At 61.4% G+C, this 92,908-nt stretch carries 69 protein-coding genes and 1 pseudogene; 36 read left to right on the top strand and 34 right to left on the bottom strand.

Translation table 11 applies throughout. The features are described from left to right. Window positions 1-61: 61 nt before the first annotated feature. The 4 genes from E4P01_RS23050 to E4P01_RS23065 form a co-directional block, all read right to left on the bottom strand. Window positions 62-1,468 carry a PIG-L family deacetylase gene (locus E4P01_RS23050; protein WP_216090649.1) on the bottom strand — a complete coding sequence of 469 codons (1,407 nt, stop codon included), beginning with the start codon at window positions 1,466-1,468 and terminating at the stop codon, window positions 62-64. Continuing rightward, window positions 1,465-2,361 carry a GNAT family N-acetyltransferase gene (locus E4P01_RS23055; protein WP_216090648.1) on the bottom strand — a complete coding sequence of 299 codons (897 nt, stop codon included), beginning with the start codon at window positions 2,359-2,361 and terminating at the stop codon, window positions 1,465-1,467. Before E4P01_RS23055 ends, E4P01_RS23050 begins: the two co-directional genes overlap by 4 nt. Further along, window positions 2,362-4,119: a carbamoyltransferase gene (locus tag E4P01_RS23060; protein WP_003187998.1), complete on the bottom strand. Its 1,758-nt coding sequence runs from the start codon at window positions 4,117-4,119 to the stop codon at window positions 2,362-2,364. 119 nt (window positions 4,120-4,238) lie between these two features. Continuing rightward, entirely contained in the window at window positions 4,239-4,574 is a 336-nt protein-coding gene (locus E4P01_RS23065) for a YceK/YidQ family lipoprotein (protein ID WP_032878260.1), read from the bottom strand. A 205-nt stretch (window positions 4,575-4,779) separates the two neighbouring features. Here E4P01_RS23065 and E4P01_RS23070 point away from each other — a divergent pair, with 205 nt between their 5' ends. Then, window positions 4,780-6,873, top strand: coding sequence for a TonB-dependent receptor (locus E4P01_RS23070; protein ID WP_216090647.1), 2,094 nt, complete (start codon window positions 4,780-4,782; stop codon window positions 6,871-6,873). Window positions 6,874-6,921: 48 nt separating this feature from the next. On the opposite strand, the gene E4P01_RS23075 is transcribed toward E4P01_RS23070, so the two are convergent. From E4P01_RS23075 to glnE, 8 genes are all read right to left on the bottom strand, one after another. Next, window positions 6,922-8,367, bottom strand: coding sequence for a lipopolysaccharide kinase InaA family protein (locus tag E4P01_RS23075; RefSeq protein WP_216090646.1), 1,446 nt, complete (start codon window positions 8,365-8,367; stop codon window positions 6,922-6,924). Beyond that, entirely contained in the window at window positions 8,367-9,119 is a 753-nt protein-coding gene (locus E4P01_RS23080; protein ID WP_032878263.1) for a lipopolysaccharide kinase InaA family protein, read from the bottom strand. The genes E4P01_RS23075 and E4P01_RS23080 overlap by 1 nt, the downstream gene beginning before the upstream one ends. Beyond that, the gene (locus E4P01_RS23085) at window positions 9,116-9,850 is read right to left on the bottom strand and encodes a lipopolysaccharide kinase InaA family protein (RefSeq protein WP_005784139.1); all 735 of its coding nucleotides are present in this window, start codon (window positions 9,848-9,850) and stop codon (window positions 9,116-9,118) included. The genes E4P01_RS23080 and E4P01_RS23085 overlap by 4 nt, the downstream gene beginning before the upstream one ends. After that, a complete protein-coding gene (gene rfaP / locus E4P01_RS23090) occupies window positions 9,850-10,656 on the bottom strand; it encodes a lipopolysaccharide core heptose(I) kinase RfaP (RefSeq protein WP_216090645.1) in 807 nt (268 codons plus the stop codon). The genes E4P01_RS23085 and rfaP overlap by 1 nt, the downstream gene beginning before the upstream one ends. Beyond that, on the bottom strand, window positions 10,653-11,777 hold the full coding sequence (locus E4P01_RS23095; protein ID WP_005784135.1) for a glycosyltransferase family 4 protein: 1,125 nt from the start codon (window positions 11,775-11,777) through the stop codon (window positions 10,653-10,655). The genes rfaP and E4P01_RS23095 overlap by 4 nt, the downstream gene beginning before the upstream one ends. Continuing rightward, complete coding sequence (waaC, locus tag E4P01_RS23100; RefSeq protein WP_078820124.1) at window positions 11,777-12,838, bottom strand: lipopolysaccharide heptosyltransferase I; 1,062 nt, start codon at window positions 12,836-12,838, stop codon at window positions 11,777-11,779. The genes E4P01_RS23095 and waaC overlap by 1 nt, the downstream gene beginning before the upstream one ends. Before the next feature lies 1 nt (window position 12,839). Next, window positions 12,840-13,874: a lipopolysaccharide heptosyltransferase II gene (gene waaF, locus E4P01_RS23105; RefSeq protein WP_216090644.1), complete on the bottom strand. Its 1,035-nt coding sequence runs from the start codon at window positions 13,872-13,874 to the stop codon at window positions 12,840-12,842. Window positions 13,875-14,096: 222 nt separating this feature from the next. Next, window positions 14,097-17,036, bottom strand: coding sequence for a bifunctional [glutamate--ammonia ligase]-adenylyl-L-tyrosine phosphorylase/[glutamate--ammonia-ligase] adenylyltransferase (glnE, locus tag E4P01_RS23110; RefSeq protein WP_216090643.1), 2,940 nt, complete (start codon window positions 17,034-17,036; stop codon window positions 14,097-14,099). Between the two features lie 383 nt (window positions 17,037-17,419). Here glnE and aceE point away from each other — a divergent pair, with 383 nt between their 5' ends. The 4 genes and pseudogenes from aceE to msrA all read left to right on the top strand — a co-directional run bounded on the left by aceE (window position 17,420) and on the right by msrA (window position 25,434). After that, window positions 17,420-20,065, top strand: a complete 2,646-nt coding sequence (aceE, locus tag E4P01_RS23115) for a pyruvate dehydrogenase (acetyl-transferring), homodimeric type (protein ID WP_003187985.1) — start codon at window positions 17,420-17,422, stop codon at window positions 20,063-20,065. 11 nt (window positions 20,066-20,076) lie between these two features. Beyond that, on the top strand, window positions 20,077-21,717 hold the full coding sequence (gene aceF, locus E4P01_RS23120) for a dihydrolipoyllysine-residue acetyltransferase (protein ID WP_103733920.1): 1,641 nt from the start codon (window positions 20,077-20,079) through the stop codon (window positions 21,715-21,717). Between the two features lie 303 nt (window positions 21,718-22,020). Further along, window positions 22,021-24,714: pseudogene (locus E4P01_RS23125) on the top strand (EAL domain-containing protein). Between the two features lie 72 nt (window positions 24,715-24,786). Beyond that, complete coding sequence (gene msrA, locus E4P01_RS23130) at window positions 24,787-25,434, top strand: peptide-methionine (S)-S-oxide reductase MsrA (RefSeq protein WP_216090642.1); 648 nt, start codon at window positions 24,787-24,789, stop codon at window positions 25,432-25,434. A gap of 136 nt (window positions 25,435-25,570) precedes the next feature. On the opposite strand, the gene rlmJ is transcribed toward msrA, so the two are convergent. From rlmJ to tssI, 3 genes are all read right to left on the bottom strand, one after another. Further along, window positions 25,571-26,407: a 23S rRNA (adenine(2030)-N(6))-methyltransferase RlmJ gene (gene rlmJ / locus E4P01_RS23135; protein ID WP_005784124.1), complete on the bottom strand. Its 837-nt coding sequence runs from the start codon at window positions 26,405-26,407 to the stop codon at window positions 25,571-25,573. 97 nt (window positions 26,408-26,504) lie between these two features. Next, window positions 26,505-27,230, bottom strand: coding sequence for a DUF4123 domain-containing protein (locus E4P01_RS23140; protein ID WP_216090641.1), 726 nt, complete (start codon window positions 27,228-27,230; stop codon window positions 26,505-26,507). Then, on the bottom strand, window positions 27,230-29,251 hold the full coding sequence (tssI, locus tag E4P01_RS23145; RefSeq protein ID WP_216090640.1) for a type VI secretion system tip protein TssI/VgrG: 2,022 nt from the start codon (window positions 29,249-29,251) through the stop codon (window positions 27,230-27,232). Before tssI ends, E4P01_RS23140 begins: the two co-directional genes overlap by 1 nt. A gap of 345 nt (window positions 29,252-29,596) precedes the next feature. On the opposite strand from tssI, the gene E4P01_RS23150 reads away from it, so the two are divergent. Beyond that, entirely contained in the window at window positions 29,597-30,544 is a 948-nt protein-coding gene (locus E4P01_RS23150; RefSeq protein WP_078820118.1) for a hypothetical protein, read from the top strand. 442 nt (window positions 30,545-30,986) lie between these two features. Here E4P01_RS23150 and putP read toward each other — a convergent pair whose 3' ends face one another. Continuing rightward, a complete protein-coding gene (gene putP / locus E4P01_RS23155; protein WP_005784119.1) occupies window positions 30,987-32,471 on the bottom strand; it encodes a sodium/proline symporter PutP in 1,485 nt (494 codons plus the stop codon). A gap of 461 nt (window positions 32,472-32,932) precedes the next feature. Between putP and putA the strand changes: the two genes are divergently transcribed. Both putA and E4P01_RS23165 read left to right on the top strand, forming a co-directional pair. Beyond that, the gene (gene putA / locus E4P01_RS23160) at window positions 32,933-36,886 is read left to right on the top strand and encodes a trifunctional transcriptional regulator/proline dehydrogenase/L-glutamate gamma-semialdehyde dehydrogenase (protein ID WP_103733923.1); all 3,954 of its coding nucleotides are present in this window, start codon (window positions 32,933-32,935) and stop codon (window positions 36,884-36,886) included. Between the two features lie 211 nt (window positions 36,887-37,097). Further along, entirely contained in the window at window positions 37,098-38,900 is a 1,803-nt protein-coding gene (locus E4P01_RS23165; RefSeq protein ID WP_216090639.1) for an acyl-CoA dehydrogenase, read from the top strand. Here the strand turns inward: E4P01_RS23165 and E4P01_RS23170 are convergent. Beyond that, window positions 38,897-39,187 (bottom strand): cell division protein ZapA, encoded by a 291-nt coding sequence (locus tag E4P01_RS23170; protein ID WP_005784113.1) that lies wholly within the window; start codon window positions 39,185-39,187, stop codon window positions 38,897-38,899. The two genes, E4P01_RS23165 and E4P01_RS23170, sit on opposite strands and share 4 nt — an antisense overlap. Further along, on the bottom strand, window positions 39,184-39,414 hold the full coding sequence (locus E4P01_RS23175) for a hypothetical protein (RefSeq protein WP_003187970.1): 231 nt from the start codon (window positions 39,412-39,414) through the stop codon (window positions 39,184-39,186). The genes E4P01_RS23170 and E4P01_RS23175 overlap by 4 nt, the downstream gene beginning before the upstream one ends. Before the next feature lie 277 nt (window positions 39,415-39,691). Between E4P01_RS23175 and E4P01_RS23180 the strand changes: the two genes are divergently transcribed. The 5 genes from E4P01_RS23180 to trxC all read left to right on the top strand — a co-directional run bounded on the left by E4P01_RS23180 (window position 39,692) and on the right by trxC (window position 48,706). After that, window positions 39,692-41,317, top strand: a complete 1,626-nt coding sequence (locus E4P01_RS23180; RefSeq protein ID WP_216090638.1) for a methyl-accepting chemotaxis protein — start codon at window positions 39,692-39,694, stop codon at window positions 41,315-41,317. A gap of 230 nt (window positions 41,318-41,547) precedes the next feature. After that, the gene (locus E4P01_RS23185) at window positions 41,548-43,290 is read left to right on the top strand and encodes a potassium/proton antiporter (protein ID WP_005784108.1); all 1,743 of its coding nucleotides are present in this window, start codon (window positions 41,548-41,550) and stop codon (window positions 43,288-43,290) included. A gap of 49 nt (window positions 43,291-43,339) precedes the next feature. Continuing rightward, window positions 43,340-46,723, top strand: coding sequence for a mechanosensitive channel MscK (gene mscK, locus E4P01_RS23190; protein ID WP_103733925.1), 3,384 nt, complete (start codon window positions 43,340-43,342; stop codon window positions 46,721-46,723). Between the two features lie 48 nt (window positions 46,724-46,771). Next, complete coding sequence (gene selO, locus E4P01_RS23195; RefSeq protein ID WP_216090637.1) at window positions 46,772-48,235, top strand: protein adenylyltransferase SelO; 1,464 nt, start codon at window positions 46,772-46,774, stop codon at window positions 48,233-48,235. 36 nt (window positions 48,236-48,271) lie between these two features. After that, a complete protein-coding gene (gene trxC, locus E4P01_RS23200; RefSeq protein WP_032878279.1) occupies window positions 48,272-48,706 on the top strand; it encodes a thioredoxin TrxC in 435 nt (144 codons plus the stop codon). Window positions 48,707-48,836: 130 nt separating this feature from the next. Here the strand turns inward: trxC and E4P01_RS23205 are convergent, their stop codons facing one another. Both E4P01_RS23205 and E4P01_RS23210 read right to left on the bottom strand, forming a co-directional pair. Next, the gene (locus tag E4P01_RS23205; RefSeq protein WP_216090636.1) at window positions 48,837-49,061 is read right to left on the bottom strand and encodes a DUF6124 family protein; all 225 of its coding nucleotides are present in this window, start codon (window positions 49,059-49,061) and stop codon (window positions 48,837-48,839) included. 480 nt (window positions 49,062-49,541) lie between these two features. Continuing rightward, on the bottom strand, window positions 49,542-50,312 hold the full coding sequence (locus E4P01_RS23210; protein WP_005784096.1) for a ParA family protein: 771 nt from the start codon (window positions 50,310-50,312) through the stop codon (window positions 49,542-49,544). A gap of 315 nt (window positions 50,313-50,627) precedes the next feature. Between E4P01_RS23210 and E4P01_RS23215 the strand changes: the two genes are divergently transcribed. From E4P01_RS23215 to E4P01_RS23310, 20 genes are read left to right on the top strand one after another with little or no spacing between them, the layout of a single operon-like run. Further along, window positions 50,628-51,350 carry a beta-ketoacyl synthase chain length factor gene (locus E4P01_RS23215; RefSeq protein ID WP_078820110.1) on the top strand — a complete coding sequence of 241 codons (723 nt, stop codon included), beginning with the start codon at window positions 50,628-50,630 and terminating at the stop codon, window positions 51,348-51,350. Further along, a complete protein-coding gene (locus tag E4P01_RS23220; RefSeq protein WP_078820109.1) occupies window positions 51,326-52,138 on the top strand; it encodes a lysophospholipid acyltransferase family protein in 813 nt (270 codons plus the stop codon). Before E4P01_RS23215 ends, E4P01_RS23220 begins: the two co-directional genes overlap by 25 nt. Then, entirely contained in the window at window positions 52,116-52,385 is a 270-nt protein-coding gene (locus tag E4P01_RS23225; RefSeq protein WP_005784090.1) for a phosphopantetheine-binding protein, read from the top strand. Before E4P01_RS23220 ends, E4P01_RS23225 begins: the two co-directional genes overlap by 23 nt. 9 nt (window positions 52,386-52,394) lie before the next feature. Further along, the gene (locus tag E4P01_RS23230) at window positions 52,395-52,649 is read left to right on the top strand and encodes an acyl carrier protein (RefSeq protein WP_003187949.1); all 255 of its coding nucleotides are present in this window, start codon (window positions 52,395-52,397) and stop codon (window positions 52,647-52,649) included. Further along, window positions 52,646-53,191: a hypothetical protein gene (locus E4P01_RS23235; protein ID WP_078820107.1), complete on the top strand. Its 546-nt coding sequence runs from the start codon at window positions 52,646-52,648 to the stop codon at window positions 53,189-53,191. Before E4P01_RS23230 ends, E4P01_RS23235 begins: the two co-directional genes overlap by 4 nt. Further along, window positions 53,188-54,858, top strand: a complete 1,671-nt coding sequence (locus tag E4P01_RS23240; protein WP_078820106.1) for an acyl-CoA synthetase family protein — start codon at window positions 53,188-53,190, stop codon at window positions 54,856-54,858. The genes E4P01_RS23235 and E4P01_RS23240 overlap by 4 nt, the downstream gene beginning before the upstream one ends. Beyond that, window positions 54,851-55,585, top strand: coding sequence for a glycosyltransferase family 2 protein (locus E4P01_RS23245; RefSeq protein ID WP_122732447.1), 735 nt, complete (start codon window positions 54,851-54,853; stop codon window positions 55,583-55,585). The genes E4P01_RS23240 and E4P01_RS23245 overlap by 8 nt, the downstream gene beginning before the upstream one ends. Further along, window positions 55,582-56,517, top strand: a complete 936-nt coding sequence (locus E4P01_RS23250; RefSeq protein WP_216090635.1) for a glycosyl transferase — start codon at window positions 55,582-55,584, stop codon at window positions 56,515-56,517. The genes E4P01_RS23245 and E4P01_RS23250 overlap by 4 nt, the downstream gene beginning before the upstream one ends. After that, the gene (locus E4P01_RS23255) at window positions 56,501-58,042 is read left to right on the top strand and encodes an aromatic amino acid ammonia-lyase (RefSeq protein ID WP_148852977.1); all 1,542 of its coding nucleotides are present in this window, start codon (window positions 56,501-56,503) and stop codon (window positions 58,040-58,042) included. The genes E4P01_RS23250 and E4P01_RS23255 overlap by 17 nt, the downstream gene beginning before the upstream one ends. Continuing rightward, window positions 58,035-58,463 carry an acyl-CoA thioesterase gene (locus E4P01_RS23260; RefSeq protein ID WP_032878289.1) on the top strand — a complete coding sequence of 143 codons (429 nt, stop codon included), beginning with the start codon at window positions 58,035-58,037 and terminating at the stop codon, window positions 58,461-58,463. Before E4P01_RS23255 ends, E4P01_RS23260 begins: the two co-directional genes overlap by 8 nt. After that, window positions 58,457-59,152, top strand: a complete 696-nt coding sequence (locus E4P01_RS23265) for an outer membrane lipoprotein carrier protein LolA (RefSeq protein ID WP_032878290.1) — start codon at window positions 58,457-58,459, stop codon at window positions 59,150-59,152. The genes E4P01_RS23260 and E4P01_RS23265 overlap by 7 nt, the downstream gene beginning before the upstream one ends. After that, a complete protein-coding gene (locus E4P01_RS23270) occupies window positions 59,124-61,454 on the top strand; it encodes an MMPL family transporter (RefSeq protein ID WP_216090634.1) in 2,331 nt (776 codons plus the stop codon). Before E4P01_RS23265 ends, E4P01_RS23270 begins: the two co-directional genes overlap by 29 nt. 33 nt (window positions 61,455-61,487) lie before the next feature. Beyond that, complete coding sequence (locus E4P01_RS23275; RefSeq protein WP_216090633.1) at window positions 61,488-62,735, top strand: NAD(P)/FAD-dependent oxidoreductase; 1,248 nt, start codon at window positions 61,488-61,490, stop codon at window positions 62,733-62,735. Next, on the top strand, window positions 62,732-63,481 hold the full coding sequence (locus E4P01_RS23280) for a class I SAM-dependent methyltransferase (protein ID WP_078820101.1): 750 nt from the start codon (window positions 62,732-62,734) through the stop codon (window positions 63,479-63,481). The genes E4P01_RS23275 and E4P01_RS23280 overlap by 4 nt, the downstream gene beginning before the upstream one ends. Further along, window positions 63,478-63,960 carry a hypothetical protein gene (locus tag E4P01_RS23285; protein WP_078820100.1) on the top strand — a complete coding sequence of 161 codons (483 nt, stop codon included), beginning with the start codon at window positions 63,478-63,480 and terminating at the stop codon, window positions 63,958-63,960. The genes E4P01_RS23280 and E4P01_RS23285 overlap by 4 nt, the downstream gene beginning before the upstream one ends. Further along, window positions 63,957-65,123, top strand: coding sequence for a beta-ketoacyl-[acyl-carrier-protein] synthase family protein (locus E4P01_RS23290; protein WP_216090632.1), 1,167 nt, complete (start codon window positions 63,957-63,959; stop codon window positions 65,121-65,123). Before E4P01_RS23285 ends, E4P01_RS23290 begins: the two co-directional genes overlap by 4 nt. After that, window positions 65,120-65,581 carry a hotdog family protein gene (locus E4P01_RS23295; protein ID WP_078820098.1) on the top strand — a complete coding sequence of 154 codons (462 nt, stop codon included), beginning with the start codon at window positions 65,120-65,122 and terminating at the stop codon, window positions 65,579-65,581. The genes E4P01_RS23290 and E4P01_RS23295 overlap by 4 nt, the downstream gene beginning before the upstream one ends. After that, window positions 65,578-66,306, top strand: coding sequence for a 3-oxoacyl-ACP reductase FabG (gene fabG / locus E4P01_RS23300; protein WP_216090631.1), 729 nt, complete (start codon window positions 65,578-65,580; stop codon window positions 66,304-66,306). The genes E4P01_RS23295 and fabG overlap by 4 nt, the downstream gene beginning before the upstream one ends. Then, entirely contained in the window at window positions 66,306-67,532 is a 1,227-nt protein-coding gene (locus tag E4P01_RS23305; protein WP_032878298.1) for a beta-ketoacyl-ACP synthase, read from the top strand. The genes fabG and E4P01_RS23305 overlap by 1 nt, the downstream gene beginning before the upstream one ends. Window positions 67,533-67,558: 26 nt before the next feature. After that, window positions 67,559-67,954 (top strand): hypothetical protein, encoded by a 396-nt coding sequence (locus E4P01_RS23310; RefSeq protein ID WP_078820097.1) that lies wholly within the window; start codon window positions 67,559-67,561, stop codon window positions 67,952-67,954. A gap of 122 nt (window positions 67,955-68,076) precedes the next feature. Here E4P01_RS23310 and E4P01_RS23315 read toward each other — a convergent pair whose 3' ends face one another. After that, window positions 68,077-68,970 carry a LysR family transcriptional regulator gene (locus E4P01_RS23315; protein ID WP_216090630.1) on the bottom strand — a complete coding sequence of 298 codons (894 nt, stop codon included), beginning with the start codon at window positions 68,968-68,970 and terminating at the stop codon, window positions 68,077-68,079. 124 nt (window positions 68,971-69,094) lie between these two features. On the opposite strand from E4P01_RS23315, the gene E4P01_RS23320 reads away from it, so the two are divergent. Next, window positions 69,095-70,363 carry an MFS transporter gene (locus tag E4P01_RS23320; RefSeq protein WP_216090629.1) on the top strand — a complete coding sequence of 423 codons (1,269 nt, stop codon included), beginning with the start codon at window positions 69,095-69,097 and terminating at the stop codon, window positions 70,361-70,363. Between the two features lie 122 nt (window positions 70,364-70,485). Here the strand turns inward: E4P01_RS23320 and hemE are convergent, their stop codons facing one another. The 10 genes from hemE to pilM all read right to left on the bottom strand — a co-directional run bounded on the left by hemE (window position 70,486) and on the right by pilM (window position 84,953). Then, a complete protein-coding gene (gene hemE / locus E4P01_RS23325) occupies window positions 70,486-71,553 on the bottom strand; it encodes a uroporphyrinogen decarboxylase (RefSeq protein ID WP_046070564.1) in 1,068 nt (355 codons plus the stop codon). 252 nt (window positions 71,554-71,805) lie between these two features. Beyond that, complete coding sequence (locus E4P01_RS23330) at window positions 71,806-73,224, bottom strand: FAD-dependent oxidoreductase (RefSeq protein WP_003187920.1); 1,419 nt, start codon at window positions 73,222-73,224, stop codon at window positions 71,806-71,808. A 32-nt stretch (window positions 73,225-73,256) separates the two neighbouring features. Next, window positions 73,257-77,702: a glutamate synthase large subunit gene (gene gltB, locus E4P01_RS23335; protein ID WP_032878304.1), complete on the bottom strand. Its 4,446-nt coding sequence runs from the start codon at window positions 77,700-77,702 to the stop codon at window positions 73,257-73,259. A 355-nt stretch (window positions 77,703-78,057) separates the two neighbouring features. Then, window positions 78,058-79,623, bottom strand: coding sequence for an AAA family ATPase (locus E4P01_RS23340; RefSeq protein ID WP_216090628.1), 1,566 nt, complete (start codon window positions 79,621-79,623; stop codon window positions 78,058-78,060). 10 nt (window positions 79,624-79,633) lie between these two features. Next, complete coding sequence (gene aroB, locus E4P01_RS23345) at window positions 79,634-80,734, bottom strand: 3-dehydroquinate synthase (RefSeq protein WP_032878306.1); 1,101 nt, start codon at window positions 80,732-80,734, stop codon at window positions 79,634-79,636. A gap of 125 nt (window positions 80,735-80,859) precedes the next feature. Next, entirely contained in the window at window positions 80,860-81,378 is a 519-nt protein-coding gene (gene aroK, locus E4P01_RS23350) for a shikimate kinase AroK (RefSeq protein WP_005784043.1), read from the bottom strand. Between the two features lie 4 nt (window positions 81,379-81,382). Then, complete coding sequence (locus tag E4P01_RS23355) at window positions 81,383-82,708, bottom strand: type IV pilus secretin PilQ family protein (RefSeq protein WP_078820091.1); 1,326 nt, start codon at window positions 82,706-82,708, stop codon at window positions 81,383-81,385. 69 nt (window positions 82,709-82,777) lie between these two features. Further along, window positions 82,778-83,749, bottom strand: coding sequence for a pilus assembly protein PilP (locus E4P01_RS23360; protein WP_216090627.1), 972 nt, complete (start codon window positions 83,747-83,749; stop codon window positions 82,778-82,780). Then, window positions 83,746-84,300 (bottom strand): PilN domain-containing protein, encoded by a 555-nt coding sequence (locus tag E4P01_RS23365; protein WP_005784037.1) that lies wholly within the window; start codon window positions 84,298-84,300, stop codon window positions 83,746-83,748. The genes E4P01_RS23360 and E4P01_RS23365 overlap by 4 nt, the downstream gene beginning before the upstream one ends. Continuing rightward, entirely contained in the window at window positions 84,297-84,953 is a 657-nt protein-coding gene (gene pilM, locus E4P01_RS23370; RefSeq protein ID WP_032881135.1) for a type IV pilus assembly protein PilM, read from the bottom strand. The genes E4P01_RS23365 and pilM overlap by 4 nt, the downstream gene beginning before the upstream one ends. Window positions 84,954-85,183: 230 nt before the next feature. On the opposite strand from pilM, the gene E4P01_RS23375 reads away from it, so the two are divergent. After that, window positions 85,184-87,649: a penicillin-binding protein 1A gene (locus E4P01_RS23375; RefSeq protein WP_032878312.1), complete on the top strand. Its 2,466-nt coding sequence runs from the start codon at window positions 85,184-85,186 to the stop codon at window positions 87,647-87,649. Between the two features lie 207 nt (window positions 87,650-87,856). Here E4P01_RS23375 and E4P01_RS23380 read toward each other — a convergent pair whose 3' ends face one another. From E4P01_RS23380 to rpmE, 3 genes are all read right to left on the bottom strand, one after another. Beyond that, window positions 87,857-89,125: a malic enzyme-like NAD(P)-binding protein gene (locus E4P01_RS23380; RefSeq protein WP_005784034.1), complete on the bottom strand. Its 1,269-nt coding sequence runs from the start codon at window positions 89,123-89,125 to the stop codon at window positions 87,857-87,859. Between the two features lie 182 nt (window positions 89,126-89,307). After that, window positions 89,308-90,114: a thermonuclease family protein gene (locus E4P01_RS23385; protein ID WP_216090626.1), complete on the bottom strand. Its 807-nt coding sequence runs from the start codon at window positions 90,112-90,114 to the stop codon at window positions 89,308-89,310. A gap of 14 nt (window positions 90,115-90,128) precedes the next feature. Continuing rightward, window positions 90,129-90,362, bottom strand: coding sequence for a 50S ribosomal protein L31 (gene rpmE / locus E4P01_RS23390; RefSeq protein WP_005784030.1), 234 nt, complete (start codon window positions 90,360-90,362; stop codon window positions 90,129-90,131). A gap of 215 nt (window positions 90,363-90,577) precedes the next feature. On the opposite strand from rpmE, the gene E4P01_RS23395 reads away from it, so the two are divergent. After that, window positions 90,578-92,797 (top strand): primosomal protein N', encoded by a 2,220-nt coding sequence (locus E4P01_RS23395; protein ID WP_216090625.1) that lies wholly within the window; start codon window positions 90,578-90,580, stop codon window positions 92,795-92,797. Window positions 92,798-92,908: the final 111 nt, after the last annotated feature.

The raw sequence follows: 92,908 nt of genomic DNA on the forward strand, positions 1-92,908 counted from the left end.
CGGGCGCAAGGCCCGGTAAAAATGGGCGGCAGACCCACGCTGGCCTACCTTCGAGAGGTTCTCAGTCCTGCTTAAGGACCCACAACAGCTCGTGACGACGCACGGCTTTGCGAAAGAATTCGTTCTCGCCGTAAGGCGATGGACTACGTCCGGCCAGCACTTGCTGCAACCACTTGCGCACCCGGCGCTTGAGCGGCGCGCGCGGCTGCAAGTCGTGCATCATGCCCAGGGCCATGGCCTTGTCCTGCTGCTGGCTCAAGGTGAGTGCAAAGCTGCACGGCACCATCTCGGGCGATGAATCGAAACGTGGCGGCAGCGCCATCCCAGCACCGGAGTCACCCATGGGCCAGCGGTCATTATCATGCAGGTGGTTGGCATAACCGAGCAACGTGTCGGGCTGCCACTCCAGGCCCTGCAGAGCTTCAAGCACCGCCGCATGGGCGCAGATGTGGTCAGCGTGGGGGTCCAGCAATGGCGTGGGCAACACGATCACCTGAGGGCGCGCCTTGAGCAGCAGTGCGCGCAGGTCGGCGATCAGGTTGTGCCAGGTCGGTGCGCCATCTGCATCACCCGGCAGGGCAAAGCCGTTGAACTGGCGAAATAGCCGCGTGTCGGCCAAATCCGCTTCGCGCGACGCCTGAGGCTGGTCCGGCGCAGCCTGCATGGCCTGCAATTGCATGCAGAAGTAACCCAACTGCACGCATTGTGCTTCGGGCACCCCGGCCCAACGCGGCACCGCGACGCTGTCCCAGGCACGCAAGCGGCCCTTGAGGCGTGATGCTTGGGCCTTGGGCAAACCCATCTGCTGATAGTGCTCGGCTTCGATCTCCCCGGCGGTCAGGGTCACGATCCAGCTTTCAGCCGCTTGACTGTAAAGGCTGAACGCGGCCAGCTCGGCATCGTCGGCGTGAGGAGCGATCACCATCACACGTTGCTGGCGATAGTCCGGTTGGTGGAAACGCCACAGAATCGGCTGCCCCTGGATCCGGCAAAAGCGCCCGCGCAAGCTGATGTTGCCCGCCGCCAGTGCTTGTGCAGCGCCGGTCAGGTTGAGATAGCGGCGCCCGTTGACGCCACGTTCAAAGGTTTGGCGGTCCGCTGAGTCAAGGCCCAACAGGTCCACCGCCGGGTCTAGGAAGCGCCCCAGCCACGAACTTTTCAACTCAACGCCAATAATCAGGGTTTCATCGTTCGCCAGCGGCGCATCCAGCAACAGCCGCCCCGACTCCAGGCGCAAACCGGGCTGCTCGCTGCCGGCTGGGAATGCGTACTCATAGTGGTCGCTGGGCGAGTAGAACAGGTGATCGGCAAACCACGCTTCATGGGCCGCCCATAGCAATACCGCCAACATCGGCGGCAGCCACCAGGCCACCATTACACCGGTGGCAACCAGCACCGCCAAGCCGATCAACAGCGCAATGCGCTTGTTGCGCCGATGGCGCTTGAGCAGTTGCTGTTTGCGACTCATACGCTGAACACCGGCACCGGGTTGCACCAGCGCTCCTTATACTCACGGTCGGAACGACCGAAGGAAAAGCGCAGCGACTTGTTCGCCGCCCGCGCCTGCTCCCAGGCGCTTTGGGTATTGAGGAAACTCAACACGCTGCCAGGGCTGAACGCACGGGTTTGCGGGTCGACGCCGCCGTTGACGTACTCGGCGCTGAACCATTCATTGGACTGCACCTGATACACCAATTGCACCGCAATCGCGGCGTCATTGAGAAACAGCACCGAGCCGAACACAAACTCCTTGAGCAGCTCCAGCACCTCGGCCAAACGCGCCGCACCAGCCGCCGGGAACCCCCAGCGACGCTGGAACAGATCGCAATAAATCGCCGCCAGTTCCACGCTGGAGAACTCACTGACCGCCCGCACCACGCCGCCCGCTTCTTCCAGCAAACGCAATTCACGTCGTTGGTTGTAGCGAAACTTCTTCGACAGCTCTTCGGGCGTGCGCGCCATGGCCAATTGCTCGGCCTGGGGCTTGAGGGTACTGACGCGCCCTTCGTTAAGGGCCGACAGGTAGCGCGCCCGGTGGCGCAGCGGCAACTGCGCATCGACGGCAATGGGCAGGATGACCTCGGCATTGCCCAGGTCAAACAGGCCTTTCTTGCCGGTGCGCTTGAGCACGTCCTTGGAGAGAGCCAGATCGCGCCCCCAGGTGGCTATCGCCCCCTTGAGTTCGCCACCTTGTTCCCAGCCCAGGTAGCGTACCGGAATCTGCGCCAGGCCAGCCAACCGCTCGATAACCTGCGGGTGGGTCGCCACGCTGCCGCCGTAACGCTGCCAGGCCTGGGCGTAAACCTCGGCCTCGACAGGCGCCCAGCCACGTTCACGCCAGCCCTGGAAGCGGTTCAGCATTTAAACCACGGCGTCATAAGGGTCCACGCCGTCTTTCACGACCAGGATGTCTTCCATGATCAGGTACTGCAGGTCCGAGCCGAAGAACATGTTCAGCGCGTCGGTCGGCGAGCAGATCATCGCCTCGCCACGACGGTTGAGCGAGGTGTTCAGGGACACGCCGTTGCCGGTCAGCACTTCCAGCTCTTTCATCATGTCGTAGTAGCGCGGGTTGTATTCGCGCTTGAGTACCTGAGCGCGGGACGTGCCATCTTCATGCACCACTTCAGGCACGCGGGTCTTCCACTCTTCCGACACTTCAAAGGTGAAGGTCATGAACGGCGCCGGGTGATCGACCTTGATCATCTGCGGGGCCACGGTGTCGAGCATCGACGGGCAGAAAGGCCTCCAGCGCTCGCGGAACTTGATCTGGTGGTTGATGCGGTCAGCCACGCCGGTGGCGCTTGGGCAGCCGATAATCGAACGCCCACCCAAGGCACGCGGGCCAAACTCCATGCGGCCCTGAAACCAGGCCACCGGGTTACCGTCGACCATGATCTTGGCGATGCGCTTGGGCATGTTTTCGATCTTGCGCCAGTTCGGCTTGCTCTCGTGCTTGGCGCAAGCGGCGATCACGTCTTCGTTGCTATAGGACGGGCCGAGGTACACGTGCTCCATCTTCTCCACCGGTACACCACGAGCGTGGGATACATAGGCGGCCGCGCCGACAGCCGTGCCGGCATCACCGGACGCCGGCTGCACGAACAACTCTTTCACGTCGTCGCGGGCAATGATCTTCTGGTTCAGCTTGACGTTCAGCGCACAGCCGCCGGCGAAGGCCAGCTTGCCGGTGTCCTTGAGGATGTCGCCCAGGTAATGGTCGATCATCTGCAAGGCCAGCTTCTCGAACAACGCCTGCATACTGGCGGCGTAGTGGATATACGGCTCGTCGGCAATGTCGCCTTCGCGCTTGGGGCCCAGCCACTCGATCAGTTTTGGCGAGAAGTAGAAACCCTTGCCCTTCTCTTTGTAGCGACGCAGGCCGATGACGTTGGCGTAGTCGGTGTTGATCACCAGCTCGCCGTTTTCAAAGGACGCCAAACGCGAGAAGTCGTACTTGCTGGCATCACCGTACGGCGCCATGCCCATGACCTTGAACTCACCGTCGAGCATCTCGAAACCGAGGAACTCGGTGATCGCACCGTACAGGCCGCCGAGAGAATCCGGGTCGTAGAATTCCTTGATCTTGTGGATCTTGCCGTTTTCGCCATAGCCGAAGAACGTGGTGGCGTACTCACCTTTGCCGTCGATGCCCAGGATCGCGGTTTTTTCCTGGAAACCCGAGCAGTGGTAGGCGCTGGAAGCGTGGGCCAGGTGGTGTTCAACCGGTTCGATCTTGATTTTCTTCGGATCGAAGCCCAGTTGTTCCAGGCACCAGACAATCTTGTTGCGATAGCGCTTGTAGCGACGGTTACCCATCAGGATCGCGTCGAGGGCGCGGTCCGGGGCGTACCAGTAGCGCTTGGCGTAGTGCCAGCGTGCCTCGCCGAACAGGCTGATCGGGGCGAATGGGATCGCCACCACGTCAACGTCCGAAGGCTTGATGCCAGCCTGTTCCAGGCAGAACTTCGCCGACTCGTAGGGCATGCGGTTCTTTGCATGTTTGTCGCGTACGAAGCGCTCTTCTTCGGCGGCCGCAATCAGCTTGCCGTCGATATACAGGGCTGCGGAAGGATCATGGCTAAGGGCGCCGGACAGGCCAAGAATCGTCAATGCCACTGGGGTCTAGCCTCTTTTAGTCTGCATGCAGGCGCATCGCGCCTGAAAAAAGTGTGCTTCCCGCCCGGGCGGGAAACAGCTAAAGGGCGGGATTATAGCTTAAAAGCAGTAGGAAGCTGTTAGCGCAGCTCGATGCTACCGTCGGCGCTTTGGCGGTAGATGGTGTAGGGCAAGACGAGCGTGTCCAGCACCGCGGAAACCGGCGCATCCAGAATGACCCATGGAATCCCGTTCAACGAGAGCCCACCCGCAGAGTTGGGAGGCCCATGCAAGACGCAGAGGTCATAAGCTACGCCACTGTAGATTCGCGAAACGGACTGACAGTAGGTTTTCTTGCCCTTGAGGTCACGAACAGTAACGTCATCGCCACGCAGCACGGTGGTCGCCGTGCCGCAGCCTGCAACGATCAACGACATTCCCAGCAACATCAGCAAGCGCAGGATAGGAGTCCACATAGTTGATTCTTCTTTTCGTTTGATAAAGATCGAAAACCTAGCACCACAAAACCAAGACTTCAGGCTTGCGCAGTCGACGCTAAGCGTAGGAAGCGTCCCAATGCGCCAGGCGGTAAGGAGTTCGGCAAATCAGAGGACGAGTCGTTAAACTTGTCACATTTGCACTTACACCCTTACTTGCGTGCGCTACCCACTCGGCCTTTTCATGACTCCTTCTGCTCCAACCTGCCTTGCCTTACTGCTGGGCCTGTGCAACACCGCCCAAGCCGACAATGCGCCCCTGATCCTGGATCCCAGCGTGGTCACCGGCTCGCGCAGCGCCAGCCGGACGTTCGACCTGCCGTATTCGGTAGACGGCATTAATCGTGAACAAATCAGCAACGGCCAACTGGGCATCAACGCCTCCGAAGCCCTGTCCCGCGTGCCCGGCCTGGTGGTGCAGAACCGCCAGAACTATGCACAGGACTTGCAGATCTCGTCCCGCGGCTTCGGCGCCCGTTCGGCGTTTGGCGTACGCGGCATCAAGCTGATCGCCGATGGCATCCCCGCCAGCACCCCCGACGGCCAGGGCCAGGCCGCAACGTTCAACCTCGACACTGCCGAGCGCATCGAAGTGCTGCGCGGCCCGGCGGCGACTCTGTATGGCAGTAACGCCGGCGGTGTGATCCAAATGTTCTCCCGCGACGGCGAAGGCCCACCGCGCATCGGCGCAGAAACGCTGGTGGGCAGCGACGGGCTGAACAAGAACCACCTTAGCGCGGAAGGCGCGGCGAATGGTGCCGGGTTCGTGCTCGATGCCTCACGCATGGACACCAACGGCTACCGCGACCACAGCAGCGCCCGGCGCGACCAGACCTTCGCCAAGCTCAACTTCCAGCCGGATGACGACAGCAAGCTGGCATTGATCTACAGCAGCCTGGAGCAGAACGGTACGCAGGATCCGCTGGGGCAGACCTGGACAGCGTACAAGGCCGATCCGCGTTCGGTAAGCGCCAACGCGCTGACCTATAACACGCGTAAAAGCATCGATCACCAGCAATTGGGAATGAACTACGAGCGCTACATCGGCAATGCGACGTTGCAGGTCAATGCGTATACCGGGCGCCGCAGTATGATTCAGTACCTGTCGATCCCGGACAAGTTTCCCAGCGGCGCAACCAACCCTGCTAACGCCCGTGGTGGCGTCGTGGCATTTGACCGAAAGTTCTACGGCGGCTCCATTCATTGGCTGCAACCCATCAGCAGCGTACCGGGCGACCTGACAATCATCAGCGGCCTCGATTACGACCGCAGCGAAGATGATCGCCAAGGCTACTCCAACACTTTGAACGGCGTACATGGAGTCAAAGGCGCCCTGGGCCGCGACGAAATCGACACCGCCACCAGCGTTGATCCCTTCGTGCAAGCCAACTGGTTACTGGGCGATTGGACCCTGCAAGCTGGCCTGCGGCACAGCACCATGAAAATGCAGGTCGACGACCATTTCCTAAATGATGGCAACGACAGCGGCAGCAAGACTTATCAAAAAAACACACCATCGGTCAGCGTGATGTACGCCTTCACCCCTGACTTGCACGGCTACGTGAGTGCGGGCAAAGGCTTCGAAACCCCCACTCAAGCTGAATCAGCCTATTCAAGCACCGCCAACGGCTTCAACTTTGCTCTCAAGCCGTCTGTCAGCAAGCAGTTCGAAGTCGGCTTGAAGGCCCGTCTAGGTCAAGACACCCGCATCAACGCCGCAGTGTTCCAAATCACCACCGAAGACGAACTGGTCGTGCAACAGGCAAGCGGGGGCCGCACAACTTACCAGAACGCCAGTCGCACACTACGTCGCGGCTTCGAACTGGGTGTTGAAAGCCAACTGAACGAGCACTGGAGCACCAGCCTCGCCTATACCCGCCTCCAAGCCACCTACGACAGCGACTTCGCCAGCGGCGCCAACACCATCGACAAGGGCAACTACCTCCCCGGCGTCCCCCAAACCACCCTGTTCGCCGAACTGAACTGGAAGCCACGGGACTGGGTCAGCACGGCCATCGAAGGTATGTACCGCAGCAAAGTCTATGTCGAAGACACCAATAGCCAACATGCCGCACCGGGCTACAGCGTCTTCAACTGGCGGGCACGGTTTGAGCAGAAGGTGGAGCACTGGACCTTTCACCAGACCTTGCGCCTGGATAACCTGCTGGATCGTCAATATGTGGGGTCGGTGATTGTGGGTGACGGCAATAGGCGCTACTACGAAGCAGCACCGGGACGCTCCTGGTATGCAGGCGCTGGGGCTGAATATCAATTCTGATGTGGGAGGGGGCTTGCCCCCTTCCACATTTGGGTATCAGGCGCCCGCTTAAACCACGATGGTTTTAGGCAACCGCTGATCGATCAACTGATACAACGCACTGCCCTGCGGCCAATTGCGCATAAACCGTGCGCGATCCTTGGCATAGGCCGGTGCGAAGCTGGCAACGGAACTGTGCTGACACATGGCATCCAGATCAATCATCGCCCAACGCCCGTCATTCCAGAACAGGTTATGGCCTTTGAAATCGCCATGACTGATGCGCTCGCCAATCAACTGGGTAAACAACTGCTCCAGTGCGAGCAGCTCGCTCTCAGGCGCATCGCCGTTTTCAACATACGGCGCAAAGCGCTCGATGATGTCCGGCCCCGGCAGAAACTCGGTGACCAGATACGCACGGCTGCGCAGCCATAAAAAGCGCTTCTCCAGCACCGCCAGTGGCTTGGGCGTAGCAAAGCCGAGAAATGCCAGGCGGTTACCCTCGCGCCAGGAATGCCAGGCTCGGCTCGGACGCCAGAAGCGCTTGAGCCAGTGGGCAAAGCCTTTGATGTTGTAGCGCTTGATCACCAATGGCCGACCAGCCACTTCGACCTTGGCCACACTGGCCGCGCCGCCGGTCTTGTACAGGTGGCCCTGGTCGAGCAAGGCGTCTGCCTGTTCCAGCACCGGTAACATGGCCGTTTCTTCTTCGCGACGAATCGCACGCAAGCCAAAGGCGCCACGCACCACGCTGAACAGCGTGCATTCGCGGCCAGTCTTGTCCAGAAAGTCCTTCAAGCGCCAGGCGCTGACTTTGCGCACCTGCTTTTCCAGGGCTTGCAGCGGCAAGGCGTGCTCACCATTACCCAGCAGGTAGTACACCAATAATTCTTCGGTAAACGGCTCAAGGTTTTTCGGCAGCTGGGCGAAAAACACGCCGAGGTTTTCCAGCACGCGATTGCGCGACAACGGCTTACCCGCCTCCTCGACACAAATGCCTGCGCCATCGATCAAGTACAGCTTGCCGTCCTGGCGCAGCAGGTTGTCCAGGTGCAGGTCTTCCTGCCACAGGCCTTTGGCATGCATTTGCGCAATCGCGCCCAATGCTTCGGCGAGCACGGCGGTTTGTTCGTCCGCCAACGGCGGCAGATGTTCGACGGCGTGCCACGCATCGGCCAGGCTTTGGGCGCCCTCGATAAACTCAAACAGCAGCCAGCCGCCCTCGCCGTCCTGCAAGCCATCGGCCAACAACAACGGTGTGGTCAGGCCTTGCTCAGCCAACAAACGCACACCCTTGAGTTCACGCTGAAAATGCCGCGCCGCCTTGCTGCCAACCAACAATTTGGCCAATACCGGGCGACCACGCCACACTGCCGCGCCCACGTAGCGCTGCCCGGGCAACACCCGCAGCAGGCTCAGCAGTTGCAACTGCCCCGGGCCTGCAGCATCCGCCAGATCGATGGTCAACGGCAGGCTGGGGCTACGGCCGGCATTTTTCAGCTCGGATAAACGCATCAGCGGTTCTCCTTGTGGCTGCGGCGTGCGGTCAGGCGCTGGTGCCAAGTGGAGACCAGGTCGCTGTCCTCGGGCTGCTCAAGATACGCCGCCAGCAGCTGGCGCACCTGCGCGTCCGACCATTGGGGCGCGCGACGCAGCAGCGGTTCCAGGTCCTTGACCCGGTCACGCCAGCCAAACAGCAACGGACGGGTTTTTTCCAGGTCGATCAGCTGCGCGGCATAACCCTCAGCGGTGGCCTGCAGGAAAATATGCTTGGGGTAAAAACAGCCATGCACCTGCCCGACGCTGTGCAGATGACGCGCCAGCTTGCCGCACGCCGACAGGATCGCACTGTGCTGGGCGACGCTCAATTGCTGCCACTGCTCCAGCAACGAATCCAGGTCGTTCCAACCATCCAGAGCACGGGTAAGCAGCATTGCCCGGCGCTCGCCCTTAACCTTGCGCTCACCGAAGAACGCCGCCTGCAGAGCAGGGATTCCGAGCTTTCGATACAGGCTGATATTACGGAACTCGCGCGCAAAACTCGGCTCGCCAAACGGCCGGTGCAAGGTGCGCGTCAGGTAGTTGCTCTGGCGCTTGAGGTAATAGCCCTGCCCTTCAAGCTCCAGGCGATACACACTGCTCCAGCCGCCGTGACTGGTATTGGGCTCGTCCACTGCGTCCAGTTGCTTGGCCCACAGGGCGTCAAACGTCGCCAGACCGTTGCGCTCAAGCAAGGCTCGGTCTTCGGCCGCCAGGAAGTCACTCATTCGCGTCCCTCAAAAAACTTCACCACGTGACGAATTCGCCGTTTGTCCGACGCCGACAAGTGCGTGCGCTGGCGGTATTGCAGGTAGAAACGCAGGCGCTGGGTGGCCGACAGGTGATATTTGGCGACCTTGTCCAGGCAAGCCAAGTCCTTGGTGATGCGGTACTTGAGCCAGAAACCACGCCAGAAATCACCGTTGGGGCAATCGATCAGGTACAGGGTTCGTTGGTCGTCCACCAGCAGGTTGCGCCACTTCAAGTCGTTATGAGTGAAGCGGTGCTCATGCATGGTGCGCGTGTATTCGGCGAGCTGGCGGCTGATGCCATCGACCCACCGGGGGTCTTTCAGGCGTTCGTCATTGCGCTCGGCCAGCACTGACAAGTCTTCCGTCTTGGGCAGCTCGCGGGTAATCATCGCGCCCCGGTTATAAGCCAGGCCCTTGCGGTCCAGGCCCCAGGCGACGACATCAGCCGTCGGGATGCCCCACTTGGCGAAACGCTTGAGGTTCTGCCATTCGGATTTCACCCGCGGCCTGCCCAGGTAACGGCGCAAGCCTTTGCCGGCGCCCACGTAGCGCTTCACGTAATAATTGACCCCGCCGCGCTCGACCCGGATGACTTCCGACAGCGGGTCGCGGGTCAATCGCTCGCCTTGCAAGGCAAATACCGCCTCCAGGCTTCCAAAGTCATCCGCCAGGGCGGCATAGGCAGGTTCCAGGTTCCAACCCGCCATCAGAGCGCATCCCCGTATCGTTGCTTGCGCGCGTAAAGCTTGGAGGCCATGCGCTCAAGCTCAGACAGCAGCGCAGCTTGCTCCGCCAGGATCTGGCGCAACGGCTGCTGGAAGTACGTCTTGAGAAAGCGCAGCTTGTCGCGCTGGGTCAGGCCGATCTCCAATGCGGAGTAATACAGGCCGGCCAGGTCCTTGTTACGCCAGCGCAGTGGAATCGTCGGACGCACCTGCGCACGGTGCAGGTCGATCACCGACAATTTCAGATTGTCGACGGTAATGGGCTGGTCCGTGTGCAACAGGAAATGGCAGAGGTAGCAGTCGCGATGGTTCACGCCACCGCGGTGCATCGCGCCGACGGTGCGCGCCAGCTCACGGGTCAAGGCGTGTTTGATGGCCGGCACGGGCGGTTGCTTGACCCAATCGAGGGTCAAGTCTTCCAGGCTGATAATCGGCGTCAGTTCCTGGGTAATGATGAACGAATGCTGGTCGGCCGGGTTGCTGCCTTTTTCGCCAAAGGCCACGGCGGTCATGGTCGGCACGCCCAGCGCTTGCAGGCGCTGGATCGCCAGCCACTCCAGGCCTGCGCCCAGTACCGGCAACTTGGCCGTGACCAGGTTCTTGAGGATTTCGCCCCAGCCAATGCCACGGTGAATCTTCACAAAGTAAGGCTGGCCTTCGACCACCGTACGCAACGTACGGCGAGCGGCCAGCTCGCGGAACACCTGGCCTTGCAGCTTCTCGACCTCGGCGAACGCATCGCGTCCGGCCCAGAGGGTCTTGAAGGGTTCGGCTAGAATCAACTTCATCGGTTTGGCTCCGCCAGAATCAGGTCCGCAGCGTACTGCGGCATGCTATAGAGGTCGGCCGTCTCGGCGAAGGCCAGACCATTGCGACTCCAGGTCGCGCGTGCGTGTGGATCGTCGAGCATATCCACCAGGTACTGGTTGAGCTGGGCTTGCTCGAACGGCTCGTCCAACACCCGGCCGCTCTGGGCCTTGTCGATGTAGAACGCGTAGCCACACACCCGGCTCACCAGTACCGGGAGGCCGGCGACCACCGCTTCGACCAGCACCATACCGGCCGCCTCGTTGTACGCAGGGTGAATCAGCAGGTCGGCGCCCAGCAGGAAACGCGGGATATCACTGCGGCCCTTGAAGAACTGCACCTGATCGCCCAGGCCCAATGCCGCACTCTGCAATTGGAATACCTTGGGGTCGTCCTGACCGATTACAAACAGTCGGGTGCGCTTCTTCAGCTTGGAAGGCAAGGCGGCCACGGCCTTGAGGCTGCGGTCGACGCCCTTGGTCTTGAAGCCCGAACCGATCTGCACCAGCAACAGGTCGTCCTCGGCCAGGCCGAACTCACGACGAAACTCAGCGCGGATTTCGGCCGCGTCAGGCGGAGCGCGCCGGTCGCGGGCAATGCCCGGCGGCAGCAAGTGGAAACGCTCGGCCTGGGTGCCGTAATACTGGGTGAACAACTTCTGCTGATGTTCGGACAGCACCATGATTTGGGTCTTGGCGTCCTTATCGAACACCGCGCGCTCGTATTCGGCGAAGTGCCGATAGCGCCCGAACCAGCGGTACATGGGATTGCGCAGGTTTTGAGCCTTGTCTTCGAACACCCCGTCGGCGGCAAAATACACATCCAGCCCCGGCATCTTGTTGAAGCCCACCACGCGATCCACCGGCCGCTTGGCCAGGTCGGCCTGGATCCAGGCATACAGCTTTTCATTGCGACGGTGATTGACCAGCGCCTTGACCGGCGCCACCAGTACTTCGAAGCCGGGTGGGATGTCGCCTTCCCAGATCAGCGTATAGACACGAATCTTGTGGCCGCGCTGCTGGCACTCCAGGGCGATGCGCATGAAGTCGCGCTGCAAGCCACCGAAGGGAAAGTACTTGTACAGAACAAAAGCCAGTTGCATCAGTGCTGCTCCTCAGCCAGTAACAACGTGCTCAGCCGGCTTGCTACACGCTCAGGATTCAAGCGCGTGAAGCACAGGGGCGACTCACGCTTGATGTCGAACCGCCGCAGGTCGTCGGCGGTAGGTTGATAGGTACACTGCTTTTGCAGGCACGGCGCACACGGCCAGTCGCTGGCCAAATGGATCTGGCCCTTGCCGTAAGCGCCAGTAAGGCCCGGATTGGTGGGGCCGAACAGGGAAATGGTCGGCACATCCAGCGCTGCCGCCAGGTGACCGAGGCCGGTGTCCACCGCCACACAGGCGCGGGCGCCCGCCAACACGCCGGCCACGCCCGCCAGGTTGAGTTTGGGCAGCACTTCGGCGTTGGGCAGGCCTTGGGCCAGGCGCTCGGCCCGAGCCTTTTCGGCGGCGTTACCCCACGGCAATTTCACGTCCACGCCCAGGCGCCCCATGCGTTCGGCCAGCTCACGCCAATAGGCTTCGGGCCAGTGCTTGGTGTCCCAGGTAGTGCCGTGCAGCAGCAACACAAAGGGTTTTTTCGGCGGCAGGCCCAGTAGTTTTTCAACGCTCAGGCCATAGTCGCCCAAGCCTTTGGGCAGGTCGTAGCCCAGGGCCACGGCGAACAGTTGGCGCAAGCGCTCTACCGCGTGTTGCCCGCGGGCCACGGCCAGGCGTCGTGAATAAAAACGCGCAGCGATCGGCTCACGGGCCGAGTTTTTATCAAAGCCGGCCACTGGAGCACGCACATAGCGGGTCAGCCAGGCGCTTTTCAGCAGGCCCTGGGCGTCGATCACCAGGTCATACTTGGTCGACTGCACGGTCTGCTTGAAACGCCGCCACTCGCCACTCTTGATGGTTTGCCAAAGGTTTTTGCGCCAGCGGCGAATCGCCACCGGGATCACCTTGTCCACCGCCGGGTGCCAGGTCGGGATTTCGGCAAAGCCTTCTTCCACCACCCAATCAAAGCGAATGCCGGGAATCGCCCGTGCTGCATCGGTCAACGCCGGCAAGGCATGGATCACATCGCCCAGGGATGAGGTCTTGACTACCAGTACCCGCAACTCAGTGAACCTCGACCACATCGCCCTGCAACCGCTGCAAGGCATCGGTTACCGGCTGCGGCAGCAATTGGCGCAGGCAGTTGTAGTGGCCGAAGCGGCAGGTGCGATCAAAACACGGGCTGCAATCCAGGCCCAGGCGCACCACTTCGACCTTGTCGGCCAAGGGCGGGGTGAAGCCTGGGGACGTGGAGCCGTACACCGCTACCAGCGGGCGGTTCAGCGCCGCCGCCACATGCATCAGGCCGGAGTCGTTGGACACCACCGAGTCGGCGCAGGACAACAAGTCGATAGCCTCGGCCAGGGACGTGTCGCCACTGAGGTTCACCGCCTCTTCGCGCAGGCCGGGAATCAGGCGCTGACGAATATCTTCACCTACCGAATGATCGTTCTTCGAACCGAACAGCCACACCTGCCAGCCTTCGCGGATCTTGGTCTCGGCGACCTTGGCGTAATGCTCCGACGGCCAGCGCTTGGACTCGCCAAACTCGGCGCCAGGGCACAAGGCCAGAACCGGCCGATCAAGGGTGAGGCCGAACTTGGCCAGCGCCGCATCGCGGGTCACCGGGTCGATCTGCAAGCTGGGGCGCGGGTACGGCGTGGGCAATTGCGCGCCGGGCTCGTAGGCCAGGGCCATGAAGCGCTCGATCATCAGCGGGTAGCGGGCTTTATCCAGGGTGCGTACGTCATTGAGCAGCACATAGCGAAACTCACCGCGCCAGCCGGTGCGCTTGGGGATGCCGGCAAAAAAAGGCACCAGCGCCGACTTGAGCGAGTTGGGCAACAGGATCGCCTGGTCGTACTGGCCGGCCATGGATTTGCCGATGCGTCGGCGGGTCGCCAGTTCCAGGGCACCGTGGCCGAGCGGAAAGCTCAAGGCCTTGCGCACCTCGGGCATGCGCTCCAGGATCGGCCGGCTCCACTCAGGGGCGAGCACGTCGATCTGGCAGTCTGGATAGCGCTGGCGCAGGCACTGGAAAAGTGTCTGTGCCATCACCATGTCACCGACCCAACTGGGCCCAACGATCAGAATATTCATGTAGTTTCCACAAACGATGCGGGGAGGCTTATGCCTCCCCGCCTCGATAATGACTGTAGATCGCGGCGCGCCAGGGAGCATCTTTATGTGGGAGCTGGCTTGCCTGCGATTGCATCACCTCGGTATCACTGATAAACCGAGGCGCCTGCATCGCGGGCAAGCCCGGCTCCCACATTAATCCGCATCCCATATAAAAATTGGCGTCGCCCAATCAGTCGAGTTTCAATTTAAGCCCAGCGCTTGCCAGATTCGCATCACCTGTCGCCGTTCGTCGGCAAACTGGTCCCCGGCGACCGTGCCGGCCTCGTTCTGCAAGGCCTGGCGGTGGGCGGCGGAGCGGTAGGCCTTATATACCTCACGCAGCAAATGGGCATCGGCGGCGGGCATCAGCCCGACCTGCTCAAGGCCCTCCAGAATGCGAATATTGTCGGTGTAGCGCAGCAACGATGGATGTTGCGCAGACCACGCCAAAGCCGCGTATTGCACCATAAATTCAATATCGACGATACCTCCGGCGTCCTGCTTGAGGTCGAACACCGCCGTGGCCTCGAAGGCATTGGCGCCCCTGCCGGCCGCCGTGGCCTTGGTACCCAGGTTATCGCGCATCTTGGTGCGCATCTCGCTGACCTCCTGGCGCAGCTTCGCCAAGTCCCGTTCACGCCCCAATACGTTGGCACGTACCTGCTCGAATGCATGGCCCACATCCTGGCTGCCCACCAGCACCCGTGCGCGGATGAGCGCCTGATGTTCCCAGGTCCAGGCTTCATTTTGTTGATAGCGATCGAAGGCGCCCAGGGAACTCACCAGCAAGCCGGAGGCGCCGGAAGGTCGCAGGCGCATGTCCACTTCATACAGTTGGCCGGAGTTGGTCTGGGTGGTCAGCAGGTGAATGATGCGCTGGCCCAGACGCGTGAAGAACTGCGCGCCGTCAATCGGCTTGGCGCCATCGGTCTCGGCCTGGGGGTCGCCATCGTGGATAAACACCAGATCCAGATCCGAACCATGCCCCAGTTCGATGCCGCCGACTTTCCCATAACCGACAATGATGAACCCAGGATCGCACAGGGTACCGTCCAGGCGCTGCGGCGCGCCGTGGCGGGCGACAGTCTGGCGCCAGGCCAGGGCCAGCACTTGCTCAAGAATGGCTTCGGCCAGCCAGGTGAGGTAGTCGCTGACTTTCATCAGCGGCAGGCTGCCAGCAATTTCCGAGGCCGCGACTCGCAGGCGGTGCGCCAATTTAAAGTGACGCAGGGCCTCCATTTGCTGTTCAAGGTCGTCCTCGGGAATGCGGGTGAGGCGCTCGCGCAGCTCGGCAGCCAGCTCCGGCGCCAGCGGCGGCTTGAACAGGCGGCCCTCGTTGAGCAGCTCATCGAGCAACAACGGGAAACGGGTGATCTGTTCGGCGATCCACGGGCTGGCGGCGCACAGGGTCAGCAGGCGACGCAGCGCATCCGGGTTCTCGGTGAGCAACACCAGATAGGCCGAACGCCGGGCGACGGCCTCCACCAACGGCAACACGCGCTCCAGCACCAGGTCCGGGTTGGCGTGCTCGACCGCCTGGGCCAGCAGGCGCGGAATGAATGCATCCAGACGCTCGCGCCCCAGCCGCTGCATGGCACGCAACTGCGGGCTGCCACGCAGGCCGGCCAAGGCCTTGAGGGCTTTGGGTGCATCGGTGAAACCGCCCTCGGCCAATTGACGGCATGCGGCGTCGTCATCCTGGGATTCCTCCCACAGCGGCAACCACTCACCACCGACGACCAATTCACTTTCTTCGCCTTCTTCTTCATCAGGGTCGGCAATCACTTGACGAAAGTGCCAGTCCACGCGGCCACGCCAGTACATCAGGCGTTCGTGGAACGCAGCCCAGTCGCTGAAGCCCAGCATGAAGGCGATACGCGCCTGATCTTCGGGATTGTGCGGCAGCATTTGGGTCTGGCGGTCGGCAATCGCCTGGATGGCGTGCTCGGTGTAGCGCAGGAATTCGTAGCCATTGCGCAGTTCGGTGATCACCGCAGCCGGCAGGTAACCCTGCCCCTCAAGCGTACCCAGCACGTTCAGCAGTGGGCGTTGTTGCAGGCTGAGGTCGCGGCCGCCATGAATCAGCTGGAACGCCTGGGCGATAAACTCCACCTCCCGAATGCCGCCTGAGCCCAGCTTGATGTTCTCGGCCATACCCTTGCGCCGTACTTCCTGCTGGATCAACTGCTTCATGGTGCGCAGCGCTTCGATGGCGGAAAAGTCCAGGTAGCGGCGGTAGACGAACGGGCGCAGCATATCGAGCAACTGCGCGCCGGCCACTTGATCACCGGCCACTACGCGCGCCTTGATCATGGCGTAGCGTTCCCAATCCCGGCCCTGATCCTGGTAGTACTGCTCCAACGCGTTGAAGCTGAGCACCAGCGCACCGGCCGAGCCGTAGGGACGCAGGCGCATATCCACACGGAAGACAAAACCGTCGACCGTCATAGGATCCAGGGCCTTGATCAATTTTTGACCAAGACGAATAAAGAATTCCTGATTGTCCAGGGAGCGCTTTACCCCCACCGTCTCGCCGCCTTCGGGGTAGGCAAAAATCAGGTCGATATCCGAAGAGAGATTCAGCTCCACCGCACCGAGCTTGCCCATGCCGAGGATGACCATATGCTGCGCCTCACCGCTGCGCCGCCCGGTCGGCGTGCCGAACTGCGCGCAGTGGCGCTGGTACAGCCATTGGTAGGCCAGGTCGATGCTGGCGTCGGCCATGTCGGAAAGGTCGCGACAGGTTTGCACCAGGTCGGCCTGGCGCGTCAGGTCGCGCCAGATGATGCGCACCTGCTGGCGCGTGCGCTGGCGGCGCAGCACGCGGCCCAACTCATCTTCTGTTTCGGCCTGTTGCACGGCGCCGGCAATCTGGCTGCACAGCTCACCGGGCGCAAAGCTGCGGTCCAGCTCACCCCAGGCCACCAGTTCGAGCAACATCAAAGGGTCACGAACACTCTGTTCAATGACAAAATCACTGGCAGCGCACACGCGGGCGAAGTCGGCCCACCGTTGCGGCGTCCACGCAGAAAGGCCATGATCGTCGTCCAGCGCGGCCACCGCGTCACGAAATGACTGCTCGGCCCGCTGGGCATAAGGCAAGAGAATGGCCGGCAGTTCGGCCAGCGTTGGAAGGCTCATGGTCTATCCTTGATCGGCGTGTAATTGGCGTGTAGTTGTGAACGCAAGAGCCATGCTCGATGAAGGACTGTCGAACAAAAGTTAGAAATAGCTGAAATTAAATTAATCTTGGCAGGCAACATCAAACTTTCACCTTTTCTTGTTCGCAATAGACCAACAATAACGATTATGCTCACCAGCAAGACCGAGCCATACGCTCAGTCTTGTGTAGTTTTACTACTCGTATATACATTCGAAAGGCTGAAATGGCCGACGATTTGTAGTAAAACTACAGGACGCCGAAGCAACCTTCGGCCATCCAAGAATTTATGTCGTCTGCCCACAAGGCCAGTCGCAAACTTCAGGCAACCGATTCTGGTAGCCTTTCCGCCCTGGAGCAAGCCATGCAAGACCTCGATCCCGTCGAAACCCAGGAATGGCTGGACGCCCTGGAATCGGTTCTCGACAAAGAAGGCGAAGACCGTGCTCACTACCTGATGACCCGTATGGGCGAACTCGCGACCCGCAGCGGCTCGCAACTGCCTTACGCCATCACTACGCCATACCGCAACACCATCCCCGTTACCCACGAAGCACGCATGCCTGGCGACCTGTTCATGGAACGCCGCATTCGCTCGCTGGTACGTTGGAACGCCATGGCGATGGTAATGCGCACGAACTTGAAAGATTCGGACCTGGGCGGTCACATTTCCAGCTTCGCTTCCAGCGCCACCCTGTATGACATCGGCTTCAACTACTTCTTCCAGGCCCCGACCGACGAACACGGCGGCGACCTGATCTACTTCCAGGGCCACACCTCGCCAGGCGTCTACGCCCGTGCGTTCATGGAAGGTCGCATCAGCGAAGAGCAAATGAACAACTTCCGCCAGGAAGTCGACGGTCAGGGCCTGTCGTCCTACCCGCACCCTTGGCTGATGCCTGATTTCTGGCAGTTCCCGACCGTTTCCATGGGTCTGGGCCCGATCCAGGCGATCTACCAGGCACGCTTCATGAAGTACCTGGAAGCCCGTGGCTTCATCCCGGAAGGCAAGCAGAAAGTCTGGTGCTTCCTGGGTGACGGCGAGTGCGACGAGCCGGAATCCCTGGGGGCCATTTCCCTGGCCGGCCGCGAGAAGCTCGACAACCTGATCTTCGTCATCAACTGCAACCTGCAGCGCCTCGACGGCCCGGTTCGCGGCAACGGCAAGATCATCCAGGAACTCGAAGGCGTGTTCCGTGGTGCTCAGTGGAATGTGACCAAGGTCATCTGGGGCCGTTTCTGGGACCCACTGCTGGCCAAGGACGTGGACGGCATCCTGCAACGTCGCATGGACGAAGTCATCGACGGCGAGTACCAGAACTACAAGGCCAAAGACGGCGCGTTCGTTCGCGAACACTTCTTCAACACGCCTGAACTCAAGGCGATGGTTGCCGACCTGTCCGACGACGAAATCTGGAAGCTCAACCGTGGCGGCCACGACCCGTACAAGGTCTACGCGGCGTACCACGAAGCGGTCAACCACAAAGAACAACCAACCGTCATCCTGGCCAAGACCATCAAGGGTTATGGCACCGGTGCCGGCGAAGCGAAGAACACCGCGCACAACACCAAGAAAGTCGATGTCGACAGCCTGAAGTTGTTCCGCGACCGCTTCGACATTCCGGTCAAGGACGAAGAGCTGGAGAACCTGCCGTTCTTCAAGCCTGAGCCAAACAGCGCCGAGGCCCGCTACCTGAGCGAGCGCCGCAGCGCACTGGGTGGCTTCGTGCCACAGCGCCGCGCCAACAGCTTCAGCGTACCGACGCCGGACCTGAGCACCCTCAAGGCCATCCTTGACGGCTCGGGCGACCGTGAAATCTCCACCACCATGGCCTTCGTGCGCATCCTCGCGCAATTGGTCAAGGACAAGGACATCGGCCCGCGCATCGTTCCGATCATCCCGGACGAAGCCCGTACCTTCGGTATGGAAGGCATGTTCCGTCAGTTGGGCATCTACTCCTCCGTCGGCCAGCTCTACGAGCCAGTCGATAAAGACCAAGTGATGTTCTACAAGGAAGACAAGAAGGGCCAGATCCTCGAAGAAGGCATCAACGAAGCGGGCGCAATGAGCTCCTTCATCGCTGCCGGTACTTCGTACTCCAGCCACAACCAGCCGATGCTGCCGTTCTACATCTTCTATTCGATGTTCGGCTTCCAGCGTATTGGCGACCTGGCCTGGGCAGCAGGCGACAGCCGTACCCGTGGCTTCCTGATCGGCGGTACCGCCGGGCGCACCACGCTGAACGGCGAAGGCCTGCAACACGAAGACGGTCACAGCCATATCCTGGCTGCCACCATCCCGAACTGCCGCACCTTTGATCCAACCTACGGCTATGAGCTGGCGGTGATCATCCAGGACGGCATGAAGAAGATGACCGAAGAGCAGCAGGACGTTTTCTACTACATCACCGTGATGAACGAGTCCTACCAGCAGCCAGCCATGCCGGCCGGTGTGGAAGAAGGCATCATCAAGGGCATGTACCTGCTCGAAGAAGACACCAAGGAAGCGGCGCACCACGTACAGCTGATGGGCTCCGGCACCATCCTGCGCGAAGTGCGTGAAGCGGCGAAGATCCTGCGTGACGAATTCAACGTCGGCGCCGACGTGTGGAGCGTGACCAGCTTCAACGAACTGCGTCGCGACGGCCTGGCCGTAGAGCGCAGCAACCGTCTGCACCCTGGCCAGAAGCCAGCCAAGAGCTACGTCGAAGAGTGCCTGGCCGGCCGTAAAGGTCCAGTCATTGCCTCTACCGACTACATGAAACTGTTTGCTGAACAAATTCGCCAGTGGGTCCCGTCCAAGGAATTCAAAGTCCTGGGCACCGATGGTTTCGGCCGCAGTGACAGCCGCAAGAAGCTGCGTCACTTCTTCGAAGTCGACCGTCACTTCGTGGTGTTGGCAGCCCTGGAAGCCTTGGCTGACCGTGGTGAGATCGAACCCAAGGTGGTGGCTGACGCCATCGTCAAGTTCGGGATCAACCCGGAAAAACGCAACCCACTGGACTGCTGAGGAGATTTTTTGTGAGCGAACTCATTCGCGTACCTGACATCGGCAGCGGTGAAGGTGAAGTAATCGAGCTGTTTGTGAAGGTCGGCGACACCGTCGAAGCCGACCAGAGCATCCTGACCCTGGAGTCGGACAAGGCGAGCATGGAAATTCCTGCTCCCAAGGCCGGCGTGGTCAAGAGCCTGAAGGTCAAGCTGGGCGACCGCCTGAAAGAAGGCGACGAACTGCTGGAACTGGAAATCGAAGGCGCCGCTGATGCAGCCCCTGCGGCGGCTCCGGCTGCCGCTGCTGAACCTGCGCCTGCCGCTGAAAAACCTGCTGCCGAGGCCCCAGCGGCCCCGGCTGCTGCACCTGCCGCCGCCACCGTCCAGGACATTCACGTCCCGGACATCGGCTCGTCGGGCAAGGCCAAGATCATCGAGCTGCTGGTCAAGGTCGGCGACACCGTCGAAGCCGATCAGTCGCTGATCACCCTGGAGTCCGACAAGGCCTCCATGGAAATCCCTTCGCCGGCTGCCGGCGTAGTGGAAAGCATCGCGGTCAAGCTGGAAGACGAAGTCGGCACCGGTGACTTCATCCTCAAGCTGAAAGTACAAGGCGCTGCCCCGGCCGCCGCTCCAGCACCGGCGGCTGCTCCGGCTGCCAAGGCTGAAGCCGCTCCGGCCGCTGCTGCCCCGGCACCTGCTGCAAAAGCCGAGGCCACACCGGCCCCTGCTGCTGCCGCACCTGCGCCAAGCGGTGCCAAGGTGCACGCCGGCCCTGCCGTGCGTCAGTTGGCCCGCGAGTTCGGCGTCGAGCTGAGCGCCGTCTCGGCCAGCGGCCCGCACGGTCGTGTGCTGAAGGAAGACGTGCAGGCTTACGTCAAAGCCATGATGCAAAAGGCCAAGGAAGCACCGGCTGCCGGCGCGACGGGCGGCTCGGGCATTCCGCCGATCCGTACCGTGGATTTCAGCCGCTTCGGCGAAACCGAAGAAGTGCCGATGACCCGCCTGATGCAAATCGGCGCGGCCGGCCTGCACGCCAGCTGGCTGAACATCCCGCATGTGACTCAGTTCGACCAGGCCGACATCACCGACCTGGAAGCTTTCCGCGTTGCGCAGAAAGCCGTGGCCGAGAAGGCCGGCGTGAAGCTGACCGTGCTGCCACTGCTGCTCAAGGCCTGCGCGCACCTGCTCAAGGAACTGCCGGACTTCAACAGCTCGCTGGCGCCAAGCGGCAAGGCGATCATTCGCAAGAAGTACGTCAACATCGGCTTTGCCGTCGACACTCCGGATGGCCTGCTGGTACCGGTCATCAAGAACGTCGACCAGAAGAGCCTGCTGCAACTCGCTGGTGAAGCGGCTGCGCTGGCTGCCAAGGCCCGCGACAAGAAGCTCACCCCGGATGACATGCAGGGCGCCTGCTTCACTATCTCCAGCCTCGGGCACATTGGCGGCACTGGCTTCACGCCAATCGTCAACGCGCCGGAAGTGGCGATCCTGGGTGTTTCCAAGGCCACCATCCAGCCTGTGTGGGACGGTAAAGCGTTCCAGCCCAAGCTGATGCTGCCACTGTCGCTGTCCTACGATCACCGTGTGATCAACGGCGCCGCCGCGGCACGCTTCACCCAGCGCCTGAGCCAGTTGCTGAACGACATCCGTACCATCCTGCTGTAAACCGCAGGGCCTTCCTTGTACTGGGAAGGCCCCGCCGCACCGATTTCCGAGCGCCACGCTCGTACCTCAACCCCGCCGCTTGGCGGGGCTTTTTTTTGTGCGCTCGGTGTACGCACAGAACAGGCTTGTACACCTTCTGTCACTTCGATTGCAGAAATCCCCCGCACGGCCGATAACTGCCTTATAGCACTTAGCCTTCATCCTCTCTTGTCAGTGCGTGCCGCATGATGCAACCTTGCCGCAGGCGACAGTAAAGAGGGCGTGAGCCGGGCGCCACGCGCATTTTCCCAAGCGAGTTCCCCCATGAAAAGCCAACCCGATGTCGCCCGTATGGCGGCCGAGGTAGTGACGCAATTACCGGTGCCTTCGCGCCTCGGTATGCTGCGTTTCGAGCGGCTTAATGAGGCAAGCTGGGCCCTGCTGTACCTCGATCCCAATTGCGAGCGCCAGTTCGGCCTGCCAGCTGTGGAACTCTGCGCGCTGATCGGCACGCCCTAGGCCAGCCTGATGGAGCCCCAGGCCCGCTATCAGCTGCACGACGCAATCCAGCAGCAACTGACCCACAGCCCCCATTACCTGGTGCGCTATACCCTACACACCCACGACGGCCCGATGAGCCTGCTGGAAATGGGCGAGGCCTACAAACAACACAACCGCCATCTGCTGCGCGGCTACCTGATGGTGGTCGACGGGCTGTTCAGCGATACCACCGCGCCCGCCCCGACCGCTGACCTGGAAAACCAGAACAGCCGCCTGCAGATCGCCCTGGAACTCAACCAGCGTGCGCAGCAGGAACAGTTGCAACACCTGGAACGGGTGCGCGCCCAGCAGGAGCTGATCCTGCTGCTGGCCCGACAGCGCTACACCACGCCCAATTCGCTGCAAGAAGCCGCTGAGCTGATCACCCGTAGCGCGTGCGACATTTACCAGATCGACTGCGCCAGCATCTGGCACCTCGAAGGCCAACATCTGGTGCCTATCTCGGCGTACCACCGCGCCGACCAACAGCACCGCCTGCCCCAAGCCATCGACGCCAGCGGTTTCCCGGATTATCTGGAAGCCCTGCACTCCAGCCGCGCCATCGACGCCACCCATGCCCAACGTGACCCGCGCACCCGGGAAATGGCCGAAAGCCTGCGCGCCAACGATATCCACGCGATGCTCGACGCCAGTATTCGTGTCGACGGCCAGGTCGTCGGCGTGCTGTGCCTGGAACAAAGCGGCAGCTCACGTGCCTGGCAGTCCGATGAAATCGCGTTTGCCGGCGAGCTGGCAGACCAGTTCGCGCAAGTCATCAACAACCACAACCGCCGTACCGCCACCAGCGCCCTGCACCTGTTCCAGCGTGCTGTGGAACAAAGCGCCAATGCCTTTCTGCTGGTCAATTGCGACGGCGTGGTGGAGTACGTCAACCCCAGCTTCACCGCAATTACCCAATACAGCGCGGAAGAAGTCCACGGCCATCGCCTGGCGCAACTGCCGGCCCTGGAAAATCTCAGTGAGTTGCTGTTCGACGCGCCGTCGGCCCTGGCCAAAAGCAACAGCTGGCAAGGCGAGTTCAAAAGCCGGCGCAAGAACCTGGAGCCCTACTGGGGCCAGTTGTCGATTTCCAAGGTGTATGGCGATAACCGCGAGCTGACCCACTACATCGGCATCTACGAAGACATCACCCAGACCAAGCTGGCGCAACAGCGCATCGAGCGTCTGGCCTACACCGACAACCTGACCAACCTGGGCAACCGACCGGCGTTCATCCGTAACCTCGACGAACGCTTTGCCCGCGACAGCGACAGCCCGATCAGCCTGCTGCTGGTGGACATCGACAACTTCAAGCGCATCAACGACAGCCTCGGCCACCAGACCGGCGACAAGTTGCTGATCAGCCTCGCCCGCCGTTTGCGCAATAGCTTGAGCAGCGGTGGCAGCCTGGCACGCTTTGCCAGTAACGAGTTCGCAGTGCTGTTGGATGATTCCGACCTGGAGACCGGCCAGCAGGTCGCCAGCCAGTTGCTGGCCACGCTCGACAAGCCGATGTTCGTCGACAACCAGTTGATCAGCGTCACCGGCTCCGTGGGCCTGGCCTGCGCGCCGCTGCATGGCCGCGACCCGCAGACGCTGATGCGTAACGCAGGGCTGGCGCTGCACAAGGCCAAGGCCAACGGCAAACACCAGGTGCAAGTGTTTACCGAAGCGTTGAATGCCGAAGCCAGCTACAAGCTGTTCGTGGAAAACAACCTGCGTCGCGCCCTGACCCAGAACGAGCTGGACGTGTTCTACCAGCCCAAACTGTGCCTGCGCAGCGGCCGTCTGCTGGGCATGGAAGCGCTGTTGCGCTGGAACCACCCGGAAAAGGGCATGATCCGCCCCGACCAGTTCATCAGCGTGGCCGAAGAGACCGGGTTGATCATTCCGATCGGCAAATGGATCGCCCGCCAGGCGTGCCGCATGAGCAGGCAGTTGAGCGCCGCCGGCATGGGCAATTTGCAGGTGGCGATCAACCTGTCGCCCAAGCAATTTTCCGATCCGGACCTGGTGACCTCGATTGCCACCATCCTCAAGGAAGAACAGCTACCGGCCAACCTGCTGGAGCTGGAGCTGACCGAGGGTTTGCTGCTGGAAGCCACCGAAGACACGCGCCTGCAACTGGACCAGTTGAAAAGCTTTGGCCTGACCCTGGCCATGGACGATTTCGGCACCGGTTACTCGTCGCTGAGCTACTTGAAAAAATTCCCCATCGACATCATTAAGATTGATCGCAGCTTTATCCACGAGATCCCGGATAACCAGGACGACATGGAAATCACCTCGGCAGTGATCGCCATGGCTCACAACCTCAAGCTCAAGGTGGTGGCCGAAGGCATCGAGACAGCCGAACAGTTGGCGTTCCTGCGCAGACACCGCTGCGATGTCGGCCAGGGCTACCTGTTCGACCGACCGATCCCCGGTGCAGAGCTGCTGACAATGCTTAAACGCTACCCGCGCGGGCCAATCGCCTGACAGCGCTGTAACACTCGGGCACACTGACTGTCTGACAATTTACTGTTACTCAACCTGACGAGAGGACTGATCATGGTCTTGCGCTCGGAAATTCTGGTGAACAAAAACGTGCTGCCTACTCAAGAACAAGCTTTGCCTGGCCGTGAAACCCCGATGAAGCTGCCGGAAACGCACTTCGTCAACGGCAACCCGCTGCTGGGTCCGTTTATTGATGATGTCGGTTTTGCGATCTTCGGCCTGGGTTGTTTCTGGGGCGCTGAACGTAAATTCTGGGAACGCGACGGCGTGGTCAGCACGGTGGTCGGCTATGCCGGCGGTTTCACGCCGAACCCGACCTACGAAGAAGTCTGCTCAGGCCTGACCGGCCACAGCGAAGTGGTGCTGGTGGTGTATGACCAGGCCAAGCTCAAGTATGAAGACCTGTTGAAGATGTTCTGGGAACTGCATAACCCGACCCAGGGCATGCGCCAGGGCAATGATATTGGCAGCCAATACCGCTCGGTGATTTATGCCACCACGCCTGAACAACTGGCGGCGGCCAAAACCAGTGCCGAGGCTTATCAGCAAGAGCTGAACAAGGCCGGCCTGGGTGAGATCACCACGGAAATCGAAGAAGCACCGACGGTGTACTTTGCCGAGGCGTATCACCAGCAGTACCTGGCGAAGAACCCGCAGGGTTACTGCGGGATCGGCGGCACAGGCGTGACCTGCCCGATCTAAGGTCAACATAGAACCAAATGTGGGAGTGGGCTTGCTCCCGATTGCGGTGTGTCAGTTACAGAAGTACTGACTGACACTCAGCAATCGGGAGCAAGCCCCCTCCCACATTTAGTTTTGTGTGTGGCCTGAGCGCTGACTATTCAGCGATAAGCCAATCCATCTGCCAGCCACCTTGGGTCTGGCCAAGCTTCTTGGACAGCCACGGCAGCAACTCACGCAACTCCTCTTCCAGACCCCACGGCGGGTTGGCAATCGCCAGGCCCGAGCCGGTCAGGGTGTTGGGCGTGTCCAGTGGATGCACCAGCAGTTCCACCCGCAGCAACTTCGGCGCACCGGTACCGGCCAGGTCCTGGTAGAAGCGGCGCAACATGCGCTGGTCCTTCACCGGGTACCAGATCGCCGCGACCGTCTGGCGCATGCGGCTGACGGCTTCCTTGAGGGACGCCGCACAACGCTGCATTTCGTCGAGCTTCTCGAACGGCGGATCGATCAGCATCAACGCGCGTTTTTCCGGCACCGGCAACAGGGCACGCGGCACATGCCAGCCTTCGCCCAGATGCACTTTGACCCGGCGATCACCCTTCATATTGTCCTTGAGCAGCACGCCATCTTCGGGGTGCTTCTCGTTGAGCAGCACACGGTCCTGGGGACGCGTGAGGCGTCGCGCCAGCTCCGGCGAGCCCGGGTAGTAGCGCAACTGGCCGTCCGGGTTCATCTCGTGCAGCACGCGCATGTAGTCCGCGGTGAGCGGCGGCAGGTCGCTTGCGCCCCACAGGCGAGCGATGCCTTCCAGGTATTCACCGGTGCGGTTGGCCTGGTCGCCCTGCAAGTCGTACAGGCCAATGCCGGCATGGGTGTCGAGGTAGGCGAACGGCTGCTCCTTGCGCGACATCAGGGCGATGAGGCGGGTCAAGGTCAGGTGTTTGAAGACATCGGCATGGTTGCCGGCGTGAAAGGCGTGACGATAATTCATGGTTGCTCCTGCGCAGGGGGCGAAGTTTACCTTCTACCGGTGCAAAGGTGCAGGGCCGCATGGCGGGCGGTACGGATATCACGCGAGCCTCATGGGTTTAACTCAGTTGTACGCCAAGGTAGTCCGCCACCTCGGCATGGCTGATATCCGGCCTGCGTGCGAAGTAGGCGACCTTGTGCTGCAGGATCGTGGGTGTAAACGCAGTGTATAAGTCGGGACGCTGCTCCTGGAGCCATTGCAACAGGTTGTCGATCAGCACCTGGGGCGAGTGTTGCGCCAGGCTTGCCAACAATGGCGCCGGCACTCGCCACCAAGGGCTGGGTTTGGCCGCAGCCACCTGGCGGGGCGAGACTGCCAACGACTGTCCATTGATTAAGTAACGCTGGAATACGGGCAGCACAGTGGCGGCATCGTCACCCAACTGCTGAAACATCGGCAAAAACTGCGCGCCATCCCAGAAGCGCAAAAATACCGGCTGGTCTTCAGGCAGGTACACCTGGGTCAAACCCTTCAAGTGATCGATCACAACCTCCAACGGGCACGAAGACACCGCCAGCCAGCCCCAGTCCACGGCCTGGGTGGTGGCTACCCAGTCGAGAAAAGCACTGCCAGGCTCGACAACGCCAACATAAGGCATCACCTCATTCCAATCGGCATAGGGCGTGCCCGCCCACACCGGTTGCGGCGGTGGTGCGACCGCCATGGTTTGCCAGGCTGCAAACGGCTTGGCCTCGCTGGTGTTGCCCATGACGACGTATAGCTGCTCATCAGGCTGCAACGGTTTTTGGGCCAGCCAGGCGCGGGGCGTCAAGGGTGAGGCCATCAGGGGAAACTCCGTGCGTGGGCGCTGATATCGCACTGCCCGTTTTTGCAGCGCTCACACTCTTCGCAAAACGGCGCACTGCGCTTGAGGCTGGCCACTTGCGCAGGGCTTAGCGGCGCGGGAATAACGGCCAACAATGTTTCCTTCACTCCCGGCATTAACGGCGGCGCCGCCGGAACAGGCGCGCCGCCCGGCTGGATTGGCACACTGCTGAATATCCCGCCCGCCGACAGCGTGATCGACTGCCCGCCCGCTTGAATCGTCACGCTGGCCCCCGCATCAATGACGATGCTTTGCCCAGCGCCCAATTGAATGGTCTGCCCGGCACGCATGTACTGCGAACCGCCGACCGCCAGATGATCATCCTGCTTGAGTTCAGTGAGGCGGTTGCCATGGGTGATGCGCCGCTCTTCACCCTGCAACTCATGGTGCGACTCGCCGCCCACCCGCACACGACGCTGGTTATCGACCTGCACCTGTTGGTCATTGAGCACATGCTGGGTCCAGTCCCGCTGGGCGCGCAGGTAGATTTCCTCGGCCCCCTTACGGTCTTCGATGCGCAGTTCGTTGTAGCCTCCACCGCCCGGGCTGCTCTGGCTACGCAGGATACTGCGGGTCTTGTCCGCCGGCAGGTCGAGGGGCATCGGCGTGGCGGCATTAGGCAGGCACCCCACCACCAGCGGCATATCCAAATCACCATTGACGAAGCCCACCAGCACCTCCATGCCGACCCTGGGGATCAGCACCACACCATAGCGGTCATGGGCCCAGCCGCTGGCCACCCGCAGCCAGCAACTGGAATGATCGTTGTGCTCGCCGATGCGATCCCACGCCATCTGCACCTTTACCCGTCCGTATTCGTCGCAATGGATCTCACTGCCAACCGGGCCAGTGACCACTGCGCTTTGGTAACCCGATATCGTCGGGCGCGGCTGCTCAGCCAAGGGCGGGCGAAAGATTGCATCCCACGGCGTGGCAACAAAGGTGTTGCCATACCCCTGACGAAACGCCCCGCCAACCACCTCGGTGACCGCTTCCTCCAGCACCTGGGGCTGTTTGCCTTCGTGGGTGACTTGGGTGACCAACCATAAGTCATTCCACTCCTCGCGCGGGTGCTCCCTCAATTGCAGGAACCTGCCGCCGGCCAAGGCCGGCTCGTCGCTTTGCCCCTGGGCGATGCGGTAGTCGCTGCGGTGCCGCTCCAGGCTACGCTGGGCGAGGTATTTGCCATGGGCCCGGTCGGAAAAATAGCCGGGGAACTGCTGCGCCTCAAGCTTGGGCAACTGCGCGTCGGCCGCCGTGCTTTGCAGCTCGAGGTGCGGTTTGCAAAAATCGTAATCGCGCAGATTGACCGCCGTGGTGCGGGCTGCCAATTGCAGTGTGAAACGCTTGATCGCCGACGCCTGGGCAACCATGCCCGACCCAGGCCGGTACGGCGTGGGCTGATCGACCTGGGCAAATACCGTCTGGTCATCGCCAAACACCAGCAAATGAGCATCGGGGCAATGCTGAAAGTGATAGTGAACGCCGACTTCGGCACACAGGCGTTGGATGAACGCCAGATCCGTCTCACCGAATTGCACACAATACTCGCGCTCAGGGTATTGACCGCTCAGCCGGAACTCAAAGCTGTCACTGTGGATGCCCTGCCCCGCCAACACCTGCGCAACGATCTGCGGCACCGTCTGATGCTGGAAAATCCGCTGATGACTGCTGTGCGCCAGATACGCCAGGTGCGGCGCCAGGCTGAGCTGGTAGCGTGTCAGGCGCCGTCCGGAATCGCCTTGGGCGACCCGGTACACCAGGCCATGCACACCATGGCCGCGGTCATCGAAACCCAGGTATACCTGACGATGCAGCAAGCTCTCCAGGTCGATATTCGGCTGCTCGCTGACCAGCTCAAGTTCGAAACGGTAAGGCTGGCTGATGGCCTCGGAGCCACTGAACTCATACACCTTGAGGTCACTGGGCGCCCCATCCAGGGCCAGGGTAAATGCACTTTGGTTGGCAGGAGCGAACATCCGGTGTTTCTCTGCGAAGGGTGGCAGCTGATTCTGCACCAGCTCGTAGCCGGCCTGAGCTTATGCCAGGTAAATCAGTAAGGTCCTACCACCGCCTTCATTTGATCTGGGAGGGGAGCCATGTGCTGAAGCCCCATTGCAGTAAAAATACACAGGTCTGACAGAATATTACGGCAGCCCAGTAGCCGGTTTCCCAAACACAAAACACCACCCCGAAACGCCCCTCCATAACCACGACACCGTCCCATCACCTGTTTAAATTGCGCCGCCATGTTCATTCAAAAGGAATGTTTTCATGGCAGGCAATCGCCACGCTTCGAGCCAGTCACTGTTGGGGAATGTGTAATGCCCCAGCCCTACACATTCATCAATGACCGGCAACAAACCTCTGTGGAGCTCAAGGCCAAATTACGTTTGGGCAAACAGGCCGAAACCAAGTTCGATGCGCTCAACACGCACATTCGCAATGTGGTGGTACTACCGGGTCAACTCGTCATTATCGGCGACGACACCACCGCAGCCTGCACCCTGGAAGAGTCACGCCTGATGCGAGCCGCCTGGGACATTCGCCATAGTGTGATGGCCGAAGGCGGGGATGCCTTTGCACTGCACAACTATGATTTGCTGCAAAAACTGCTGGGGTATACCTCGCTGGGAATAGGCACGGCAGGTGATGCCTGGAGCAAGCATTTGCAAGACGTTGCAAAAACCCTGGAAGACATTGATGCCCTGCATAAACAGTCGCTACGCCGGGGCGGTGGTGCCGACAGAGATGAGTTTCTTGCACGACGCCGAACACTGTTTGCAAGGCTGGACGCCCAACTGCGTAGTTTTGCTCGTTATGGCACAGAGCTGCGCAATGAAGGCTCGATCAAAAAAATGCTGGGAATCTCAACCAGAAGCTATTTGCATACGGGGGAGATAAGCCGATATCAAGAGACCATCGCACGGGTTTCGAAGACAGCGAAGCTGCTTAAAAACGGGACGCCGTTGGGGATAGCGTTGAGTACGACGGTGACAGCGCTGGAGATCAAGGAGGCATGCTCTACGGGGAGAGAGGAGAAGTGCAGGAAAGCGAAATATGTAGAGTTGGGAAAACTGAGCACAGGGGTTAGTGGAGGCTTGGCAGGTGGTTTTGGCGGCACAGCGCTGTGTATTTTTTTATTGGCTCCTAGTACTGGTCCAGGGGCTCTAGCCTGTATGTTGGTTGCCGGAGGTATCGGCGGTGCCGCAGGAGGGCATTTTGGCGGTGTGGCTGGCGAAAAGGTAGGTGAGTTTTTGTATGAGTATTGAGGAGTTCATGAATTGGCCTCCAATCATATTGGTCGCCATTAGCTCAATATCCGCAGCAATCGTCTCAAACATACTTATGTTCTTTTTGTGCTACCGAAAACTTGAGTCCATGGAAGCACTCCTGGACAGATGTCGCTTGGTCGCCTTCCACAGCAGTTATTTGAGAAATTCGCCAAGGGAAAGGATAGCGAGGCTTTGCGCAGTGTATTGCGTCATTGCGCTACCCCGATTCAATGCTTGGCGAGGCGTCGCTGACTTGGAGCAGGTGCGGGCCTTTCCACGTCAAACAAAGCTTCTGCTTCATCTAACGTTCCTTCTCTGCACGCTCGGCTTGTCAGGGATGGCCGCCGTCTCCTTTGGTTGACCCACTGAAGTAAAAAAGGCCCGCGACCATAGTGCGCGGGCCTTTTGTTCATCCTCCAAGCGCTCAGCGCCCAGCGAATTACTTGTTCAGGTTGTAGTCTTTTTCCGCAGCATCAAAACGCTCGACCATACCAACCGTCGGTGCGCCCATCTTGCTCACGAAGTAGATCGCCAGGCTGGCGAAGATGAAGCCTGGGATGATTTCGTACAGACCCAGCAGTTCGAAGTGCTTCCACACGATCACGGTGATCGCGCCGACCAGGATGCCGGCCAGTGCGCCGTTGCGGGTCATGTTTTTCCAGATCACCGAGATCAGCACCACAGGGCCGAACGCAGCGCCGAAACCGGCCCAGGCGTAGCTGACCAGGCCCAGGACGCGGTTTTCCGGGTTGGCGGCCATGGCGATGGCGATCAAGGCCACTACCAGCACCATGATCCGACCGACCCAAACCAGCTCAAGCTGGGAAGCGCCTTTACGCAGGAACGCCTTGTAGAAGTCTTCGGTCAGGGCGCTGGAGCACACCAGCAACTGGCAGCTCAAGGTACTCATCACCGCCGCGAGGATCGCCGACAGCAATACACCGGCAACCCATGGGTTGAACAGGATTTTGGCCAGTTCGATAAACACTCGCTCAGGGTTTTCAGTTACCGGGCCAGCCACTTCCGGATGCGCCGAGAAGTAAGCGATACCGAAGAAGCCCACCGCCACGGTGCCGCCCAGGCACAGGATCATCCAGGTCATGGAGATGCGACGTGCGTTGGCAATCGACTTCACCGAGTCGGCCGCCATGAAACGCGCCAGGATGTGCGGCTGGCCGAAGTAGCCCAGGCCCCAGCCCATCAGCGAGATGATGCCGATGAAGGTGGTGTTTTTCAGCATGTCGAAGTTGGTCGGGTCTTTGGCTTCGATGGCCAGGAACGTGGTGTCCACACCGCCGGTGGCCAGCAGCACGATGATCGGCGTCAGGATCAGCGCGAAGATCATCAGCGTGGCTTGTACGGTGTCGGTCCAGCTGACCGCCAGGAAACCACCGATAAAGGTGTAGGCAATCGTTGCCGCAGCACCGGCCCACAGCGCGGTCTCGTAGGACATGCCGAAGGTGCTTTCGAACAGGCGGGCACCGGCGACAATGCCGGAGGCGCAATAGATGGTGAAGAACACCAGGATCACCACTGCCGAGATGATCCGCAGCAGGCCGCTTTTATCTTCGAAGCGGCTGGAGAAGTAATCCGGCAGGGTCAGGGCGTCGCCGTTGTGTTCGGTCTGCACCCGCAGGCGGCCAGCCACGAACAACCAGTTGAGGTAAGCACCGGCGATCAGGCCGATGGCAATCCAGCTTTCCGACAGGCCGGACATGTAGATGGCGCCCGGCAGGCCCATCAACAACCAGCCGCTCATGTCGGAAGCACCGGCCGACAAAGCTGTCACCACGCTACCGAGGCTGCGACCGCCGAGGATGTAATCGGAAAGGTTGTTGGTGGAGCGATAGGCCATCAAGCCGATCAGCACCATTGCTGCGATGTAGATCACGAACGTGATCAGGGTTGGATTGCTAACGCTCATATGAGTGACGCCCTGGCTTTGTTTTTATGTAGCGACGGTCTGTCAGATCGCCACTGGTGGATAACCGAGTAGACGAGCCTGCTAGCCGCGCATTTATGACTGGCGTTTCCCCAGGAAAGCCGCCAGCCGATGAACCAAACCTTAGAGGTGGTTGCACCTTGGTGCGCGAATGCTATTCAACAAAGCAAATAAGGTGCAACCAGTTTCTTGCGAATAAGTTGCACCCAGGCGCGATTTAGGACAAACGCACTGTTTTTGCTCCTTTTCGGAGCAAGAACAGCCGATCTCAGAAGCAAATGCACCAATGCCAGGCGAATTTTGTCGAAGGCCAATTTTTTTCCGATCAACCGTCGAAAATTTCCTGAACAAAAGGGTTGCACCCGGTTGCACCTCTGCATGGGCAAAGCTAATCTTGCCGCCAGCAGATGCCACTCGGTAGTGGCACCCATGAGGATAAGAAAATGGCAACGACCACCCTTGGGGTCAAACTCGACGACCCGACCCGCGAGCGCCTGAAAGCCGCCGCGACCTCCATTGATCGCACGCCGCACTGGCTGATCAAGCAGGCAATTTTCAATTACCTGGAGAAACTCGAGGGTGGTGCAACCCTGTCCGAGCTCAATGGCTTGAGCAGCAAGGACGCCGAAGACGCGGGCGAGATTCAGGCTGACCACGCCCACCAGTGCTTCCTTGAGTTCGCTGAAAGCATCCTGCCGCAATCGGTACTGCGCGCATCGATCACCGCCGCTTACCGTCGCCCGGAACCGGAAGTGGTACCGATGCTGATCGAGCAGGCACGCCTGCCGGCAGACATGGCCGAAGCCACCAACAAGCTGGCTGCCACCATTGCCGAAAAACTGCGTAACCAGAAGAGCGCCGGCGGCCGTGCCGGTATCGTCCAGGGCCTGCTGCAAGAATTCTCCCTGTCGTCCCAGGAAGGCGTGGCGCTGATGTGCCTGGCCGAAGCGCTGCTGCGCATCCCGGACAAAGGCACCCGTGACGCGCTGATCCGCGACAAGATCAGCACCGGCAACTGGCAGCCGCACCTGGGCAACAGCCCGTCGCTGTTCGTTAACGCCGCCACCTGGGGCCTGTTGCTGACCGGCAAACTGGTCGCCACCCACAACGAAGCGGGCCTGACCTCCTCCCTGAGCCGCATCATCGGCAAAAGCGGCGAGCCGATGATCCGCAAAGGCGTCGACATGGCCATGCGCCTGATGGGCGAACAGTTCGTCACCGGCGAAACCATCGCCGAAGCCCTGGCCAATGCGAGCAAGTTCGAAGCCAAGGGCTTCCGCTACTCCTACGACATGCTCGGTGAAGCCGCCCTCACCGAACACGATGCCCAGAAGTACCTGGCCTCGTATGAACAAGCCATTCACTCCATCGGCAAAGCCTCCCATGGCCGTGGGATCTATGAAGGCCCGGGCATCTCCATCAAGCTCTCCGCCCTGCACCCGCGCTACAGCCGTGCGCAGTACGAGCGCGTGATGGACGAACTGTACCCGCGCCTGCTGTCGCTGACCTTGCTGGCCAAGCAATACGACATCGGCCTGAACATCGACGCCGAAGAAGCCGACCGGCTGGAACTGTCCCTGGACCTGCTGGAGCGTCTGTGTTTCGAGCCGCAACTGACCGGCTGGAACGGTATCGGTTTTGTGATCCAGGCTTACCAGAAGCGTTGCCCGTATGTGATCGACTACGTTATCGACCTGGCCCGCCGCAGCCGCCATCGCCTGATGATCCGCCTGGTAAAAGGCGCGTACTGGGACAGCGAAATCAAACGCGCCCAGGTCGAGGGCCTGGAAGGCTACCCGGTGTACACCCGCAAGGTGTACACCGACGTTTCCTACATTGCCTGCGCACGCAAACTGCTGTCGGTGCCGGAAGCCATCTACCCGCAGTTCGCCACGCACAACGCCCACACCTTGTCGGCCATCTACCATATCGCCGGTCAGAACTATTACCCCGGCCAGTACGAGTTCCAATGCCTGCACGGCATGGGTGAACCGCTGTACGAACAAGTGGTGGGCAAGGTTTCCGAAGGCAAGCTGAACCGTCCGTGCCGTGTGTACGCGCCGGTCGGCACCCACGAAACACTGCTGGCCTACCTGGTACGCCGCCTGTTGGAAAACGGCGCCAATACCTCGTTCGTCAACCGCATCGCCGACCAATCCATCTCGATCCAGGAGCTGGTGGCCGATCCAGTGGCCAGCATCGAGCAGATGGCCACGCTGGAAGGCGGCTTCGGCTTGCCGCACCCGCGTATTCCACTGCCGCGTGACCTGTATGGCAGCGACCGCGCCAACTCGGCCGGTATCGACCTGGCCAACGAACACCGTCTGGCGTCGTTGTCCTGCGCCTTGCTGGCTACCGCGCACAACAATTGGAAAGCCGCGCCGATGCTCGGTTGCGCCTCCAGCCAGGAAGCGGCACAGCCGGTGCTGAACCCGTCCGACCTGCGTGATGTAGTCGGCCACGTACAGGAAGCTACCGTCGAAGACGTCGACAACGCGATCCAGTGCGCGATCAGCGCCGCACCGATCTGGCAGGCCACCCCGCCCGCCGAACGCGCCGCGATTCTGGAGCGTGCCGCCGACCTGATGGAAGGCGAGATCCAGCCGCTGATGGGCCTGCTGGCCCGTGAAGCCGGCAAGACCTTCGCCAACGCCATCGCCGAAGTGCGTGAAGCCGTGGACTTCCTGCGTTACTACGCGGTGCAGGCGCGCAACGATTTCACCAACGATGCCCATCGCCCACTGGGCCCGGTGGTATGCATCAGCCCGTGGAACTTCCCGCTGGCGATCTTCAGCGGCCAAGTCGCGGCTGCCCTGGCCGCCGGTAACCCGGTACTGGCCAAGCCTGCCGAACAAACCCCGCTGGTCGCCGCCCAAGCCGTGCGCATCCTGCTCGAAGCCGGCATTCCCGAGGGCGTGCTGCAGCTGCTACCGGGCCAAGGCGAAAGCGTCGGCGCCCGCCTGGTGGGTGATGATCGCGTCAAAGGCGTGATGTTCACCGGTTCCACCGAAGTTGCTCGCTTGTTGCAACGCAATGTCGCAGGGCGCCTGGATGCCCAGGGTCGCCCGATCCCGCTGATCGCCGAAACCGGTGGCCAGAACGCGATGATCGTTGATTCGTCGGCGCTCACCGAACAGGTGGTGATCGACGTGGTGTCGTCGGCTTTCGACAGCGCCGGCCAACGTTGCTCGGCCTTGCGTGTACTGTGCCTGCAGGAAGATTCGGCAGACCGCGTCATCGAAATGCTCAAGGGCGCCATGGCTGAATGCCGTCTGGGCAACCCGGAGCGCCTGTCGGTGGATATCGGCCCAGTGATCGACGCCGAAGCCAAGGCCGGCATCGAGAAACACATCCAGGCCATGCGCGACAAAGGCCGCAACGTTTATCAGGTTGCAATTGCCGATGGCGAAGAGATAAAGCGCGGCACCTTTGTGATGCCAACCCTGATCGAGCTGGAAAGCTTCGACGAGCTGCAACGCGAGATCTTCGGCCCGGTGCTGCACGTGGTGCGCTACAAGCGTAAAGAGATCGACCAGTTGATCGGCCAGATCAATGCGTCGGGCTACGGTCTGACCCTGGGCGTGCATACCCGCATCGACGAGACCATCGCCAAGGTGATCGACAACGTCAACGCCGGTAACGTCTACGTCAACCGCAACATCGTGGGTGCCGTGGTCGGCGTGCAACCGTTCGGCGGCGAAGGCCTGTCGGGCACTGGCCCGAAAGCCGGTGGCCCGCTGTACCTGTACCGCCTGCTGTCGACTCGTCCTACCGACGCGATCGAGCAATCCTTCGTACGTGGCGACGCATTGACTGCACCGGACGTACGTCTGCGCGACGCCATGAGCCAACCGCTGACAGCCCTGAAAACCTGGGCCGACAGCCACAAGTTCAGCGAACTGAGCGCACTGTGCACGCAGTTCGCAGCGCAGTCGCAAAGCGGTATCACCCGCCAACTGGCCGGCCCGACCGGCGAGCGCAACAGCTACGCGATCCTGCCGCGTGAACACGTGCTGTGCCTGGCTGAAGTGGAAGGCGATCTGCTGACCCAACTGGCGGCAGTGCTGGCCGTCGGCGGTTCGGCGGTATGGCCGGAAACCGAGCTGACCAAGGCTCTGTTCCCACGCCTGCCGCGAGACATTCAGGCGAAGATCAAGCGCGTGGCCGACTGGACCAAGGACGACGTAGTGTTTGACGCCGTGCTGCATCACGGTGATTCCGACCAATTGCGTGCGGTGTGCCAGCAAGTGGCGCAGCGCGGTGGGGCGATTGTTGGGGTGCATGGTATGTCTCAGGGTGAGACGGCCATTGCCTTGGAGCGATTGGTGATCGAGCGGGCGTTGAGCGTCAACACCGCAGCGGCAGGCGGTAACGCCAGCCTGATGACTATCGGTTAAAACCTGTGGGAGGGGGCTTGCTCCCGATAGCGGAGTGTCAGTCAGCACATTGGACACTGACACACTGCTATCGGGAGCAAGCCCCCTCCCACATTGACTGCATTTCAATTCCCTGCCTGCGTTTTGCCCTTCCATCACCCAGATCAATCTTGCTATCCAGCCTCTATTCACGCGCTTAGACTCAGGCCAATTCCTTCAAAGGTAGTCCGCCATGTCCGAGACGCTGCTCAGTTCCCGCAATCTGGCTTTCGAGCTGTACGAAGTCCTCGATGCCGAGGGCCTGACCCAGCGTGAGCGGTTTGCCGAGCACAACCGCGAAACCTTCGACGCTGCGATCAGCACGGCGCGCAGCATCGCCGAAAAGTACTTCGCCCCCCACAACCGCAAGAACGACGAAAACGAACCGCGTTATGAGAACGGCCAAGCGATCCTGATCCCGGAAGTCAAACCCGCCGTAGACGCCTTCCTGGAGGCCGGTTTCCTCAACGCAGCCCGCAGTTTCGAAGCAGGCGGCATGCAACTGCCGACCTTGCTGACCCAAGCCTGCTTCGCCCACTTTCAAGCGGCCAACGCCGCATCGACCTCCTACCCGTTCCTGACCATGGGCGCCGCCAACCTGATCGAAAGCTTCGGCACCGAGGAGCAGAAACAGCGCTTCCTGCAACCGATGATCGACGGGCGCTTCTTCGGCACAATGGCCCTGACCGAGCCCCACGCCGGCTCCTCGCTGTCAGATATTCGTACCCGCGCAGAACCGGCGGCTGACGGCAGTTATCGCCTCAAAGGCAACAAGATCTTCATCTCCGGTGGCGACCACTCGCTGTCGGAAAACATCGTGCATATGGTGCTGGCCAAATTGCCGGACGCACCCGCGGGCGTGAAGGGCATTTCGCTGTTTATCGTGCCCAAGTTCCTGGTCAACGATGACGGCAGCCTGGGCGAACGCAACGATGTGCTGCTGGCCGGGCTGTTTCACAAGATGGGCTGGCGCGGCACCACGTCCACGGCGCTCAACTTCGGCGATAACGGCAACTGCGTCGGCTACTTGGTGGGCAAACCGCACCAGGGCCTGAGCTGCATGTTCCAGATGATGAATGAAGCACGCATTGGCGTGGGCATGGGCGCGGTGATGCTTGGTTACGCCGGTTACCTCTACTCGCTGGACTACGCCCGCGAACGGCCCCAGGGCCGACTGCCCGACAGCAAAGACCCAGGCACCGCACCAGTGGCGATCATTCAGCACGCCGACATCAAGCGCATGTTGCTGACCCAGAAAGCCTATGTGGAAGGCGCCTTTGACCTGGGCCTTTACGCAGCCCGACAGTTTGACGACACCACCACCCTGGCAACCGACACCGAGCGCAAGCACGCCCACGAACTGCTGGACCTGCTCACCCCCATCGTCAAATCCTGGCCGTCGGAGTTTTGCCTCAAGGCCAATGAACTGGCGATCCAGATTCTCGGCGGCCACGGCTACACCCGCGAATACCCGGTGGAGCAGTACTACCGCGACAACCGCTTGAACCCGATCCATGAAGGCACCCACGGCATCCAGTCTCTGGACTTGCTTGGGCGCAAATTGGCGCAGAACGGCGGCGCCGGCTTGAAGCAATTGATTCGCCTGATTGCCGAAACCGGAGCCCGTGCGCAGAAGTACCCGTCACTTACGGCACTGCGAGAGCCGCTGGAGCAACTGGTCAATCGACTGCAAGGCGTCACCATTGGCCTGCTGACCGATCTCGCCCAGGGCAAGGTCAACAGCAGCCTGGCGAACTCGGCGCTGTACTTGAAAGTATTCGGGCATACGGTGATCGGCTGGCGCTGGCTGGAACAGGCGATCCGCGCTGAAGAAGGGCTGGCCAAGGGTGACGCGGCCGATGCGGCCTTCTACAAGGGCAAGCTCCAGGCCGCCCGGTACTTCCTGACCTGGGAAGTACCGAGCTGCCATCACGAACTGGCAATTCTGGAGGCACGCGACGATACGTGCCTGGGGATGCAGGATGAGTGGTTCTAAGGCTGGATCGCCTTGGAGATCACCTCGACCGTGGCGCTGACTTGCTCTTGGTAACGGTCGAGTTCCTGCTGGTGAGCCTGTTGCATTTCGATCTGCTCGGCGCACAGGTTCAGCGCGGCCAGTACCAATAATTTGTCACCGATCAGGGTCGGGTACTTTTTCTTGGTAACCGCCAGGGAAGCCTTGAGCATGGTCACGGCATGCATCAGGGTCTGATCTTCGCCGGCCGGTGCCTTGATCGAGTAATCCTCTCCGAGAATCGAAACGACCTTTATCCCCTCATTCATGCGCTGACAGGCCCTGCACTCACACGCTCAACCAGGGCCTGGATGCGTGCGGCGGTGGCGCCGTGCTTTTCTTCCTGCTCCATCAGGTTCAGTTGCAGGCTGTCGTTTTCATCCTTGGCGCGAGCCAGTTCGGCCTTGAGGGATTCGTTGCTGCCCAGCAGCTCTTGATTCTGCTGTACCAGGTCGCTGACCAGTTGTTCCAATTGGCTGAGAGATGCTTCTAACATTTTGATTTCCCGGGCTTTTAAAAGGGCGGTGACGATAAAGAAAATTCACCTCGGATGCCAGGGATATCCCCGGCGTGCAGCCCGATTTATCGGGGCCGGGCCGCACTTTCGAGCCTTAGTGACTGCAATTACCCGATCTGGTTCCTCCAATGCCCCCAACCCTTCGTCAGATGCGACAAAAGCGCGCAGCCCCTTAAGACTTTAGTCGCAGGGCCGATAACGCAGGCACACCTCGTCTCATGGCCGCACGGATCGCGCTTCCCCCCAGGATTCCAGCATGTCTCTTCGTAATATGAATATCGCCCCGAGGGCCTTCCTCGGCTTCGCGTTTATTGGCGCCCTGATGTTGTTGCTGGGTGTGTTCGCCCTGAACCAGATGAGCAAGATTCGCGCAGCCACCGAAGACATCACCTCAGCCAGCGTGCCAAGCATTCGTGCCCTCGACGAATTCACCCAACTGACCCTGCGCCTGCGCGTGCTGTCGTATCGCTTGCTGACCAACCGCGAGCCGGATGTACAGCAAAAGACTTTGGAAGCCTTCGAGTTGCGCAATCAGCAGATTCGCACGGCCCAGGGCATCTACGAAAAATTGATCACCAGCACTCAAGAGCGCAACGCCTACGACGAATACGTGCGCCTGCTGGGCCAGTACCACCAGATTGAAGAGCGCATGAAGAGCCTGTCACGCGCCAATCAGGTCGACGAGCTGCGCAACTTGCTGAACACCGAGTTGCTGAGCAACTCCGAGCAAGTCAACGCCGTATTGACCCGCTTGCTGGATATCAATAACGACGACGCCAACGCCACCAACCAGCAAGCCAAAGACCAATACGACATGGCCTTCGACCTGGTGGTGGGCCTGCTGGTGGTTGCCACGGCGCTGACCGTGTTGTTCGCCTGGTTGCTGACCCGCAGCATCACCCTGCCCATCGCCCGTGCCCTTGAAGCCGCCGAAGAAGTGGCCGAAGGTAACCTGACGCGCCCGATCACCGTAGACGGCAACGACGAAGCCGGCCGCCTGCTCGCCGCCATGGCCAAGATGCAAAACAAACTGCGCGATACCCTGCAACGCATCGCCGGCTCCGCCACTCAGTTGGCGTCTGCCGCCGAAGAGCTGAACGCCGTCACCGACGAAAGCGCCCGTGGCCTGACCCAGCAAAACAACGAAATCGAACAAGCCGCCACCGCCGTCAACGAGATGACCAGCGCCGTTGAAGAAGTCGCACGCAATGCCGTGAGCACTTCCGAAGCCTCGCGCAACGCCACCACCTCTGCCGGTGATGGTCGTGACCTGGTGCAGGAAACGGTCAGCGCCATCGAACGCATGAGCGCTGACGTGCAAGCCACCGCCTCCCTGATTGGCGATTTGGCCAATGAATCGCGGGATATCGGCAAAGTGCTGGACGTGATTCGCGGCCTGGCCGACCAGACCAACCTGCTGGCCCTGAACGCGGCGATTGAAGCCGCACGCGCCGGGGAAGCCGGACGTGGTTTCGCCGTAGTGGCCGACGAGGTGCGAGCGCTGGCCCATCGCACGCAACAGTCCACCAGCGAGATCGAGCGCATGATCGGCAGTATCCAGACGGGTACTGAGCACGCAGTGGATTCGATGCGAAACAGCACCGAGCGGGCCGAATCGACGCTGAACATCGCCAAGGGCGCGGGCATGTCGCTGGACACCATCAACACCGCAATTGTCGAGATCAACGAGCGCAACCTGGTGATCGCCAGCGCGGCGGAAGAACAGGCCCAGGTGGCGCGGGAAGTGGACCGTAACCTGGTGAATATTCGCGACCTGTCAGTGCAATCCGCTACGGGTGCCAGCCAGACCAGCGCCGCGAGCAACGAACTGTCGCGCCTGGCGGTGGACCTGAACGGGATGGTAGGCCGCTTCCGTCTCTAACTGACGGCACTTGAAAATGTGGGAGGGGGCTTGCTCCCGATTGCGGTATATCAGTCAACTTATCTGCGGCTGACCCACCGCTATCGGGGGCAAGCCCCCTCCCACATTTGCTTCTGCAAAAATTCAGAAAAAGCTTTTTGACAGCGCAGCAATTCAACAGGTTAGAATCGCTGGCACGCAGACTGCATGGTCAGTTCGCGCCCCGTCTTCCCTGCTCTGGAGTACTGCCTTTGAATGCGACGACCATCAACAGCCTGTTCTTGATCGGCGCGTTGCTGGTAAGTGCGAGCATTCTGGTGAGTTCCCTTTCGTCCCGCCTGGGCATCCCGATCCTGGTGATCATCCTGGCCGTGGGCATGACCGCCGGTGTCGATGGCGGCGGCATCATTTTCGATAACTACCCGACTGCCTACCTGGTGGGCAACCTCGCCCTGGCCGTGATCCTGCTCGACGGCGGCTTGCGCACACGGGTGGCGAGTTTCCGCGTGGCGCTGTGGCCGGCCTTGTCCCTGGCCACGGTGGGGGTGTTGATTACCACCGGCCTCACCGGCATGGCGGCGGCCTGGCTGTTCGACCTCAATATCATCCAGGGCTTGCTGATTGGCGCCATCGTTGGCTCAACGGACGCCGCGGCAGTGTTCTCGCTGCTGGGCGGCAAGGGCCTCAACGAACGGGTCAGCGCCAGCCTGGAAATCGAATCCGGCAGCAACGACCCGATGGCGGTGTTCCTTACCGTCACCCTGATCGACATGCTCGCCAGCGGCCAGACCGGCCTGCACTGGAGCCTGTTGACTCATCTGATTCGCGAATTCGGCATCGGTGGCCTGGTGGGCCTGGGCGGCGGCTGGCTGATGCTGCAGCTGGTCAACCGCATCAACCTGGCCAACGGCCTGTACCCGATTCTGGTAATCGCCGGCGGCCTGTTCGTTTTCGCCCTGACCAACGCCCTGCACGGCAGCGGCTTCCTGGCCGTGTACCTGTGCGGCCTGGTGATTGGCAACCGCCCGGTGCGCAGCCGCCATGGCATTTTGCATATGCTCGATGGCATGGCCTGGCTGGCGCAGATCGGCATGTTCCTGGTGCTGGGCCTGTTGGTCACGCCCCATGACCTGCTGCCCATCGCCCTGCCCGCGCTGGGCCTGGCGCTGTGGATGATCCTGTTTGCGCGGCCTCTTTCGGTGATGGTTGGCCTGCTGCCGTTCAAGGCATTCCACGGTCGCGAAAAGGCCTTTATCGCCTGGGTCGGCCTGCGCGGCGCGGTGCCGATCATCCTCGCGGTGTTCCCGCTGATGGCCGGCCTGCCCCATGCGCAGCTGTACTTCAACCTGGCGTTCTTTATCGTGCTGGTGTCGCTGCTGGTGCAGGGCACAAGTCTGCCGTGGGTGGCCAAGTTGCTCAAGGTCACCGTACCACCGGACCCGGCACCGATTTCCCGCGCAGCCCTGGAAGTACACGTCACCAGCGAGTGGGAGCTGTTCGTCTACCGCCTGGGCGCGGAAAAATGGTGCATCGGCGCGGCCCTGCGCGAGCTGAAAATGCCCGAAGGCACGCGCATCGCTGCACTGTTTCGCGGTCAGCAACTGCTCCATCCGTCGGGTAGTACCGTGCTGGAAGTCGATGATTTGCTCTGTGTGATCGGCCATGAACACAACCTGCCGGCCCTGGGCAAACTGTTCAGCCAGGCACCGCAACGGGGCCTCGATTTGCGCTTCTTCGGCGACTTCGTGCTCGAAGGCGACGCCCAGCTGGGCGCGGTTTCGGCCTTGTACGGGCTCAAGCTCGAGGGTATCGACCCGGACATGCCGCTGAGTCGCTTCATCACCCAGAAGGTCGGCGGTGCACCGGTGGTGGGCGACCAGGTGGAATGGAACAACACCATCTGGACTGTCGCGGTCATGGACGGGAACAAGATTGGCAAAGTCGGCGTCAGATTCCCCGAAGGAAGTCGCCCGGGCCCCGGACTCTTCCTCTAAACTGCGGGGCAACAACGCCCCGATTCTTCACCTTGCAAGACCGGTCTCTATGCCAACCCTGCGCACTTTTATCGCCACTGCCCTGCTGGGCCTGACCCTTTGCGTCGGCGCCGTTCACGCTGCCGACCCGCCCAGCGCCGACGCCATCCAGCAAACCCTGGATAAACTGCCCGACCGCAAGCTGCCCGACGCTGACATGAAGGCGTTGCAGGGCATCCTGCAGCAGACCCTGACGTACCTGGCGAACCAGCAGGATTACGAGCAGCGCCTGGCCGATCTCAAGCGTCAGCTGGAAGAGGCCCCACGCCAGACCGCCGACAACCAGCGCGAGCTGGCCCGGCTCAAGGCCACCAAAATCATCCCGGTAGCCCAACGCTACGCCTCGCTGCCCGTGCCGCAGCTTGAGCAATTGCTGGTGCAACGCAGCACCCAGCAAGGCGACCTGCAAAAAGAGCTGGCCGACGCCAACAGCTTGACCATCGCCGCCCAGACCCGCCCCGAGCGCGCCCAAACCGAAATCAGCAGCAGCCAGACGCGCATCCAGCAGATCAATGCCACGCTCAAGCTGGGCAAAGACAACGGCAAAGCCCTCAGCGGCGACCAGCGCAACCAGCTGAACGCTGAACTGGCGGCCCTGAATGCGCTCATCCCCCTGCGCCGCCAGGAGTTGGCCGGCAACAGCCAGTTGCAAGACCTGGGCAACAGCCAGCACGACCTGATCCAGGAAAAAACCGCGCGCCTGGAGCAGGAAATCCAGGACCTGCAAACCCTGATCAACCAGAAACGCCTGGCCCAGTCCCAGCAGACGGTGACGCAACAGTCCATCGAAGCCCAGAAAGCCGGGGGCAGCAGCATCCTTGCCAAGGAAAGCGCCGACAACCTGAAGCTCTCCGACTACCTGCTCAAGAGCACTGACCGTCTCAATGACCTGACCCAGAAGAACCTGCAGACCAAGCAGCAACTGGACACGGTCAACCAGAGCGATTCGGCCCTGGACGAGCAGATCAACGTGCTCAAGGGCAGCCTGCTGCTTTCCAAGATTCTGTATAAGCAAAAACAGGCCCTGCCGCGCCTTACCGTCGACCGCGACCTGGCCGACGATATCGCCAACATTCGCCTGTACCAGTTCGAGGTCAACCAGCAGCGTGAGCTGATCAGTTCCCCCAGCGCCTATGTGGATAACCTGCTGGCCAACCAGCCACCGGACGAAGTCACGCCGCAACTGCGTCGCACCTTGCTGGAACTGGCGATCACCCGCAGCGACCTGCTGGAGCGCCTGAGCCGCGAGCTGAGTGCGCTACTGAACGAATCGATCACCCTGCAACTGAACCAGAAGCAACTGCTGAGCACCGCCACTACACTGCGCGCGACGCTTGATGAGCAGATGTTCTGGATCCCGAGCAACAAGCCGCTGGACACCGAATGGCTGGAAACCGTGCCGGCGCACCTGAGCAAGCAAGTCGCCACCCTGCCCTGGGCGTCCAGTGTCAGCGAACTGTATGACGGCCTGACCCAGCGCCCGTTGCTGTTCCTGCCGCTGCTGCTGTTGCTCGGCGCGCTGTTGTGGCGGCGCAAGGCGTTGTACCAGCGCCTGAACAAGGTCCACCTGGACATCGGTCACTTCAAGCGCGACAGCCAGTGGCATACGCCGCAGGCGATCCTGATCAATATCCTGCTGGCAATGCCGGTGTCACTGGGCCTGGCGCTGTGCGGCTATGCATTGCAGATCGACGCCCGCGGGCAAAACGCCAACCTGGGCTCGGCCCTGCTGCAGATCGCCCAGGCGTGGCTGGTGTTCTACACCGCCTACCGCATCCTTGCGCCGGGCGGCGTGGCCGAACTGCACTTTCGCTGGGAGAAACCTCAGGTCCAGTTCCTCCAGGGCTGGATACGCAAGCTCGGGCTGGTGGTACTGGCCCTGGTGGCGGTGGTGGCGATTGCCGAACACCAACCGGCGGCACTGGCCGAAGACGTGCTGGGCATTGCCGTGGTGCTCACCTGCTATGGCTTGATGGCGTGGCTGCTGAGTCGCCTGCTGCTCAACAGCCCCACCCATGAAAAGGCCTCGCTGTTTCGCAAGGCCATCGGGCTGGTGTTCACCGCCCTGCCGATCGCGCTGTTCATCGCCGTGTGCTTTGGCTACTACTACACCGCCCTGAAACTCAGCGACCGGCTGATCAACACCCTGTACCTGCTGATGTTCTGGCTGGTGATCGAAGCCACCTTCGTGCGCGGCCTCGGCGTGGCCGCCCGGCGCCTGGCCTATGCCCGCGCCCTGGCCAAACGCCAGGCCGCCAAGGAAGCCGGTGATGGCGAAACGGTGATCGAGGAGCCGACCCTGGACATCGAACAGGTCAACGAACAGTCCATGCGCCTGATCCGCCTGGCCTTGCTCGGCGGCTTTATCGCGGCGCTGTACTGGGTGTGGTCGGACCTGATCTCGGTGTTTTCGTACCTGGATAACGTCACCCTGTACGAATACACCAGCGGTACGGGTACCAATATCAGCATGGTGCCCATCAGTATCGGCGACCTGCTCGGCGCGTCGATCATCATCGGCATCACCTTCGCCCTGGCGCGCAACCTGCCCGGCCTGCTGGAAGTGCTGGTACTGTCCAAGCTGGACCTGGCCCAGGGCAGCGCCTATGCCACCACCACCTTGCTGTCCTACATCATTGCCGGCGTAGGGTTTGTCACCACCCTGTCCACCCTCGGCGTGAGCTGGGACAAGCTGCAATGGCTGGTTGCGGCGCTGTCGGTGGGCCTGGGCTTCGGTATGCAGGAGATCTTCGCCAACTTCATCTCCGGTATCATGATCCTGTTCGAACGCCCGGTGCGCATTGGCGATACCATCACCATCGGCAACCTGTCGGGTACGGTGAGCAAGATCCGCATTCGCGCCACCACCATCACCGACTTCGACAACAAGGACATCATTGTCCCGAACAAGACTTTCATTACCGGGCAACTGATCAACTGGTCGCTGACCGACACCATCACTCGCGTCACCTTGAAACTCGGCGTGGACTACGGCTCCGATCTGGATCTGGTGAAGGAATTGTTACTCAAAGCCGCACGGGAAAACCCGCGGGTACTGAAAGAACCCGAACCCCATGTGTACTTCCTCAACTTCGGCGAAAGCACCCTGGACCACGAGCTGCGCATGCATGTGCGCGACCTCGGCGACCGCAACCCGGTGCTCGACGAGGTCAACCGCTTTATCAACCGTGAGTTCAAGAAACAGCACATCAACATCTCGTTCCGGCAGATGGAGATCTACCTGAAAAACCTCCACGGCCAGGAATACAAGCTGGTGCCGGCCGAGGATGAGCGCAAGACCATCGTCGAGCCCGTCGACAAGCCCGACGCACCAGAGCCACCCGCCGGCAAAGTGGTGGATGCGCCGGAGCCGCCACCGAGCAAACTCGACTAAACGCCCTGTCCCCAGCAGAATGCTCGGACATTCTGCTGGAGATGGCCGGTGAAAGCCCTCGACGAACTGACCTTCGACAACCGCTTCGCACGCCTGGGCGATGCGTTCTCAACCCACGTTCTGCCCGAGCCTCTGGACGAGCCGCGCCTGGTCGTGGCAAGCAAGGCCGCCATGGCGCTGCTCGACCTCGACCCGGCCGTGGCTGAAACGCCCGTGTTTGCCGAACTGTTTGGCGGCCACAAGCTGTGGGCCGAAGCCGAACCAAGGGCGATGGTCTATTCGGGGCATCAGTTTGGCGGCTACACCCCGCAATTGGGCGACGGCCGCGGGTTGTTGCTGGGCGAGGTCTACAACGACGCCGGCGAGCATTGGGATTTGCACCTCAAGGGCGCGGGGATGACGCCTTACTCGCGCATGGGCGACGGGCGTGCGGTGTTGCGCTCTTCGATCCGCGAATTCCTCGCCTCCGAAGCGCTACACGCGCTGGGCATCCCCAGCAGCCGCGCTCTATGCGTGATCGGCTCCAGCACCCCGGTCTGGCGTGAGAAACAGGAACGTGGCGCCATGGTGTTGCGCCTGGCCCATAGCCATATCCGCTTCGGGCATTTCGAATACTTCTACTACACCAAAAAGCCCGAACAGCAGGCCGAGCTGGCCGAACACGTGTTGAATCTGCATTACCCCGAGTGCCGCGAGCAGCCTGAGCCGTACCTGGCGATGTTCCGCGAAATCGTCGAGCGCAATGCCGAAATGATCGCCAAGTGGCAGGCGTACGGCTTCTGCCACGGTGTGATGAACACCGACAACATGTCGATCCTGGGCATCACCTTCGACTTCGGGCCGTTTGCGTTTCTCGATGATTTTGACGCGCACTTCATCTGCAACCATTCCGACCATGAAGGGCGTTACTCCTTCAGCAACCAGGTGCCTATCGGGCAGTGGAACCTCAGCGCATTGGCCCAGGCGCTTACGCCGTTCATCAGCGTTGATGCCTTGAAGGAGGCACTTGGCCTGTACCTGCCGTTCTACCAGGCCCACTACCTGGACCTGATGCGCCGCCGGCTGGGGCTCACGAGCGCTGAAGAGGATGACCAGAAACTGGTGGAAGACTTGCTCAAGCTGATGCAGAACAGCGGCGTGGACTACACACTGTTCTTCCGACGCCTGGGCGATGAATCCGCGGCGCTGGCCGTGACGCGGCTACGTGACGACTTTGTCGACCTGGCCGGGTTTGATGCCTGGGCCGAGCGCTACAAGGCCCGCGTTGCGCGGGACGGGGATTACACCCTGGAACAGCGCCGTGAGCGGATGCATGCGGTGAACCCGCTCTACATCCTGCGTAACTACCTGGCCCAAAACGCCATCGCCGCCGCCGAATCAGGCGACTACAGCGAAGTGCGACGGCTGCATGAAGTGCTAACCAGGCCGTTTGAAGAGCAAGCGGGGATGGAGCAGTACGCGCAACGGCCGCCGGATTGGGGTAAGCATTTGGAGATTAGTTGTTCGTCGTAAGTCCTGAAACCCATAGCCACCCCCAAGGAGCCCCCGATGTCCGAATCTCTTGTCATCCCCTGCCCACATTGCAACGGCCTCAACCGCATCCCCGGCGAACGCCTGGGTGATGCGCCCAAGTGCGGGCGTTGCAAGCAGTCGGTGTTGCTGAGCAAACCCTTTGATTTGAAACAGGGCGACTATGCCAGCCAGATCAAGGGCGACCTGCCGCTCCTGGTCGATGTGTGGGCCGAATGGTGCGGGCCGTGCAAGTCGTTTGCGCCGGTATTCGAGCAGGCCGCCGGGCAGCTTGAAGGCAAGTGCCGGCTGGCGAAGCTGGACAGTGAGGCTAATCAGCAGCTGTCGGCGCAGTTGGGGATTCGTTCTATTCCCAGTTTGATTCTGTTCAAGAACGGTCGCGAAGTGGCGCGCCAGAGCGGAGCGTTTCCGTTGCCGCAGCTGATGAGCTGGTTGCGTAGCCAGGGGGTGTAACCACCCCTTCAGAACACCGCTGGACAGTGTGGGAGGGGGCTTGCTCCCGATAGCAGTAAGCCAGTCAACTTATCAGGGGACTAACACACCGCCATCGGGAGCAAGCCCCCTCCCACATTTTGACCGCATTTCAGCCTTGAGGGAGTGGGGCTTCGCGGTCCATCATCTGGCCGACCAGCATGACGCCCAGTTCGCTTAATTGGTGAATCGCCAGAGCCACATCGCGATGTTCGCCTGTGAGGTCGTTGGACAAGTTGAGTAATAGCGTGCGCACGGAGGAGAAGATTTCGTAGCTGTTGAGCACGAGGGCTTCGGTGGGGAGGTTGGGTGAAACATTGAAAAGACGGATAGACATGCATTTGTTCCCTGATAGGGCCACTACCGTTTCGCTACTAAACGAAGGGTGGCAGCTGTACGCAGGTTAGTAGACCGGGGAACAAAGCAAAGACCGGCGCACCCGAAGGTGCCCTGCGCACAGCCACCATCAGATAGGCGATAACGCCATGCTTTTGGAGCAGGTGCACATGCTTTGGTCGGTCGGGCTACTAAACCCGATCACTGAACATTCAGCGACCGGCAAACCTTAGAGACGCCCATCCAGACGCACAAGCCGGCGGATTCTGGCGTAGCTGTAGGCAAGGTTACAAGGCACAAGCCCAATTGCCAGACCCTTCCTACAGACCCTGTGGGACAAATCCAACTCACCCGCCGAAATGCAATCCAAACTGTGGGAGCTGGCTTGCCTGCGATGCAGGCGACTCGGTCTGCCTGGTACACCAAGGTGATGCCATCGCAGGCAAGCCAGCTCCCACAGTGTTCTGCGCTGCCTGTGGGGTCAGGCATTTTCCAGCAGGTTATGCAGCTCCACAAACTGCTGCGTCAGTTTATGCCGTGGGTCCAGGTGGATCAGCGGCTTGCTCTCCTGGTGCGACTCGCGCATACGCACGGAGCTGGCCAGGTACACCGGCAGTACCGGCAGCCCTTCGGCAATCAGCTCATCGAGAATCTGCTGCGGCAGGCTCGCCCGGGCCTGGAATTGGTTGACCACGATGCCTTCCACTTCCAGGCCTTCGTTATGGTCGTCCTTCAATTCTTCGATCTCAGCCAGCAAGCCATACAAAGCCTGGCGCGAAAAGCTGTCGCAATCGAAGGGGATCAGCACACGATCAGCGGCAATCAGCGCCGAAACCGCATAGAAGTTCAACGCGGGTGGGGTGTCGAGGTAAATCCGGTCGTAATCCTCGCTCAACTCATCCAGCAGCTTTCGCAGCTTGTTGATCTTGTGCTTGGCTTCGAGCTTGGGCTGCAGGTCTGCCAGCTCGGCGGTGGCGGTGATGACGTGCAGGTTGTCGAACGGCGTTTCGTAGATATCCACCTTGTTCTTCTTCGAAAACGGCCCGGAAGACAACGTTTGCTTGAAAAAATCCGCGATCCCCATGGGGATGTCTTCGCCCGTCAACCCGGTGAGGTACTGGGTCGAGTTGGCTTGCGCATCGAGGTCCACCAACAGGGTTCGATAACCTTCGCTGGCGCTGACCGCCGCCAGGTTGCAGGCGATGCTGGACTTGCCCACGCCGCCTTTTTGATTGAACACCACGCGCCGCATGGAAAAACCTCCGTGTATCAATGAATGACCGAGTGTAGAGCGCAAAAGCGCCAGTTAGCTACCTCGTTCATCCATACGCTGTGCCTGGCTCACAAATGAACGGGAAATCTCCGACGACCCAGCCTGGCCTGTGATCGCCGACAATCTGTAAATTCTTCCAACTTATTTGTGATCGATAGTGAACAAATTTTCACCACTATTTGCTAGAACCCCGCGGCACCGGGATAATGCGCGCCATTCGGCTATTGCTCTCTGTCCCGGAATCCGGGGCCATTGGCCGCACATGGAAGCCCGCAGGGGCGGGATAACTTCTCAGTGATCAACTTCAACATCGCCCAATGGCGCGCCTGGGCTCCTGGCCTTGAGAGTGCGCACGACTGGCACGCCTGGTGCCGGGACCCGGTGTTGCTGCCCGTCAGCGAAGCCTGCCCGGATGTGTCATTTCTGCCAGCTATGCAGCGCCGCCGCTTGAGCCGGCTGGCGCGCATGGCGTTCAGCGTCGGCTGGCCGCTGGCCGAGGGCCTTGCAGAGCTGCCGCTGGTGTTCATTTCCCGCCACGGCGAAACCCCGCGCACCCTGGATATCCTCAGTGATCTGGCCAACGAGCAGCCGCTGTCGCCCACCCAGTTCAGCCTGTCGGTGCACAACGCGGTGATCGGCCTGTGGTCGATCCTGCGCAATGAAACCGCCGAGATGACTGCCCTCGCCGCCGTTGGCGATGGCCTGGAGCACGGCCTCCTCGAAGCCGCCGCACTGCTCAACGAAGGCGCCCCGGCGGTGCTGCTGGTGATCACTGAAGAACAGCCGCCCGAAGCCTACGCCGGCTGGATCCATGACGTACCGTTCCCCTATGCCCTCGGCCTGTTGCTCACACCGGGCGACGAGTGGCAGCTGGAACTTACCACCGGCACTGTCCAACCCTCCACCATCGCCCAGTGGCCCCACGCCCTGAACCTGCTGCGCACCCTGCTGACCGAACAGGGCGCCTGCCAACATGCCTGGAAGAACCGAGTATGGAACTGGCAACGCAAGCCCTGACCGACAAGCCTCGGGACGCCTATTACTGGCGCCTGTTCGCTACCGCCGCGAGCTTTTTCCTGTTCGGCGTGGGCGGGTTGTGCCTGCGTTTGCTGGTGTTTCCATTGCTCAGTTGCTTGCCGGGCAGTGCCGAACAGCACCAGCGCCGTGCACGTCACACCATCAGCCGGCTGTTCTGGTTCTTTGTGCGGTTGATGCAGCGTGTCGGCGTGCTGACCTACAGCGTGGAAGGCGCCGAGAAGCTCGGGCGCCCAGGGCAGATGATCGTTGCCAACCACCCGTCGCTGATCGATGTGGTGTTCCTGATCGGCCTGATGCGCCAGACCAACTGCGTGGTCAAGCAGAGCCTGTTCCAGAACCCCTTCACCCGCGGGCCGGTGCGTGATGCCGGCTACATCAGCAACGACGGCAGCGCCGATATGCTCGATGCGGCTGCCGATGCCCTGCGCGCCGGCCAGACCCTGATCATCTTTCCCGAAGGCACCCGCACTACACCCGGCGCGGCCCCCGCCTTTCATCGCGGCGGCGCGGCCATTGCCCTGCGGGGTGCGACAATCATCACCCCGGTGGTGATCAAGGTCAGCCCCACCACCCTGACCAAGGCCGAACCCTGGTATCGCATCCCCAAACGTCGATTTCACTTCAGTTTGCGCGTGGGGGCCGATATAGAGCCACAAGCGTTTGCCGCGCTCGGCGCCGCGCCCCAGGCTTCACGCAAGCTCAACGATTACCTGCATCACTATTTCATTAAGGAGCTCGCCGAAGATGAGCGACCAAAAAAGCCTTGAGCACGAGATAAAAGAGCTGATCATCGAGGCCCTGGGCCTGGAAGACATCAGCGCCGACGACATTGGCAGCGAACAGACTCTGTTTGGCGAAGGCCTGGGCCTGGACTCGGTCGATGCCCTGGAATTGGGCCTGGCGATCCAGAAAACCTACGGCATCAAGATCGATGCCGACGCCAAGGACACCCGCAATCATTTCACCAACGTGGCCAGCCTTGCGGCGTTCGTCACGGCCCGACAGGCAGCTTGAGACCGTACCATGCAAACTCGTGACGATATTTTCAACACCCTGCGCGATGCCTTGGTGGAACTGTTTGAACTGCCCCCGGAGCGCGTCACCCTCGACGCCAACCTGTATCAAGACCTGGAAATCGACAGCATCGACGCCGTGGACCTGATCGACCACATCAAGCGCCAGACCGGTAAGAAGATCGCCGCCGAAGAATTCAAGGCGGTGCGCACCGTGAACGACGTGGTTGAGGCGGTATACCGTCTGGTCCAGCCCGCCGCATGAGCCGGCTGATCGGCCTTGGCCTGTTGTTGGCGGGGCTGCTGTACCCCTTTGCGGTGTATTACGGCACCGAGCATTTTGCACCGTGGCAATTCGGCCTGTTGCTGGGCAGCCTGTGGCTGTTGCGCGCCCTGACCGCTGGGCGGCGCCCGGGCAGCCGCTGGATGGCGGTGACGGTGATCGTGTTCTGCGTGCTGCTGGCCTGGTTCGATAACCCGCAGTGGCTGCGTTGGTACCCCAGCCTGGTCAGCGCGTTCATGTTGGCGCTGTTCGGCCTGAGCCTGAAATACGGCCCGCCGATGGTCGAGCGCCTGGCACGCATGACTGACCCGCAACTGCCGCCGAAGGCAATCGTGTATACCCGCCAGGTCACCGTGGTGTGGAGTGCATTTTTTCTGTGTAACGGCTTGCTCGCCGCCGCGCTCACGCTGTGGGCGCCGCTGAGCTGGTGGACGTTGTACAACGGCTTGATCGCCTACGGGCTGATGGCGCTGTTGTTTGCCGTGGAATGGCTGGTACGACAAAGGGTTCGAGGCCGCGTATGAATGGGTTGAAACTTGAGCACTTGTTGCTTGAGCCGCTGCAACAGCGCTGGGTCACCACCGAGCCTGACATGAATCACGCCCAGCTGTGGGAAGCATCCCTGCGCCTGGCGGCCGGCTTGCAGGCGCGAGGCATCCAGCGCCTGGCCGTGTACCTGGAAGACGCGGGCGTCCTGGCGATTGCCTTGCTGGGCGCCTGGCGCGCCGGTGCCAGCGTACTGCTGCCGGCCGACCTGCAGCCCCAGACCCGCCATCGCTGGGATCCTGCCGTCGACGCCTGGTTGATCGAAGCCGCTGATCTCGAGGCGCTGTACCAGGCGCCACTGAGCCCTGCGGTTCTCGACCTGGACACCTGCCAACTGAGCCTGTGCACCTCCGGTTCCAGCGGCGAGCCCAAGCGCATCGACAAGTCCCTGCGCCAACTGGCCAATGAAGTCGAGGCGCTGGAAGCCCTGTGGGGGGCGGACCTCAAAGACGCCTGCATCATCGGCAGCGTCGCCACCCAGCACATCTACGGCTTGCTGTTTCGCGTGCTGTGGCCGCTGTGCGCAGGTCGCACCTTTGTGCGCAAGCAACTGGCGTTCCCCGAAGACATGCAGCGCGCCAGCCGCGAGCACCCACAATTTGCCTGGGTCGCCAGCCCGGCGCTGCTCAAACGCATGGGCGACAACCTCGACTGGTCGGCACTGAGCCAGGTTGCGCGGGTGTTTTCCTCCGGTGGCGCGCTGCCCGTTGAAGCCGCCGGCAGTCTGTATGACCGCTTGCAGCAATGGCCGACGGAAATTCTCGGCAGCTCGGAAACCGGCGGCATCGCCTGGCGCCAGGGCGCGCAACCCTGGCAGCCGTTTGCCGACGTGCAACTGAGCCAGGATGCCGACGGCGCGCTGCGCATCGCATCAAAATACCTCCCCGAAGGGCACATCGAACAGACCGCCGACGCTGCACGCATCCATGCCGATGGCCGCTTCGAATTGCTGGGCCGCCTGGACCGTATCGTCAAGCTGGAAGAAAAACGCATCTCCCTGCCGATGCTCGAACAGGCATTGATGACCCATCCCTGGGTCGCCGAAACCCGCTTGGGTGTAGTGCAGGAAAACCGCGCCTCCCTTGGCGCGCTGGTGGTGCTCAGCAGCGATGGCCTGCATGCCCTGCGCAACCAGGGCCGGCGCACGCTCACCCAAACCCTGCGCCAGCACCTGGGCCAACATTGCGAAGCCCTGGCCCTGCCCCGTCGCTGGCGGTTGCTGCGCCAATTGCCGCTCAACAGCCAGGGCAAGCTGCCCCAGGCCGATATCGAAGCACTTCTGCTGGCTCCCCGGCCAAAAGCCCCCGAAGTGCTGGAGCAGGTCGAAGCCGATGGCGAATGGACCGTGCAACTGAGCGTTCCGCCGGACCTGGCCTATTTCAGCGGACACTTCCCGGTAACGCCCGTGCTGCCGGGCGTGGTGCAAGTGGAATGGGCGTTCAACCTGGGCCAGCAACTGCTCGACTTGCCGAGCACCTTCGCCGGCATGGAAGTGCTCAAGTTCCAGCAACTGGTGCGCCCGGGCGATCAGATTGAACTGCACCTGCGCTTTGACCCGGAACGCAGCAAGCTTTATTTCACCTACCGCAACGGCGTTGCCGCCTGTTCCAGCGGTCGCATACAGTTGGTGACTGCGAATGCATAACCCCTGCGCCCTGATTCCGGTGTACAACCACGAAACTGCCGTACCCGCCGTGGTCCGCAGCCTGCTGGGCAGCGGCCTGCCGTGCCTGCTGGTCGACGACGGCAGCAGCCCGGCCTGCGCAGCGGTGTTGGCGCAATTGGCCACCCTCGACAACGTCACCCTGTTGACCCTGCCCAGCAACCAGGGCAAGGGTGGCGCCGTGATGGCCGGCTTTCGCGAAGCGGCGCGCCGGGGCTACACCCACGCCCTGCAAGTGGACGCCGACGGCCAGCACGACCTGCGTGAAGTCGAGACCTTTATCGACACCTCGCGCCGGCACCCTGACGCCGTCATCTGCGGCTACCCCGAATACGACGACAGCGTGCCCAAAGGCCGTTTGTATGCGCGTTACCTGACCCACGTATGGGTGTGGATCAACACCCTGTCGTTGCAGATTCGCGACTCGATGTGCGGTTTTCGCGTGTACCCGCTGGCGCCAACCCTGGCCTTGATGGACTCGGCCTACATCGGCACGCACATGGATTTCGACTCGGACATCCTGGTGCGCCTGGCCTGGCGCAACCAACCGATGCGCTGGCTGCCGACCCAGGTGCACTACCCGGCCGACGGCCTGTCGCACTTTCGCTTGTTCCGCGACAACGTTCGCATCAGCGCCATGCACACGCGGCTGTTTTTCGGCATGTTGGTGCGTGCGCCGATGATCCTGTGGCGACGGTGGCAGGCATGAGCGACAGCACCAAGCACTGGGCCGACCGCGAGGAACGCGGCAGCTTCTGGCTGATGAAGCTCACGGCGCTCGCCGCAAAAATCCTGGGTCGTCGCCTGTTGAGCCCTTTGCTCTACAGCATCGTTTTCTACTTCTTTCTGTTTGGCCGCACGGCGCGCCACAGCGCCTGGCAATATCAACAGCGCCTGGCCCAATGGAGTGGGTGCGATGAACTGCTGCCCAGCCACCGGAAAGTCTTCGGCCAGTTCATGGCCTTCGCCGATTCCCTGCTCGACAAGCTCGACGTATGGAACGGCAAGCTGGGCCTGGAACAGATCGAAATCAACGACCCGGCGCAATTGCGCGGGCAACTGCGTGGCGAGCGCGGGCAGATGCTGGTGGGCGCGCACCTGGGCAACCTGGAAGTGTGCCGTGCACTGGCGGAGATCGGTGAACAGGTCACCATGAACGTGTTGGTGCACACCAAGCACGCCGAGCGTTTCAACCGCCTGTTGGGTGAAGCCGGGGCCAGCCATTTGCGCCTGATCCAGGTCAGCGAGCTGGACCCGGCCACCATGCTGCTGCTCAGCCAGCGCCTGGACGACGGCGAATGGCTGGCAATTGCCGGTGACCGCATACCGTTGCACGGTGGGCGCACGGTGCGCGTGGATTTCCTCGGTCACCCGGCTGCGTTCCCCCAAGGCCCGTGGCTGCTGGCCGGGCTGCTCAAATGCCCGGTGAACCTGCTGATGTGCCTCAAACACCAAGGCCGCTATCGCCTGACCATCGAGCCTTTCGCACCGTTGATCGAATGGAAGCGCAGCACCCGCGAGCAGGTGATTGCCGAGTGGACCGCCCGCTACGCCGCACGCCTGGGCCAGTTCTGCCTGCAAGCGCCCCAACAATGGTTCAACTTTTACCCTTTCTGGAAGACCGATGACGACGCATCTTGAGCCGGTAACCTTTGGCGAACGCCCCTTGCGCATCGAAGACGTGCTGGCCCTGGCCAACCGTCAGGCGCCCACGCAATTGCAGGGTGATGCTGCCTATCGTCAGCGCATCGCCAAGGGCGCGCAGTTTCTCGACTCGCTGCTGGACAAGGAAGGCGTGATCTACGGCGTGACCACCGGCTACGGCGACTCCTGCGTGGTGGCGGTACCGCTGGAACACGTCGAAGCCTTGCCGCGTCACCTGTACACCTTTCACGGTTGCGGCCTGGGCAAGCTGCTCGACGCCCAAGCCACCCGCGCCGTGTTGGCGGCGCGTTTGCAGTCGCTGTGCCATGGCGTGTCGGGCGTACGCGTGGAACTGCTGGAACGCCTGCACGCCTTCCTCGAACACGATGTGCTGCCACTGATCCCGGAAGAAGGCTCGGTGGGCGCCAGCGGTGATCTGACGCCGCTGTCCTACGTGGCAGCGACCTTGTCCGGCGAACGTGAAGTGCTGTTTCGTGGCGAACGCCGCCCGGCGGTCGACGTGCACCGCGAACTGGGCTGGGAGCCTTTGGTGCTGCGCCCCAAGGAAGCCCTGGCCTTGATGAACGGCACCGCCGTGATGACTGGCCTGGCCTGCCTGGCTTTCGCCCGCGCCGACTACCTGCTGCACCTGGCCACACGCATCACCGCGCTCAATGTGGTGGCGCTGCAAGGCAACCCGGAACACTTCGACGAGCGCCTGTTCGCCGCCAAGCCGCACCCTGGGCAGATGCAAGTGGCCGCGTGGCTGCGCAACGACCTGGCGATTGATGCGCCAACGGCGCCGCTGCATCGCTTGCAGGATCGCTACTCCTTGCGCTGCGCCCCTCATGTCCTCGGCGTGCTGGCCGACAGCCTGAACTGGCTGCGCTCATTTATCGAGATCGAGCTCAACAGCGCCAACGACAACCCAATCATCGACGCCGAAGCAGAACGCGTGCTGCACGGCGGGCACTTCTACGGCGGGCATATCGCCTTCGCCATGGACAGCCTCAAGACCCTGGTGGCCAACGTCGCCGACCTGCTCGACCGCCAGCTCGCGCTGCTGGTGGACGTGCGTTACAACCATGGCCTGCCAAGCAACCTCTCGGGCGCCCCCGCCGACCGCGCGATGATCAATCACGGTTTCAAGGCCGTGCAGATCGGCACCAGCGCCTGGACCGCCGAAGCATTGAAGAACACCATGCCGGCCAGTGTGTTCTCACGCTCCACCGAGTGCCACAACCAGGACAAGGTGAGCATGGGCACCATCGCTGCCCGCGATGCAATCCGCGTACTGGAGCTGACCGAACAAGTAGCCGCCGCCGCCCTGCTCGCCGCCAACCAGGGCGTGTGGCTGCGAGCCCAAGCAGAAGATGCCCGAGCGCTGCCACCGGCACTGGCCGCAATGCACGCAGAATTGGCCATGGACTTCCCGCCAGTCATCGAAGACCGTGCCCTGGAAGGCGAACTGCGCCTGTGCCTGCAACGCATCGCCGCGCAACACTGGAGGCTGCATGCGTAGCCCCGGCGTATTGCACTGCGACACGCAAATCCTCGTGCCGTTTTTCGATATCGACACCATGAACGTGGTGTGGCACGGGCACTACGTGAAGTACCTGGAAGTGGCGCGCTGTGCGCTGCTGGACAAGATCGGCCATAACTACACGGCGATGCTCGAGTCCGGCTACGCCTGGCCGGTGATCGACATGCAGCTACGCTATGTACGTGGCGCGACCTTCGGCCAGACGCTCAATGTGCGTGCCAGCCTGGTGGAGTGGGAGAACCGTTTGAAGGTCAACTACCTGATCACTGACCTGGCGAGCGGCGAGCGCTTGACCCGCGCCAGCACCGTGCAAGTGGCGGTGCAAATCGCCAACCGCGAGATGCAACTTGCCTCGCCCAAGATATTCACCGATGCCGTAGAAAGGGCCCTGAAATGCTGACCCCTGTGGGAGCGGGCTTGCCCGCGATGGTCGTTAACGATAACGCACGACGCCTGACACTACGCAGCGTCCTCAGGTTCTTCGCGGGCAAGCCCGCTCCCACAGGGATTGTGCTTATCCTGCTGTTGGGCGTTCCAGGCTTGGCCCAGGCGTTCGACTTGCAGCAGTTGAGCGATCAGCTTGCAAAACCCTCTGTCATCCACGGCAGCTTCACTCAGGAAAAACACCTGCGCGCCCTGCCCCAGCCGCTGGTCAGCAAAGGCACCTTCGTGCTCGCCAAGGACCACGGCCTGTTATGGCTGCTCAAGACCCCGCTGCAACAGGACTACCGCATCACAGGCCAAGGCATCGCCCGGCGTGACGCCAACGGCTGGCAACCGCTGCCGAACAAGAGCGCCGGGGCCGAACAGAATCGCCTGTTTCTCGCCGTACTCCAGGGCGACAGCAGCGGCTTGCAGCGTGACTTCGAACTGCAACTGCAAGGCCAGCCCCACAACTGGAAGCTCACGCTGACCCCGCGCTCATTGCTGCTCAAGCAAGTGTTCACCCGGATCAATATCGACGGCGGCGAACTGGTGCAAACCATCGAGCTGCTGGAAACCCAGGGCGACAGCACTGTATTGCGTATGCAGGACAGCACGGCCGACCAACCCTTGAGCGATGCGGAGCAACACGACTTTGCCCAGTGAGCGCCTGCTGCCGCGCCTGTTCCTGATCCTGCTGGTGGCCGTGCTGGCCCTGGCCGGCTGGCAGTGGCGCGATGGCGCGCCGTTGTCGGCCAACCTGATGGAACTGGTGCCGGGCAGTACGCCGGACGCCCTGGAACAGCAGGCCGAACAGCGTATGCAAGAACCGCTGAACCGCGAGATGCTGGTACTGGTGGGCCATGCCGACCGCCAGCAAGCACTGGCCGCGGCGCAGCAAATGGGCGAGCGTTGGCAGGCCAGCGGTCTGTTTGAACAGGTGCAATGGAACCTGCAAGCCGACTTGCCGGCGTTGCGCGAGCAACTGCTGCGTGGGCGTTTGTCGATGCTCTCGGCCAACGACCGTGAGCAACTGATCGAACGCCCCGGCGCTTTTATCCAGCAGCGGGTACAAGCACTGTTCGACCCGTTCACCGGCTTCAGCCTGGTGCCGAGCCAGGACGACTGGCTCGGCCTGACCGGGCGTATCCAGAACAGCCAGCCACAACACGGCGCGGTTCAGCTGGACATCGGCAGCGGCGCCTTGATCGCCGAAGCCGACGGCCAAAGCTGGGTGCTGGTGCGGGCACGCACCAACGGCAATGCCTTCGATATGAAATTGCCGTTGCAAGTGGCGGATTTACTCCAGGCCAGCCGCGAGCAGGCTGGTGAGCACGGCGCGCAATTGCTCGCCGCCAGCGGCTTGCTCTACGCGGCCAATGGGCAGCAGCAAGCCACGCGGGAAATCACCTGGGTCGGCGGTGGCGCAACCATCGGCATCCTGTTGTTGCTGTTGCTGGCTTTCCGACGCTGGAGGGTGTTGCTGGCATTTGTGCCGGTGCTGGTGGGCATGCTGTTTGGCGCAGTCGCTTGTGTGGCACTGTTTGGGCATATGCATGTGATGACCCTGGTGCTGGGCTCCAGCCTGATCGGCGTGGCGGTGGATTACCCACTGCACTACCTGTCCAAAAGCTGGAGCCTGCAACCCTGGCGCAGTTGGCCGGCGTTGCGCCTGACCCTGCCGGGGCTGAGCCTGAGCCTGGCCACCAGTTGCATCGGCTACCTGGCGCTGGCCTGGACACCCTTCCCGGCGCTGACGCAAATCGCGGTGTTCTCCGCCGCCGGGCTGGTGGGGGCTTATTTGTGTGCGGTGTGCCTGCTGCCTGCGCTGCTCAAGGGCGTGGAGCTGCGCCCGGCGCAATGGCCGCTGCGTGTCGCCCAGGCCCTATGGCAACTGCGTACCGCCTTGATCAAACGCGTGCCCGGTTCTGTGCTGCTGGTGGCGGTGCTGGTGTTCTGCGCCGCCGGCCTGTGGCAGCTCAACAGCAAGAACGATATTCGCCAGTGGATCGGCGCGCCGCCGCAATTGCTCCAGGAAGCACAGGCCGTAGCGCGCATCACCGGGTTCCAGCCCACCAGCCAGTTTTTCCTGGTGCGCGCAGATAATCAGCAGCAGTTGCTGGAACGCCAGGCCGCCTTGGGCAAACGCCTGGATCAGTTGGTGAACATGGACAAGCTCCAGGGCTACCTGGCGCTCAGTCAACTGGTGAACCTGCCCGAGGAGCAGCAACAACTGCGCGATGCGCTGAACACTCTGGCGCAACACTGGCAACCGCTGCTGGACCTCGGCGTGCCCGTCAGTGCCCTGCAGGCTGAAGTCGCGCAGTTGCAGGCGCTGCCCACTCAAGACATTGACGCAGCGCTGCAAGGCCCGCTGGCCGAACCCTGGCGCACGCTCTGGCTCGGCCCGGTCGACGGCGGCGTGGCGGCCATGGTCAGCTTGCAAGGCTTGAACAACCCGGCGTTGCTGCGGGTGCAGGCGCTGGATTTGCCCGGCGTGCAACTGGTCGATCGCTTGGGCGACTTGAACCGCGTGTTTGCCGACACGCAAATCAGCGCAGCCGAATTGAAGTTGCTGTCGTGCGTACTGATCGTGCTGTTGCTGATTGCGCCCTTCGGTTTTGGCGGCGCCTTGCGTATCGTCGCCCTGCCCCTGCTGGCCGCGCTGTGCAGCCTGGCCAGCCTCGGCTGGCTGGGCCAGCCGCTGACCTTGTTCAGCCTGTTTGGCCTGTTGCTGGTCACGGCCATCAGCGTTGACTACGCGATCTTGATGCGCGAGCAGATCGGCGGCCCGGCCGTCAGCCTCTTGGGAACACTGCTGGCGGCGTTGACAACCTGGTTGTCGTTCGGCCTGCTGGCGGTGTCGAGCACACCGGCCGTGAGTAATTTCGGTTTATCGGTCAGCCTGGGCCTGGCATTCAGCTTTATGCTGGCGCCCTGGGCAGCCCAGCAGAAACACACCTTATGAATGCGATTATCGCCCATGCGGCAAGGAGCCCTCGTGCCCACAGTTGAAATGGAACGTCGCCAGGTGGTGGTGATCGGTGCCGGGCCATCCGGTGCCATTGCGGCCGCGCTGCTAAAGCGCAAAGGGCATGATGTATTGATCGTCGAACGCGAGCATTTCCCGCGCTTTTCGATTGGCGAAAGCCTGCTGTCGCACTGCATCGACTTCATCGAAGAAGCCGGGATGCTGGACGCTGTGCAAGCGGCGGGCTTCCAGGTAAAAACCGGCGCCGCGTTCGCCTGGGGCGAGCGCTACAGTGCGTTTGACTTTGGCGACACCTTCAGCAACGGCAAGCCCACCACCTTCCAGGTGCAGCGCGGCGAGTTCGACAAGTTGCTGGCCGATCAGGCGGCGCTGCAAGGTGTGGAAATCCGCTATGGCCAAAGCATTGTCGGTGTGGATTTCTCCGGCGAGTGCCGCTACCTGCATGTGCGCCGACAGAACGGCAGCGAGTACCACATCAAGGCCAAGTTCGTGCTCGACGCCAGCGGCTATGGCCGCGTGCTGCCGCGCCTGCTGGACCTTGAGGCGCCCTCGAACTTCCCGCTGCGCCAGGCCGTGTTCACTCACATCGAAGACCGCATCGAACACCCAGGCTTTGATCGCAGCAAAATTCTGGTCACCACCCACCCGACCCAGCGCGACATCTGGTTCTGGACCATCCCGTTCAGCAACGGCCGTTGCTCGGTGGGCGTGGTTGCGGCCAAAGAGCATTTCGATGGCCGCGACAGCGACCTTGACGCCTGCCTGCGCAGCTTTGTCGATGAAACGCCAAGCCTGGCCGCCGTGCTCAGCAATGCCGTATGGGACACCCCGGCGCGCAGCATCGGCGGCTATTCGGCCAACGTCAAAAGCCTGCACGGCCCAGGCTTTGCGCTACTGGGCAATGCGGCGGAATTTCTCGACCCGGTGTTCTCGTCCGGCGTGACCATCGCCATGCGGTCGGCCAGCATGGCCGCCGCTGTGCTGCACCGTCAGCTCAACGGCGAGACCGTGGACTGGCAAAGCGAATTCGCCGAACCCTTGAAGCGCGGTGTCGATACCTTCCGCTGCTACGTCGAAGGCTGGTATGCCGGTACGTTCCAGGATGTGATTTTCCATCCTGGCAGCTCGCCGGAGATTCGCCGCATGATCAGTTCGATCCTGGCCGGTTACGCCTGGGATGAGCGCAACCCGTTTGTCAGCGAGCCTAAACGGCGATTGCGGATGTTGTCGGATATTTGTGCGAGTGAAGCGGTATGAGCAGTCCTGCCGTTGAAAAAAACTACCTGAGCAAAAATTATGTCGAGGAAACCAGGTTCGGCTTCTGGTTCCTGCGCAGCCACACCTGGCAGCATCACGTATTGCGTGTGGCGATCAACGACCTGCGCAGCCTGTTCAGCGAGCCGCTGCCGGTGGCCCCGGTGTTGCTGGACGCCGGTTGTGGTCAGGGTAAGTCCTTCCGGTTGCTGCAGCAGGTGTTTGCGCCTTCACGCCTGATCGGCCTGGATGCCGACCCCCACAGTCTGGAGCTGAGCCGTGAAGAGGCTGCGCGCCAGGGCCTGGCTGTCGAGCTGATCGGCAGTGACTGCGCCACCCTCGATGTACCGGACGCCAGCGTCGATATCGTGTTTTGCCACCAGACCTTTCACCATTTGGTCGAGCAACATCGCGCGCTCAAGGAGTTCTACCGGGTACTCAAACCGGGCGGCTATCTGCTGTTTGCCGAATCCACCGAAGCCTATATCGACACCTGGGTGATTCGCTGGTTGTTCCGCCACCCGATGCATGTGCAAAAAAGCGCCGAAGAGTACTTGGAGATGCTGCGCGAGCAAGGCTTTGAATTCGACTCGCAGAATGTCTCGTACCCCTACCTTTGGTGGAGCCGCTCCAGCGACTTCGGCCTGCTGGAGCGCTGGGGCCTGCGCAAGGCGCCGCCGGTGGGCCAGCGCGAGGAAACCCTGGTCAACTGCGTAGCGCGCAAACCTTTGGAGAACGCCGCCTCATGATGCGCCTGCTGTTAATGGGTTGCCTGTTGCTGCTCAGTGCCTGCGCCAGCCAGGCACCGCTGCCGGAAAAAATCCCGGCCCTGGCCTTGCCGATGCAACTGCATGTGCAGCGCCTGGCGGACGGGCAGCGCCAGGACTGGCTGCTGGTGATCCAGCGCGAAGGCCACGCGATTCGCTGGTCGATGATGGACCCCTTGGGCATTCCCCTGGCCCGGCAAAAACTGCTCGATGGGCAGTGGCAGGCCGACGGCTTGCTGCCACCCAATCCCCAGGCGCGGGAGCTGTTTGCCGCGCTGCTGTTTGCTTTGACCCCAGGCGGTGATGTGCCGGCGTTGTATCCACGCGCCGAGGCGATGGACCTGACGCGCACGCTGCCGGGCCATTGGCAAATCATCTATCAGTCTTCCGAGGTGTTCAGCGTGAACATGACCGGCCAGCCGTTGAGTTATCGCATCACCCCGCTGGGTATCAGCCGATGACCGCTTACCTCAATGCCCTCGGTGTGATCTGCGCCCTTGGCCGCGGCCAGGCCGAAGTCAGCCGCAACCTGTTTGCCGGTGACTGCTCAGGCATGCGCGTCGAAAGCGGCTGGGTGCCGGAGCGCGTGGTGCCGGTGGCTGCCGTCCAGGGCGAACTGGTGCCTTTGCCGGTGGAACTGGCTCAACAAAGCAGCCGCAATAACCAGTTGTTGCTGGAAGCGGCGTTGCAGATTGAAGATGAGATCCGTCAGGCCATTCAAACCTATGGCCGAGGGAGAGTCGGCGTGGTGCTTGGCACCAGCACCTCGGGCATCGACGAAGCCAGCCGTGGCATTGCCCATTACCTGCGCGACAAGCAGTTCCCTGCCGACTACGACTACCAGCAACAGGAACTCAGCGCCCCGGCAAACTTCCTCGCCGACTGGCTGCAATTAAGCGGCCCGGCCTATGTGATTTCCACCGCGTGCACCTCCAGCGCCCGTGCCTTGATGAGCGCCCAGCGCCTGCTGAACCTGGGGGTATGCGATGCGGTAATCTGTGGCGGCGTGGACAGCCTGTGCAAGCTGACCCTGAACGGATTTACCTCGCTGGAAGCGGTATCCAGCGAGCGCTGCAACCCGTTCTCGGTGAACCGCAACGGCATCAATATCGGTGAGGCGGCGGTACTGTTCCTGATGAGCCGCGAGCCGGCACCGATCGCCTTGCTGGGCAGCGGTGCCAGTTGCGACGCTCACCATATCTCCGCGCCGGAACCCAGCGGCAAGGGCGCGTTGCAAGCGATGCGCAAGGCCCTGGCCAACGCAAAGCTGGCTCCCGAGCAGATCGGCTACCTGAACCTGCACGGCACCGCCACCCAACACAACGACGCCATGGAAAGCCTGGCGGTCGCCAGCCTGTTCCCCGGCGGTGTGGCCTGTTCGTCGACCAAGCCCATGACCGGCCACACCCTTGGCGCCGCCGGAGCGCTGGAAGCGGCGTTCTGCTGGCTGAGCCTGGCTCAGGGCCAGCTGCCGCCTCACGTGTGGGATGGCCACGCCGACCCGGCGCTGCAGCCCTTGCAATGGACGCACAGCGGCGACACCTTGAAAAAAACCTGCCTGATGAGCAACTCGTTTGCCTTCGGCGGTAATAACGTCAGCCTGATAATCGCAGAGGCCCCATGATCGATTGGCCACTTGCCGAGCTGCTACCCCACGCGGGCGACATGATCCTGATCGACCAGGTGCTGTCGTTCGATGATGAGCAGATCCGCACCCGCGTCACCGTCAAGCCCGACGGCCTGTTCAACCGCCCTGACGGTAGCCTGCCGGCCTGGGTCGGCCTGGAATTGATGGCGCAAAGCGTCGCCGCTTATGCCGGCTGCCATGCACGCCAGCAAGGCCGCGCGGTGGAACTGGGCTTCCTGTTGGGTACACGCAAGTTCGAGTGCAATGTCGAGTACTTCCCGGCAGGCGCCGAGCTGAATATCCACGGCCTGCGCTCCCTGGAAGACGACAACGGCATGGGTGTGTTCGAATGCCACCTCACCGGTAAGGGTATCCAGGCCAGTGCGCGCCTGAACGTATTTCGACCGCCCCAGGCGGCCAACTATTTAGATGAATCGAAGGACCCAACGTCATGACTGAATCCGTACTGGTCACCGGCTCAAGCCGTGGCATCGGCCGCGCCATTGCCCTGCGCCTGGCCCAGGCCGGCCATGACATCGTGCTGCATTGCCGCAGTGGCCGCGCCGAAGCCGACACCGTGCAGGTCGAGATCGAGGCCCTGGGTCGCAAGGCGCGGGTGCTGCAATTCGACGTGTCCGACCGCGCCAGTTGCAAGGCCATCCTTGAAGCCGACGTGGAGCAACATGGCGCCTACTACGGCGTGGTGCTCAATGCCGGCCTGACCCGCGACGGCGCCTTCCCTGCCCTGTCGGAAGACGACTGGGACGTGGTGATGCGCACCAATCTCGATGGTTTCTACAACGTGCTGCACCCAGTGATGATGCCGATGATTCGACGTCGCGCCGCCGGGCGTGTCGTGTGCATCACCTCGGTGTCCGGGTTGATCGGCAACCGCGGCCAGGTCAACTACAGTGCTTCAAAAGCCGGCCTGATCGGCGCAGCCAAGGCGCTGGCGATCGAACTGGGCAAACGCAAGATCACCGTCAACTGCGTGGCGCCGGGGTTGATCGACACGGCGATGCTGGATGAAAACGTCCCCGTCGAAGAACTGATGAAAATGATCCCCGCGCAACGCATGGGCACGCCGGAAGAAGTCGCCGGCGCGGTGAATTTCCTGATGTCGGCCGAAGCGGGCTATATCACACGCCAGGTGCTGGCCGTGAACGGAGGCTTGTGCTGATGAAGCGCGTCGTCGTCACCGGCATGGCCGGCATGACCTCCCTGGGCAGCGATTGGGACACCATCGCCGCCAACTTTCGCGCCAACCGCAGCGGTATCCGGCGCATGGATGAATGGGACCGCTTTACCGAATTGAACACGCGCCTGGCCGGGCCGATTGATGATTTTGTGGTGCCTGCGCACTGGACCCGCAAGCAATTGCGCAGCATGGGGCGCGTCTCGCGCCTGGCGGTGTGGGCAGCGGAGCAGGCACTGCAGGATGCCGGCTTGCTCGGTGACCCGTCGATCAAGGACGGGCGCATGGGCGTGGCCTGTGGCTCGTCCACCGGCAGCACCGATGAGATCAAGGCGTTCGGCAATATGCTGCTCAATTCCGTGGCCGAGGGGCTAAACGCCAACTCCTATGTGCGGATGATGCCGCACACCACCGCGGCGAATATCAGCATTTTCTTTGGCCTCACCGGGCGCTTGATCCCCACGTCCAGCGCCTGCACCAGCGGTAGCCAGGGCATCGGCTATGCCTACGAGGCAATCAAGTTCGGGCGCCTGCCATTGATGCTCGCCGGCGGAGCCGAAGAACTGTGCCCCACCGAAGCCATGGTGTTCGATGCACTCTACGCCACCAGCCTGAAAAACGATGCGCCGCAAACCAGTCCGCGCCCCTACGACAGCGGCCGTGATGGCCTGGTGATTGGTGAAGGCGCCGGCATCCTGGTACTGGAAGAGTTGGAACACGCGTTGGCGCGGGGCGCGCATATTCACGCTGAGCTGGTTGGCTTTGGCAGCAATGCCGACGGCCAGCACACCACCCGCCCGGAACAGAAAACCATGCGCCGTGCCATGGAACTGGCACTGGAAGACGCTGGGCTTGCACCTTCTGCCATCGGCTATGTGAACGGCCACGGCACCGCCACCGACCAAGGTGACATCGCCGAAACCCTGGCCACCAGCAGCCTGTTCGGCAGCCGTATGCCGATCAGCTCGCAGAAGAGTTTCCTCGGCCACACCCTGGGTGCCTGCGGCGCGCTGGAGTCGTGGTTCAGCATCGAGATGATGAACCGCGACCACTACGTGCACACCTTCAACCTGGATTCGGTCGACCCGCAATGCGGCGAGCTCGATTACCTGCAAGGGGGCTTTCGCCAGATGCACAACGACTACGTGATGAACAACAATTTTGCCTTCGGCGGCGTCAACACCTCGCTGATCTTCCGCCGCTGGGCCTGACTTTTTAATCGATTGGAGAAAACGGAATGTCTTCCCTGCTACGCGCTACCCTGATCACCCTGGCCCTGTTGACCACTGCCGGCTGCACCAGCAAACCAGTGCTCAACACCCAGCACGAACTGCCGGCCACGACCCAGGTCAGCGAAGAAAAAATGAAACAGGTGATCGTCGCCGCCCTGCAAAAACGTGAGTGGACAGTACAACGCCTGAGCCCGCAACTGGTGCAGGCCGAGATCACCGTGCGCGGCCAGTTCTATGCAGCAATCGATATCCGCTACACCCGCAACAGCTACGCCATCACCTACCGCGACAGCCGCGACCTGGGCTACAAGGACGGCAAGATCCATCGCAACTACAACCGCTGGGTGAGCATGCTGGACCGGGATATTCTGGCGGGGATACGCTCGGCCGGGATGCAGTAAGGCCAAATGTGGGAGGGGGCTTGCTCCCGATAGCAGTGTGTCAGTCTCAGTCTCTCTAACTGAACCACCGCTATCGGGAGCAAGCCCCCTCCCACATGAGATATGCCATGTTCTCAAGGGCGTTATTCAGATGCCCTGTGCGTCAACAACTCCACAAACCCCTTAGCCATCGGTGTTTGCACGCCCTTGCGCTGCACCAGCCACACCGCCGTCATCGCCTCCGGGTCGAGCAGTGTGCGGTAGACCACGCCATCAATGCGGATACGCTGGTAAGACGCCGGCAACACCGACACGCCCAACCCCGCCGCCACCAGGCCTATGATGGTCATCGCCTCCCCCGCTTCCTGGGCAAAATGCGGGCTGAACCCGGCGTCGCGGGCCAGGTTGAGCAGTTGGGCATACAGGCCGCTGCCGTAGGTGCGTGGGAAAAATACAAAGGGTTCCTGCGCCAACTGCGCCAGGTGCAGGCCGCGCTCGCTGCCTTCCACCAACGGATGGCCGGCGCTCAATACGGCAACCAGCGGCTCGCGCATCAACTCGACCACGCTCAGCGAATCAGGCAACGGCAAAGGCCGCATCAGCCCGACCTGGATCGACTCATCCACCAATGACTCGGCCACCTCCGTGCTGCTCATCTCCTGCAGATTGAGGTGCACTGCCGGGAAAGCCTGGCGAAACGCAAAGATCGCCTGGGGAATACTGGAATTGAACGGCGCGGAAGATGTGAAGCCGATCTTCAACTCCCCGAGCTCTCCTAATTGCGCTCTGCGCGCCACGTCTGCCGCCTTGTCGACCTGGGCCAGCACCAGCCGCGCCTCTTGCAGGAACAGGCGCCCGGCCTCGCTCAGCTCGACCCGACGATTGGTACGCTCAAATAACCGCGCCCCCACCTCTTGCTCCAGTGCCTGGATCTGCTGGCTCAAGGGCGGTTGCGATATGCCCAGCACCTGCGCGGCGCGGCCAAAGTGCAGTTCTTCAGCGACGGCGATGAAGTACCGCAGGTGACGTAATTCCATGCACACCTCATTAGGTCGTAGAACCTATCAAACAGGTCGAACAATATATTGGAAAGAATCATTAGCCAGCTATATTCTTTTTCGTATTGTCAGTCCTGGCAGACTTTCCTCCCCGAGGTCCCCCGTGAATCCTGCTGTTGCTCCACTTGCCCAACACACCCCGCCCTCAGCCCTTGATGACGTGGTGGCGCAGCTCAATGACGAGTACATCGAAAAAGGCACGCCGATGTTCATGCGCACGGTGTTGGCGCTATTTTCCGGCGGGTTTGCCACCTTTGCCCTGTTGTATTGCGTACAGCCGATGATGCCGGCGCTGTCCCACGAGTTTTCCATCAATGCGGCGCAAAGCAGCCTGATTCTATCGGTGGCGACCGCGATGCTTGCCTGCGGCCTGCTGGTCACCGGGCCAATTTCCGACAGGCTGGGGCGCAAGCCGGTGATGGTCGCCGCGTTGTTCTGTGCGGCGCTGGCCACCATCGCCAGCGGTCTGATGCCGACCTGGGAGGGGATTCTGCTGATGCGGGCGCTGGTGGGCCTGTCCCTGAGCGGCCTGGCTGCCGTGGCGATGACCTACCTCAGCGAAGAGATTCATCCCCAGCACATAGGCCTGGCCATGGGCCTGTACATCGGCGGCAATGCGATTGGCGGCATGAGCGGGCGCCTGATCATCGGCGTGTTGATCGACTTCGTCAGCTGGCACACCGCAATGTTGATCATCGGCGCCCTGGCCCTGATCGCGGCCACTGTGTTCTGGAAGATCCTCCCACCATCGCGCAACTTCCGCGCCAGCAGCCTCAAGCCGCGCAGCCTGGTGGATGGCTTCGTCATGCATTTCAAGGATGCGGGCTTGCCGTGGCTGTTCCTGGAAGCCTTCCTGCTGATGGGCGCGTTCGTAACGATGTTCAACTACATCGGTTATCGCCTGCTGGCCTCACCCTATGAGCTGAGCCAGGCCGTAGTGGGCCTGCTGTCGCTGGTGTACCTCTCGGGCATCTACAGTTCGGCCAAGATCGGCTCTCTGGCCGACCGCCTTGGCCGCCGCCGCGTGCTGTGGGCCACCATCGTGCTGATGCTCGCCGGCATGGCCCTGACGCTGTTCACCCCGCTGTGGCTGGTGGTGCCGGGCATGTTGATCTTCACTTTCGGCTTCTTCGGCGCCCACTCGGTGGCCAGCAGCTGGATCGGCCGCCGTGCGGTGAAAGCCAAGGGGCAGGCGTCGTCGCTTTACCTGTTCTGCTATTACGTGGGATCGAGTATTGCCGGGACGGCAGGCGGGTTCTTCTGGCATTTTGCCGGGTGGAACGGGATTGGCGGATTCATTATCGCGCTACTGATCGGCGCGTTGCTGGTGGCGTTGAAGCTGGCGAAGTTGCCGCCGTTGGGGCAGGTCTGAAGGTTTCCGGCTTTTAATGTGGGAGGGGGCTTGCTCCCGATAGCGCTGGTTCAGTCAATAAATCTGTTGACTGACACTCTGCTATCGGGAGCAAGCCCCCTCCCACATTTTTGCTCTGTGCTTTATTCGTGGTATTGCGCCGAGAGTTCGTGGACTGCGCGTAGGAACGCACCCGCATGTTCCGGATTCACTTCCGGCGTGATGCCATGGCCGAGGTTGAACACATGGCCGGTGCCCTTGCCATAGCTGGCGAGGATGCGCCCGACTTCCGTGCGGATCGCTTCCGGCTTGGCGTACAGCACAGTGGGGTCCATGTTGCCTTGCAGCGCAACCTGGTTTCCAACGCGACGGCGGGCTTCGCCGATATCGCAGGTCCAGTCCAGGCCCAATGCATCGGCGCCAGCATCGGCGATGCTTTCCAGCCACAGGCCGCCGCCCTTGGTGAACAGGATGACCGGAACCTTGCGACCTTCGTGTTCGCGGATCAGGCCGCTGACGATCTTGCGCATGTAGGCCAGGGAGAATTCCTGGTACGCCGCCGCCGACAGGTTGCCGCCCCAGGTATCGAAGATCTGCACCGCTTGCGCACCGGCCATGATCTGGCCGTTGAGGTAGGAGGTCACCGACTGTGCCAGCTTGTCCAGCAACAGGTGCATGGCTTGCGGGTTGTCGTAGAGCATGGCCTTGGTCTTGCGGAAGTCTTTCGACGAACCGCCTTCGACCATATAGGTGGCCAGCGTCCACGGGCTGCCAGAGAAGCCAATCAGCGGCACGCGACCGTTGAGCTCGCGGCGGATGGTGCTGACCGCGTCCATCACATAGCCGAGGTCTTTGTGCGGATCAGGGATCGGCAAGGCTTCGATATCGGCCAGGGTACTGACGACTTTCCTGAAGCGCGGGCCTTCGCCGGTCTCGAAGTACAGGCCCTGGCCCATGGCGTCGGGGATGGTGAGGATATCGGAGAAGAGAATGGCCGCATCCAGTTGTGGGTAGCGGTCCAGCGGCTGCATCGTGACTTCGCAGGCGAACGCAGGATTCATGCACAGGCTCATGAAGTCACCGGCGTGGGCGCGACTGGCGCGGTATTCCGGCAGGTAGCGACCGGCTTGACGCATCATCCACACGGGGGTGACGTCTACAGGTTGCTTGAGCAGGGCACGAAGGAAACGGTCGTTCTTGAGGGCAGTCATGTCGGCATCCGCAAAAAAAGTGCGGGCATTTTCTCAGAGCGCGACGCAAAAGGCACGGCAAGAGCGGAGCCTTTTGTCTATCGGGTCAATTTGTCGCAATGACTGGCAACACAAACCTCAATGTGAAATGAGGTTTGTGTGGGAGCTGGCTTGCCTGCGATAGCATCAACTGGGTCTGGCTGACAGACCGAGTTGCCTGCATCGCAGGCAAGCCAGCTCCCACATTTGATCGCATTTCAGACTGAAATTTGATCAGACCTGCAGGTAGTCCAGGATCCCTTCGGCGGCATTGCGGCCTTCGAAGATCGCCGTCACTACCAGGTCAGAGCCGCGCACCATATCGCCACCGGCGAAGATTTTCGGGTTGCTGGTCTGGTGCTTGTACTGGCCTTGTTCCGGGGCTACCACGCGGCCCTGGCTGTCGGTCTGGATTTCGAACTGCTCGAACCAGGGCGCCGGGCTTGGACGGAAACCGAAAGCGATGACCACGGCGTCAGCCGGGATGATTTCTTCGGAACCCGGGATCGGCTCGGGGCTGCGACGGCCTCGGGCATCCGGTTCGCCGAGACGGGTCTCGACCACCTTCACGCCTTCGACGCGGTCTTCACCGACGATCGCAATCGGCTGGCGGTTGTAGAGGAATTTCACGCCTTCTTCCTTGGCGTTCTTCACCTCTTTGCGCGAGCCGGGCATGTTGGCTTCGTCGCGACGATACGCACAGGTGACCGACTTGGCGCCCTGGCGGATCGAGGTACGGTTGCAGTCCATCGCGGTGTCGCCACCGCCCAGCACCACGACCTTCTTGCCTTTCATGTCGACGAAATCTTCCGGCGACTTTTCAAAGCCCAGGTTGCGGTTGACGTTGGCGATCAGGAAGTCGAGCGCGTCATACACGCCCGGCAAGTCCTCACCGGCAAAGCCGCCCTTCATATAGGTGTAGGTGCCCATGCCCATGAACACCGCATCGTATTCGGCGAGCAGTTGCTCCATGGTGATGTCTTTGCCGATCTCGGTATTGAGGCGGAACTCGATACCCATGCCGGTGAACACTTCACGACGGTGACTCAGTACGGTTTTTTCCAGCTTGAACTCGGGAATACCGAAAGTCAGCAGACCACCGATCTCCGGGTTCTTGTCGAACACCACCGGGGTCACGCCACCACGCACCAACACGTCGGCACACCCCAGGCCCGCCGGGCCCGCACCGATGATCGCGACGCGCTTGCCGGTCGGTTTGACCTTGGACATATCCGGGCGCCAGCCCATGGCGAACGCGGTGTCGGTGATGTACTTCTCCACCGAACCGATGGTCACTGCGCCGAAGCCGTCGTTGAGGGTGCAGGCACCTTCACATAGACGGTCTTGCGGGCACACCCGGCCGCAGACTTCCGGCAGGGTGTTGGTCTGGTGCGACAGCTCGGCGGCGGCGAGAATGTTGCCCTCGGCCACCAGTTTGAGCCAGTTGGGAATGAAGTTGTGCACCGGGCACTTCCATTCGCAATACGGGTTACCGCACCCCAGGCAGCGGTGGGCCTGATCGGCCGAGTGCTGGGGCTTGAAGGGTTCGTAGATTTCCACGAACTCTTTCTTGCGTTGACGCAACAGTTTCTTCTTCGGATCTTTGCGCCCGACATCGATGAACTGGAAGTCGTTATTCAGACGTTCAGCCATGTTAAAACCTCATCAAACTGTTCAGGCGCATATCACTGCGGGTTGGCACGGATGCTGGAAAGCAACGATTTCAGGTTGGCAGCCTTGGGCTTGACCAGCCAGAAACGACGCAGGTAATCATCGAGGTTTTCGGCGAGGTTGCGACCCCATTCACTGCCGGTCTCCTCGACATACTCGTCCAGCACGTGCTGCAAGTGGTTCCGGTAGGATTCCATGGCTTCACCGCTGATCCGCTGGATCTCGACCAACTCGTGGTTGACCTTGTCGACGAAGGTGTTGTCCTGGTCGAGCACGTAGGCGAAACCGCCGGTCATGCCCGAACCGAAGTTGTAACCGGTCTTGCCCAGTACCGCGACAAAGCCCCCGGTCATGTACTCGCAGCAGTGATCGCCAGTGCCTTCCACCACGGTGTGGGCACCGGAGTTACGCACGGCGAAGCGCTCACCGGCAGTACCCGCGGCAAACAGCTTGCCACCCGTGGCGCCGTACAAGCAGGTGTTGCCGATGATGGCACTGTCCTGGGTCTTGTACACGCTACCGGCTGGCGGGACGATAACCAGCTTGCCGCCGGTCATGCCTTTGCCCACGTAGTCGTTGGCATCGCCTTCCAGATACATGTGCAGGCCACCGGCGTTCCACACACCGAAACTCTGGCCCGCAGTGCCCTTGAAGCGGAAGGTGATCGGCGCTTTCGCCATGCCCTGGTTGCCGTGCTTGCGCGCGATTTCACCGGAGATGCGAGCACCGATGGAACGGTCGCAGTTGCAGATATCCAGGGCGAATTCGCCACCGCTGGCATCGCTGATCGAGGAGCCGGCCATTTCGACCATTTTCTCGGCCAGCAGGCCTTTGTCGAACGGCGGGTTGCGGTCCACTTGGCAGAATTGTGGCTTGTCTGCGGGGATGTGATCGCTGCCCAACAGCGGTGTCAGGTCCAAATGCTGTTGCTTGGCGGTCTGGCCTTCGAGGATGTCCAACAGGTCGGTGCGACCGATCAGCTCTTCCAGCGAACGCACGCCCAGCTTGGCCAGCCACTCACGGGTTTCTTCGGCGACGTAGGTGAAGAAATTCACCACCATGTCGACGGTGCCGATGTAGTGGTCCTTGCGCAGTTTTTCGTTCTGAGTCGCCACGCCAGTAGCGCAGTTGTTCAGGTGGCAGATGCGCAGGTATTTGCAGCCCAGCGCGATCATGGGCGCAGTGCCGAAGCCGAAACTCTCGGCGCCGAGGATCGCGGCCTTGATCACGTCGAGGCCGGTTTTCAGGCCACCGTCGGTCTGTACCCGCACCTTGCCGCGCAGGTCGTTGCCGCGCAGGGTCTGGTGGGTTTCGGCCAGGCCGAGCTCCCACGGCGCACCTGCGTACTTGATCGAGGTCAGCGGCGAAGCGCCGGTGCCGCCGTCGTAGCCGGAGATGGTGATCAGGTCGGCATAGGCCTTGGCGACGCCAGCGGCGATGGTGCCGACGCCCGCTTCTGCGACCAGTTTTACCGAGACCAGGGCCTGCGGGTTGACTTGTTTGAGGTCGAAAATCAGCTGCGACAAATCTTCAATCGAGTAGATGTCGTGGTGCGGCGGCGGCGAGATCAGGGTCACGCCCGGCACTGCATAACGCAGCTTGGCGATCAGGCCGTTGACCTTGCCGCCTGGCAATTGCCCGCCCTCACCCGGCTTGGCGCCTTGGGCAACCTTGATCTGCAGCACTTCGGCGTTGACCAGGTACTCCGGGGTCACACCGAAACGGCCGGTTGCCACCTGCTTGATTTTCGAGCTTTTGAGCGTGCCATAACGCGCCGGGTCTTCGCCGCCTTCGCCGGAGTTGGAACGCGCACCCAGGCGGTTCATGGCTTCGGCCAGGGCTTCGTGAGCCTCAGGCGACAAGGCGCCCAGGGAAATACCGGCGGAGTCGAAGCGCTTGAGGATCGATTCCAGTGGCTCGACTTCGGCGATATCCATCGGCGTGTCCAGGGTCTTCACCTTGAACAGATCGCGGATCATCGACACCGGGCGGTTATCCACCAGGCTCGTGTATTCCTTGAACTTGGCGTAGTCGCCCTGCTGCACGGCGGCTTGCAGGGTACTGACCACGTCCGGGTTGTAGGCGTGGTATTCGCCACCGTGCACGAACTTGAGCAGGCCGCCTTGCTGGATCGGCTTGCGCGCGCTCCAGGCTTCGGCTGCCAGGGCTTTCTGCTCGGCTTCGATATCGACGAAACGTGCGCCCTTGATACGGCTCGGCACGCCACGGAAGCTCAGCTCGCAGACTTCTTCGGACAGGCCGATGGCTTCGAACAATTGCGCACCGCGGTAGGAGGTGACGGTGGAGATGCCCATCTTCGACAGGATCTTCAGCAGGCCCTTGGTGATGCCCTTGCGGTAGTTCTTGAACACCTCGTAGAGGTCGCCCAACACTTCACCGGTACGGATCAGGTCGCCGAGTACTTCATACGCCAGGAACGGGTACACCGCCGAGGCGCCGAAGCCGATCAGCACCGCGAAGTGGTGCGGGTCACGGGCAGTGGCGGTTTCCACCAGAATGTTGGAGTCGCAGCGCAGGCCTTTTTCGGTCAGCCGGTGGTGCACCGCGCCGGTCGCCAGGGACGCGTGGATCGGCAACTTGCCCGGCGCGATATGGCGGTCGGTCAGTACGATCTGAGTGCGGCCGGCGCGCACAGCTTCTTCAGCCTGGTCGGCGACGTTGCGCACAGCGGCTTCAAGGCCGAGGCTCTCGTCGTAGTTCAGGTCGATGATCTGGCGGTCGAAGCCTGGACGCTCCAGGGTCATCAGCGAGCGCCACTTGGCCGGGGAAACGACCGGCGAGCTGAGGATCACACGGGAGGCGTGCTCAGGCGATTCCTGGAAGATATTGCGCTCGGCACCGAGGCACACTTCCAGGGACATCACGATGGCTTCGCGCAGCGGGTCGATCGGTGGGTTGGTCACCTGGGCGAACTGCTGGCGGAAGTAGTCGTACGGCGTGCGCACGCGCTGTGACAGCACAGCCATCGGCGTATCGTCGCCCATGGAGCCTACGGCTTCGTAGCCTTGCTCGCCGAGCGGGCGCAGCACCTGATCACGTTCTTCGAACGTGACCTGATACATCTTCATGTATTGCTTGAGCTGGTCGATGTCGTAGAAAGCCGAACCGTGGTCATTGTCTTCCATGGTCGCCTGGATGCGCAGGGCGTTTTTGCGCAGCCATTGCTTGTACGGGTGACGCGACTTCAGACGGTTGTCGATGGCGTCGGTGTCGAGGATCTGTCCGGTTTCGGTGTCCACGGCCAGGATCTGGCCAGGACCGACACGGCCTTTGGCGATCACGTCTTCAGGCTTGTAGTCCCACACGCCGATTTCCGACGCCAGGGTGATAAAGCCGTTGGTGGTGGTGACCCAGCGCGCCGGGCGCAAGCCGTTACGGTCGAGCAGGCACACCGCGTAGCGGCCGTCGGTCATGACCACGCCGGCCGGGCCGTCCCACGGTTCCATGTGCATCGAGTTGTATTCGTAGAACGCCCGCAGGTCCGGGTCCATGGTCTCGACGTTCTGCCACGCAGGCGGAATGATCATGCGCACGCCACGGAACAGGTCGATGCCACCGGTGACCATCAGCTCAAGCATGTTGTCCATGCTGGAGGAGTCGGAACCCACGCGGTTGACCAGCGGGCCGAGCTCTTCGAGGTCCATCAAATCGTTGGCGAACTTGGTGCGACGGGCCACGGCCCAGTTGCGGTTGCCGGTGATGGTATTGATCTCGCCGTTGTGGGCGAGGAAGCGGAATGGCTGGGCCAGCGGCCATTTCGGCAGGGTGTTGGTGGAGAAGCGCTGGTGGAACACGCAGATCGCGGTTTGCAGGCGCTCGTCGCTCAGGTCTGGATAAAAGGCGGTGAGATCCGCCGGCATCATCAGGCCTTTATAAATGATGGTCTTGTGGGAAAAGCTGCAGATGTAATGGTCAGTGTCGGCGGCGTTGAGCACCGACGAACGACGACGGGACGTGAACAGCTTGATCGCCATGTCCTGGTCGCTCAGGCCGTCACCCGCGATGAACACTTGTTCGATCTGCGGCAGGCGCTCCAGGGCCAGGCGGCCGAGTACGCTGGTGTCGATTGGCACTTTGCGCCAGCCGACCAGTTGCAGGCCGGCAGCAACGATCTCGCGGTTCATGTTCTCGCGAGCGGCTTCGGCTTTTACCGGGTCCTGGTTGAAAAACACCATGCCCACGGCGTACTGCTTGGGCAGGTCGGCCGCAAAATGCTCTTTGGCGACAGCGCGCAGGAACTGGTCGGGCTTTTGAATCAGCAAGCCGCAACCGTCACCGGTCTTGCCGTCGGCGTTGATCCCACCGCGGTGGGTCATGCAGGTCAGGGCCTCGATGGCCGTTTGCAAAAGGGTATGACTGGGCTCGCCCTGCATGTGGGCTATCAGGCCGAAACCGCAGTTATCCTTGAATTCATCGGGTTGGTACAGACCTGCTTTCATAGACACTTTCTCACCAGGCTGCCTCTTACATCGAGGCAAATTTCTTTTCAATTCAACCGGTTACCTTCCACGCCGAACGTACGCCGGCTTAGCGGGGGCAAAAGGGAGGTCATTGTACACACCGACACAGACGCTCACAAATTTAGCGACGAAATGTCGCAAATCTATGTCGCATTTATGAAAGGTTTAAAGCGATATGCTGTGCTAGTCAAAACTTTTTTAATTCTGACCGCTACGACTCAAAAGCTACTGTGGCGCAGACACCACAAAGCGCACGGTCCTTGCGGGGGACTGCACGCCTTGCGATTGTTTTTTGAGGTGCCGGGAGGGCGGCCTGGGTAAGGCCGCCGGATCTTCAGCGAGTTGCTGCCAGTTCTTGTTGAACGCTGGCAACAGTGCGAGGCCAAGGTTTACCAGCCTGAACCTTCGCTGGCAAGGCCTTGATGGCAGAATCGGCTGCGGCGCGGCTTGGGAAGCTGCCGTAGGTGATCACGTAGAGAGGCTTGCCGTTGAGCACTTTCTTGAAATAACGGTACTGGCCGCCCTGCTCCTTGACGAACGCCTGGGCGTTGGCCTCAGAGCTGGTGCCGAGGATCTGCACCACGAAATTGCCGGTAGGCTGGCTGCTGTACCAGCTGCTGCCAGCGGCGCCGGCCTTGGCCACGGTAGCGGCAGGTTTTTCAGCAGGCTTGGCCGCGGGTGCCGGCTTGGCAACTGGTGCTGCGGGCTTGGCAGTCGCTACTGTCGGCGCCGGGGTCGGCTTGGCAACTGGCGCAACCGGTGCGGCAGGCGCTACTGGGGTTGCTGGCGTGCCGGCCGGTACGCCCGCTGGTGGCGCGGTGGTGGTCACGGTCGGCGGCGTGGCGCTGGAGCCTTCCACCGGCACGCCGTCGTCGCCTTCGGAGATGCCACCGGCTTCTTCAGCCAGCGGGCCGCGCATTACAGGCTGGCCGACCATAGGCAGATTGGTTGGTTGGCCGGAGTTGGCGAATTCGACATTTGGCGTGGGCTTGCCCAGTGGCAACTGCGCCTGCTCAGTTGGCGCGCCGGTTGTTGTCGGTGCCTTGTTGCGACCCGGGATCAACCAGGCGGCGGCTACAGCGACCACGACAACGGCGGAAATAGCCAATACGTGCTTCTTAGGCATAGTGAACCCCATCTTTGGACGCTTGACCGCAGAGCGGCTGGCAATCATGGCTTCGATCATTGCATCGCGGGCAACCTGGTTGATGTTTCCAGGCCAGCCATCGGAGCTTTCGTGAATATCAGAGATCTGCGCAGCGGAGAAAAGTTCGATACCGGCCCCTGCACCCTCGAGGCGCTGAGCCAGGTATTCGCGGGTTTCTTCCTCTTCGTACGGCTGCAATTCGATGACGTGGAACAACTCTTGCTCACCGCTGATCTGCTCCAGATCGGCGATCAACGACGACTCGCCAAACAGGAACACATGCGGGCGGCCTTCCGGCGTGCCCGCGGCCAGCGCCAACAGCGCTTCCAGCGCGGATTCGTCAAGCTGCTCGGCGTCGTCGACCAGCAGGTAGACTTCCTGGCCGGTCAGGCCCAGTTGCACCACCTGTTTGAGAATCGCGTTCGGCTCGGCGTTGGATACGTCCAGGGCCTGCGCAACCTGGCGCAGTACACCCGCTGCGTCACCGGCGCCACGGGCCGATACCACCACGCTCTGCACCGATTGCTTGTTGGTGCTGGCGACCAGCGCCTGGCGCAGCAAGGTCTTGCCACTGCCCAACGGTCCCGTGACCACCAGCAGCAACTGGCTGTAGCGCGCCAGATGATGCAGTTGCCCCAATACCGGCTTGCGCTGCGCAGGGAAGAATTTGAAACCAGGTACCCGTGGAGCAAAAGGGTCATGGCTCAAGTGATAATGGCCGAGGAACGCCTCGTCGGCATGCAAACTAGTCATCGGGATCTTATTAACCTTTAAGCTGGGCCAGGGCGCGGTAATCCGCTCCCAGCGTGGCCTGTAAAATCTCTTTCGGATAATCGTCGGTCACCACCGCCTCGCCCATGTGGCGCAGCAGTACCAGTCGCAGTCGACCGTCGATCACTTTCTTGTCTATTGCCATATGTTCGAGAAAATCTGCCTCGGTCATCTCTGTGGGAGGGATGACCGGTAAGCCGGCGCGCTGGAACAGGCGGATACCGCGATCACGCTCCTGGGCGGTGATCCAGCCCAGGCGTTGCGACATCTCCAACGCCATCACCGTGCCAGCCGCTACGGCTTCCCCATGCAGCCACACACCATAGCCCATGTGCGTTTCGATCGCATGGCCGAAGGTGTGGCCCAGGTTCAGGGTAGCGCGCACGCCGGACTCCCGTTCGTCGGCATTGACCACCAGCGCCTTGGCGGCGCAGGAGCGGGAAATCGCTTCGGTCAAGGCCACCTGGTCGAGTGCGCGCAAGGCATCTACATGTTCTTCAAGCCAGCTCAGGAAGGGCTCGTCACAGATCAGCCCGTACTTGATGACTTCCGCCAGGCCCGCCGACAACTCACGCGGTGGCAGTGTGTTGAGGGTAGCGGTGTCGATCAGCACGGCCTGTGGCTGGTAGAACGCACCGACCATGTTCTTGCCCAGCGGGTGATTGATACCGGTTTTGCCGCCCACCGAAGAATCGACCTGGGACAACAGGGTGGTCGGCACCTGGATAAAGTCCACGCCACGCTGGTAGCAGGCTGCAGCAAAACCGGCCATGTCGCCGATCACACCGCCGCCCAGGGCAACCACGGTGGTTCGACGGTCATGGCGCGCAGTCAGCAGGCCATCAAAGATCAGTTGCAGGGTTTCCCAGTTCTTGTGGGCTTCGCCGTCGGGCAACACCACGGAAATCACCGAATACGCCGCAAGGCTGCGGCTCAAACGCTCAAGATACAGGGGCGCAACCGTTTCGTTGGAGATGATCGCCACCTGCCGACCGGCAATATGCGGCGCGAGCAGTTCGGGCTGGTCCAACAGACCTTCGCCAATGTGGATCGGGTAGCTGCGCTCGCCTAGATCGACCTTAAGTGTCTGCATGTTTCCCCGCGTTGAAGATGTATTGACGACCGGCAATGTCGCAATCCGACATCACCTGATGGCTCTACGCCACACCTCACAAGGTTATGGCGCGCCGCCGAGAATAGCGCATTTCGGGCCAGGCTTTAACGGGGTGGCAACCGCTGCAGGCGCTCCAGAATATCGAGCACCACCATCCGAGGGGGTCGCTCATCGGTTTCCACCACCAGATCGGCGATTTCCCGATACAGCGGATCGCGCAGCGCCAGCAGGTCCCGCAGGGTTTTTTCCGGGTTGGCCGTGCGCAGCAACGGGCGATTGCGATCGCGGGCGGTGCGGCCCACCTGCTGCTCGACCGAGGCATGCAAATACACTACCCGACCACCGGCATACAGCGCTCGACGGTTTTCGTCGCGCATGACGGCGCCACCGCCGGTCGCCAATACCACGCCATCGCAGCCACACAGCTCGGCAATCATCGCCTGCTCGCGGTCACGAAAGCCCAGCTCGCCTTCTTTATCGAAGATCCATGGGATATTGGCACCCGTGCGCAATTCAATTTCCTTGTCGGAATCTTTGAACGGCAGGCGCAGCTCTTTGGCCAGCAAACGGCCGATGGTGCTCTTTCCAGCCCCCATCGGCCCTACAAGAATCAAATTTCGCACAGAATCAACGACTCACAGCAATCGCCTGGTTATTCATGATACGCGGAGTCAGGAATACCAGCAGCTCGGATTTTTTCTCCGCCAGCACATCGCGCCGGAAAAGGCGGCCAAGATACGGCACATCGCCCAAAAATGGCACTTTATCTACCACTTTGCTTTGGGTATTGGAGAAAACCCCACCGATGACGATGGTCTCGCCATCCCTGACCAGCACCTTGGCGTTGACCTCGTTTTTCTTGATCGGCGGTACATCATTGAGCCTGTTCAAGTAATCGGGCTCATCCTTGGTGACCTTGACCGCCATGATCACGTGGTCGTCGGGGGTGATTTGCGGCGTGACCTCCAGCGAAAGCGAAGCCTCCTTGAACGACACCGAGGTAGCGCCCTGGGAGGTGGACTCTTGATAGGGAATTTCGGTGCCCTTGAGGATTCGTGCCGTCTCCTTGTCGGACGTGACCACCTTGGGCTGCGAGACGATTTCGCCGTTGCCGGTTTTCTCCATGGCTGTCAGCTCAAGGTCCAGCAGTAGATTGTCGGTGATGTAGGCCACGCCCAGACCCGAGGTGCCGGTCAGCGAACCCAAGTCGACAAACGGGGAGCTGGGCGGGTTTTGCGGCGGTTCGGCGCCGTCTGCCACGGGCTTGGAAATACCTCCGACACTTCCCCTGCCATGACTGAGCCGCCCACCCCAGCGCACGCCCAGGCTTTTGTCGTAGTCGACATTGGCCTCGACAATTCGCGCCTCGATCATCACTTGGCGGACGGGAATATCCAGTTGCGCCACGATACGCCGCAGCTCTTCGAGCCGTTCGCCGGTCTGGTAGGCGATGATGTTGTTGGTGCGATCATCCACCGCCACCGAGCCGCGCTCATCCGTGGCGCCTTCAAAACCTGTGACCGACTGAAACAGCTTGGCCAGGTCCGCCGCCTTGGCATAGTTGACCTGCAGCAGCTCCCGACGCAGCGGTGCCAGTTCCGCCATCTGCTTGCGCGACTCCAGCGCCAGCAGTTCGCGAGCGGCCAACTCATCCGCAGGTGCCACCAGCAACACACCGGCTTTCACGCGCTTATCCAGACCTTTGGTTTGCAGCACCAGATCCAGCGCCTGATCCCAAGGCACATCCTTGAGCCGCAGGGTAATTGAGCCCTGCACTTCATCACTGGTCACCAGGTTGAGCCCGGCGACATCGGCGATTTGCTGCAAGACCGCCCGCAGGTCGATGTCCTGGAAATTCAGGTTCAGCCGGGTGCCTGTATAGCTGACCGACGCTGCACTGTCGGGCGGCGGCAGGTGGATCAGGTCCAGGCGATTGGGCACAGCAGCAGCCATCGGTGCCGTGAACGCTATCCATAGCGCCACACCGAAGGACGAGAAAGTCCTTTTCATTGTTTGATTCCGTTATGAGTTGACGTTCAACACAAGGGTTCGCGGGCGTTCGAGCCAGCCGCCCTGTTCATCGGGAAACCGTTCGACCAAGTGGATAGACCCCTCTTGAATGGCCGTGACCTGGCCATGATCCGGCCCCAGGTAATCACCAATCGTCAGCCGGTGCACCCTGGATCCGGCACGCAGCAGGGCAAAAGCCTGCGCCCCCAACGACAGCGTGCCGACCATTTTGAACTGATCGATGTTCATGCCTTCCAGCAGCCCCCGTGGCCGAGCGAGATCCGGCGCAAGGGCCGGTCGCCCCGGCACGCGAGTTACTTGCAAACCGGGCGGCTGAAACGGGTCGCGCACAAACGATGGGGTGTAGACCAATGGCTGGGCCGGGTCGAACGCTTCGCGGGCCTTGGCGCTTTGCGTGGTACGCCGATAGGTCTTTGCCAGCATGTTCAGACGCAGCAAGGCGCCGTCATGCCCCAGTGCAACATCCTGCACGGTGACGACGCGCGGCAACCCACCCAGGGCGCCGACGAATGCTGCCAAGTCGTGGTAGCCCCCGGTCACGCCGATTTGCATGGGTTGCTCGATATAGAGCTGACGAGGCTCTTCATCCAACACCGTGATGCCCTCGACCCACACTCCATTGGCAACCGCCAATCGGGCGATGTCTTCAAGCAAGGCCGGCACCTCTGACTGGCCGGGCAATTGACGTAGAAGACCTGTGACCTTGCCCTCCATTGCCCTGAACTGATCGGTGCGCGCCTCAAGGCTGGAGGCCAGTTCAGCTTTTTCCGCCAACTGCTGCTGTAGCGTTTGCTCCCGCGCCTCAAACCCATGCAATCGCTCACGTGACGAGCTCAGGTACGCAGCCTCTCCTATCAGCAGCACCAGACCGGCCAGCCCACAGCCAAGCAGGACCTTGCCAGGCAAGGACCATTTAGCAGCGTTGTAGAAGAGCGTGGGGAAATCGAGCCTGGGCAGGCTCATGGTTGCGCCTCGCTGGATTCCCCCTGGCGCACCATCAGTTGAAACTCACTTTCGCCGCGCGCTCCATCAGCCTGCACGCGCTGCAGACGAGTCGAACTGGAGCCCTGGGATGACTGCTTGAGCTGCTGCATCAACCGGGCAATGTCCTGGTTGCTTTCAGCCGTGCCGCGAATGCTGATGGTGTCACCGTTTGCGACCACCTCATGCAGATGGACACCTTCAGGCATTGCACGAGCCAATTGCTCGAACAGTCGGGCGCCGGAAGAGCGGGCGTCGTGCAGGTCCTGCACCACCTTCATGCGTTCGGCCAGTTGCTGGCTTCGTTCCTGCAGGTCGTCGATGGTCCTGATCCGCGAATCCTGGGTAGCCACCTCCTCACCCAAGCGGCTATTGCGGCTCACTTGCCGATCTATCGCCTGGTCGATCACCTGGTCAGCCAGCCACACGGCCGCCAGCGCCAGGCAGGCAAATGCCAGCAATAGCACCATGAAATACCTGCGCTTGCGCTCTGCCAGCGCCTGACGCCAAGGCAAAAGATTGATTCGTGTCATCCAGCGAAACTCCTCAGGGCCAACCCGCAAGCCACTCCCATCCCTTGGGCATCCACGGCCCATTGTGCACCATCGACTCGATGACCCGGCGTGAAGCTGGCAAAATCCTGACGGCAAGCGCGCTCCAATGCAAACCCTTCGACATCGACCACCCGCGGCACCAGCCCCGCCCGGGCTAAAACCGCCACTCGCGCCTGGACCTGCTCGCGCAGACAGGCCGCCAACATGACTTCAACCCACTGCGGCCCTTGGGCCGATGGGCCCTGGACCTGAAAGTCGATCGCCACCTCATCCAATGGATAAGGAATGAACTGGTCGGCTTCCATCTGGATCTTCCAGGCCATTTCTTCGTCGCGCAGGCCCGCATCCATCTCGATCAACCGCGTGATCACCGAAGGGCCCGCCACTGCCACAGCGGCGTGTCGAGCCGAAGTGCGCAGGCAGGATAACGCTTGTTGCAAGGCTCGCCCCACGCCCTCGACGTCCAGCAAGGCGCCATCGACGACCGCATGGGCGGGCAGCGCCTGGGTGGCATAGCCCTGGACACTGAAACCACCCGATGAACGGCTCAGCTCGATCAACTTGATACCGCTGTCATTGATGTCGACACCCAAGACGATGTCGGCTTTTCGCCTGAAAAATCCCTTTCCCATAAAACTCCCCAAAACTTTCCCTGTCATACCGGCTGTCATCTCGCTTGATTGCTGCCAGGCACCCTGCATTCGGTCGGCTTGTTCGAGGCACGCGAATGACGCCCCAAGCTGAAAAATGCTTTAATGCCCAGCGTTTTTTCCCGCTTTTTTATCTGCTGCCCGGGTCGATCCATCGTTTGCCATGCATCCCCGACGCGTAACTCATTCTTTTCTCTGGAAATCCAAAAGCCTTGATTCGTCTGCTGAAGTTTTTCGGGTACTCCATTGTCGCGATCGTCTGCGGGCTGCTGCTCGTACTCAGCGGGGCCTACCTCTACCTTAGTCCGGGTTTGCCCTCCGTAGAGGCCCTCAGAAGTATCCAGTTGCAGATTCCTTTGCGGGTCTACAGCAGCGACGAAAAACTGATCGCGGAGTTCGGCGAAATGCGCCGCACACCGATCCGTTTCGCCGACATTCCACCCAATTTCATCAGTGCATTGCTGTCGGCAGAAGACGACAATTTTGCCAACCACTACGGCGTCGACCCCAGCAGCCTGGTACGTGCGGCCACGCAGTTGGTAAAGAGCGGACACATTCAATCCGGCGGCAGCACCATCACCATGCAGGTGGCGAAGAACTTCTTCCTCACCAGCGAGCGCAGCTTTTCGCGTAAAGCCACCGAGATCCTGCTGGCGCTACAGATTGAACGCCAACTGACCAAGGACGAAATCCTCGAGCTGTACGTCAACAAGATCTACCTGGGCAACCGCGCCTACGGCATTGAGGCCGCCTCCCAGGTCTACTATGGCAAATCGATTCGTGACGCCAGCCTGGCGCAGATGGCCATGATCGCCGGCCTGCCCAAGGCGCCGTCGCGCTTCAACCCGCTGGCCAACCCGGCGCGCAGTAAAGAACGTCGCGACTGGATCCTGGGGCGCATGTACAAGCTGGGCAAGATCGATCAGGCCGCTTATGAAAGCGCCGTGGCCGAGCCGCTGAACGCCAGCTATCACGTGCCGACGCCGGAAGTGAATGCACCGTACATCGCCGAAATGGCCCGCGCCGAAATGGTTGGCCGTTATGGCAGCGATGCCTACACCGAAGGCTTTCGCGTGACCACGACGGTTCCGAGCAACTTGCAGGAAATCGCCAACCACTCCGTACACGAAGGCTTGATCACCTATGATCAACGTCACGGCTACCGCGGCCCCGAGTCGCGCCTGCCGGGCAAGACCCTGAGTGCCTGGACCACCGAACTGGGCAAACAGCGCTCGATCAGCGGCCTGGAGCCGGCCATCGTCACCGAGGTGACCAAAGACGGCATTCAAGTGCTGACCCGCGCCGGTGAAGCCCACGTGGCGTGGGACAGCATGAAATGGGCGCGCCCGTTCCTGAACACCAACAGCATGGGGCCGATGCCCAAGCAGCCGTCCGACGTGGCCAAGGTGGGTGATTTGATCCGCGTGCAACGCCAGAAGGATGACAGCCTCAAGTTCAGCCAGGTGCCGGTCGCCCAAGGCGCCCTGGTATCCCTCGATCCGCAGAACGGCGCAATCCGCGCACTGGTCGGCGGTTTCGCCTTTGAGCAGAGCAACTACAACCGTGCGATACAGGCCAAGCGCCAGCCGGGTTCAAGTTTCAAGCCATTCGTCTACAGCGCCGCACTGGACAACGGCTACACCGCCGCCAGCCTGGTCAACGACGCACCGATCGTGTTTGTCGATGAATACCTGGACAAGGTCTGGCGGCCGAAGAACGACACCAACACCTTCCTCGGCCCGATCCGCATTCGCGAGGCGTTGTACAAGTCTCGCAACCTGGTATCGATCCGCCTGCTGCAGGCCATGGGCGTAGGCAAGACCATCGACTACATGACGCGCTTCGGCTTCGCCAAGTCGGACTTGCCGCCCAACCTGTCCCTGGCGCTGGGTACCGCAACCCTTACGCCGATGGAAATCGCCACTGGCTGGAGCACCTTTGCCAACGGCGGCTACAAGATTGCGCCGTACCTGATCGACAAGATCGAAAGCCGCAATGGCGACACCCTGTTCACCGCCAACCCACCACGGGTGCCCGGTGATGTGGTCAATGGTGTGGCGGCAACCGATGGTCTCGCAGCACCGGGTAACGGCGGCATTACCATCGAGCCCACGCCAGGCACAGCGCCGGCCGCAAACGCTCCCGCAACGACCGAGCCGCAAGCGCCAGCGGTTGCCGAGCGCATCGTGGATGGCCGCACCACCTATATCCTCAACAGCATCCTGCAGGACGTGATCAAGAAGGGCACCGGCCGCCGCGCACTGGCCCTGGGCCGTGCGGATATCGCGGGTAAAACCGGTACCACCAACGAGTCCAAGGATGCCTGGTTCTCCGGCTACAACGGCGACTACGTGACCACGGTATGGACTGGCTACGACCAGCCGGAAAGCCTGGGCCGCCGTGAGTTTGGCGGCACCGTCGCACTGCCGATCTGGATGAGCTACATGGGCGCCGCGCTCAAGGACAAGCCGCTGCACACCCAGCCTGAACCGGAAGGCATCCTGAGCCTGCGCATCGACCCGGTGAGTGGACGTGCGGCGTCGCCGAGTACGCCGAATGCTTACTTCGAGCTGTTCAAGAGCGAGGACACGCCGCCGTCGGTCAACGAGCTGGGCAATGGCGTGGCACCGGGCAGCCCGCTGCCGGCGGATGAAGGCGCGCCGATCGATTTGTTCTGACCCGATCCACGACGCAACATAGATCCAAATGTGGGAGGGGGCTTGCTCCCGATGGCGGACTGTCAGTCAATGAATACGGCGACTGATACACCGCCATCGGGAGCAAGCCCCCTCCCACATTTGACCTCTATAGGCTTCAAGAGAATTGCCATAAAAAAAGCCCCGACTCATTCGAGCCGGGGCTTTTTGTTGGTGCGCTATAACGGCTTAGCCGTTGAACACATCATCCACGCTTTGCAGCGGGTAGTTCTTTGGATACGGCAGGGTTGCTACACCGGTCTCGATCGCGGCCTTGGCCACGGCATCGGAGATCAGGGTGATCAGGCGCTTATCCATTGGTTTTGGAATGATGTACTCACGACCGAATTCCAGCTTGGCACCACCGTAGGCGTCGCACACATCCTGAGGCACCGGCAGCTTGGCCAGTTCACGCAGGGCGTTGGCAGCCGCTACTTTCATTTCTTCGTTGATGCGCTTGGCGCGAACGTCCAGGGCACCACGGAAGATGAACGGGAAGCCCAGTACGTTGTTGACCTGGTTCGGGTAGTCGGAACGGCCGGTAGCCATGATCACGTCGCTACGGGTGGCGTGAGCCAGCTCAGGCGAGATTTCCGGATCCGGGTTGGAGCAGGCGAACACGATCGGGTTCGGCGCCATGGATTTCAGGCCTTCGGCGCTCAGCAGGTTCGGGCCGGACAGGCCGACAAACACGTCGGCACCGTCGAGGGCATCAGCCAGGGTGCGCTTGGAGGACGGGTGGGCAAACATCGCCTTGTACTGGTTCAGGTCGGTACGCTCGGACTGGATCACGCCCTTGCTGTCGACCATGTAGATGTTTTCCAGCTTGGCGCCCATGCTGATGATCAGCTTCATGCAGGAAATGGCCGCAGCACCGGCGCCCAGGCAGACGATCTTCGCCTCACCCAGGGTTTTGCCGGCGATTTCCAGGGCGTTGATCATGCCGGCCGCGGTAACGATCGCGGTGCCGTGCTGGTCATCGTGGAATACCGGGATGTCGCACTGTTCGATCAGGGCCTTTTCGATCTCGAAGCACTCAGGTGCCTTGATGTCTTCCAGGTTGATGCCACCGAAGGTGATGGAAATGCGCTTGACCGTGTCGATGAAAGCCTGCGGGCTCTCGGAATCGACTTCGATGTCGAAAACGTCGATGCCGGCAAAGCGCTTGAACAGCACGCCTTTACCTTCCATGACTGGCTTGGAAGCCAATGGGCCGAGGTTACCCAGGCCAAGGATCGCGGTGCCATCGGAAATCACTGCAACCAGGTTGCCCTTGCCGGTGTACTTGTACGCCAGTTCTGGGTCACGGGCGATTTCACGTACGGGCTCGGCAACACCAGGGCTGTAGGCCAGCGACAGGTCGCGAGCAGTGGCAGTGGCTTTGGTGAGCTCTACACTCAGCTTTCCTGGACGAGGATGGGCATGGTATTCGAGAGCGGCAGTTTTCAAATCAGACATATCGGCATTCCGCTTTTACTGTTGGTCGACGGACCGCCGAGGATACGCGTGTCGCAAAGTCCCTACAAGACTGGGCAGTCACAGGTGTCAAGGGCCCTGGGCTACGACTTTTGGCCAAGAGCCACGGGATACAAGGGCTCAACTGTTCACAATCGAAATAAAAAATGTCTACAATTTTTTATTCAAAGCGTCGATTTCAGCATGCCGGGATCGGTTATTGGCAGGAGCCAGCGTGATTGACCTCTTTTCAAACCCCCACGGCGGGAGCGATCCTGCACCCAGCCGCGCGCTTCAATAGTGCGACCTTGCAGACCGTTGAGCATGGCCGGATCGAACTGACTGATCAGATCGGGGGCAATACGTAATACCAGTGACCCCTGGATTTCAATCCAGATGCCACCGCGATTGCGCTCGATCTTGCTGACTCGGCCAGTTACCAGCGCAAACCCGGAGCGCTTGAGTTGCGCCACCGTTTGCACCGGCGATTGGCGCCACAGCCCCAGGCGCGCCTGGCGGGCGCTGTTTTCCGCCGCCTGCTGGCAGGTGGCGAGGTCTACATTCGGCGCCACCCCCACCTGGAAGCCCAAGCCCTCGGCGAGCAATTGCGCTTCCAGGTTTTCGCCATTGGCGCCGTAGAGGTGGGCCAGGGTGCGGCCGTAATGATCCTTGCCCTCGCGGCCAGGCACCAAACCGACACGCCCATCACTGGCCTGCACCAACGCTTGTAGACGCTGGCGGGCGGCGACGGCAAACGGCTCGTCAGTACGACCCTTCTTGCCGGTTTCCGGCGCATTGAGGCCGATCATCCGCACGCTGCGGCCATCCTTGAGGCGTACGGTGTCGCCGTCCACCACGCGCTGCACTTCTACCCGCGCCACGGAAGCGGGTGCCGGGCAGAATACCGCGGCCTGGGCGGTTACCAGCCAAATCCCGGGCACAAAAAAGGCGCCCGCAAGGGACGCCTTTTTCAACAGCTGGCAAAAGCCCATAAGGCTTTTGAGCCTTACTCTGCTGGAGTAGCAGCAGGCTTCTTGCCGAAAGCACCAAAGCGATCTGCGAAGCGCTGTACACGGCCGCCGGTGTCCAGAGTTTTCTGCTTACCGGTGTAGAACGGGTGGCACTCGTTGCATACGTCAGTACCCAGTGGCTTGCACAGGTTCGAACGAGTTTCGAACTTGTTGCCGCAGCTGCAGGTAACTTCGATGGTTTCGTACGCTGGATGGATATCGGCTTTCATGGCACTTCCTCGGGCTAGCGTGCCGCCACTCGACACTATTGTCGAATACCGCACGTAATTAGGCCGCGGATTCTACCAGACCTTTTTAAACGCGCAAGCGGCGCTACTGACCAAAAACCTCCTTTCATCAGAAAACCATGGCATACCCAAGCCCTCCCCGCTCTGCTAGGCTCGCGCCCCTGCACCACTGCCTGCCTTTATATGAGATGCCCCGCGTGCCCGACGCCATTTTGCGCCTAGCCCTGCCCTCCCCCCTGCGCCGCCTGTTCGATTACCGGGCCCCGGCCGGCGTGCTGCGGACGCAGTTGCAGCCGGGGATGCGCGTGCGTGTGCCGTTTGGGCGCAGGGAAATGATCGGCATTCTGGTGGAGGTCACGGACCACAGCGAGGTCCCGGCGGAAAAGCTCAAGCCGGCCCTGGCCATCCTCGACGCCACACCGCCACTGCCGCCGGCACTGTTCAAGCTGTGCCTGTGGACTGCGCAGTATTACCAGCACAGCTTGGGCGATACCTTGAGCTGGGCGCTGCCGGTGCTGCTGCGCCAGGGCGAACTGGCCGAAGCGCGCCAGGAGCGTTTCTGGTCGATGGTGCCCGGCGCGCGCCTCGACGACCCGCGCATCGCCCGCGCCCCGCGCCAGCGCGAAGCCCTGGCCACATTGGCCCAGCACCCCCATGGCGTGGCCCACCAGTTGTTGAGCAAGCTGATGCTGAGCAAAGACAGCCTCGACCTGCTGCTGGCCAAGGGACTGGTGCAGGTGGAAATCCGCAAGCACGCCCCAGACCCACGCCACGAACATTGGCTGGCCCAGCCGGAGCTGCCGCTGAACCCCGAGCAACGCGCTGCCTATGAGGCGATCCGCGCCGGTTTCGACAGCTTCCACGCCTTCCTTCTGGCCGGCGTCACCGGCAGCGGCAAGACCGAAGTGTATTTGCAACTGATCCGCGAAACCTTGCAGGCCGGCAAGCAGGCACTGGTGCTGATCCCGGAGATCAACCTGGGCCCACAGACCCTGGCGCGTTTCGAGCAGCGCTTCAACGCGCGCATCGCCCTGGTGCACTCGGCGGTCAATGACCGTGAGCGCCTGGAGTCGTGGCTGGCGGCGCGGGACGGCGAGGCAGACATCATCATTGGCACCCGTTCGGCGCTGTTCACCCCAATGAAAAACCCCGGGCTGATCATCATCGACGAGGAGCACGACGGCTCCTATAAACAGCAGGAAGGCCTGCGTTACCACGCCCGCGACCTGGCGCTGGTACGCGCACGTCAGGAAGACATCCCGATTGTGCTGGGTTCGGCCACGCCGTCCCTGGAAAGCCTGCATAACGCCTACACCGGCCGCTATGGCCTGCTACGCATGAACGAGCGCGCCGGCGGCGCCAAACAACCGCGCTTCCTGCGCCTGGACGTGAAAAGCCGCCCGCTGGACAGCGGTATTTCCGGTCCGATGCAACAGGCCATCGGCCAGACCCTCGCCGCGGGCCAGCAAGTATTGGTGTTTCTCAACCGTCGCGGCTTTGCCCCGACACTGCTGTGCCATGACTGCGGCTGGATGTCCGAGTGCGAGCGCTGCGATGCGCGCATGACCGTGCACCAGCGCCACGGCGAATTGCGTTGCCATCACTGCGGTCATGTAGAGCGGGTGCCACGCCATTGCCCGCAGTGCGGCAAGGTCGACCTGCGCCCGGTCGGGGCCGGCACCGAGCGCGCCGAAGAGCGTCTGGGCATTCTGTTCCCGGATTACCCGGTGCTACGGGTCGACCGCGACAGCACGTCGCGCAAAGATGCAATGAACCAGTTGTTTGCCACCATTCAGAAAGGTCAACCGTGCATTCTGATCGGCACGCAGATGCTCGCCAAAGGGCACCACTTCCCACGGGTGACCCTGGTGTCGATCCTGGATGCCGACGGCGGGTTGTTCTCCGGGGATTTCCGCGCCAGCGAACGCATGGCGCAGTTGATCGTGCAGGTGGCAGGGCGCGCCGGACGCGCCGAAGAGCCGGGCAAGGTGATTATCCAGACGCACCTGGCCGACCACCCGCTGCTGATTCAACTGACGGAACAAGGCTATTTTGCCTTCGCCGAGCAGGCCTTGAGTGAACGCCGCGCTGCCGGCTTGCCACCCTTTGCGCACTTGGCGTTGCTGCGTGCCGAAGCCCACAAACCCGGCCAGGCCGAAGGTTTCCTCGATCAAGCCTGCAGCGTTGCTGAACGCTTGCTGGGCGAGTTGGGCCTGACCGGTATCGAACTGCTCGGCCCTGTGCCTGCGCCCATGGAGCGGCGTGCCGGGCGTTATCGGGCTCAGCTACTCTTGCAGGCAACCTCCCGTGCGCCGCTGCATCGACTGCTAAGTAGCTGGATGCTTGAGCTGGAGCAAATGCCCAGCGGCCGGCAGGTGCGATGGTCGTTAGATGTAGACCCGGTAGATTTATATTGAGGGTAATTACGTCATCGCAGGCAAGCCAGCTCCCACATTATGAAATGTGCCCCCCCCTTAAATGTGGGAGCAACTGTCTTGAAGGCTTTTAATTTAAAGGCTAATTGAAAG

Origin of the sequence: Pseudomonas sp. NCIMB 10586 (assembly GCF_023127895.1) — a bacterium.
GTDB lineage: Bacteria > Pseudomonadota > Gammaproteobacteria > Pseudomonadales > Pseudomonadaceae > Aquipseudomonas > Aquipseudomonas synxantha_A.

Excerpts from the sequence above, each read along its gene's own strand:
- waaF (WP_216090644.1), bottom strand. The coding sequence starts at position 13,874 with ATGAATATTCTGATCGTTGGGCCCAGTTGGGTCGGTGACATGGTGATG.
- E4P01_RS23245 (WP_122732447.1), top strand. The coding sequence starts at position 54,851 with ATGCATAACCCCTGCGCCCTGATTCCGGTGTACAACCACGAAACTGCC.
- E4P01_RS23305 (WP_032878298.1), top strand. The coding sequence starts at position 66,306 with ATGAAGCGCGTCGTCGTCACCGGCATGGCCGGCATGACCTCCCTGGGC.
- E4P01_RS23280 (WP_078820101.1), top strand. The coding sequence starts at position 62,732 with ATGAGCAGTCCTGCCGTTGAAAAAAACTACCTGAGCAAAAATTATGTC.
- E4P01_RS23180 (WP_216090638.1), top strand. The coding sequence starts at position 39,692 with ATGTCTCTTCGTAATATGAATATCGCCCCGAGGGCCTTCCTCGGCTTC.
- E4P01_RS23285 (WP_078820100.1), top strand. The coding sequence starts at position 63,478 with ATGATGCGCCTGCTGTTAATGGGTTGCCTGTTGCTGCTCAGTGCCTGC.
- E4P01_RS23295 (WP_078820098.1), top strand. The coding sequence starts at position 65,120 with ATGATCGATTGGCCACTTGCCGAGCTGCTACCCCACGCGGGCGACATG.
- E4P01_RS23075 (WP_216090646.1), bottom strand. The coding sequence starts at position 8,367 with ATGCGTTTATCCGAGCTGAAAAATGCCGGCCGTAGCCCCAGCCTGCCG.
- E4P01_RS23175 (WP_003187970.1), bottom strand. The coding sequence starts at position 39,414 with ATGTTAGAAGCATCTCTCAGCCAATTGGAACAACTGGTCAGCGACCTG.
- E4P01_RS23265 (WP_032878290.1), top strand. The coding sequence starts at position 58,457 with ATGCTGACCCCTGTGGGAGCGGGCTTGCCCGCGATGGTCGTTAACGAT.
- E4P01_RS23310 (WP_078820097.1), top strand. The coding sequence starts at position 67,559 with ATGTCTTCCCTGCTACGCGCTACCCTGATCACCCTGGCCCTGTTGACC.
- E4P01_RS23255 (WP_148852977.1), top strand. The coding sequence starts at position 56,501 with ATGACGACGCATCTTGAGCCGGTAACCTTTGGCGAACGCCCCTTGCGC.
- hemE (WP_046070564.1), bottom strand. The coding sequence starts at position 71,553 with ATGACTGCCCTCAAGAACGACCGTTTCCTTCGTGCCCTGCTCAAGCAA.
- E4P01_RS23055 (WP_216090648.1), bottom strand. The coding sequence starts at position 2,361 with ATGCTGAACCGCTTCCAGGGCTGGCGTGAACGTGGCTGGGCGCCTGTC.
- putP (WP_005784119.1), bottom strand. The coding sequence starts at position 32,471 with ATGAGCGTTAGCAATCCAACCCTGATCACGTTCGTGATCTACATCGCA.
- putA (WP_103733923.1), top strand. The coding sequence starts at position 32,933 with ATGGCAACGACCACCCTTGGGGTCAAACTCGACGACCCGACCCGCGAG.
- E4P01_RS23070 (WP_216090647.1), top strand. The coding sequence starts at position 4,780 with ATGACTCCTTCTGCTCCAACCTGCCTTGCCTTACTGCTGGGCCTGTGC.
- E4P01_RS23205 (WP_216090636.1), bottom strand. The coding sequence starts at position 49,061 with ATGTCTATCCGTCTTTTCAATGTTTCACCCAACCTCCCCACCGAAGCC.
- E4P01_RS23365 (WP_005784037.1), bottom strand. The coding sequence starts at position 84,300 with ATGACACGAATCAATCTTTTGCCTTGGCGTCAGGCGCTGGCAGAGCGC.
- tssI (WP_216090640.1), bottom strand. The coding sequence starts at position 29,251 with ATGTTCGCTCCTGCCAACCAAAGTGCATTTACCCTGGCCCTGGATGGG.
- msrA (WP_216090642.1), top strand. The coding sequence starts at position 24,787 with ATGGTCTTGCGCTCGGAAATTCTGGTGAACAAAAACGTGCTGCCTACT.
- E4P01_RS23080 (WP_032878263.1), bottom strand. The coding sequence starts at position 9,119 with ATGAGTGACTTCCTGGCGGCCGAAGACCGAGCCTTGCTTGAGCGCAAC.
- E4P01_RS23140 (WP_216090641.1), bottom strand. The coding sequence starts at position 27,230 with ATGGCCTCACCCTTGACGCCCCGCGCCTGGCTGGCCCAAAAACCGTTG.
- glnE (WP_216090643.1), bottom strand. The coding sequence starts at position 17,036 with ATGAGCCTTCCAACGCTGGCCGAACTGCCGGCCATTCTCTTGCCTTAT.
- E4P01_RS23250 (WP_216090635.1), top strand. The coding sequence starts at position 55,582 with ATGAGCGACAGCACCAAGCACTGGGCCGACCGCGAGGAACGCGGCAGC.
- aroB (WP_032878306.1), bottom strand. The coding sequence starts at position 80,734 with ATGCAGACACTTAAGGTCGATCTAGGCGAGCGCAGCTACCCGATCCAC.
- E4P01_RS23315 (WP_216090630.1), bottom strand. The coding sequence starts at position 68,970 with ATGGAATTACGTCACCTGCGGTACTTCATCGCCGTCGCTGAAGAACTG.
- E4P01_RS23220 (WP_078820109.1), top strand. The coding sequence starts at position 51,326 with ATGGAACTGGCAACGCAAGCCCTGACCGACAAGCCTCGGGACGCCTAT.
- pilM (WP_032881135.1), bottom strand. The coding sequence starts at position 84,953 with ATGGGAAAGGGATTTTTCAGGCGAAAAGCCGACATCGTCTTGGGTGTC.
- E4P01_RS23050 (WP_216090649.1), bottom strand. The coding sequence starts at position 1,468 with ATGAGTCGCAAACAGCAACTGCTCAAGCGCCATCGGCGCAACAAGCGC.
- mscK (WP_103733925.1), top strand. The coding sequence starts at position 43,340 with ATGCCAACCCTGCGCACTTTTATCGCCACTGCCCTGCTGGGCCTGACC.
- E4P01_RS23290 (WP_216090632.1), top strand. The coding sequence starts at position 63,957 with ATGACCGCTTACCTCAATGCCCTCGGTGTGATCTGCGCCCTTGGCCGC.
- E4P01_RS23380 (WP_005784034.1), bottom strand. The coding sequence starts at position 89,125 with ATGTCTGATTTGAAAACTGCCGCTCTCGAATACCATGCCCATCCTCGT.
- aceE (WP_003187985.1), top strand. The coding sequence starts at position 17,420 with ATGCAAGACCTCGATCCCGTCGAAACCCAGGAATGGCTGGACGCCCTG.
- E4P01_RS23150 (WP_078820118.1), top strand. The coding sequence starts at position 29,597 with ATGCCCCAGCCCTACACATTCATCAATGACCGGCAACAAACCTCTGTG.
- rpmE (WP_005784030.1), bottom strand. The coding sequence starts at position 90,362 with ATGAAAGCCGATATCCATCCAGCGTACGAAACCATCGAAGTTACCTGC.
- E4P01_RS23260 (WP_032878289.1), top strand. The coding sequence starts at position 58,035 with ATGCGTAGCCCCGGCGTATTGCACTGCGACACGCAAATCCTCGTGCCG.
- E4P01_RS23240 (WP_078820106.1), top strand. The coding sequence starts at position 53,188 with ATGAATGGGTTGAAACTTGAGCACTTGTTGCTTGAGCCGCTGCAACAG.
- E4P01_RS23230 (WP_003187949.1), top strand. The coding sequence starts at position 52,395 with ATGCAAACTCGTGACGATATTTTCAACACCCTGCGCGATGCCTTGGTG.
- rlmJ (WP_005784124.1), bottom strand. The coding sequence starts at position 26,407 with ATGAATTATCGTCACGCCTTTCACGCCGGCAACCATGCCGATGTCTTC.
- rfaP (WP_216090645.1), bottom strand. The coding sequence starts at position 10,656 with ATGAAGTTGATTCTAGCCGAACCCTTCAAGACCCTCTGGGCCGGACGC.
- E4P01_RS23095 (WP_005784135.1), bottom strand. The coding sequence starts at position 11,777 with ATGCAACTGGCTTTTGTTCTGTACAAGTACTTTCCCTTCGGTGGCTTG.
- E4P01_RS23165 (WP_216090639.1), top strand. The coding sequence starts at position 37,098 with ATGTCCGAGACGCTGCTCAGTTCCCGCAATCTGGCTTTCGAGCTGTAC.
- trxC (WP_032878279.1), top strand. The coding sequence starts at position 48,272 with ATGTCCGAATCTCTTGTCATCCCCTGCCCACATTGCAACGGCCTCAAC.
- E4P01_RS23385 (WP_216090626.1), bottom strand. The coding sequence starts at position 90,114 with ATGGGCTTTTGCCAGCTGTTGAAAAAGGCGTCCCTTGCGGGCGCCTTT.
- E4P01_RS23210 (WP_005784096.1), bottom strand. The coding sequence starts at position 50,312 with ATGCGGCGCGTGGTGTTCAATCAAAAAGGCGGCGTGGGCAAGTCCAGC.
- E4P01_RS23340 (WP_216090628.1), bottom strand. The coding sequence starts at position 79,623 with ATGACTAGTTTGCATGCCGACGAGGCGTTCCTCGGCCATTATCACTTG.
- gltB (WP_032878304.1), bottom strand. The coding sequence starts at position 77,702 with ATGAAAGCAGGTCTGTACCAACCCGATGAATTCAAGGATAACTGCGGT.
- E4P01_RS23270 (WP_216090634.1), top strand. The coding sequence starts at position 59,124 with ATGCGGAGCAACACGACTTTGCCCAGTGAGCGCCTGCTGCCGCGCCTG.
- E4P01_RS23235 (WP_078820107.1), top strand. The coding sequence starts at position 52,646 with ATGAGCCGGCTGATCGGCCTTGGCCTGTTGTTGGCGGGGCTGCTGTAC.
- E4P01_RS23170 (WP_005784113.1), bottom strand. The coding sequence starts at position 39,187 with ATGAATGAGGGGATAAAGGTCGTTTCGATTCTCGGAGAGGATTACTCG.
- E4P01_RS23065 (WP_032878260.1), bottom strand. The coding sequence starts at position 4,574 with ATGTGGACTCCTATCCTGCGCTTGCTGATGTTGCTGGGAATGTCGTTG.
- E4P01_RS23360 (WP_216090627.1), bottom strand. The coding sequence starts at position 83,749 with ATGAGCCTGCCCAGGCTCGATTTCCCCACGCTCTTCTACAACGCTGCT.
- E4P01_RS23225 (WP_005784090.1), top strand. The coding sequence starts at position 52,116 with ATGAGCGACCAAAAAAGCCTTGAGCACGAGATAAAAGAGCTGATCATC.
- fabG (WP_216090631.1), top strand. The coding sequence starts at position 65,578 with ATGACTGAATCCGTACTGGTCACCGGCTCAAGCCGTGGCATCGGCCGC.
- E4P01_RS23330 (WP_003187920.1), bottom strand. The coding sequence starts at position 73,224 with ATGGCTGAACGTCTGAATAACGACTTCCAGTTCATCGATGTCGGGCGC.
- E4P01_RS23085 (WP_005784139.1), bottom strand. The coding sequence starts at position 9,850 with ATGGCGGGTTGGAACCTGGAACCTGCCTATGCCGCCCTGGCGGATGAC.
- E4P01_RS23355 (WP_078820091.1), bottom strand. The coding sequence starts at position 82,708 with ATGGCTGCTGCTGTGCCCAATCGCCTGGACCTGATCCACCTGCCGCCG.